Source organism: Providencia sp. PROV189 (assembly GCF_028480065.1).
Classification (GTDB): domain Bacteria; phylum Pseudomonadota; class Gammaproteobacteria; order Enterobacterales; family Enterobacteriaceae; genus Providencia; species Providencia stuartii.
The window spans coordinates 1-92,409 of the sequence record NZ_JAMPOG010000031.1 but is presented as its reverse complement, the minus strand read 5'-3'; the positions used below and the strand labels follow the sequence as shown (position 1 = coordinate 92,409).

The 92,409-nt window shown below is 41.0% G+C and carries 85 protein-coding genes, 1 tRNA gene and 1 pseudogene; 35 read left to right on the top strand and 52 right to left on the bottom strand.

Going from position 1 to position 92,409, the window contains the following annotated elements:
• Nucleotides 1-112 precede the first annotated feature (112 nt).
• Nucleotides 113-427, top strand: a complete 315-nt coding sequence (locus tag PR833_RS16705) for a helix-turn-helix domain-containing protein (RefSeq protein WP_004919544.1) — start codon at nt 113-115, stop codon at nt 425-427.
• A 138-nt stretch (nt 428-565) separates the two neighbouring features.
• Here PR833_RS16705 and PR833_RS16700 read toward each other — a convergent pair whose 3' ends face one another.
• The 6 genes from PR833_RS16700 to PR833_RS16675 all read right to left on the bottom strand — a co-directional run bounded on the left by PR833_RS16700 (nt 566) and on the right by PR833_RS16675 (nt 7,766).
• The gene (locus PR833_RS16700) at nt 566-1,183 is read right to left on the bottom strand and encodes a fimbrial protein (RefSeq protein ID WP_004919541.1); all 618 of its coding nucleotides are present in this window, start codon (nt 1,181-1,183) and stop codon (nt 566-568) included.
• 12 nt (nt 1,184-1,195) lie between these two features.
• A complete protein-coding gene (locus PR833_RS16695) occupies nt 1,196-2,203 on the bottom strand; it encodes a fimbrial protein (RefSeq protein ID WP_053110940.1) in 1,008 nt (335 codons plus the stop codon).
• Entirely contained in the window at nt 2,194-4,683 is a 2,490-nt protein-coding gene (locus PR833_RS16690; RefSeq protein ID WP_040133104.1) for a fimbria/pilus outer membrane usher protein, read from the bottom strand. The genes PR833_RS16695 and PR833_RS16690 overlap by 10 nt, the downstream gene beginning before the upstream one ends.
• A 9-nt stretch (nt 4,684-4,692) precedes the next feature.
• Complete coding sequence (locus PR833_RS16685) at nt 4,693-5,394, bottom strand: fimbrial biogenesis chaperone (RefSeq protein ID WP_072502244.1); 702 nt, start codon at nt 5,392-5,394, stop codon at nt 4,693-4,695.
• A gap of 70 nt (nt 5,395-5,464) precedes the next feature.
• Complete coding sequence (locus tag PR833_RS16680) at nt 5,465-6,049, bottom strand: fimbrial protein (protein WP_004919533.1); 585 nt, start codon at nt 6,047-6,049, stop codon at nt 5,465-5,467.
• Nucleotides 6,050-7,598: 1,549 nt separating this feature from the next.
• Nucleotides 7,599-7,766, bottom strand: a complete 168-nt coding sequence (locus PR833_RS16675) for a hypothetical protein (protein ID WP_004919531.1) — start codon at nt 7,764-7,766, stop codon at nt 7,599-7,601.
• 290 nt (nt 7,767-8,056) lie between these two features.
• Between PR833_RS16675 and PR833_RS16670 the strand changes: the two genes are divergently transcribed.
• Both PR833_RS16670 and PR833_RS16665 read left to right on the top strand, forming a co-directional pair.
• Nucleotides 8,057-9,004 (top strand): FUSC family protein, encoded by a 948-nt coding sequence (locus PR833_RS16670; RefSeq protein WP_004919529.1) that lies wholly within the window; start codon nt 8,057-8,059, stop codon nt 9,002-9,004.
• 53 nt (nt 9,005-9,057) lie between these two features.
• Nucleotides 9,058-9,891, top strand: a complete 834-nt coding sequence (locus PR833_RS16665; RefSeq protein WP_004919527.1) for an aldo/keto reductase — start codon at nt 9,058-9,060, stop codon at nt 9,889-9,891.
• An 85-nt stretch (nt 9,892-9,976) separates the two neighbouring features.
• Here the strand turns inward: PR833_RS16665 and PR833_RS16660 are convergent, their stop codons facing one another.
• Genes PR833_RS16660 through PR833_RS16645 form a run of 4 tightly spaced genes read right to left on the bottom strand, consistent with a single transcriptional unit; the run spans nt 9,977 to nt 12,524 of the window.
• Entirely contained in the window at nt 9,977-10,429 is a 453-nt protein-coding gene (locus PR833_RS16660; RefSeq protein WP_088499444.1) for a YcgN family cysteine cluster protein, read from the bottom strand.
• Between the two features lie 19 nt (nt 10,430-10,448).
• The gene (locus PR833_RS16655; RefSeq protein WP_004919523.1) at nt 10,449-11,105 is read right to left on the bottom strand and encodes a fumarylacetoacetate hydrolase family protein; all 657 of its coding nucleotides are present in this window, start codon (nt 11,103-11,105) and stop codon (nt 10,449-10,451) included.
• Between the two features lie 20 nt (nt 11,106-11,125).
• Nucleotides 11,126-12,208 (bottom strand): lytic murein transglycosylase, encoded by a 1,083-nt coding sequence (locus tag PR833_RS16650; RefSeq protein ID WP_004919522.1) that lies wholly within the window; start codon nt 12,206-12,208, stop codon nt 11,126-11,128.
• A gap of 43 nt (nt 12,209-12,251) precedes the next feature.
• Nucleotides 12,252-12,524, bottom strand: coding sequence for a YcgL domain-containing protein (locus PR833_RS16645; protein WP_004919520.1), 273 nt, complete (start codon nt 12,522-12,524; stop codon nt 12,252-12,254).
• Nucleotides 12,525-12,653: 129 nt separating this feature from the next.
• Between PR833_RS16645 and minC the strand changes: the two genes are divergently transcribed.
• Genes minC through minE form a run of 3 tightly spaced genes read left to right on the top strand, consistent with a single transcriptional unit; the run spans nt 12,654 to nt 14,494 of the window.
• Complete coding sequence (gene minC, locus PR833_RS16640) at nt 12,654-13,373, top strand: septum site-determining protein MinC (protein ID WP_004919519.1); 720 nt, start codon at nt 12,654-12,656, stop codon at nt 13,371-13,373.
• A gap of 23 nt (nt 13,374-13,396) precedes the next feature.
• Nucleotides 13,397-14,212 carry a septum site-determining protein MinD gene (gene minD / locus PR833_RS16635; RefSeq protein WP_004919516.1) on the top strand — a complete coding sequence of 272 codons (816 nt, stop codon included), beginning with the start codon at nt 13,397-13,399 and terminating at the stop codon, nt 14,210-14,212.
• 3 nt (nt 14,213-14,215) lie between these two features.
• Nucleotides 14,216-14,494, top strand: coding sequence for a cell division topological specificity factor MinE (minE, locus tag PR833_RS16630; RefSeq protein WP_004919515.1), 279 nt, complete (start codon nt 14,216-14,218; stop codon nt 14,492-14,494).
• A gap of 325 nt (nt 14,495-14,819) precedes the next feature.
• Here minE and rnd read toward each other — a convergent pair whose 3' ends face one another.
• The 5 genes from rnd to PR833_RS16605 all read right to left on the bottom strand — a co-directional run bounded on the left by rnd (nt 14,820) and on the right by PR833_RS16605 (nt 21,688).
• The gene (rnd, locus tag PR833_RS16625; RefSeq protein WP_004919510.1) at nt 14,820-15,944 is read right to left on the bottom strand and encodes a ribonuclease D; all 1,125 of its coding nucleotides are present in this window, start codon (nt 15,942-15,944) and stop codon (nt 14,820-14,822) included.
• Between the two features lie 86 nt (nt 15,945-16,030).
• Nucleotides 16,031-17,719 (bottom strand): long-chain-fatty-acid--CoA ligase FadD, encoded by a 1,689-nt coding sequence (gene fadD, locus PR833_RS16620; protein WP_004919508.1) that lies wholly within the window; start codon nt 17,717-17,719, stop codon nt 16,031-16,033.
• A gap of 327 nt (nt 17,720-18,046) precedes the next feature.
• Nucleotides 18,047-18,655 carry a Slp family lipoprotein gene (locus PR833_RS16615; RefSeq protein ID WP_102780636.1) on the bottom strand — a complete coding sequence of 203 codons (609 nt, stop codon included), beginning with the start codon at nt 18,653-18,655 and terminating at the stop codon, nt 18,047-18,049.
• A 286-nt stretch (nt 18,656-18,941) separates the two neighbouring features.
• The gene (tsaB, locus tag PR833_RS16610; protein WP_272526360.1) at nt 18,942-19,640 is read right to left on the bottom strand and encodes a tRNA (adenosine(37)-N6)-threonylcarbamoyltransferase complex dimerization subunit type 1 TsaB; all 699 of its coding nucleotides are present in this window, start codon (nt 19,638-19,640) and stop codon (nt 18,942-18,944) included.
• Nucleotides 19,641-19,762: 122 nt separating this feature from the next.
• A complete protein-coding gene (locus tag PR833_RS16605) occupies nt 19,763-21,688 on the bottom strand; it encodes an ATP-dependent DNA helicase (protein ID WP_036940136.1) in 1,926 nt (641 codons plus the stop codon).
• 162 nt (nt 21,689-21,850) lie between these two features.
• On the opposite strand from PR833_RS16605, the gene PR833_RS16600 reads away from it, so the two are divergent.
• Nucleotides 21,851-22,198 carry a RidA family protein gene (locus PR833_RS16600; RefSeq protein WP_014658300.1) on the top strand — a complete coding sequence of 116 codons (348 nt, stop codon included), beginning with the start codon at nt 21,851-21,853 and terminating at the stop codon, nt 22,196-22,198.
• A gap of 65 nt (nt 22,199-22,263) precedes the next feature.
• Here PR833_RS16600 and mdtI read toward each other — a convergent pair whose 3' ends face one another.
• Nucleotides 22,264-22,596 (bottom strand): multidrug/spermidine efflux SMR transporter subunit MdtI, encoded by a 333-nt coding sequence (mdtI, locus tag PR833_RS16595; protein WP_004919498.1) that lies wholly within the window; start codon nt 22,594-22,596, stop codon nt 22,264-22,266.
• Nucleotides 22,597-22,598: 2 nt separating this feature from the next.
• Entirely contained in the window at nt 22,599-23,027 is a 429-nt protein-coding gene (mdtJ, locus tag PR833_RS16590; RefSeq protein WP_004919496.1) for a multidrug/spermidine efflux SMR transporter subunit MdtJ, read from the bottom strand.
• Between the two features lie 633 nt (nt 23,028-23,660).
• On the opposite strand from mdtJ, the gene pdxK reads away from it, so the two are divergent.
• A complete protein-coding gene (pdxK, locus tag PR833_RS16585; RefSeq protein WP_150375479.1) occupies nt 23,661-24,509 on the top strand; it encodes a pyridoxine/pyridoxal/pyridoxamine kinase in 849 nt (282 codons plus the stop codon).
• Nucleotides 24,510-24,588: 79 nt separating this feature from the next.
• Here the strand turns inward: pdxK and zwf are convergent, their stop codons facing one another.
• Nucleotides 24,589-26,064, bottom strand: coding sequence for a glucose-6-phosphate dehydrogenase (gene zwf / locus PR833_RS16580; RefSeq protein ID WP_004919491.1), 1,476 nt, complete (start codon nt 26,062-26,064; stop codon nt 24,589-24,591).
• A gap of 407 nt (nt 26,065-26,471) precedes the next feature.
• On the opposite strand from zwf, the gene PR833_RS16575 reads away from it, so the two are divergent.
• A complete protein-coding gene (locus PR833_RS16575; protein WP_004919490.1) occupies nt 26,472-27,317 on the top strand; it encodes a MurR/RpiR family transcriptional regulator in 846 nt (281 codons plus the stop codon).
• 263 nt (nt 27,318-27,580) lie between these two features.
• Nucleotides 27,581-29,023: a pyruvate kinase gene (gene pyk / locus PR833_RS16570; RefSeq protein ID WP_004919488.1), complete on the top strand. Its 1,443-nt coding sequence runs from the start codon at nt 27,581-27,583 to the stop codon at nt 29,021-29,023.
• A gap of 66 nt (nt 29,024-29,089) precedes the next feature.
• On the opposite strand, the gene PR833_RS16565 is transcribed toward pyk, so the two are convergent.
• The 9 genes from PR833_RS16565 to znuA all read right to left on the bottom strand — a co-directional run bounded on the left by PR833_RS16565 (nt 29,090) and on the right by znuA (nt 40,076).
• A complete protein-coding gene (locus PR833_RS16565; protein ID WP_004919485.1) occupies nt 29,090-29,320 on the bottom strand; it encodes a DUF7832 domain-containing protein in 231 nt (76 codons plus the stop codon).
• A gap of 98 nt (nt 29,321-29,418) precedes the next feature.
• A complete protein-coding gene (locus PR833_RS16560; RefSeq protein WP_014658298.1) occupies nt 29,419-30,438 on the bottom strand; it encodes a fimbrial protein in 1,020 nt (339 codons plus the stop codon).
• An 8-nt stretch (nt 30,439-30,446) separates the two neighbouring features.
• Nucleotides 30,447-32,936: a fimbria/pilus outer membrane usher protein gene (locus tag PR833_RS16555; RefSeq protein ID WP_040133097.1), complete on the bottom strand. Its 2,490-nt coding sequence runs from the start codon at nt 32,934-32,936 to the stop codon at nt 30,447-30,449.
• Nucleotides 32,937-32,947: 11 nt separating this feature from the next.
• Nucleotides 32,948-33,610, bottom strand: a complete 663-nt coding sequence (locus tag PR833_RS16550) for a fimbrial biogenesis chaperone (RefSeq protein ID WP_004919478.1) — start codon at nt 33,608-33,610, stop codon at nt 32,948-32,950.
• Nucleotides 33,611-33,794: 184 nt separating this feature from the next.
• A complete protein-coding gene (locus PR833_RS16545; protein WP_014658296.1) occupies nt 33,795-34,325 on the bottom strand; it encodes a fimbrial protein in 531 nt (176 codons plus the stop codon).
• Between the two features lie 189 nt (nt 34,326-34,514).
• On the bottom strand, nt 34,515-35,378 hold the full coding sequence (locus PR833_RS16540; protein ID WP_163885655.1) for a LysR family transcriptional regulator: 864 nt from the start codon (nt 35,376-35,378) through the stop codon (nt 34,515-34,517).
• A 1,305-nt stretch (nt 35,379-36,683) separates the two neighbouring features.
• Entirely contained in the window at nt 36,684-37,658 is a 975-nt protein-coding gene (gene lpxM, locus PR833_RS16535; RefSeq protein WP_014658294.1) for a lauroyl-Kdo(2)-lipid IV(A) myristoyltransferase, read from the bottom strand.
• A gap of 108 nt (nt 37,659-37,766) precedes the next feature.
• A complete protein-coding gene (gene mepM, locus PR833_RS16530) occupies nt 37,767-39,089 on the bottom strand; it encodes a murein DD-endopeptidase MepM (RefSeq protein WP_154598745.1) in 1,323 nt (440 codons plus the stop codon).
• 27 nt (nt 39,090-39,116) lie between these two features.
• A complete protein-coding gene (gene znuA, locus PR833_RS16525) occupies nt 39,117-40,076 on the bottom strand; it encodes a zinc ABC transporter substrate-binding protein ZnuA (protein WP_004919466.1) in 960 nt (319 codons plus the stop codon).
• 76 nt (nt 40,077-40,152) lie between these two features.
• Between znuA and znuC the strand changes: the two genes are divergently transcribed.
• From znuC to PR833_RS16510, 3 genes are all read left to right on the top strand, one after another.
• Nucleotides 40,153-40,920: a zinc ABC transporter ATP-binding protein ZnuC gene (gene znuC, locus PR833_RS16520; protein WP_004919464.1), complete on the top strand. Its 768-nt coding sequence runs from the start codon at nt 40,153-40,155 to the stop codon at nt 40,918-40,920.
• Entirely contained in the window at nt 40,913-41,698 is a 786-nt protein-coding gene (gene znuB, locus PR833_RS16515; protein WP_014658292.1) for a zinc ABC transporter permease subunit ZnuB, read from the top strand. The genes znuC and znuB overlap by 8 nt, the downstream gene beginning before the upstream one ends.
• Before the next feature lie 167 nt (nt 41,699-41,865).
• Nucleotides 41,866-42,339: a hypothetical protein gene (locus tag PR833_RS16510; RefSeq protein WP_004919459.1), complete on the top strand. Its 474-nt coding sequence runs from the start codon at nt 41,866-41,868 to the stop codon at nt 42,337-42,339.
• Between the two features lie 72 nt (nt 42,340-42,411).
• Here the strand turns inward: PR833_RS16510 and ruvB are convergent, their stop codons facing one another.
• The 6 genes from ruvB to aspS all read right to left on the bottom strand — a co-directional run bounded on the left by ruvB (nt 42,412) and on the right by aspS (nt 47,970).
• Nucleotides 42,412-43,422: a Holliday junction branch migration DNA helicase RuvB gene (gene ruvB, locus PR833_RS16505; RefSeq protein ID WP_004919456.1), complete on the bottom strand. Its 1,011-nt coding sequence runs from the start codon at nt 43,420-43,422 to the stop codon at nt 42,412-42,414.
• 16 nt (nt 43,423-43,438) lie between these two features.
• The gene (ruvA, locus tag PR833_RS16500; RefSeq protein ID WP_004919453.1) at nt 43,439-44,056 is read right to left on the bottom strand and encodes a Holliday junction branch migration protein RuvA; all 618 of its coding nucleotides are present in this window, start codon (nt 44,054-44,056) and stop codon (nt 43,439-43,441) included.
• A gap of 72 nt (nt 44,057-44,128) precedes the next feature.
• Nucleotides 44,129-44,650, bottom strand: a complete 522-nt coding sequence (ruvC, locus tag PR833_RS16495; protein ID WP_272526359.1) for a crossover junction endodeoxyribonuclease RuvC — start codon at nt 44,648-44,650, stop codon at nt 44,129-44,131.
• Nucleotides 44,651-44,981: 331 nt separating this feature from the next.
• Complete coding sequence (locus PR833_RS16490) at nt 44,982-45,725, bottom strand: YebC/PmpR family DNA-binding transcriptional regulator (RefSeq protein ID WP_004919448.1); 744 nt, start codon at nt 45,723-45,725, stop codon at nt 44,982-44,984.
• 30 nt (nt 45,726-45,755) lie between these two features.
• Nucleotides 45,756-46,187: a dihydroneopterin triphosphate diphosphatase gene (nudB, locus tag PR833_RS16485; RefSeq protein WP_169342169.1), complete on the bottom strand. Its 432-nt coding sequence runs from the start codon at nt 46,185-46,187 to the stop codon at nt 45,756-45,758.
• 10 nt (nt 46,188-46,197) lie between these two features.
• Nucleotides 46,198-47,970: an aspartate--tRNA ligase gene (gene aspS, locus PR833_RS16480; RefSeq protein WP_272526358.1), complete on the bottom strand. Its 1,773-nt coding sequence runs from the start codon at nt 47,968-47,970 to the stop codon at nt 46,198-46,200.
• 573 nt (nt 47,971-48,543) lie between these two features.
• On the opposite strand from aspS, the gene PR833_RS16475 reads away from it, so the two are divergent.
• The 6 genes from PR833_RS16475 (at nt 48,544) to PR833_RS16450 (ending at nt 52,847) form a co-directional block, all read left to right on the top strand.
• On the top strand, nt 48,544-48,864 hold the full coding sequence (locus tag PR833_RS16475) for a DUF4377 domain-containing protein (protein WP_036940116.1): 321 nt from the start codon (nt 48,544-48,546) through the stop codon (nt 48,862-48,864).
• A 152-nt stretch (nt 48,865-49,016) separates the two neighbouring features.
• Nucleotides 49,017-49,421 (top strand): NUDIX hydrolase, encoded by a 405-nt coding sequence (locus PR833_RS16470; protein ID WP_272526357.1) that lies wholly within the window; start codon nt 49,017-49,019, stop codon nt 49,419-49,421.
• Nucleotides 49,422-49,576: 155 nt separating this feature from the next.
• On the top strand, nt 49,577-49,975 hold the full coding sequence (locus PR833_RS16465) for an MAPEG family protein (protein WP_004919441.1): 399 nt from the start codon (nt 49,577-49,579) through the stop codon (nt 49,973-49,975).
• A gap of 132 nt (nt 49,976-50,107) precedes the next feature.
• A complete protein-coding gene (gene cmoA / locus PR833_RS16460; protein ID WP_004919440.1) occupies nt 50,108-50,863 on the top strand; it encodes a carboxy-S-adenosyl-L-methionine synthase CmoA in 756 nt (251 codons plus the stop codon).
• On the top strand, nt 50,860-51,831 hold the full coding sequence (gene cmoB, locus PR833_RS16455) for a tRNA 5-methoxyuridine(34)/uridine 5-oxyacetic acid(34) synthase CmoB (protein WP_004919439.1): 972 nt from the start codon (nt 50,860-50,862) through the stop codon (nt 51,829-51,831). The genes cmoA and cmoB overlap by 4 nt, the downstream gene beginning before the upstream one ends.
• A gap of 209 nt (nt 51,832-52,040) precedes the next feature.
• Nucleotides 52,041-52,847, top strand: coding sequence for a hypothetical protein (locus PR833_RS16450; protein ID WP_104873459.1), 807 nt, complete (start codon nt 52,041-52,043; stop codon nt 52,845-52,847).
• Nucleotides 52,848-53,223: 376 nt separating this feature from the next.
• On the opposite strand, the gene cutC is transcribed toward PR833_RS16450, so the two are convergent.
• Both cutC and PR833_RS16440 read right to left on the bottom strand, forming a co-directional pair.
• Nucleotides 53,224-53,985 (bottom strand): copper homeostasis protein CutC, encoded by a 762-nt coding sequence (cutC, locus tag PR833_RS16445; RefSeq protein ID WP_014658287.1) that lies wholly within the window; start codon nt 53,983-53,985, stop codon nt 53,224-53,226.
• Nucleotides 53,986-54,163: 178 nt separating this feature from the next.
• Nucleotides 54,164-54,718, bottom strand: a complete 555-nt coding sequence (locus tag PR833_RS16440) for a VOC family protein (RefSeq protein WP_272526356.1) — start codon at nt 54,716-54,718, stop codon at nt 54,164-54,166.
• A gap of 244 nt (nt 54,719-54,962) precedes the next feature.
• Between PR833_RS16440 and argS the strand changes: the two genes are divergently transcribed.
• Nucleotides 54,963-56,693 (top strand): arginine--tRNA ligase, encoded by a 1,731-nt coding sequence (gene argS, locus PR833_RS16435; RefSeq protein WP_014658286.1) that lies wholly within the window; start codon nt 54,963-54,965, stop codon nt 56,691-56,693.
• Nucleotides 56,694-57,513: 820 nt separating this feature from the next.
• Here argS and murJ read toward each other — a convergent pair.
• Together murJ and rimJ are read right to left on the bottom strand one after the other, a co-directional pair.
• The gene (gene murJ, locus PR833_RS16430; RefSeq protein WP_004919431.1) at nt 57,514-59,049 is read right to left on the bottom strand and encodes a murein biosynthesis integral membrane protein MurJ; all 1,536 of its coding nucleotides are present in this window, start codon (nt 59,047-59,049) and stop codon (nt 57,514-57,516) included.
• A gap of 160 nt (nt 59,050-59,209) precedes the next feature.
• Complete coding sequence (gene rimJ, locus PR833_RS16425) at nt 59,210-59,797, bottom strand: ribosomal protein S5-alanine N-acetyltransferase (protein ID WP_004919428.1); 588 nt, start codon at nt 59,795-59,797, stop codon at nt 59,210-59,212.
• A 177-nt stretch (nt 59,798-59,974) separates the two neighbouring features.
• Here rimJ and mdtH point away from each other — a divergent pair, with 177 nt between their 5' ends.
• Together mdtH and PR833_RS16415 are read left to right on the top strand one after the other, a co-directional pair.
• Nucleotides 59,975-61,177, top strand: a complete 1,203-nt coding sequence (gene mdtH, locus PR833_RS16420; protein ID WP_004919425.1) for a multidrug efflux MFS transporter MdtH — start codon at nt 59,975-59,977, stop codon at nt 61,175-61,177.
• Between the two features lie 124 nt (nt 61,178-61,301).
• On the top strand, nt 61,302-61,862 hold the full coding sequence (locus tag PR833_RS16415; protein WP_272526355.1) for a lipoprotein: 561 nt from the start codon (nt 61,302-61,304) through the stop codon (nt 61,860-61,862).
• A gap of 219 nt (nt 61,863-62,081) precedes the next feature.
• On the opposite strand, the gene PR833_RS16410 is transcribed toward PR833_RS16415, so the two are convergent.
• Both PR833_RS16410 and ghrA read right to left on the bottom strand, forming a co-directional pair.
• Entirely contained in the window at nt 62,082-62,627 is a 546-nt protein-coding gene (locus tag PR833_RS16410; RefSeq protein WP_014658284.1) for a TorD/DmsD family molecular chaperone, read from the bottom strand.
• 148 nt (nt 62,628-62,775) lie between these two features.
• Nucleotides 62,776-63,717 (bottom strand): glyoxylate/hydroxypyruvate reductase GhrA, encoded by a 942-nt coding sequence (gene ghrA / locus PR833_RS16405; RefSeq protein WP_014658283.1) that lies wholly within the window; start codon nt 63,715-63,717, stop codon nt 62,776-62,778.
• A 318-nt stretch (nt 63,718-64,035) separates the two neighbouring features.
• Here ghrA and PR833_RS16400 point away from each other — a divergent pair.
• A tRNA-Ser gene (locus PR833_RS16400) sits at nt 64,036-64,123 on the top strand.
• Between the two features lie 28 nt (nt 64,124-64,151).
• Here PR833_RS16400 and PR833_RS16395 read toward each other — a convergent pair.
• From PR833_RS16395 to PR833_RS16375, 5 genes are all read right to left on the bottom strand, one after another.
• Entirely contained in the window at nt 64,152-65,654 is a 1,503-nt protein-coding gene (locus PR833_RS16395; RefSeq protein ID WP_004919417.1) for an alanine/glycine:cation symporter family protein, read from the bottom strand.
• Nucleotides 65,655-65,736: 82 nt separating this feature from the next.
• Nucleotides 65,737-67,221: an aldehyde dehydrogenase gene (locus tag PR833_RS16390; protein WP_272526354.1), complete on the bottom strand. Its 1,485-nt coding sequence runs from the start codon at nt 67,219-67,221 to the stop codon at nt 65,737-65,739.
• An 11-nt stretch (nt 67,222-67,232) separates the two neighbouring features.
• Nucleotides 67,233-68,096: a 4-hydroxy-tetrahydrodipicolinate synthase gene (gene dapA, locus PR833_RS16385; RefSeq protein WP_004919411.1), complete on the bottom strand. Its 864-nt coding sequence runs from the start codon at nt 68,094-68,096 to the stop codon at nt 67,233-67,235.
• 18 nt (nt 68,097-68,114) lie between these two features.
• Nucleotides 68,115-69,362 carry an NAD(P)/FAD-dependent oxidoreductase gene (locus PR833_RS16380; protein WP_004919408.1) on the bottom strand — a complete coding sequence of 416 codons (1,248 nt, stop codon included), beginning with the start codon at nt 69,360-69,362 and terminating at the stop codon, nt 68,115-68,117.
• Between the two features lie 9 nt (nt 69,363-69,371).
• Nucleotides 69,372-70,322 (bottom strand): 4-hydroxyproline epimerase, encoded by a 951-nt coding sequence (locus PR833_RS16375; protein WP_272526353.1) that lies wholly within the window; start codon nt 70,320-70,322, stop codon nt 69,372-69,374.
• Nucleotides 70,323-70,473: 151 nt separating this feature from the next.
• Here PR833_RS16375 and PR833_RS16370 point away from each other — a divergent pair, with 151 nt between their 5' ends.
• From PR833_RS16370 to dauA, 5 genes are all read left to right on the top strand, one after another.
• Nucleotides 70,474-71,289, top strand: a complete 816-nt coding sequence (locus tag PR833_RS16370) for a helix-turn-helix domain-containing protein (RefSeq protein ID WP_014658279.1) — start codon at nt 70,474-70,476, stop codon at nt 71,287-71,289.
• 453 nt (nt 71,290-71,742) lie between these two features.
• The gene (locus PR833_RS16365) at nt 71,743-72,378 is read left to right on the top strand and encodes a CDP-alcohol phosphatidyltransferase family protein (RefSeq protein WP_004919403.1); all 636 of its coding nucleotides are present in this window, start codon (nt 71,743-71,745) and stop codon (nt 72,376-72,378) included.
• Nucleotides 72,375-74,141: a bifunctional alpha/beta hydrolase/class I SAM-dependent methyltransferase gene (locus tag PR833_RS16360; RefSeq protein WP_053110883.1), complete on the top strand. Its 1,767-nt coding sequence runs from the start codon at nt 72,375-72,377 to the stop codon at nt 74,139-74,141. The genes PR833_RS16365 and PR833_RS16360 overlap by 4 nt, the downstream gene beginning before the upstream one ends.
• A 186-nt stretch (nt 74,142-74,327) precedes the next feature.
• Nucleotides 74,328-75,668 carry a phosphatase PAP2/dual specificity phosphatase family protein gene (locus PR833_RS16355; RefSeq protein WP_040133089.1) on the top strand — a complete coding sequence of 447 codons (1,341 nt, stop codon included), beginning with the start codon at nt 74,328-74,330 and terminating at the stop codon, nt 75,666-75,668.
• 641 nt (nt 75,669-76,309) lie between these two features.
• The gene (gene dauA / locus PR833_RS16350) at nt 76,310-77,998 is read left to right on the top strand and encodes a C4-dicarboxylic acid transporter DauA (protein ID WP_004919397.1); all 1,689 of its coding nucleotides are present in this window, start codon (nt 76,310-76,312) and stop codon (nt 77,996-77,998) included.
• Between the two features lie 221 nt (nt 77,999-78,219).
• Here dauA and PR833_RS16345 read toward each other — a convergent pair whose 3' ends face one another.
• From PR833_RS16345 to hemA, 6 genes are read right to left on the bottom strand one after another with little or no spacing between them, the layout of a single operon-like run.
• A complete protein-coding gene (locus PR833_RS16345) occupies nt 78,220-79,122 on the bottom strand; it encodes a TIGR01212 family radical SAM protein (protein ID WP_121874869.1) in 903 nt (300 codons plus the stop codon).
• Nucleotides 79,123-79,134: 12 nt separating this feature from the next.
• Nucleotides 79,135-79,989: a 3-deoxy-8-phosphooctulonate synthase gene (kdsA, locus tag PR833_RS16340; RefSeq protein ID WP_014658273.1), complete on the bottom strand. Its 855-nt coding sequence runs from the start codon at nt 79,987-79,989 to the stop codon at nt 79,135-79,137.
• A gap of 44 nt (nt 79,990-80,033) precedes the next feature.
• Nucleotides 80,034-80,843, bottom strand: coding sequence for an invasion regulator SirB1 (gene sirB1, locus PR833_RS16335; RefSeq protein ID WP_141173379.1), 810 nt, complete (start codon nt 80,841-80,843; stop codon nt 80,034-80,036).
• The gene (gene prmC, locus PR833_RS16330; protein WP_004919393.1) at nt 80,843-81,688 is read right to left on the bottom strand and encodes a peptide chain release factor N(5)-glutamine methyltransferase; all 846 of its coding nucleotides are present in this window, start codon (nt 81,686-81,688) and stop codon (nt 80,843-80,845) included. Before prmC ends, sirB1 begins: the two co-directional genes overlap by 1 nt.
• On the bottom strand, nt 81,688-82,770 hold the full coding sequence (prfA, locus tag PR833_RS16325) for a peptide chain release factor 1 (RefSeq protein ID WP_004919392.1): 1,083 nt from the start codon (nt 82,768-82,770) through the stop codon (nt 81,688-81,690). Before prfA ends, prmC begins: the two co-directional genes overlap by 1 nt.
• Nucleotides 82,771-82,801: 31 nt before the next feature.
• Nucleotides 82,802-84,064: a glutamyl-tRNA reductase gene (gene hemA / locus PR833_RS16320; protein ID WP_004919391.1), complete on the bottom strand. Its 1,263-nt coding sequence runs from the start codon at nt 84,062-84,064 to the stop codon at nt 82,802-82,804.
• Between the two features lie 529 nt (nt 84,065-84,593).
• Between hemA and lolB the strand changes: the two genes are divergently transcribed.
• The 3 genes from lolB (at nt 84,594) to prs (ending at nt 87,143) form a co-directional block, all read left to right on the top strand.
• Nucleotides 84,594-85,259 (top strand): lipoprotein insertase outer membrane protein LolB, encoded by a 666-nt coding sequence (gene lolB / locus PR833_RS16315; protein ID WP_042116548.1) that lies wholly within the window; start codon nt 84,594-84,596, stop codon nt 85,257-85,259.
• Nucleotides 85,256-86,131 (top strand): 4-(cytidine 5'-diphospho)-2-C-methyl-D-erythritol kinase, encoded by an 876-nt coding sequence (gene ispE / locus PR833_RS16310; protein ID WP_004919385.1) that lies wholly within the window; start codon nt 85,256-85,258, stop codon nt 86,129-86,131. Before lolB ends, ispE begins: the two co-directional genes overlap by 4 nt.
• A 64-nt stretch (nt 86,132-86,195) precedes the next feature.
• Nucleotides 86,196-87,143 (top strand): ribose-phosphate diphosphokinase, encoded by a 948-nt coding sequence (gene prs / locus PR833_RS16305; RefSeq protein WP_006661866.1) that lies wholly within the window; start codon nt 86,196-86,198, stop codon nt 87,141-87,143.
• A gap of 324 nt (nt 87,144-87,467) precedes the next feature.
• Here prs and ychH read toward each other — a convergent pair whose 3' ends face one another.
• Nucleotides 87,468-87,740 carry a stress-induced protein YchH gene (gene ychH, locus PR833_RS16300; protein ID WP_004919381.1) on the bottom strand — a complete coding sequence of 91 codons (273 nt, stop codon included), beginning with the start codon at nt 87,738-87,740 and terminating at the stop codon, nt 87,468-87,470.
• 298 nt (nt 87,741-88,038) lie between these two features.
• Here ychH and pth point away from each other — a divergent pair, with 298 nt between their 5' ends.
• The 4 genes and pseudogenes from pth to PR833_RS16280 all read left to right on the top strand — a co-directional run bounded on the left by pth (nt 88,039) and on the right by PR833_RS16280 (nt 92,037).
• On the top strand, nt 88,039-88,629 hold the full coding sequence (gene pth, locus PR833_RS16295; RefSeq protein WP_004919378.1) for an aminoacyl-tRNA hydrolase: 591 nt from the start codon (nt 88,039-88,041) through the stop codon (nt 88,627-88,629).
• A gap of 122 nt (nt 88,630-88,751) precedes the next feature.
• Nucleotides 88,752-89,843, top strand: a complete 1,092-nt coding sequence (gene ychF, locus PR833_RS16290; RefSeq protein ID WP_004919376.1) for a redox-regulated ATPase YchF — start codon at nt 88,752-88,754, stop codon at nt 89,841-89,843.
• 215 nt (nt 89,844-90,058) lie between these two features.
• Nucleotides 90,059-91,247: pseudogene (locus PR833_RS16285) on the top strand (tyrosine-type recombinase/integrase).
• A gap of 172 nt (nt 91,248-91,419) precedes the next feature.
• Nucleotides 91,420-92,037 carry a Fic/DOC family protein gene (locus PR833_RS16280; RefSeq protein WP_150375471.1) on the top strand — a complete coding sequence of 206 codons (618 nt, stop codon included), beginning with the start codon at nt 91,420-91,422 and terminating at the stop codon, nt 92,035-92,037.
• Here PR833_RS16280 and PR833_RS16275 read toward each other — a convergent pair.
• Complete coding sequence (locus PR833_RS16275) at nt 92,034-92,198, bottom strand: hypothetical protein (RefSeq protein WP_190956435.1); 165 nt, start codon at nt 92,196-92,198, stop codon at nt 92,034-92,036. The genes PR833_RS16280 and PR833_RS16275 overlap by 4 nt on opposite strands.
• Nucleotides 92,199-92,409: the final 211 nt, after the last annotated feature.

Here is a 92,409-nt window from a genome sequence, read left to right as displayed (position 1 = left end):
TAAATAACCGATATATTGAAATTAATTGTTTTTTTAAGATTTTATATATTGTATAATTTTATAATGCATTAGCATTATACTCTACAATCCCTTTATCAATCGAGGGTGTCACATGGACATTCATTATTTTATTGGAATTAAGATAAAAACACGGCGAAAAGAATTAGGCCTTTCGGGGGCTGATTTAGCCAAAAAATTAAATATCAGCCAACAGCAAGTCTCTCGCTATGAGAATGGAATCAATAAAATACCTCTAAATCACTTAGTTAGCATAGCGATTGCGTTGAAATGCCCTATAGACTGGTTCTTTCAAGGATGTATTACTGAAGAGGATTACTCTATGCAAGATGAAACAATTAATATTAAGAGTCAAGAGCTAAAATATACAGCAGAGAGTGTTATTATTCACTCTAAAAACTCGCTCTAATATTTCAATCTATATTATTACATTTATGATACATCTGTAATTAGACAATTATATTTCAAACCTAATCACCTAAACAAAAAAATAACATAGCGATTAAATCGCTATGTTATTTTTATTTAACCTACATGTTTTTATATGTTAATTATACTGGATTTCATATGTCGCATAACTTGCCATCAACCCAGTTGTCACATCACTCGCCTTCTCTGCTGTGTAACCAATATAATATTGGAAAATTGCATCCTTATTATCTGATATTTTCGGTGTGACTTTAAGTTGCTGAGGATCTGCTGGAATAATTTTATTATCAGCATCTAGAATCGTGTTATTATTGATGGATAATGCAAAGTTAATATTTTTTGCACCATCAACTAACATATTTTTCAGAAGCCCCGCAGTTTCAAAGTTTGTTTTCGGCACCAAGTAACCATCCGCCCAAGTTACACTGATTTTATTGAGATCGGCATCAACAACTTCACCATTATGCTCAACAGATTGACATTGTGATAACTTGATAGTAAACATTTTTGATTTTAAATAGGCACCACCTTCACTATTATGAATTTCCATAAGTGAAATTGGAGCAAGATAGATATTCGCATCACTTCCTTGGTCATTCACGGAAACTACACACGAAACATCAACAACTTTACCCGCAAAAGATACCTTGCCTTCATCATAGTTAGTTTCAAAAGTTGGTAATGCATTTGCATAACCTACCGCTGAAAAAAGCATCAGTATTATCCAGTTTTTCATTGGGCTCCCCTATTAATCATAGGTTATGTTGAATTGCATCACAGCCTGCACATCACCAGCAGTCACTTTGTCTCCATACTGGTAATAGCGAGCAATATAGTTCGTATTAATATATTTATCGAGTGCAGTTGTTAACTCCCCAACCTTATAACTCTTACCCCAAGTTAATTTTACTCCCTTGTCGGTAAGAACTTGCACACCAATACCTTGTGCCGGGGACGATTTTGCAGTGTTATCCAGAACCCCATCTTGAGGGTTGGTATTCGGTGCATTTCTTCCATAGAAACTCATGTTTACAGAAACCGAATCGGGAGAAATACTCACTCCACCATTACACATTAAATTAATAGGGAACTTTTTCTCACCCGCAGTAGTTCCTCGACCTTTAAAATCGGTGCGCTTAACCGTATCTAGATGAACATCTTGGTTTTTACCTGTCATAATTTTACAAGATGGCGATACAATGGTAATGGCATCAGCCGATAAATAAGTAATAATCGCTGGTTCAACTGAATTAGGTTTGTAACCATAACGAGTATACTCACCTTGGGTAATTCGCCCTGAGCCTGTATTTTCTGCTGTCTTAATGATTTGTAACTTAAATGTTGAGCCAGCTAAATACACATTGATCTTTTGTCTATTACTCCCACTAACTTTAAACGTATCTGGGTAGGTCATTGCTACAGCCCCCATACGTTGGAAACGCAATCCTATCCCTGGGATATTCGTGTTATAGACTTTATTTGGCCCCTCAGTCAGCCCCTTTGCTGTTATAATGGCATCTAAAACAGTGCCACCATAACACTGTGCCCAATAACTGCCAGTTTCCTTTATCGGCCATGTTTTTTCTTGTATCACACTACCTACAGGAAGATCTGGGGAGACAACCACTCGGCCAAATTGCATGTCGATATTCTCGGCTGGAACCCAACTATTTCGGGTGCATGTAGCATACGCGGGGATACTCGATAGCACTGCTGCCAGTGCTATTCCATTACGTAAAATTGTGTTTATCGACATACACTATCCTTACTGGTTCCTGCTTCCAGAGAAAATACACATTGCCCATTATCCCATTTCACAATAGCTTCTTTGGCATCTTCGTTACTAATAAATACCGTGCCACCTTGTCCGACAACACCAATTGACTCACCTTCAGCGTTAGTCACTTCCGCGCCAAATGGCATTGGCTTTTTATCGAGACGCACAACGTTAAAAGTCCGATTACGTTCAACTTTAGTGCCAAATTTCACCTTAACAATACTGCCTTCATAAGGAACGACTTGGCTTGATGTGTTTTCGAACACGATATCTTCAGCACTGCCTTTAGGGTCAATTTCAATATTATTAATACGATAAGGTCGTACATATGGTGCTAGTGCATAACCACCTCGATTGACGCGTACACCTGGAGCACTGATAATTGAAGCGCCTTCTGCACCTTCGGCTTCAATCAACGCCATTGTCGTTGCAGTATTTGGTGTGAGTACAACGCCCCCTGAATGCACAACAACAGAGCCATTCGCACCAACGCCAAATTGGCGATAACCTTGCCCTTGACTATAATTAGCATTGGTATTGACATAAGGAGTACGATAACCCGTATTTACTGCAACACTGTGTTCACCACCTCTAGCCGTTGAGGTATTTAGCCCATAAGTCCAGTTATTCTCATCATCTAGTGCCCCATTAACACCGAGCTGAGTTGAGCCAAATTTCTCATTATTAAATACGGTGTTTGAGGTTAATGTGGTACTTCTGCTGTCACCAAAATAGAGTGGAATATTTAGGTTTAGGCTAATACGGTCGTCTTTCTTTCCATGTGAGTTATTATTATCCGAGTAGACTCGCATAAAATTAATGGAATAAGAGAGGCGCTGATATTGGTTGTTATAACTAAACTGATACTGTTTCTCAGTGCCAGAACGTTCCCAATAACTTGATATACGACCTGTAAAATACAGCCCACCAAATCCATCCGGTAAGTTTTGGTTTACTGTATAGCTAAAACCATTTTTTTCACGCCAACGGTTATTTGAAAGACCACGTTTATCATAATCGATCGCATACAGCGCATCGTTAACATTAAAATAGTCTTTCGTTGAATAACGATACGCAGCCAATGAAATATTGGTATCAGTTTGCGATATCAGTCGGTTAAAAGTGATACGATAACTTTGGCCATTATCGGTTCGATGTTTTAACGCAGTTCGAGATTGCGTCACGTCCAGTGCTAACGCACCAATCCCCGTATTAATACCAGTACCAACTAAATAAGCTTGGTAGTCATCAAATGCCGTAACACCACCATAAAGTGAAAACGTATTATTTAAGCCGTGTTGGATCGTACCTTGCATAATATAAGGGCGATGATGCAAACCATCGGTATCAGACTTACCAGCAGCGACTTGATAACGTGTAAAGCCCGGACGTAACAGTTGTGCTAACGATGAATATGGCACACTGAAAGTACTTTCACTGCCATCTGCTTCCTTAACGGTGACGTTTAGGTCATTACCGTAACCGGATGGATAGACATCATTTAAAATAAACGGCCCTGGTGGTACTGAAGTTTGATATATGATCGAGCCATTTTGGCGTACAGTGACTAATGCGTTACTTTGGGCAACACCACGAATTTCAGGTGCATATGATGTCATTCCATCAGGATACATGCTGTCATCTGTCGCAATTTTTGCACCACGCAAGCTAATACTGTCAAACAGATCGCCATCAGTATAAAACTGACCTGCGGTCATTTTTGACTTCATACTTGCAATAGGTCGTTGTAAATAAGTTTGGTTGCTGTTCCAACTGGTGCTTCCTGAACGTTGCCAACTTAAGTTACCGATATGTTTTAACAACCAGCCATCGAATGATAACCCTGCATTTAATCCTAAATACGCACTGGCATCATTCTGCCCCTGAGCTCCGCTCGTATGATTATCATAATAGTTAGCCATATAGGCTACATTAAGTGCTGGTATTCCTTTTTCCCAGAATTGTGGCGCAACATACCCGCGTGATAAACGTTGTTCATAAATTTGGGGTACTGAAATATCTAGACGTAAATTAGATGAGTGAAATTTATCATTCACTTCACTCAAATTATTCCACTCTTTAAGAGGTAAGCAGGTGGATTCTTGTGAATTTAGTTGTGGGTTTAATTTTTCTGCATCAACACCAAAATTGCTCAACATAGCTGGCGTATAGCACACACCTAAATTCCCATCTTTTTGTTGAACAATATTTAAATCATAGCGTCCTTTCCAATTATCATTGGTATACACATCAACAGAATATTTACCTTCACTAATTGGAGCAGTATTGAAGCGTTCTAAATCAACATTATCTTTGCTGCCTACTATGAATCCACTGTTAAACTCGTAGGTTGTGCCTTCCGCCCCCCACGCGTAAAATGTTGGCATCATACATACAGTGACAAAGCAGGTCACAGAGAGTGTATTACTATATTTATTTATTAACTCTCGCTGTTTCATTTTTCTGTCCTATTTAACAGTTGTTTTAACTGCTATGTCCGCCCCATAATCATTGATATTGTTCAAAACAATGTTTTCACCTGCTTTAATTGTTTTTTTCAATACCACTGAGCTCTGGCTTTTTGGTGCCACCATAACCGCTTTATCAGTTAACCCATTTTTTCCATCTGTAGAAATTTTTGTAATGGTAATAAAAAATGGTGTTGGGTTATTTATAGTCAGATTATTTCCATTAGCACTCACAATTAGTTTTTCAGGTGCTAATTCACGGCTACCTAAACCTACAGGACGATAAATAAATTTAAAACGAGAACGAATTGCCAGTTGTAAAAAGTTTTGATCTTCTTTTCCTGCAGTTCGGACTGTCGGTGGAATATCTAAAATATTCAGCCACCATAAACTTTCCTTATCTTGTGGTAGTCCATTTTTATCCATTAATTTAATACGGAGAGTTTGACCACCCTTAGCATCAATACGAGATATTGGAGGCGTAATTTGAAATGGTGTTTTTATTGTATCTGGTGTTTCAGATGCATCACCGGTATCTAACCATGCTTGTGCGACAGCTGGTCTATCCGCGGTATTATTTAACTGCACTGTAATTTCTTTTTCATTTCCAGGATAAATAAATCGTGTGCCGTTAACAATAATGTTGTTCGCTAATGAAGATGCACTGAAAACGAAGCAGAAGAATAAAACAATTGCTTTCATTTGAACCTCTAAATAAAAGCGGCAGTTAACCTACCGCTTAGATAAATATTACTTTTAAATTAATTTAATATTATTCGTAAGTAATTTCGTAAGTTGCATAGCTTTCTACGATACCGCTGCTAACAGTATCTGGCGTAGAAGTTGCGTAACCTACGTAATAAGTGAAACGTGAACCGTCAGCAATATCAACTGTTTTTGCTTTAGGTTGAGTAGCACTAGTTGGGTTGATTTTGGTTTTTAAATCAGGATCAGCATTAGTTGCTAATACTAATTGAATATTTTCAGCACCCGTTGAATCAGTGTTAGCTAAATAACCTTCGTTTGCACCAGAAGCACCTACTAATACGTTACCACCAGTCCAGTTAACATTTAATGTAGTGTCATCAGCTGTACCTTGACAATTAGTCACGTCAATAACAAATGATTTTGGTTTCAGGTAAGTATTTGCACCTGCATCTTTAACTTCTTTTACTGAAACAGGAGCCAAATAAACTTTAGCGTCACTACCTTGGCCGTCAACAGAAATAGTACAAGAAACATCTGTCACTTTACCGTAAAAATTAACTTGGCCACCACCAGCGTTTTCAGTTGCAGCGTAAGCAGAAGATGCACCAATAATTGCAGTAGCAATTGCAGTCAGTAATACTTTTTTCATTGTCATTTCCTAATATGAGGGTTTTTATTATTACACTAAACAGAACTTATTAAGCACCTAGTCTTTTAATAAATAATTAGCGTAGGGTGTTGACCATATGTTTAATATGGTTACACATTTATTTCCGTGTATTTAAGCTACTGCTAATAATTTAATTAAAAATATAGTTCTATCTTAATCAGTCCATTTTTAGAATTAATAATCATAACGTGGTCTATATGATTTCGGAGAGAGGATACATAAAAACTTAAATTACATTAAATCGTTTTTATCATGAGATACAATAAAATTTAATAGTCTTAGCCTATCAAACAACTGCTATTGATCGAAAAACCTTATTGAATATACACGATGTATTACTCGTTTTACGCTAATTTATCAAATTGATTGTTTGTTTTTTATTTTTATGTTTTTAACAAATTCTAAAAAATGATCTTATAGTGATATTTTATAAAAGAGATAAATGCAAAAACTATTCTAAATAAGATTATCCTTATTGTGACTACTTATTCTAAATTTATATACTCAAAATAAATATTAGTCTAAATATGATATTTGGGTTTTAAATAATATAAATTAATTTTATGTTTATTCATTGATGGAATTAATTCTCATTTGAGAATATATTTATGATATAACGGTAATGCATCATAATTGGATTATTTACTCATGTAAGGAGTAAAACAATATGATTATATGGATAAAGGTGTATTTTTAGATTAAAAGCAAAACTTAAGCGATAAATCAGAAAGTAATAGGCTTTATTTTGATCTAGTAAGTAGAATAATTACTTGTGATTTGACTATATTTCAAAAGTTCTTTTTATTTCGCTATTTTATTCCTTGCCTAGCACCCAAAATGCGCTAATGAAGAAATAACAAAGGTTACTTATTGTTAGTAAATGTTATCAATTAATTTGATGTATGCACATTTTTTCTTCATATTTTTTGATCTATTCAAATTTTTTTAAATGTGTAACCATTTGATAACTAATGTTAAAAAATAATTTACCCTCCCCTCTATTGAGACTTAACTCAGATATCAAAACCATCCTTAAGAATAGTCCTAAAACTCACCTGAAGAGTATAAATAGCTTTTTATTTCACCAGCGCTGAACAAAAAAGATGCTCAGTTAAGGTTAGTTAGATCACTTTGCGCAATAATCTATCTAAAGATAACAAGATTAATGGAACGAATAAGCCTGTTTAATGCAACTTATTTAGACCATAACATAAAGCACACATCGTATATTGAATATCTGTTATCGTAAGAAGTGAGAGTTAGATCTCTTTCAACTACACACACCGATCAAACTTTAATCGACATTGTTGTTAAGTTACTACTTTCATATTGTTAGCGACCAATCAATTAAAACTACCGTTAACCTCTTTAACAGCACCTTACAAAATTGCTGACTTAAACTGCTACATTCCATTAATGTGAATGCAATTAACCTACTATTAGCCATAAAGTTAATTGCATTCAACGCCTTTATTGACTGAGATATACCATGCAAGCCCATTTTGTAGAGAATAAAATCATTACTCCGCTAGGCGGGTTTACCTTCAATATTCTTATTGTCTGGGTTATCGGGGGCTGCAAATGCGAGCTCTTTTAACCAGTCTGAGAGAATGGGCTTAGTTTTCTTAGCGTCAAGCTCTGCTCTTTCTTGCTTAGTGAGTCTAATAACCACAACTTCTGTTTTCATTTGATGCATTTTGGTCTCCTCCCTTTAGAGGCTTTACCATGCCATACTCAAGAAAAAGATAGGTCTTAATTACTTAATTTTACAAAAATAGAAGATAGCAATACAAACGACTACCAGAGTGGCATATTGATGTTGCTATACGCTGGTTATGTCATTTTCCGAGTGATAGGTTGGCGGGGCAATCAATGATGCTCAAATAGAGATGATGGAAAATTATAATAATTCTCAGTAAGTTATTCGTTGAGTTATCAACTTATACACTGTATGAATATGATTAATTTATAAGGTGAGATCGTCTAATGCCAATTTCTTTGCCCCAAACCCGAAGTGCCTTTTTACTTTCTCTATGGGTTATCGCTCCATGGTTTATTGCTATCCTCTATAAGCAACCCATGTTAGGGACTTTGATCTCTTTTGGTGCATATTTATTAGTTGTATCATTTCCTAAACTCCCCACGAAAAAACCTATTTATGTTTTACTGCAAGGAGCCTGCATTTTATCTGCTCTTGCGGTAATCGGTGTTAATGTCACCCTTGGTAGCCTTTTATTCTTTATTTGCTCTGGACTTGGCGCTTTTTTTCAAGGCTATGCCGAATTGCGGTCAACCTATCTACGTTTACCAATCGCCCTTGGCGTTTTAGCTTATTTCCTATCAATTGGTCAGGTCCCCGCTCAGGGTAGCTTATTTTATGGCATCGCATTTACACTCGGTACATTTTGGGGCGTCATTATTGCTTATATTCTGTTGCCCCGTCATGACCTTCCCGCACCAACAACTCAAATTGATATGCGCACTCCCGCAGTACAGCGCTTCTCTGTGGCAATAGTTCTCGTTGCGCTCATCGGGAGTGCTCTTGCAACCCTGCTCCCTAGCTCTCATCCCTGTTGGTTACCTGCTGCTGGTTTAAGAGTGATGAAATCTGAACGGACAGCAACTTGGCAAAGGCTAAAACAACGTGGTGCAGGCACTCTGCTCGGTGCTGCTGTAGGGGGGCTTTTACTTGGTTTATCAAATAACCCACTCTTACACGTTTCCTTAGTGGGCCTATTGTTATTCGCCATGTTAATGATCGGTGCGAAACGTTATGGCTATTGGACATTTTGTTTAACCGCTATCGCATTAACATTTAACTTAACGGCCACTGCTGGGCCTATTGTATTAGCGATTGACCGAGTGTTACTGACGGTTTGCGCTTTGGTCATTGCCATCATGATGTTATTGCTACTGCCCAAATCGACAAAATAAGTTCTTACGCGGTGATATATTGGGTACAGTTTTGACATCTATCAGGAGACACTATGATCCCATCATATGAATTACTCGATGGATTCCAAATCCCTCAAATTGGTTTTGGAACATATTCATTAAAAGGTTTACATGGGGTTCGGGTTATTGAAAGTGCGCTATCACATGGCTATCGTTTATTAGATACTGCATTTAATTATGAGAATGAAGGTATTGTCGGCAAAGCCATTAAAAATAGCTCGGTTCCTAGAGATCAAATAACCGTCACATCGAAATTACCTGGCCGACACCAACAATACAATAATGCCATGCACACTATCCAAGAATCAGTGGCTCGATTAGGTTTAGATTATGTTGACCTTTATTTGATCCACTGGCCAAATCCGAAAAGAGGAACATTTGTTGAGGCTTGGCAAGCATTAATCGATTCACAACGTTCAGGTTTAATCAGAAGTATTGGGGTGTGTAATTTTCTCCCTGAACACCTAGAAACATTAGAAAAAGAGACGGGCATACTTCCCGTGGTCAATCAAATTGAACTGCATCCTAATTTTAATCAAGCCAAACAGCGTCAATATGACCAATCTAAAGGGATCATTACGCAATCATGGAGCCCATTAGGTCGTGCCGGTGATGTGTTATCTAATCCAACCTTACTCAATTTAGCGAGTCGCTATAATAAATCGGTATCGCAAATTATCATACGTTGGCATTTACAGTTAGGTGCATTACCAATACCGAAATCGGCGCATTCGTCACGCCAAATTGAAAATATTGATGTTTATGATTTCGAATTATCGCCGGAAGATATGCAAGCAATAAATAACTTATCTTCTGCTAATGGTCGATTACGCAATCAAGATCCTGCTGTTTATGAAGAATTTTAATACGTCACTGTTTTAAAATACGACAGCCCTATAAAATAGGGCTGTCGCGTTATTCAAACATATTGGCTAAATCAAGCTTATCTGATTAAGATGATGTTCTATCTACTGGCCGATTCATGATATGGTCTTCCCAATCCACCACATCTTTTTCTCTAACCGCGATATGGCGAACAGAGATCCGCTCACTGTGCATTGCCGCTTTTGACCCCGTTTTAAGAGGATGCCATGCAGGTAAGGTTTTACCTTCTAGCAATAAACGATAAGCACAAGTGTGTGGCAACCATTCAAACGTTTCTAAATTGTAGCGATTGAGCTTGATACAATCTGCCTCATAACTGAAACGATCTTCATAATGCTTACACTGGCAGGTCTTGATATTTAATTGATTACAAGCCACGTTAGTAAAATAAATTTCATCCGTGTCTTCATCCATCAGCTTATGTAAACAACACTGACCACAACCGTCACACAGTGATTCCCATTCATCGTCAGTCATTTCATCTAACGTTTTTACCTGCCAGAAAGGCTGAGACATAATACTTATCAATCCTATATCATTAGATCACTCGAGTCGTTAACGAGTGGTCATTAATTGAGAGCTTTAACATATCACCCGATGTCAACGGCCCGACACCCTCTGGTGTTCCCGTTAAAATAATATCCCCCGCACGCAAAGTAAAAAAGCGAGACATATAGCTAATCAGAGGTAATATTGGCGTGATCATATCACGAGTAGAGCCTGACTGGCGAATTTCCCCATTGATCTCCAGTGAAAGCTGGGCACTTTGCGGATCACCAAAGTTATTAACCGGAATAAAGCCTGAAATAGGACATGAACCATCAAACGCTTTACTTTTTTCCCATGGCTGCCCTGCTTTTTTAAATTTTGCCTGCAAATCACGCAATGTTAAATCTAATGCCACAGCAAAACCCGCGATTGAGCGAGAAACTCTATCTTCATCAGCATTTTTTAAGGGCATACCAATCAAAACCGCTAATTCTATCTCATGGTGTACAGAGCCAAGATCTTTTGGAATAACAATCGGTTGGTTAGCGTCACATAATGCCGTTTCAGGTTTGATAAAAATCACAGGCTCTTCGGGGTGTGCTGAGCCCATTTCTTTTATATGTTTCGCATAGTTACTGCCAACACAAACCACTTTGTTTGCAGGGAAATCCAGTAAGGCACCTTGCCAGTCACGATGTTGGTACATAGTTGTAACTCCTATTATCGTTATTGTATTTTTTGAGCAACGCCATCAGCCATGAGGCAAACGCTCAAAGCAAAGTAATATGAACGATTCCAATGCATGATCGTGCGGAAGTTTTCAGTTACTAAGTATGCACGCCCTAACGGATCATCAGGGATAACAACCCACGTTTTTAAATTGGGTGATAACTGCGCAGATGCAGGGAGTTTAACACCAAGTTGCTCCCACTGTGCAACCGTTTTGCCCTGCTCTGCTTTCACGCCTTCCAGTTGCTTATCAAAGTCGGTAGGTAGGCTCACTTGATAGCCCCAAGGTAGTGCAGACTGCCAGCCTTCCGTAGACAGGTAATTGGCAATTGAGGCAAACACATCCGCCTTATTGTTCCAAATATCCATTTTGCCATCGCCATCACCATCCGCCGCATAAGATAAATAAGACGTCGGCATAAATTGGCTTTGGCCCATGGCGCCTGCCCAAGAGCCTTTTAACTGCTGCTCTTCCGGTATATAGCCTTTATCCATAATTTCCAGTGCAGCCAGCAACTGTTTACTGAATAATGCTTCACGGCGGCCTTCAAATGAAAGCGTAGCTAATGCTGAGATAACATCTTCTTTACCTTGGGAGCGACCAAAGCCACTTTCTAGCCCCCACAACGCAACAATATATTGGGGCGGTACGCCATAACGATGGCTAATCGCATTTAAGAGTGACTCATTTTCCCAATATTTTTCCGCGCCTGCATTAATGCGTGATGCAGGTAGCACATTCTTGAGATAACTTTCTAAAGTCACCGTTGCTCTTTTTTCCGGTTGCCCTTTATCGGCCTTAACAACGCGTTCAATAAAATGAATATGGGCGAAACCACGTTCAATAGTTGCAGGTTGAATACCTTGAGCTAATGCATGCTCTTTTAACAACTCCACATAAGCAGGGAATTGCGATGGTTCACGCTCTTCGAGTGGAAAAGCTTTATTTAGCGCGATCACCTCTTTTGCAATCATGGCATCTTGCTCAGCCTGTGGTGTAACCAAAATAGGTTGTTTTGCTGAGCAGCTAGCTAAAAATAGGCCGCTAATTAAAGTAAATAATAACGTTGGTTTTATCACATCACCTCCCCAAGTAAATTAACATCTAAGTATTATCCTAATTTTATTCGCTGTAAGACTCTCGATATTCAGCGAGTAGGTTTTCAACTGGAGGTGGAAATTGCAGATAATACCCAACTTCAATTAAATCAGCTTTGACTTTCTCAATGTCTGCATTTGCCAGCTTGTCGCGGTTTGCAAGGGAAAGGGTCATCGCAAATTGAGGAGTACCAAATTGTTTCATGAGTTCTTCAGGTACACGAGAAAAATCATCCTTCTTCTCAATATAAAGATATGTTTGTTCACGGTTAGGACTACGATATATTGCACAAATCATTATATTTAACTCTTTTTCTTAGTTCATTGGCTTGCTTGAAGAATGTAGTAACTATAACATGCTATTGTTTTACAGAATATCGTCACCCGAAGTTTGTTTCGGATATTTTAATTTGCTGAGCCCGGATAGATGTCACAGTCGCCAATAGAACTCAAAGGCAGTAGTTTTACTCTTTCTGTTCTTCACTTACACAGTGAAGAACCCAAACTCATCAAAAAAGCGCTACAAGATAAGGTTAGTCAAGCTCCTGACTTCCTTAAAAATGCGCCAGTGGTTATCAACATTGCTGATTTAACCACAAATGCTGATTTATACAGTATTCACAAAGCAATTATATCGGTTGGCTTAAGGGTTGTCGGAATAAGCGGATGTACCGATCCTTTGCTACGTAAGAAAGTCAATGATGCAGGCTTACCGGTTCTCAATGAGGGGAAAAGCCAAAAAGCCGTTGATACTCAACCTAAGGCTGTTCATACACCGGTCGAGGTAGCCACTCCCGCCGAACCTGAGTTTAATTACCGGAAAACACGAATTATTAATGCCCCTGTTCGTTCAGGCCAACGAATTTATGCACCAAATAGTGATCTCATCGTAACAAGTAATGTGAGTGCAGGTGCAGAATTGTTGGCAGATGGTAATATTCATATATATGGCATAATGAGAGGCCGAGCACTTGCAGGTGCTTCTGGCGATACGGAAAGCCAAATTTTTTGTGTCCACTTGCAAGCAGAGTTAGTGTCTATTGCAGGTGAATATTGGCTGAGTGATCAGATCCCGTCTGAATTTCTCGGCAAAGCAGCGAAACTTTGTCTCGTTGACAACAGATTAAATATTGAAAACTTAATTTAGACCTTATTTACAAGGAATTATTCATGGCACGCATAATTGTTGTTACATCTGGTAAAGGTGGCGTCGGTAAAACCACTTCAAGCGCGGCCATAGCTACAGGCCTAGCTCAAAGAGGGAAAAAAACGGTTGTGATCGATTTTGATATCGGTCTACGTAACCTCGACCTGATCATGGGATGTGAACGCCGAGTAGTGTATGACTTCGTTAACGTCATTCAAGGTGATGCCACATTAAATCAGGCACTGATTAAAGATAAACGCACCGAGAATCTTTATATTCTGCCAGCATCACAAACTCGTGACAAAGACGCACTGACACGTGAAGGCGTTGAAAAAATACTCGACGAATTAAGTAATGACTTGTCTTTTGATTTTATCGTATGTGACTCCCCAGCCGGTATTGAAAGTGGTGCATTAATGGCACTTTACTTTGCAGATGAAGCGATCATCACCACGAACCCTGAGGTTTCTTCTGTTCGTGACTCTGACCGCATCTTGGGTATTCTCGCCTCTAAATCACGCCGCGCCGAAAAAGGGCTCGATCCTATCAAAGAGCACTTGTTATTAACCCGCTATAACCCGGGTCGTGTGACGCGTGGTGATATGTTAAGCATGGAAGATGTGCTGGAAATACTTTGTATTCCATTAATTGGTGTGATCCCTGAAGACCAATCTGTTCTACGTTCATCAAACCAAGGTGAACCGGTCATCTTAGACGCAGAATCTGATGCAGGTCAGGCATACAGTGACTGTGTTGACCGTATTTTAGGTGAAGAGCGCCCTATCCGATTCATTGAAGAAGAGAAAAAAGGTTTCTTGAAACGCCTATTTGGGGGGTAAATAATGGCTTTATTGGATTTCTTTCTGTCGAGAAAAAAGTCGACAGCAAATATCGCAAAAGAGCGATTGCAAATCATCGTTGCAGAACGTCGCCGCGGTGATAGTGAACCTCCTTATCTTGCTGATATGAAAAGAGATATTTTGCAGGTTATTTGTAAATACGTGCAAGTTGACCCTGAGATGCTTTCTGTACAATTCGAACAAAAAGGTGATGATATCTCAGTACTTGAACTCAACGTTACGTTACCGGAAGGTGATGAAATCAAGGCTCCTGAAAAATAATCATAGCAAATAGCCGTTGTTTTTAAGTTGTAAATAGCGGCTTGCTTTTTTATTTGTTCAACCAATTGAATTTAAATAATCATCAATGGAATGAATATTTGTTCTATGTGGTTTGGGTGTCTATTGCCAAAAGAAATACAAAATCCCCCAACTCTCCGATACGCCTCTGCCGATAGTTAACTTTCTGTCGAAACCGTAGCAGTGCAGTAAATAAATCGATTGATTAATGAGTGGGTGAGCTATTCAACGCTTAAGTGCCGTCACTATTCACTAGGCAAAAGGTTAACATTTCACTCCTAGCAAACCTAGGAGTGAAAATAGGCCATTAACGCGCTTGTTGAAGGAGCTTTGTAATTGGCTCAGCAAGCATTCTTCCTCGCCAACCATCAAGTAATTCAGGCTGATTAGGGATAGATTTGATCCCCCAATGTACCGAGAGCAACTGGTTTATTTGTCGCCTTGAAGCAAGCAATTCCGCATTGAATTTCTCATGCTCTGCAATTTCTTTAACAACACTCTTTATCTCTTTAAATAACGTTTTATATTGAGGTTGCTCATTCAAATTCGCCACTGTGGGGGGATATTCACTCTCATCCATCTGTTTGGCTTTTTCAACAATACTGAGTAACCGCCTTCCATGACAGCGGATCTCTTGCCCCGTCAGCCCTAATGCGTCTAATTCACCTAATGAACCGGGTAAATAACGCGCCACTTTCCAAAGATGCTCCTCTTTAACCACAAAGTTAATCGCCATATCACGCGCTTTTGCTTGATTTAGCCGCCATTCCGCCAGCATTTGCAAGCAAGCCAATTGCTCATTCTTTAACTGACAAACATTGGTGATATTACGGTAAGCTAATGCAGGATCAGTCACATTTTGTCTGCGTTCAACCGTTCTTTGGCACTCTTCTAGCGCAGCAGAAAGGTAGCCTGACTCTTCCACTTTCTGCATCAGGATCTTGGCTAACGGCAGCAAATAAAGTACGTCTGCCGTCGCATATTGGCACTGTTTTTCACTTAAGGGGCGCGCTAGCCAGTCGGTTCGAGATTCACTCTTATCAAGCTCTATGCCTAAGTATTCAGAAACTAAAGAAGCGAAACCACAGGAGATTGGATAACCCAAAAAGGCTGCAATAACCTGTGTGTCGACCATCGGTTCAGGCACACACTCAAAATCATGCAAAAACACTTCAAGATCTTCACTACCGGCATGTAAAAACTTAGTGAGGCTCTTATTTGTCAGTAAGGCTTTAAACGGTGAAAAGTCGCTAATAGATAACGGGTCAATCAGTGAAACTTGTTTTCCATCATAAAGCTGTAGCAAACCTAATTGTGGATAGTAAGTTCGAGTACGGACAAATTCGGTATCCAATGCCAACCAATCGGCTTCACTCGCCTGCTGGCATACCTGTGCAAGTTCGCTATCAGTTGTAACTAAACGATAATTCAAAACAAATTTCTCTTTTTATATTCTGATCACAGTAACGCCGGTAAAAACCGGCGTTACTCATAGGGGTGCAAACCGATATGACAACGTTACGCTGTTGATTTATCTTTTTGCTGTTTCTCTTCATCACGTAGTTCCCTACGCAATATTTTACCAACGTTCGATTTTGGTAGCTCGGTTCGGAACTCAAATAACTTAGGTACTTTATAGGCGGTTAATGAGCGGCGACAAAATGTTTTCAGATCATCTGACGTTAGATTAGGATTACTACTAACAACAAAGACTTTAACTGCCTCCCCTGTACTCGTACTCGGCACACCAATCGCGGCACACTCTACGACATCAGGATGAGATGAAATCACATCTTCCACTTCGTTTGGATAGACATTGAAGCCCGAAACGATGATCATGTCTTTTTTACGATCGACAATGCGGATATAACCTTCACTGTCTATTTCAGCAATATCCCCCGTCGCTAACCAGCCATCATGTAAAATTTCCGCGGTTGAATCAGGGCGGTTCCAATACCCTTTCATCACCTGTGGACCTTTCACCCACATTTCCCCTGGTTCCCCAAGTGCAACCTCATTTCCATCATCATCAACCAGCTTGATTTCTGTTGATGGAACCGGTAACCCGATACTACCACTATAAGCCGTCAGATTATACGGGTTTCCAGTGACAAGTGGCGAACATTCCGTCAATCCATACCCTTCTAATAAATGCTTCCCAGTCAGTTTTTGCCATTTTTCAGCAACCACTTTTTGAACAGGCATCCCGCCACCAACCGTCAACCTGAGTTTGGAGAAATCCAGTTGTTGAAACTCTGCGTTATGTAGCCATGCATTGAATAAGGTATTAACACCCGTAATCGAGGTGATCGGATAACGTGCTAACTCTTTAACGGTACCTGCCACATCACGAGGGTTAGTAATCAATAAGTTCACCCCCCCGACATTAATAAACAGGAAGCAATTTACCATAAGAGCAAAGACGTGATAGAGCGGTAGTGCCGTAACAACAAATTCTGAACCTATTTTTAATACCGGACCATAAGCCGCTCGAGCTTGCTCGATATTCGCTAACATATTACGGTGCGTTAGCATTGCCCCTTTCGCTACCCCTGTCGTCCCTCCGGTATACTGAAGGAACGCAAGGTCATCGCCATTGATCTTTGGCTTGATATATTGCATGCGATAACCGTAATGCATCGCACGTCGGAAAGAGATAGCATCTGGTAAATGGTATTTAGGCACCAGCCGTTTAACATACTTGACGACAAAATCCACTAATGTCGCTTTCGGACGAGAGAGTTGATCCCCCATCCGAGTTAAAATAACGTGCTTAACCTTGGTATTAAACACCACTTTTTCAAGGGTATGAGCAAAGTTAGACACAATGACAATGGCCGTTGCACCACTATCATTTAACTGGTGCTCTAGCTCCCTTGGGGTATAAAGTGGGTTAACATTGACGACAACCATCCCCGCGCGCAAAACGCCAAATAGAGCTATCGGGTATTGCAGCAAGTTAGGCATCATCAACGCGACGCGGTCGCCTTTTTTTAACCCTAACCCATTTTGTAGGTAAGCGGCAAAAGCACGACTTCTCTCTTCTAACTTGCGATAAGTCATCACCGCACCCATGTTGATGAATGCAGGTTGGTCAGCATATTGCGAAACCGAATTTTCAAGTAACTCTGCTAAAGAAGCAAAGCGATCAGGATCGATCTCTTCCGGCACATCGCTTGGGTAATTTTTCAGCCAGATTTTTTCCAAAGTATGACTCCTGAATTTTAGTATAGTAATATAACTCAAACACTCTTTTAACAAATTATTAACTCAGCGTACCAGTTTGAAAAATACCCTGTGCTAAGGTTGAGAGGTCTATCACTAAATAAATTTCATTCCTTCGAAACAAAAATAGGCGGACTATTCCGCCTATTTCGTTTTAGTATGTTATTCCAGAACGATATCTGGTGTAGATATCATAATAATACACTTTTTTGAATCATTTTTGAAAAAATTAACATATTTCCCACGTATAAACCTAATAAATAAACTGACTAAGCTCATTGCCGAATAAATAGCCTTTCACTTCTCATTTTATTCGGTTAAATAGGTTTGTACTGGAGCAACGCCCCCCGGATAGCCATAACCATAGCCATATCCGTAACCCCAAGGATGGTTATAGTAATAAGGGTTTCCGTAATACCCATAACCCCATGGGCCTGCTGGCGGCAAAATTACACTTTGCGCTAAATTCCAACGTTGGTAACCCGTTACGTCTAGCGTGACATACTTATAGGGGATATCACCAATTTTACCAGGCTGCTCTCCGGTAATTTTACCCACCACTGTGATGTAACGACCATTATAGTCAGCAGGATCAAGGAACCCATTAACAAAGGCATAAATACGACCAGTTGATGCCGTATTTAATTCTGGTGCTGCATCATATTTATTCAGTGGGATCACGGCAATTTCTAATCGCGTTTTATTAGGCTGATTAAAAACAGAGATTACTTTCCCACCAAAACGCCCTTCCTGCCCAATATACATTTCAGGCGCATTTTGTACTGACGATAAGTTAACCGCTGGATTAGGTGACGAGCCTTGAATTGAGGCTGGGATCGACACACACCCCGTTAACGTTAATATGCCGACAAATAAAACCGCTTTAAATGTCGAACGGCTGTTAATTTTTATACCCATATACCACCTCCATTTAGCTTTAATTATAAATTCAGACGGCAAGGATTAACATTAATATCAACTAACATAACACGATATGTTCAATACTTTGAGAGATAAATACACGAATAATTCAATTATAGACTGATAAAATAAGGCTTGATGAGTCTCGATGCTAATTTCAATCATCGAATTAAAAAAAACATCCATTTAAGACAGTAAATATTGGTAGGAAAAAAGCGTAAAACAGAACTTGGCTATGCCTAACTTAACAATAAAATAAGCATAGCCAATCTAAAAAATATACCTATTCACGACCCGGCAGTTTTTTCCACGTCACTTCGTTACGTAAATATGTTGGTTCAACGTTTTCGACGGCTTGTACCTGACCCGAACGCCATAAACGTTCAGCAATCGGTAACATATCTTGTGCCGCTGGCAATGTGATCCCACTTTCAATCAACGAAAGCGCACTGTCTTTTAATTGCGGATAAGCTTGCCAACCTGTTCCTGCTAGGCTCCATTGCCCTGCCAACTGAGCGATTGAATCTCTAAATAGCTCCGGCGCCATAACAGCTTCGGTATCCTCACCGAGCCATATACCCTCTGCCGTACGCTGATATTGAGCGCAATATACCTCTGTCATGCGCGCATCAATCGCCGTCAAAATCTGCTCATGTCCTTGCGTTCGATATGCCCCTTCTGCCAGTGTCATCAATGATGAAACACCGATCATCGGTAAATTGGCGCCGAGTGCTAACCCTTGGGCGATACCGACCCCGATGCGAACGCCCGTAAAACTCCCCGGTCCACGACCAAACGCTAACGCATCCAATTGGTTTAAAGTGACCCCCGCTTGGGATAATACCTCGTCCACCATTGGCAACACTTTTTGTGTATGCTCTCGAGGCGAAACGGCAAAACGCGAAATAATTTCTCCATCGCATAACAATGCGACTGAACATGCTTCTGTTGCTGTATCAACAGCAAGAATACGGCTCGACATGCCACAACTCCGGCAAATGATTAGATTTGATGCCACTGTACCTGTACAGTGACCTGAAAATGACGTTTATAGTAGCATAAACTCAAAATGAAATAGCAGAAAAAACCGCTTATGACCTTGGTTTAATTGCTATTATTATGTTCTATTCGTTTTTTCTCAAGAAACTCAATTGCTTTAGATAAACTGCGAGTTCTTGGTGACGGCGGTAAACTATTCAAAAAAACCTTACCATATGGACGTGTTACTAAACGGTTATCGCAAATCACAATAACGCCGTAATCACTGGTATCACGGATCAAACGCCCAACACCTTGCTTTAAGGTGATCACCGCATCAGGAATTTGAACATCCGCAAATGGGTCACCGCCTCTTAATTGGCAATCCTCAATACGCGCCCGTAATAATGGGTCATCAGGGGCTGTAAACGGTAATTTGTCGATAATCACACATGTCAGTTCATCCCCTCTGACATCTACCCCTTCCCAAAAGCTACTCGTTGCAACAAGCACTGCATTTCCCGCCGCAATAAATTGAGCAAGTAACTTATTTTTACTGCTTTCGCCTTGCATAAGCACAGGTAACACGAGTGTTGTTCTCAGCTCTTCGGCTAATTCACGCATCATCATATGTGATGTACACAAGAAAAAGCAGCGCCCTTGGTTTTTTATAATCAGTGGTCGCAACATATTCGCAAGTTTTTGTGCCACCCCTTTTTGGTTTGTTTCCGGTAAAAAACGTGGCACACAGAGTAAAGTTTGGCTTTGATAATCAAAAGGGCTCGCCAATAGCAAGGTTTTCGCTGACGTTAAACCCAATCTATCGGTAAAGTAATTGAGTTGTTCATTAACGGATAACGTTGCCGATGTGAATACCCAACTTGCTGGCGTACTGGAGATCATTTCACTGAATTTTTCCGCAACCGTCAGTGGTGTTATCGCTAATAAAAAATGCCGGCCATAGCTTTCAAACCAATAGCTATAACCTGGAATTGTGACATCTTTTAGCCGATTCAAACGATTACGGTAGAGAGTCACCCGTTCAAAAACGGAATCTAATGTTTGCGAACGCCCTAATGATGTCTTGATCACTTCATAACATAACTCGAGAGAATCATCGAGTAATGTCAACGCGCGCTGCACCACAGGGCTTTTCAATAGATCACGCAAATTACCACGAAAGCTGCTCTCACCTAAATTTAAGCGAAAATCCAATGTGCTTTGGGTTAGCCTATCTGCACTTTTTTGTAGCTGAACCAGATCTTTTAGCTCTGTGCGATAGGCCATAACCATATCACGTGCGAGATCAAGAAGCTGGCGGCTACTGAGTTGTTGACCGAAATATTGGCTAGCAATATCGGGGATTTGATGCGCTTCATCAAAAATCATCACATCAGCTTGTGGCATTAACTCCCCAAACCCCGTATCTTTAACAACACGATCAGCCATAAAGAGATGATGGTTAACAACGATAATGTCAGCATCTAATGCTTTGCGGCGCGCTTTTAATACAAAGCATTCTTGATAACGAGGGCAATCACTGCCGAGACAGTTGTCATTAGTGCTGGTGACTAATGGCCAAACGGCATGATCTTCCGCGATATCGTGACAAGTGCTGATATCCCCAGACTCCGATTCAATGGACCAGTTGCGTAAGCGGACAACGGCAGACAATATTTCTGGCTCAAGGCTACCCCCGCCTAATGACTGCTGATCTAAACGCTCTAAGCAAAGATAATTTGAGCGGCCTTTTAATAACGCTGTCCGCCCATTAAATTTCATCGCGTCTATAATCGTGGGTAAGTCACGGTGATAAAGCTGATCTTGTAACGCTTTCGATCCAGTCGAAACAATCACTTTTTTACCCGAACGTAAGGCGGGCACCAAATAAGCGTATGTTTTGCCTGTTCCTGTTCCCGCTTCAGCCACTAGCACATGCTGTTTTTCAATTGCCTCCGTGACAGCATGTGACATTTTGACTTGGGCTGCTCGTGGTTGAAAACCTGGGATTGTTCTCGCCAAAAAGCCATTAGAAGAAAAATCGTCGTGCACCGCAAACCTATTTATTGTTCTCTTTGAAGGCGTCTACTTTATCATGTCTTGATGTTGCCTGCTGAGCTAAATCATCCAATCGTCATAGAAAGGATTTTTCATCAATAAAGCAAGCTGTTATCCTTAAAAAGACTCACTAATGAAATGAACTAAGGAATAATGATGACGATTGAAAGAATTGACCCTGACAAACGTTGGTCTGAAGCGGTTATTCACAACAATGTTGTCTACTACACCAGTGTACCGGATAACTTAGATGCTGATATTATTGCTCAAACAGCGAATACCCTTTCAGCGATTGATATTCTTTTACAACGCGTGGGTTCTGACAAAAGTAAAATCCTTGATGCAACGATTTTCCTTGCTGACAAAGCCGATTTTGCGGGAATGAATCAAGCATGGGATGCTTGGGTTGTTGAAGGCAGCGCACCGGTTCGTTGTACTGTACAAGCGGCGCTGATGAAACCGGAATATAAAGTCGAAATCAAAATTGTTGCCGCTATTGAATAACGACACCTAGCAAACGATTTATCATAAAAAAATAGAGCGCCAATCATCAATTGGCGCTCTATTTTTTAAGACATTTTAATAAGCACCATCCCCAACAATAACAGGACGATACCTCCCCAACCTTTATAATTTAGCCGCTGATTGAAAAGGATCCACCCCGCGGCTACCGTCGCAATAATACCAAAAGCGCCCCACAACGCATAAGCAATCGACAATTCGATACCTTTGACTGCTTGAGCCAACGAGCTAAATGCGCCTAATACTGCCACTAAAGATAAAATGCCTAACCAGTAACGTTTAAAGCCGTTCGACATTTTTAAGAGGATGTTTGCAAGAATTTCCAGTACCACAGCAAGAACTAAAAATGCGCCGTGCCACCATTCAAATTGGACGTCCATAATCAGGCCTCCGTTTTAGCACGTTCTTGTGCCAAACCACCTGATTTAACCGCAGAGACCGCACGCCCCGCCGCTTCTTTCACTTTTTGAGCAGACTGAGTGACGGTCGATTTTTTAGTACCTGATTTAATTAACCCAATTCCTGCGATTAACAATACTAAGCCACCAATTTTCATAGGGGAAAGCGACTCGCCAAACCACAACACACTAAACGTCGTGATAAATAGAATACCGATCCCTTCCCATAAGGCGTATGCAACCCCAAGGGCAACTTTTTTCACAGCAACAGCCAGCAAAATGTAAGAAGATGCAATCATGACATACATTACTGCCATCCCAGTAAAATCACCACTCACGCTGGCGTGTTTCATCGATAATGTACCGATCACTTCGGTAATGATAGCTAATGCTAAAAATATCCAATATATCATTATATAATCTCTCTATGGATAATCGCACGACTGCTTATTATTCATACAGAAATAGCAAACTTTTCGGCTAAGAAAAATTTTGTGCAATTATAAAAAACAAATAAATATCAAAGTGATGCTGATTTTATTCAGCAAAATGAATAATAGAGAGAGACGCTATAATGCACCGCACCAGTGGTGTTCACTGGAAAGGATCGCTGAAAGGAAAAGCCGATGGGTAGTTCTTCTTTGGGACTTACTGATTTTAATGCTATTCACGCTAAGCATGATATCTCATTCATTTCATCGGATGGACATCCATCCAAGTTACTCCGAACCCTCATATAATTGTTGATTACAGGTTATTTTTATCATGCCAAAAATATTAAGTCAATGAATATAAAAAGCTTTTTTAAATGAATATTTCTTGCATAATTATGCAAGAAATAATCAACTAACCTTGACCTATTCTCAAGTGAAACGAATAATCAACCACAAACTTCTCACTAGATAACCATACTTTTTATTGAAAAAAATAAATTTTTCATTGTTTTCTTTTATTACGTAGTCCTATCCATTGTTTATGATTGACTTCAACGGCAAACAGGCATCTTATATTAGCTAACTGCTTAATTTTGGCCGAAAGAGAGATAAATGGACACCTTTAACCTCACCTCTAACAGTTTTCAAAACGATGCAAATGCCACGCCGCTGCCTTATGATGTCATCTCCATCCAGTCGCAAGTTATTTACGGCAGTGTCGGTAACAGTATTGCGGTTCCGGCACTGATGAAGCAAGGGCTAAGGGTCGCTGCTGTACCGACAGTGATTTTAAGCAATACCCCCCATTATGTGACATGTCACGGCGGCGAATTACCGGGTGAATGGTTTCGAGGCTATCTGTCTGGATTAGTTGAGCGCGATTGCCTTGGCAGTGTACGTGCGATCCTAACGGGATATTTAGGCTCTAGAGATAAAGCCCATGATCTTGCACAATGGTTATCAAGTGTACGTCAGTCATACCCTTCTATACCTGTCATTGTCGATCCTGTTATGGGGGATGAAGATAGCGGTTTTTATATTCCCCCAGAAATTGCCGATGTGTATCGCGATGAAGTATTGCCGCTTGCAACGGGTATCATCCCCAATAAATTTGAACTCGCGACACTAAGTGGTCAACAGATAAAGACCCTTGATGATGCAACTCAAGCTGCTCGTTTATTACTAAAAGGCCATACGCAATGGGTGATCATTACCAGTGCATTCCAACCCGATGATGAAAGTATTGAGGTCGTGTGTGTCACTAAACAGGATGTCGCGGTTATTCGCCATAAACGTTACCCTGTCACGCCAAAAGGCACCGGCGATCTATTTGGTGCAGAGTTAACAGCTCAATTACTCGCGGGGCTGTCTGTTCCCGATGCGGCTAAAATGGCTTGTTTACGGATAGAGCAAGGTATTATTCATATGGCGGCGACAGGAAGAAGTGAGTTAGTGCTGTAAGATGCTCTCGCACCACGGATAAAAATAAGGCCAGCTTCCTTCTAGAGCAAGCTGGCCTACGAGATAAATCAACTATAGTTTATTCAAATTCGTTCCAAGAACGCCCATCACGAGTGATCATCGCAACCGATGCGATAGGCCCCCAAGTACCCGCTTGGTATGGTTTAGGGGCTTCATTATCCATAGCCCACGCATCCATAATGGAATCAACAAACTTCCAAGCCTCTTCAACCTCATCACGGCGTACGAACAGCGCTTGAATACCGCGCATTGCTTCAAGCAATAAGCGCTCATAAGCATCCGCAAGGTGTGTTTGATTAAAGGTTTCTGAAAAACTCAAGTCCAGCTTAGTGGTTTGCAAGCGATGTTTGTGATCAAGGCCCGGTGCCTTATTCATGATCTCAATATCAATCCCTTCATCCGGTTGCAGACGAATAGTGAGCTTGTTTTGCGGTAATTCCTGATAACTTTCAGAGAAAATATTCAGTGCTGGCTTTTTAAAATAAACAACAACTTCAGAGCACTTAGCAGGTAAACGCTTACCTGTGCGTAAATAAAAAGGTACTCCTGCCCAGCGCCAATCATCGATGTCAACGCGTAGCGCAACAAAGGTTTCTGTCATACTTTGTTTATTAGCGCCTTCTTCTTCAAGATAACCGGGGACCTTATTACCTTGAACAAAGCCCGCAGTATACTGCCCGCGAACCGCTTTTTCTCTGACATTAGTGTGGTCAATTCGACGTAATGAACGTAACACTTTCACTTTTTCATCACGGATCCGGTCAGTGGTGAGATCAGCAGGTGGCGACATCGCGATCATGGTGAGAATTTGTAATAGGTGGTTTTGCACCATATCGCGCATTTGGCCTGCCTGATCAAAATACCCCCAGCGCCCTTCTATACCCACTTCTTCTGCAACGGTGATCTGCACATGGTCAATGGTGCGATTATCCCAGTTGTTGATAAATAATGAGTTAGCAAAACGTAGAGCCAGCAGGTTAAGTACCGTTTCTTTACCGAGGTAATGGTCGATACGATAGACCTGACTTTCATCAAAATATTTCGCTACTTCATTGTTGATTTCTTGAGAAGACGCTAAATCTGTACCTAACGGTTTTTCCATCACAACACGGTTAGGCTGTTTATTTAAACCTGCATGTCCAAGTCCATGGCAAACTGCCCCAAAAGTGCTCGGCGGCATAGCAAAATAGTGGATAGCGGGATGGCAGTCTTGCTTCAACATTTGTGCCAAGCTATCGAAATTTTCGGTTTGATTAACATCCAAATTGCAGAAATCTAAACGCGCACTAAGCCTCTCCCAAAGTACTGGGTCGAGATCTTCTTTTAAAAATTCGCTGAACGCCTTTTCAACAAACTCAACATAATCGCTCTGGCTCCACTGCGCACGCCCTACACCGATGATACGGGTGTCTGGGTGAATGTAGCCTGCTTTCTCCAACTGATAAAGGGATGGAAGCAACTTACGACGAGCGAGGTCTCCTTTGGTGCCGAAAATAATCAAGTCACAGGCTTGAGCAGCATTATTTACCGCCATATTGGTTCTCCTCAATTTGCGGAATTTATTGTAATTTTGTTACAAAATTAGCCAGATGTTCCGCTAATGTACCCTTTTGAGGGTATTCAGTAAATATTGATGATACAGATCACAGTTTTTATGCTGAAAAAAGCAGCAAACCTAAACCATGTCATGTTAACTGAATGGTGACAGCATTTGTAATAAAATGACAAAACAGCTAACGAACTTACTGATATGAAAATTAGATACAGCTCATAGTTTTGTAAAAAATTACATCACAAACGCCTCTCATTCAGATAGGTTAGCCATTACCCATAGTATATTCCTTTTATATACACACTGCCTTCAAAACGATATTAATAAAATACAGCGTATCTTTATGGCAGAAAAATTTCTCCTTTTGATGAAATAGGCACTTTCGTTATATGAATATTTTAGAACAAATGAAGAACAGCCTCGATTTTTTAAGTAAATCAGAAAAGAAAGTTGCCGAAGTGATTTTAGGTATGCCACAGCGAGCTATTCATCTTAGCATTGCGAGCCTTGCTCAACTTGCTGATGTGAGTGAACCCACCGTTAACCGGTTTTGCCGTAAAATGGATACCAAAGGGTTTCCTGACTTTAAACTTCGATTGGCGCAAAACCTCGCTAACGGCACCCCTTACGTGAACCGAAATGTTGAAGAGAATGATACGGTTAACACCTATACCCATAAAATTTTCGAATCAGCAATGGCGGGTTTAGATAATGTCAAACATACTTTAGACATTGCGGCCGTTAATCGTGCGGTTGACCTTCTCACTCAAGCAAGAAAAATCAGCTTTTTTGGCTTTGGCGCATCGGCGGCTGTAGCACATGATGCGATGAATAAATTTTTCCGTTTTAATATTCCCGTCATTTATTTCGATGATATTGTCATGCAACGAATGAGTTGTATAAATAGTACTGAGGGGGATGTTATCGTTTTAATCTCGCATACAGGAAGAACGAAAGCCTTAGTTGATATGGCTCGCCTAGCCCGTGATAACGATGCCACTGTGATTGCCATCACCTCAGAAAACTCTCCATTGTCTCAAGTCGCTACCCTTTCAATTATTATTGATGTACCAGAGGATACCGACGTCTATATGCCAATGGTCTCAAGACTTGCTCAACTCACAGTGATCGATGTCCTCACAACGGGTTTTACCTTAAGAAGAGGTGAAAAATTTAGAGATAACTTGAAACGGGTCAAAGAAGCATTACGTGATTCGCGGTTTGATAGTGTGTAAACGTTAAAAAGTATTCTTTTCTTGCTGTGGGCTTTAATAGTTTTACAGACCTGATAGCATAAACGAATTAGCAGTATATAATAGCTGTGCTCGTGTCAGCATGACGACTTGTCGTAAAAAGGTCTCGAAAATACGCTAAATGATTCAAGTTGTATGTCGACATAATATGATAGGGGCTTACGCCACGAGCACTACATACCGCTTGAAGTATGAAAAGATTTCACTCAATAAATCAACACCATTACAGGTCAACGGAGTAATACATGACTAGACGGCTTAGAAGAACTAAAATTGTTACTACCCTAGGTCCAGCTACCGATCGTGATAATAACCTTGAAAAGATTATTAACGCCGGCGCCAACGTTGTACGCCTAAACTTCTCTCACGGAACTCCAGAAGACCATATTCTTCGTGCTAACAAAGTGCGTGAAATCGCTGCTCGTTTAGGTCGCCATGTTGCGATCCTTGGCGATTTACAAGGCCCTAAAATACGTGTTTCTACGTTTAAAGATGGCAAAGTATTCTTAAATGTTGGTGATAAATTTATCCTTGATGCCACTCTCGGCAAAGGTGAAGGTGACCAACAAAAAGTGGGTATTGATTATAAAGGTTTACCTGCTGATGTTGTACCTGGTGACATTTTATTGCTTGATGATGGTCGTGTACAACTGAAAGTCCGTGAAGTCCAAGGCTTACAAGTTTTCACTGAAGTAACCGTTGGCGGTCAACTCTCCAATAATAAAGGCATCAACAAACTTGGTGGTGGTTTATCGGCTGAAGCACTAACCGATAAAGACAAAGAAGATATCATCACCGCCGCTAAAATCGGTGTCGATTACCTTGCCGTTTCCTTCCCTCGTTCAGGCGAAGATTTAAATTATGCGCGCCGTTTGGCTCGTGATGCAGGCTGTGAATGCCAAATCGTCGCGAAAGTAGAGCGCGCTGAAGCTGTGGCAACCGATGAAATTATGGATGAAGTTATCCTTGCATCGGATGTTGTCATGGTTGCTCGCGGTGATTTAGGCGTTGAAATCGGTGACCCAGAATTAGTTGCGGTACAAAAGAAACTGATCCGCCGTTCACGTCAGCTCAACCGAGTAGTGATCACCGCAACTCAAATGATGGAGTCAATGATCACAAATCCAATGCCGACTCGTGCTGAAGTGATGGATGTCGCTAACGCCGTTCTAGATGGTACAGACGCCGTTATGCTATCAGCAGAAACCGCTGCGGGGCAATACCCAGCTGAAACTGTTGCTGCCATGGCACAAGTCTGTTTAGGGGCTGAAAAAATGCCTGGACTGAATGTCTCCAAGCACCGCTTAGATGCCGAGTTTGATTCACCTGAAGAAGCTATCGCGATGTCAACGATGTACGCTGCTAACCACCTGAAAGGGGTCAAAGCCATTATCGCGATGACTGAATCAGGCCGTACTGCTCGTATGATGTCACGTATCAGTTCTGGCTTACCTATTTTCGCTATGTCGCGCCATGAAAAAACACTCAATCAGTCTTCACTGTACCGTGGTGTTACACCTGTTTTCTGTAGCACTCACACCGATGGTATTGCGGCTGCGAATGAAGCTATCACACGCCTACGTGATAATGGTTATTTAATGACTGGAGATCTCGTTCTCGTTACTCAAGGTGACTTGATGGGCACAATTGGTAGTACGAATACTTGCCGTATTTTGGAAGTCGAATAAATCAATATCGGTGTAAAGGGAGCATTTGCTCCCTTTTTCAATCGATATAGATAATGCTGTGTATGCTTATTTAGAGTGAGTCATTTTCCAATTATTAAATACAGCAGCAATCACCGAAGCTATTTTGTCATAGTTTTCCCAAGAATTTTCAACATGGTATACTGATGGCAATGCTTGTGCTAAAACACGATGATAGTCATCAAAATAGCTCCCATTCTCTGTTGAATAATAAAATTCAGTAAATGCCAATCCATTCGGTCCAATGCTACCAAGTTCTCCTACGTTCGTCTTTGGCATCACTAAAATAAAAATAAGCACAACATTGTAATAAATATTGTGCTCATCATAATTTATATTGAATAGTTACCGTTTAATCTGTCCGATTTTTCTGGGAATCAATGATATTGCAAATTAAACTGTAACGTTCCATTAGCTTGGCCAGCTTGTGTATCATTCGAAGTTTGAATATACGCTGCTTGTAATGGAATACTATAATTTTCCGACGATACATTTTTTTCTTCGATCGTCATCATTTGATTTATTTTAATGGGGTCATTTTTATACTTAACTTGTATACCATACCCTTTCGCAGTATTGACGTCTGTTGGATTATTTAATGCGATTGTTCCGGGTGTCATACTATTATTGACAGGTGTTCCAGTAAAGGTGATTTTTATGGGTGACACGGGGTCACAACTAAGGTTGATTTGAAAATCTTTCACGCTATTTGGGCTAACACTCCCTACCCCTGAAAAACTCGATTTATCAATCTTATTAAAAGGCACAAGAATATTTTTATTCAGCACTTCACAACCAGTCGAAATAATATTAACCGGCCCTATACTAACCTTAGGCTCCATATTACCGTAGCTATCCGATGTTTGAAATCCATTATTATAAATAATTAACATCGCCGCTCGGCTAGCAGGTAGTACTTGCGTTTTTACGTTATCTTTGAGCTTATAAAAAACAAGTTTTAAAGAAACGGTATACACACCTGAACTCTGGGTAGTGCTACAGATCATCCTATTCGCATTATTTCCATCAATGGTATTAATTCCATCAACATAAGCACTACCTGTGCAAGGTGTTGACACTGTCCCATGTAGCGCATAGCCCACACCAGAATTATTAATTTCTTTAATGTATCTGTTATTATAATATTGTTTACTGCCATACGTTTCAGGTAAATAAATTCCCACTTGAACTTCGTCTGTTATGTTACTCCAACTCCAAGCGGTATAGCTTCCTAAATCAATAGTTCCGACTTCTGATCCAATTGGTGCTGTTCTTGAAACATAAATAGGTTCATTCACTGTATGAGATAATTCATTAAATAATGCTCTAAATTCGGCTAAAGCGGATTGTGAAAATAGAAGCGTCGAAATACCCCCAATTAAAAATAATTTATTCATGTCTGCTCCTATTGGCAAATTCGCTCAATAAATTGAATTTTGTCGTTACTTAAATCAAGCTGAAGTGGCAGTTCACACTGCTGATCCGCATGACTTCCCCATTTGACAACAATACGACTCTGTTCAGGTACACCACTTAAATAGACTTCACCATCATTAGCGACAATACCTGTTGTAACCTCTTCTTTATCAACTAAAACAGACACTTGTGCTCCAAATGGAATGAGTTGATCATGGTGAGTTAATTTAAGCATGACTCTCGCACCACGTTTACCTTTAAAGTCGGCTAATACGATAGCACCACGAGTTGGTACAACTGTTGTCGTGCTTAACCCAACATCGTTATTTCCTGTTAATGTTGAAGGGTCAACGCTGATCTTATTCCTTTCATAACGTGTAGCACTCGGTACAACAGCATATCCCCAAGAGTTAGTATAAAGCGACTGCGCATTATTGACTTTCAGGTCATTAATATCATTGGCTTTGACTAAAACCGCAGAGTCATAAATCGCTCGAGCTGGGGTGATACCACCAGAGTGTAATAGTAACGCGCCAGTTGCCCCGATATTAGCGGACTGATAACGTGGGTCATAACTATAGCCCCCGTTATACTCTCCTGATGAAACAATATAATTACCACTCACCGAACCGCTATTTTCATGTCGGCTATGGTTATAGTTTTGCGTGATATCAAATTGCAAATTGTTATCTTCTAAACGTGTACCACTCACACTGACCGAACTAATCGAATCACCATTCTGGCTAGTATTGTAACGATAATTGACCCAGTTATTTTTTTGTCCAAGCGTAAATGGAACACTAAAATTGATAGATAACATTTCGTTTTTACTATTAGTATGTTCCTGCTTAGTATAAGAGTAAGAAATACCATAGTTTATTTGTCGATAATTAGAGTTAAAGCCTACGGTTAAATTTTTATCGACGCCGCTTCTATCCCAATAATATTGTTGATAACCATTAATGGATAAATAACCAATATCTTTTAATGACTGAGAAATAGAAGCTTGGAACTGCTGTTTCTTTCTTCCGCTCTCATAAGGGTCATTATTTGATGCAGAAAAATCGTAATATTCTTTTGTCGAATAGCGATAAGATGCAAGAGAAAATGACGTACCTGTTCCTGGCATATATTTCGAATATTGCACTCGATAGGACTGACCTTGCGCATTCGTTTTATCAAGTAGTTCTGTTTTAGATTGGGTCACATCGGCTGAAATTGCCCCAATACTCCCCAAGTTGATCCCTGTCCCTGCGGTATAAGCTTGGTAGTCCTTTGATAAAATAAAACCACCATAAACCGACAAGTTATAAGGCAAACCATAAATAGCAGAGGCTTGCGCAAAATTAGGTTTCCGAAGCGCGTTATCAACATTGTATTTACCAATATCAATGCTGTATTTTAATGATCCCGCTCGCTGCATCATAGGAACGGCAGAAAAAGGTTGAATAAACGAACGGATCGTTCCATTTGCTTCTTCTATTTGTACATCCAAATCACCACTATATGACGTAGGATAAAGGTCATTTATTTCAAACTCGCCGGGTGGTACTGTCGTTTGATAAATCACGCTACCATTTTGGCGGATCGTCACAACAGCATTCGTTTGAGCAATGCCTTTAACTACCGGCGCAAACCCACGTTGACTTTGCGGTAACATACTTTCATCGGAGGCTAGCTTTACGCCTCGATAAGGGTTACTTTCCATAACACCGTTATCCGATGCTGTTTCACCAATCGTTAAGTGACTTTTTAATGGACGAATATCCCTTTCCACATAAGTTTGTAGATTATTCCAATCCGTTTTCCCTGAAGTCCGGCTATAAGTACTGTGGTTTCTCAATCGCCACACATCAAAATTAATACCGCTGCGTAAGCCAATAAATGTGTTATTGGTATCGTCACGATCTTTATACCAATTTTGGCTGTGCCGGATATTATAATTTACGAAGGCGGCATTAATACCATCATCCCACTCTTTAGGATCAACGTAACCGCGGCTATAATTATCTAACCCTATTTGAGGAATACTGATATTAAGGCGACCATTCCCAAAGTCATATTTATAGAACGCACCGGGTATAGTCGCGGCGATATCAGTGATTGCTTGATCATCTTTTGCATCGCTAAAGGCTTGGCTCGCGGTATTTTTAACCCCCCAGCTTAATAGCATCTTCTTTGCTATTTCAGGAACAAGCTTTTTATTTTGCTTATCAAAGATAAAGCGTAAATTTTGTTCATCAACAAATTTGTTATTAATATAAATAGCGACATGATAAGTTCCGGGTAGCTGCCCTCCCGAATATGACAGGTAATCTAAATTATTTACATCCGCAACGTGGCTTTCAATCCCTGTATTGATTGCATTAATGTCAAAAACATCATCTGCTTTAGTATTGTTAGAATATAATATAATACTGACTGCAATAAAAACTTTTGAGTGGTATAAACTTTTATTTTTAAAACATGAGGCAGACATTTTTTATACTCTTATTTAGATGTTTTATCAATAATCGCGCCATAGTCATTAATAAATTTAACAACAACTTTTTGATTATTATTTATGCTGTGTTTAACAATGTATTCTTTTGTATGAGGGTAAACGAGATCACCGCCTTGGATGTTTTTCCCGTCTACCAATATATCCCTAACTGATAAATGATAGGGAGTATCGTTATTAATAATAATACCGTCAGGTTTTTTGATAATTTCAACTTTATTAAAGTCAAATGGAACAATATCTTTTGATCTTAAAAATAGTTTAAACTGAGAGTTGATAACAATCTGTAATTGATTTTCAATTTTAACGTCTTTAGGTGGTATTGATTTTACATTAAGCAAATATAATTTTTCTTGGTTTGAACCAATAGGTTCACCTACATAAGAAATACGTGCAGCAGCATTACTATCTGGCTCGATGCGAAATAATGGTGGCGTTGCAATAAATGGTGTTTTTCCTTCACCTTCAAATGGACTTACCCAAGTTTGAATAAGGAATGGCTTTTCTTTATCACTATTAAAAATAGGGATATCAATTTCACGTTTATTTTCTTGATAGATAAAACGAGTTCCTCCCACACTGACACCCGCCGCAGAAGCAAAATGAGAAATAGAAAATAAAAGAAAAACTGCTGAAAAAATTATTTTTTTCATAATTCGGCCATTTTATTTATTAAAAATGAGAGGGTAACAGCGTTACCCTCTATACACACTATATTCAAATTGCCTCATGATTGACGTGCACCATCCCCTCCAAGAGGCATTAAATAACGATGCTTCTTAGAATATGTAGGTCTGTCTTTTAGATGCAACTCAAATTATTTAGGGTATATATTTATTATTGATATTGAATGCTATAAACAGCCGTACCATCTGCCTTACCAGCAGTTGCAGCACCTGTTGCTTTATAGCGAGCTACGTAATTCAATTCTACTGAATCACCTGCTGCATTCTTAAATTCAACTAATTTTGAATCTTCAAATAGTTTAATTTGTGTTGTCGCATCCTTTTCAAATAAAGCAATACCTACTTTGGTTGCGTGACCTCCAGCTTGTGCTATTTGTAAAATATCGCGGTCATCGTTATCACGAGAGCCACCAAATCTTACTGCCACTTTAGCATTTTCAGGGCAATCGATGAGTTTAATAGTAAAATCTTTTAAACCAGCAATTTGCCCTGCTGCTGCTAAACTTTTCACTGACACTTTACCAAGGTCAACCGTTAAGTTTTGAGAGCTACTATCTACTGCACAAGCTGAATCAGTTATTTCACCAGTAAAGTCAATTGTTCCTGAAGCAAAAACAGCTGGAGCGGTTGTTACAGCTAAAGCCACCCCTAAAGCAGTTAGGGATTTTTTTAGAATACTCATATCGATTCCTATAATTAGATATTCTGATGTTAATTGCCACAGCACTAATAAATATTTACTCAGTGCATGAGTGCAAGCGAAATATAGCATCACAATTTAATTTAGTTAATATCTTGTTACATTGAATTTTTTGTTATTATATCGAAACACTTAATGTTTATTTTTGATTACTCATTTAATGATTAACGTTTATTTAATCTCAGTTAACTCTAAATAGTTTATAAATTCACCTAAAACATCTTGCACCAATGAATTTTTATTCACATACATATAAAAATCATAGTAAATATTTTTATTGGCAATTTTTAGCTGTTTTAGTGAATGATTATTCAACTGGTTTTTTATTAGATTTTTAGGCAACCATGTATAGCCCGTTCCATTTTCGACAAGTTTAATAACTGTTTCTAGTGATGCAGCGCTGATAGTTTGTGCACTTTTAACGGTATCTTCCAATGAAGGATCAAGAACAACTTTTGTATATTTAGATAGATAATCCAATAAGTTAGATTCTTCAATACTCTGTAATATATGGTCAGGTGAAGTCACAATAACAGATTCAACCGTTTCTAAAAAAATAGGATTTAAAGTCTCAACATGCTGATCTGTAATCAAAATATCATAATCTTTTAAAGCAAACACATCTGATTTAGATATGTTTTGTTTGATTATATCAATGTCATAATCTTTATGCCTTTTAATAAAATTAGCCACTTTATCTAAAAGATTATCTGTGTGATAAAGCGTGTCTATCACGAGTTTAATCTTTATATTGCATTTACTATTCAGTAATTTAGCTTTTGTTTCCAATAATATCGCTTTATTCGTTAACTCCCGAGATAACGCTAATAACATTTCACCTTTCGGTGTTAAAACAGCGCGTCTTTTTTCTAATGAAAAGATTTCAATTTCTAGTGTTTGTTCAAGTTTGCTGATTGTATAACTAATAGCGGATTGAGTCCGATGTAATACTTCAGCGGCTTGTGCAAATCCCCCGCAATCTACAACAGCTTGCAAGGTAATCCATTGGTCCAATGTCGTTCTAGTTTTTTCCATAGCGTCTCCAAATAGAGTTTTGGACTCAATTTTTATTATTTAATAAAAATATAGCAACATATTTCATCACCGTTAATAGGTATATGCACTTACAGATCATTTTGTCATCATTAGTTAAATATTATTTAAGTCTGTATGTTTTTTAGTACAAATTTCATCTTAGTTAAAAAGAATCTCTTTTTTGAGCTTTATTAATTTAAACTTACTCTTATTTCTTCCATCATTTAATCATCAGTAAAAATAAAATATACAATAAATTTATTGCCATTTATTGTATATTTAAAACATAAAAACTATTCGTTAATATAGCGTTTTGCCTTAGCGTTAAATCATTAAAAAAATCCCAGCGTAATTTAAATTAATTAATTATTTTATTAATAAATATTTGGTACGATGTTTAACTTTAAATTAAATTATGATTTAACATTTAATGTTCTCGTCAAATGCTTGCAAATTTATGGCTTATTAAACACCTATTGAGAGTAAAGAAAATCAGGATATTAATCTAATAATTTTTTGTTATTGATTAGCAAATGTGGGGTTCTAGGGGAGAATGGCAGACAATATGACCTTTTTAATTAATACTTATTTCATCAAAATTTTATCAAACTAGTGCTCTATTAGATTAATCTTATTACTGTTCCAATAAGTTAACGGTTAACTATAGTGAGCTTATGAAAAAGAGAAAAAACTTATATCTCCATTATCATTCATCAATACACACGACTCTTTAGTTACAAAGAAAAATAACGCAAATGTATGAGCATCTCAATGCAACCTTCCACCTCTGATTGCCTATTTTTACTCTGACAAATACGCGCTATCAACTAAACTCACATTATCTGCATTACAACAATTTATATCATTTCATAAAAATAACCTTTTACGTGTATTTCATTTACCATATAATTGATATTAACTATTGATAAGGATTTTTGACCTTTCCGCTCGATAAAAGGCTTCGTTTTATGCAGTTAAGCAGTTATAACCTTACAAAAAATAAGTTATAAATAAACCCCAGAAATATATAATTCACTTATTTATCATGGTGTTATAAAACATTTGATATAAGGCAAATCGATAAAATAGCGATCATAAATAAAGTATAAAAGAGAAAAATAAATATCTTTTTTTCTATTCACTTCTCAATTAACTAAATTATTATCATAATTAGCCAATCAATAAAAGATTGGTAATTCTTAGGTAAGGCATTCCCCAAATATAAAAAAAGCACCTCTAACATAACAATTCAGTCGAGGTGCTATTCATAGAAAATATAATTATTTAAGTGAATTGAACGTAAAACTATCGATATAGATCATCACGTTGATAGGGTTCAATTTCATCCCCCTTCCGTGTTTTCAATAACTTAAGTATCCAAGTATATTGTTCAGGATTTGGACCGACGAGATATTCCAGCTCTTCATTCATCCTTCTTGCAATATATTCATCATCCTGCCCATCAATATCATCCATAGGCTCACGGATATAAATATGCAGTTGATGAGTACGATGATCATACACCGGAAACAGAGGCACAATTTTCGCTTTACATACCTTCATTAGGCGGCCCACAGCAGGCAATGTTGCTTTATAAGTCGCAAAAAAATCGACAAATTCACTATGCTCTTCGCCGTGATCTTGGTCGGGAAGATAAAACCCCCAATATCCCTGCCGTACAGAAGCAATGAAAGGTTTAATTCCTGCTTCTCGAGAGTGTAGGCGACCACCAAAGTGGTAACGTGCTTTATTCCATAAATAATCTGCTACTGGGTTTTTTTGATGGTGAAACATCGCCGCCATTTTATAGCCTTTTGCAGCAAGTAACATGGCTGGAGCATCTACAGCCCACCCATGTGGCACCATAAAAATAACATTACTGCCTTGTTGCTTTAAGTTATCAATAATCTCTTGGTTATGCCAATGTGTTCTTGCTAACGTTTTATCAGCGCCACGAATACATAACTCTGCAAGCATCACAAACGATTGAGGTGCAGTTTCAAACATTCTATCCACTAATTGATCCCTTTCCTGCTCGGTAAGATCAGGAAAGCAATATAATAGATTTATCTTTGCGCGGCGCCTTGCGCTTTTTGCCAATTTTCCTACCCATTTCCCCACTTTTGCCAGCATGGGGTCACGAATTTTAACAGGAATATAGGCTAAAGCAGCAAAAACGCCAGCCCCAGCCCAAACTCCCCAGTATTTAGGATGTAAATAGGATTTATGAAAGGTTGGCACATAGCCTAATTTACTGTCGGTATCTTTATCTTTATTCATAATGTACCTAAAAGAACTGTTCGCGCTCTTTTATAGCTTAAAATGATAATAAGTGAAAGCGTTACAAAGAAAGCTGGCAGATACACTGTACCTGCCAGTAATGAAGAGTTAATTGAGTTTTAACTGTGGTTTAGTTTCTTTAACCATGGCTAAGTACTCTTTACGTTCTTTACCAGTTAAACCACCTGAACTCGGTAATTTCGCTGTCAATGGGTTAACCGCTTGTTGGTTGACCCACATTTCAAAATGCAGATGTGGTCCTGTTGAGCGCCCTGTATTACCAGAAAGTGCAATACGATCGCCCCGTTTAACTTTTTGCCCTGGCTTCACCAGTAATTGGCGTAAATGCATGTAGCGCGTGGTGTACTGACGCCCATGACGAATCGCGATAAAGTTCCCCGCGGCTCCGCTATATTTCGACACAATCACTTCACCATCACCTACTGCAAGCACTGGAGTACCCACTGGCATTGCAAAATCCACCCCTTTATGCGGTGCTACACGCCCTGTTACTGGGTTAACTCGACGTGGGTTAAACTGTGATGATACTCGGAACTGCTTGGCTGTTGGGAAACGCAGGAAACCTCTTTCTAAACCATTACCTTCGCTATCGTAATATTTACCATCTTCAGCACGGAAAGCATAATAGTCCTTCCCACCACTACGTAGACGAACACCGATCAACTGGCTTTGTTCACTACGTCCATTAAGCATTTCACGGCTCATTAACACGGTGAACTTATCGCCTTTTTTCAGTTTACGGAAATCAATTTGCCATTGAAGTGCTTTTATCACTTCACGGCCTTCACTGCGTGTTAAACCTGCTTGGCTGGCACTTTGCGCAAAACTGCCGTTTACCACCCCCGCAAGGACGCTATTTGTCCATTCACCTGAACGGATCTCTTTCTTTTCTTCAAATTTATTTGTGCTACCAACACGGGTGTACACACGGGTCTCACGACGAGAAACTTCCCATGTTAAAGTGTCGAGCTCCCCCTGATCGGTCAGGCTCCAGTTTAGCGTTTGACCAATTTTTAGATTACGCAACGCTTTATGTTGATTAGCTAACGTCGCCACATCACCTGATTCAATACCGAATTGAGTCAGTATGCTAGTGAGGTTGTCGCCGCTTGCAACAACATATTCATGGGGGATTGGCGCACCATCCGTTTCACCGTCAGTGCTATCAGCGACGCCTTCATCAGGAAGTTGCTCGCTACTATCTTGAATAATATCATCAGTTGCATCAGTCAAAGGTACAAATGCAAGAGGAATAACGGTATCGACTGAACCTTCAGTATCTGTGTTAGTTGATGGTAAATGCGCTGGCCGCCAAATCGCGACGGCCAATGTTGCTACTGTTAATGTTCCTAACATTATTTTGTGAGACTTGGACAGGCTACCGTAAACCTGCGCAAGCCCTTTAGCCATTTGCTGCACTAAACAATTCCTTCTTGTTTAATTCAGGCAGCTCGCGTATTGCTTAGACAGTTGCGTTAAAAACTGCATATAGCTATCTGGTCCTATTTCCAGCCCGCTACCTAGCGGGTCGAGAGTTCCCATTTTGACTCCCGTATTTTTTGCTACGCTCTCTATGACGGCTGGCCTGAATTGGGGTTCAGCAAAAACACATTGTGCTTTATGCTCAACCAATTGAGTTCGTATTTTATGTAATTTCTGTGCACCAGGCTGAATTTCCGGGTTTATCGTAAAATGCCCCAAAGGAGCCAACCGATAGTGTTTTTCAAAGTAGCCGTAGGCATCGTGAAAAACAAAATAGCCCTTGTTTTTGGCTGGTTCTAAAATATTAACAATTTTCTTATCGTTTTGCGTCATTTTTTCATTGAATTTACGAAGGTTTACGTCCAGCTTATCTTTTTGGTCAGGATAAAGCACTACTAAACGATCGTGAATGTCTAACGCAGCCTGTTTTGCAATCTCGGGCGACAGCCAAATATGCATATTATACTCACCGTGGTGGTGATGTTCGTGATCCTCATCATGATTAGCTTCATCACCCTGTTCATGGTCATGCGCCTCTTCCTCATCCCCTTTCATCAGCAAGGGAATAATATTTGCTTGTTCTGCCAGCGCCAGACGTTTATCCTGTGGTAACGTCTTGAGTGGCTTATCTAAAAACATCTCCATATCGGGGCCTACCCAAACAAAAAGATCTGCCTGTTTAATTTTCCTCAAATCAGAAGGTTTAAGCGCATAATCATGGGGTGATGCACCATCTGGCAGCAAGACCTGAGTATCAGTCACACCATCAGCGATACCCGCGGCAATAAAGGCAAGTGGGCGAATAGAGGTCACAACATCCGCCTTTGCCGCAGTGACCAACGTTGTGCTAAGGACAGATGCCGCAACGGCGCCTAAAATAAATTGTCGGGCATTGAATTGAGATTTATGTATCATAGACGTCTTTTTCCGTGATTTTAATTTTGAAATGTTATAATATAACACAACATGAATTCTGCAAGATGTTTTTCACATGCAACCATTACTGAATTTAAATAAAATTTCCGTTTCTTTTGGCGAGAAACAGGTGCTCAAAGACGTCAGCTTTACCTTAAATAAAGGCGATATTGTCACTTTGTTAGGCCCTAATGGCGCGGGCAAATCGACAATTGTTCGGGTCGTGCTAGGACTGTTAGCGCCGACTACAGGTATCATTGAGCGAGCCGCTTCACTGTCTATTGGCTATGTTCCACAAAAATTACATTTAGACGCCACCTTACCATTAACCGTAAAGCGTTTTTTAATGCTAAAACCTGCTGTTCGTTCAGACCAACTGTTACCTGCTCTTGAACGTGTTAAAGCCGCCCATTTATTGACACAGCCAATGCAGAAACTATCTGGTGGCGAAACACAGCGTGTGTTATTAGCACGTGCTTTATTGAATAAGCCCGACCTTTTGGTTCTGGATGAACCCGCTCAAGGGGTTGATGTGAATGGGCAAGTCGCACTTTATGACTTAATTAACCAATTACGCACAGAGCTTGGTTGTGCCGTACTGATGGTGTCTCACGACCTGCATTTAGTCATGGCGAAAACGGATAAAGTATTATGTATTAATGGGCATATTTGCTGTTCAGGGACACCCGATGTTGTATCGAACCACCCTGAGTTTGTTGCGATGTTTGGCTATCGTGGCGCATCACAACTCGGCGTTTATCGCCACCATCATAACCATCAACATGATTTAGAAGGTAACGTTGTGGCTCCTCATATTCATAATAAGGAGTGCCGTCATGATTGAGTTACTGTTACCCGGTTGGATTGCGGGGATGTTATTGGCGATTGCTGCCGGCCCGTTAGGATCCTTTGTGGTATGGCGCCGCATGTCTTATTTTGGAGATACCCTTGCACACGCTTCTTTATTAGGTGTGGCATTTGGCCTATTGCTGAATATCAACCCATTCTATGCCGTAATTGCTGTCACTTTGCTGCTGTCTTTGATTTTAGTGTGGTTAGAACGACGCCCTCAGCTGGCTGTTGACACCTTATTAGGCATTATGGCTCACAGCGCCTTATCCCTCGGCCTCGTCGTTGTCAGCTTAATGGCCAATGTGCGTGTTGACCTAATGGCATACTTATTCGGGGATCTCCTTTCGGTTAATTACGAGGATATTATCACTATCTTTATTGGTGTGATTGTAGTCTGCGGCTTACTTTGCTGGCGCTGGCGGGCGCTGCTTTCCATGACGGTTAACCAAGAGCTCGCTTTTGTTGATGGTGTCAATATTCAACGCCTACGTCTGCTACTGATGTTAGTCACTGCATTGACCATTGGGATCGCAATGAAATTTGTCGGTGCGCTAATTATTACATCTTTATTAATTATCCCTGCCGCCACAGCACGCCGTTTCGCTAAAACACCAGAGCAAATGGCACTGATCGCGATTTTAATTGGTATGTTATCGGTGACAGGAGGCCTCACATTCTCCGCGTTTTACGATACGCCAGCCGGCCCTTCAGTGGTCTTAACCGCTGCAATCTTGTTTGCCTTTAGCTTATTAGTCAAAACGAAAAATTAATACCGACTGAGGCTTTTCTCTTACCGCTCAATAGGTGATACCCCATTGAGCGGTTTTATTTTATATCAACTTCACACTTTTGCTATTTTCAGTCTTAACCATCTCGTTAATTAAAATAAAAAATAAATACTTAATACTCTAATAATATTAAGTATCAAGGTATCGAAATGAATAAAACATTACTTGGGATGGTTATAATTGGGGTATCTGCAACACCAGTGATGGCCGCAGAATTTACCTGCCAACTGGAGAATAAAAAGTATGTTAGCGTGATAGTCGACCCGGGGAAAACACCACAATATCGATACGGAACTTTGGCTAAGCCAGAGATAACCTTACCGCTTAATGAAAAAGGAGCGAGAAATATTTTTGTTGGGCAAGGACATTTTATTGCTGGTGAATCTCTATATATTCGTTTTCAAAATGGCCCATACAGCTATTTGTTGTATCAAGGCGAGGGGCGCGGCTGGGCATTTAAGGGATTAGCTGTTTATAAAAATAACAAGTTGATCAATAAGAAAGAGTGCCAAAATTGGAATTCATTTGATTTATACGACATTTTAAATTATCAGATTCGTACAGATCCAGCATTAGAATTATATGATTCCCCTTACTCATTTGATCCTAATTCAAATGAGTAAATGATCGTGTAGCATCATATTCCCCCTTTATTTTTCCTATCCGTAAAGGGGGAAATTTCTGACATTAAGCACTTAAACTTCTTTCGGAGTTAAACCAAAGTGTAGATAAGCGTGAGCTGTTGCCATCCGACCACGAGGAGTGCGCTGGATAAAACCTTGTTGGATCAAAAATGGCTCTAAAACATCTTCGATGGTTTCCCGCTCTTCACCAATAGCCGCTGCAAGGTTATCAACCCCCACAGGTCCACCCATAAATTTATCAATAATGGCGACTAACAGTTTCCGGTCAAGGTAATCAAAACCCGCGGCATCGACGTTCAACATATCGAGTGCTTGGCTAGCAATTAGCTCATTGATGCTGCCATCACCTTTGACTTGTGCGAAATCACGTACACGGCGTAATAAACGGTTAGTAATACGCGGTGTACCTCGCGAGCGCATGGCGACTTGTCTAGCCCCTTCTTCACTAATTTCTACACCCATAAACTGAGCGCTACGTTTCACAATGTATTGCAAATCATCGACATTATAGAATTCAAGGCGCTGCACAATACCAAAACGATCACGTAATGGTGAAGTTAAAGAGCCAGCCCGTGTTGTTGCCCCAATTAAAGTAAAAGGCGGTAAATCAATTTTGATCGAGCGCGCTGCTGGCCCTTCCCCTATCATAATATCAAGTTGATAATCTTCCATTGCGGGATACAAGATCTCCTCAACAACGGGAGATAAGCGGTGGATTTCATCAATAAATAACACATCATGCGGCTCTAAGTTGGTGAGCATCGCCGCTAAATCTCCCGCTTTCTCGAGTACTGGGCCGGAGGTCGTCCGTAAATTTACCCCCATTTCATTCGCGACTATCCCTGCAAGCGTGGTTTTACCTAAACCTGGAGGGCCAAAAATTAATAGATGATCAAGTGCATCACCTCGTAACTTAGCCGCCTGAATAAAGATTTCCATCTGCTCTTTAACTTGTGGCTGCCCGATATACTCATTGAGTAATTTAGGGCGGATCGCGCGATCAATCGCTTCTTCCTCATCATGGATCACTTCAGCAGAAATTAGGCGATCAGCTTCAATCATCGTTATTTTCTCTCAATCAAAGTGCTGCACGTAATGCATCACGGATCAATGACTCACAATCACTGTCTGGCTTAGCCACTTTGCTGACCATACGACTGGCTTCTTGTGGTTTATAACCTAAAGCGACCAGTGCGGTTGCCGCCTCCGCTTCAATATCAGCGCGGCTTGATACTTTGACATTGACATCCGGCAGCTTAATATCACTGTGTTGGTTAAACAGATCACCATTGAGGCCTTTAAAGCGGTCTTTCATTTCAACGACCAAACGTTCAGCCGTTTTTTTACCAATTCCCGGTAGTTTAACCAATGATGAAATCGCTTCTTGTTCGATAGCAGAAACAAACTGTTGAGCCGACATCCCTGATAATATCGCTAAAGCCAGTTTAGGCCCAACACCATTCACTTTAATCAGCTCTTTGAATAGTGCACGCTCTTGTTTGTCATTAAAACCATACAATAATTGCGCATCTTCACGCACCACAAAATGGGTAAATACAATGGCTTCTTGACCGATTTCGGGTAATTCATAAAAGCAGGTCATTGGCATATGGACTTCATAGCCAACACCTTGCAATTCTAACAAAACAATGGGGGGTTGTTTTTCTAATACAATACCGCGTAAACGACCTATCACCTTGAAGCCCTCAGTTTATTTTATTGATAGCGCTGTTTATACCATAAAAAAGGCTGGACGTATATCCAGTCACTATCTTAATCGCCCACGCGTTAACACTAAGCGAGGATCGCCAACACGAAGCAAATTCTGATTAAAATGACAATGCGTTATGGCAATCGCTAAGGCATCCGCTGAATCTGATTGAGGATTAGCAGAAAGTTTAAGTATCGATTTAACCATATGCTGTACTTGGCTTTTTTCCGCGGCCCCTGTACCGACAACGGTTTGCTTCACTTGCCGCGCAGCATATTCAAACACAGGAATATTTTGATTAACACCTGCTACAATCGCTACACCACGAGCTTGGCCCAATTTCAAGGCTGAGTCGGCGTTTTTTGCCATAAACACTTGTTCAATTGCTAATACATCGGGTTGGTATTGAGTGATAATTTCCGAGACTCCCGCATAAATACGTTGCAGACGGCTTGGTAAATCATCAACCTGAGTACGAATACAACCACTTCCTAAATAAAAAAGTTGCCTGCCTTGTTGGCGGATAACACCATAGCCCGTTACACGTGAACCGGGGTCTATACCTAAAATAATCGCCATATCAAAGCCTATTAATATCCATTATTACTTTTAATATCATCTTATCTGTATCTTTCCGCGGCGACAATACTCATGCCGTGCCTTAATAATCGTATTGATAAGCGACTATGACTAGCGAGTCTCTCTAAGCTGAGATAAAAAAGCACAGAAATAGCCTATTTCCCAATATCATTAGGCCCAAAAAAACAGACAGGAAAGACAAAATGCACAAAAGCGCTAGATGGCAAACCAGTAAGCCACGCAGAGTAGATAAAGGAGCAGCTATTATTAGAGATGCGTTAGAGAAAACAGGCTGAATTCAGCCCGCTTTCTCTACGCGAGTGATAGCTGATTACAGTTGTGCTGCTACTTCGTCAGAGATATCACCGTTATGATAAACTTCCTGCACGTCGTCAGAATCTTCCAACATATCGATTAGGCGCAGTAATTTAGGTGCTGTTTCAACATCCAGCTCTGCTTTAGTTGATGGGATCATCGAAACTTCGGCCGCTTCGCTAGTAAAGCCAGCTGCATCCAGAGCATCTTTCACTTCACCAAAAGTTTCTGGTGTGGTGTAAACGTCGATAGCGCCATCGTCATAAGTTTCAACATCTTCAGCGCCCGCTTCTAATGCAGCTTCCATCAAGGCATCTTCATCAACGCCCGGTGCATAAGTGATAACGCCACGCTTAGTAAATAAGTAGGAAACTGAACCATCTGTTCCGAGGTTACCGCCAGTTTTGGTGAAAGCATGACGCACTTCAGAAACGGTACGATTACGGTTATCACTCAAACATTCAACCATCACCGCTGTGCCGCCTGGGCCATAGCCTTCATAAATGATAGTTTCCATATTATCGTTTTCATCATTCCCAACACCACGCGCAATTGCGCGGTTTAAAGTATCACGGGTCATGTTGTTCGATAATGCTTTATCCACAGCAGCACGCAAACGCGGGTTAGTAGCAGGATCACCGCCCCCTAAACGCGCCGCTGTCACCAGCTCACGGATAATTTTAGTAAAAATCTTACCGCGCTTAGCATCTTGTGCCGCTTTACGGTGTTTGGTGTTGGCCCATTTACTATGACCTGCCATGAAATATCTCCAAAAACGTCAATAAAATAATTAAATAGCAAATTCTAAAATAGCTTGACGGTTACTCCAAGATTTCGTTAATTCCGCCGCTTTCTGCGGTGGAACCCAACAAAACTCAGTATGCTCCGTCAAAAGTGGTACTTGTTCAACACGCAGTACCATTTTAAACCAGTGCTCTTTGCAATGTGTTACACCGGGAGCATAACGATGCCTGAAATGCGCAAAAATTTCAAAAGTGACTTCACGCGCCAAGTCATACAGTTGCCCCTCTTGGGGGAGGAAGCCCGTTTCTTCACGGACTTCCCGCATTGCGGTTTCAAACGCACCTTCATGATCTTCTAAGCTACCCGTTACGGATTGCCAAAAATCGGGATCATCTTTGCGCCGTAGCATAAGCACATTACCGCTGCTTTCAGCGGTAATGATCACTAACACCGACTCTGGGCGTTTAAAACTATTCATGTCGAATAAATTAGTCTTCAGCGTTTTTTGCATCAACTGAAATAGCTAATTCTGTTAGTGCATCTGGATTCGCTTGGCTTGGTGCACTAGTTAGTAAACACGCCGCAGCCGTTGTTTTAGGGAATGCAATAACATCACGAATATTATCAGTTCCCGTTAATAGCATGACTAAACGGTCGAGACCAAACGCCAAACCGGCATGTGGCGGTGTACCGTATTTTAATGCATCTAGCAAGAAGCCAAATTTCTCACGTTGTTCGTGTTCATTAATACCTAGAATATTAAACACGGTTTGTTGCATTTCGCTACGATGGATACGCACAGAGCCACCACCGACTTCATAGCCATTGATGACCATATCATAGGCATTAGCAACAGCTTCTTCTGGGTTTTTGGCCAGATCTTCCGGTGAATAGTCACGTGGTGAAGTGAATGGGTGGTGCATTGCACTTAGGCCACCTTCGCCATCCTCTTCAAACATTGGGAAATCAATCACCCAAAGTGGCTTCCAGCTATTTAAGTCTGTCAGTTCAAAATCACGACCTACTTTCAGTCGCAATGCCCCCATTGAATCGGTCACAACATTTTTTGCTCCCGCACCAAACAGCAGAATGTCACCGTCAGCGGCCTCTGTTCTTTCAAGAAGTTGGTTAATAACGTCTTCATTTAAGAACTTAGCGACAGGGCTTTGAATACCTTCTAAACCTTTTGCACGTTCGTTTACTTTCATCCATGCTAGCCCTTTGGCACCATAGATGCTAACAAATTGACCATACTCATCAATCTGTTTACGAGTCATGACAGCACCGTTAGGCACTTTCAATGCCACAACACGGCCTTTTGGATCGTTCGCTGGCTCTGAAAAAACGGCAAACTCGACATTTTTAACGATATCAGCTACATCCACTAATTCCATTGGGTTACGTAGGTCAGGTTTATCTGAACCGTAGCGACGCATTGCCTCTGCGAAGGTCATTATTGGGAAGTCACCGAGATCAACACCTTTAACGTCCAACCATAATTGGCGGATCATGCGTTCCATGATTTCACGTACTTGTTCTGCCGTCATAAATGACGTTTCGACGTCGATCTGGGTAAATTCAGGCTGACGGTCTGCACGCAAGTCTTCATCACGGAAACATTTAACGATTTGATAATAGCGGTCAAAGCCAGACATCATCAGCAATTGTTTAAACAATTGTGGTGACTGTGGCAACGCATAAAATTTACCTTTATGCACACGGCTTGGCACTAAGTAGTCACGAGCACCTTCTGGCGTTGCCTTGGTCAGCATTGGCGTTTCGACATCGATAAAGCCTTCTTTGTCCATAAAGTTACGGACGAAACTGGTAATTTTTGCGCGAGTGCGTAAGCGCTCTGACATTTCAGGGCGACGTAGGTCAAGATAGCGGTATTTTAAGCGGCGCTCTTCCGTATTAGATTGGTTGCTATCTAACGGCAGTGGCTCTGATTTATTAAAAACGTTGAGATCTTCAGCAAAGATTTCAATTTCCCCCGTCGCCATATCTTTATTTTTTTGGTTATCTGGGCGAGCGCGGACAGTTCCTGTAATTTGTATACAGAATTCATTACGCAATTCCGAAGCTTTTTCAAAGAGGTCTTTGCGCTCAGGGTCGAAAAATACTTGCACGACACCTTCTCGGTCACGCATATCGATAAAAATCAAACCACCCAAATCACGACGGCGGTTTACCCATCCACAAAGAGTGACCTTTTGGCCTTCATGAGCAATGTTTAACTGCCCACAATAGTTAGTACGCATACAATATCCTTTTTTACTCAGCTTGTTGTGCATTTTACTTGCTGCGGAAATTTGGCATTTTGCTGAACATTCAGAATGTCAAAAAGGCAGACATTATACAGGAAATTCTGTTGCACAAACAGTTACGTATTAGCGGACACAGCTAATATTTTTGTTTTTAATCATCTTTTAATCGATTAAAAGTTAATCGAAACACGTAACGATGACTGTACATGGCTATAAACAGAATTTATGACTGTTGGTGATTTTAAGTGACTCCGCGAGTTATGTACATATTGCAAGGCGGGTTTATTTAATTGCGTTATTCTGTTTCATGACCGCAACATAGACAATGGTGTTTGCGTTATCCATTATCCTTACGCGCTCGAAACAAAATGATGCTTAATTTTCAAACAAAATAGATAATAGGGTTATTCTAGCTCATCACTGCACGACGATGAATGTGATAACAAACAAAAACCTATTTAACTGCATACGAGCAAAATAATTGTTCAATTTGAATTGATTTAAGAATAATTACCTGCTGTTATTTATTATAATCATACTTATTTGAACTGCATATAAGGCCATCCGATGAAAAAAAGTCTCTTCGTTTCTTCTCTATTTCTACTGCTTGTAGGCTGCCAAACCGTGAAACCTGCTGATAACACAAAAACTTTTTATATTGATTCAACATTGGCTGATTGCGTTGGTGTTGCCCCCATGAAATGTATGAAAGTCAAACAAGACCCAAATGCCGAGTGGGAATTTTTTTATGGCAATATCCAAGGGTTTGAATATGAACCAGGCTACCAATACACTTTGAAAGTCAAACAATTTGACGTTGCTAATCCGCCTGCTGATGCCCCAAATGTCAGATATGAGTTAGTTGAAATTATTAATAAAGCCAAATAATTCATATAAAATTTTATATTACCCATTAGTGGACCATGATTCTGTCTACTAATGGGGAACCATACAAAACCCATTGTTTTCATTATATTTGAGTAATATTATTAACATCACATCATAGTGGCCCCAACACTTAAAACAAAGAGTTAAAGGCAATGGACAATAAAATTATCGATAAGTTAAGCTTAATTACACTTGTTGACCGCAAAGTAGCAATGGTTCGTTCTCATAATAAGACACTCTTCTATATTCCGGGCGGAAAGCGCGAACCTAACGAAAGTGATGAACAAGCCTTATGTCGAGAAATTGAAGAAGAGTTAACCTTAACCTTACATAAAGATTCTCTTCAATTTTATGATGAATTTATTGGCGCTGCTGATGGTAAACAAGATGGAACTCAGGTACGTATTCGTTGCTATTTTGCGCATTATAATGGTACCCCTCGCCCTGCCGCAGAAATTGCGGAGCTTGCTTGGTTTGATAGCCATGACCTAGCAAAATGTTCAGCCACTGCCGCGATCATTATGGCGAAATTACAACAAGATGGCCTAATTAATTAAGTTAATCACCAACAGATTACGTTGTTGTGGAGCCTTAATTTAAAGGTAGACTAATTAGACATTATACTATTAGTAAATTTTACTAATATCTATTAATATAGTGAATAGTTTTAATCAATCAGTGAATCAATTTGGTTAAGCAATGGAGTGAATAAATGGTCAGCTCTCTGTATGCTGTACTGGGCGCTTTGTTACTACTTAAACTATCGTTGAATGTTGTGAAGCTCAGAAATCAATATCGAGTATCTTATGGTGATGGGGGTTTCTATGAGCTACAAACAGCGATTCGCGCTCATGGTAACGCTATAGAGTACATCCCCATTGCTTTGATATTATTGCTTTTTATGGAGATGAACGGCGCGCAGGTTTGGATGATCCACTTATGTGGCTTAGTTTTAATCGCAGGGCGTATACTCCACTCTTATGGCCTGAAAAATCATGATATCTCTTATCGTCGCTCAGGCATGGCGGCAACCTATATTGCCATGACATTGATGGTTATCGCCAATATCTATTACCTACCTTGGATCCAAATTTTTTCCTTCAATCTTTAATTTTTATTATCAGCGCGGCACTTTATTTAAGTGTCGTAAAACTTTTATTGCTGTTTTGACTGATTGATTTTCAGGTTACGCGCCTTTTCTGCTACAATCCGCAACTACTTTTGTTTTACATACACAGATCTTATGTCAAGTCAGGAATCCAACAATAAAGACAGCCTCTTTAGCGCTCCGATTGCCAACTTAGGTGATTGGCAATTCGATGAAAAAGTTGCCGAAGTCTTTCCCGATATGATCCAGCGCTCGGTGCCGGGTTATTCAAACATTATCACGATGATTGGGATGCTAGCTGGGCGCTTTGTCACCGAAAACAGCCGTGTCTATGATCTTGGTTGCTCATTGGGAGCAGCAACGCTGTCAATTCGCCGCAATATTACCGCGCAACATTGCCAAATCATTGCTGTCGATAATTCACCTGCAATGGTTGAACGTTGCCGTCGTCATATTGACGCTTACAAAGCCGCAACGCCCGTCGAGGTTATCGAAGGTGATATTCGCGATATCCCTATTGAAAATGCATCGATGGTGGTACTCAATTTTACGTTGCAGTTCCTTAATCCTAATGACCGCCAACAGCTATTAACTAAAATTTATCAAGGCCTCAAACCCGGCGGTATCCTTGTGCTGTCAGAAAAATTCAATTTTGAAGACAAAGAGATTGGTGAGTTGTTATTCAATATGCATCATGATTTTAAACGTGCAAATGGTTATAGCGAATTAGAAATCAGCCAGAAACGCAGCATGTTAGAAAATGTTATGCTGACCGACTCTGTTGAAACACATAAGTTACGGTTAAAACAAGCCGGCTTTACGCATTGTGAAGTATGGTTCCAATGCTTTAACTTTGGCTCCTTATTAGCACTTAAAGAGGCACAGTTATGATTGATTTCGGGCGCTTTTATCAGCAAATTGCAACAGGCCCTTTAAGTCATTGGCTTGAAACATTACCCGCTCAACTTAGCGAGTGGAAAAACTCGCAATTACACGGTGGATTCAAATCATGGGAAAAAATGTTAGAAAATTTACCCATCATGACCCCCACCCAACTCGATTTAAAAAATAGCGTAACTGCGATACGTGACCCTGAATTATCCGCAGGGGAAACTCGCCGTCTTAATAGTATTCTTGAGCAATTAAAACCCTGGCGTAAAGGCCCTTTCTCTCTATACGGTATCAATATCGATACGGAATGGCGCTCTGATTGGAAATGGGATCGGGTTTTACCTCACATCTCCCCTTTAAAGGATAAAATGATCCTTGATGTGGGTTGTGGTAGTGGTTACCACATGTGGCGCATGTTAGGCGAAGGCGCCTCATTTGTCGTCGGGATTGATCCTACACAACTGTTTCTTTGCCAATTTGAAGCGGTTAGGAAATTACTGGGCGATGACCAACGCGCTCATTTATTACCATTAGGCATCGAACAGCTCCCCGCACTTAATGCCTTTGATAGCGTATTTTCAATGGGAGTGCTCTATCATCGTCGTTCTCCTCTTGACCACTTATGGCAGCTAAAAAATCAATTAGTCAGTGAAGGCGAGCTAATTTTAGAAAGCTTGGTTGTTGAAGGGGATGAGTTCCAGTGCTTAGTACCCGGTGACCGTTATGCACAAATGCGTAACGTTTACTTTATTCCATCGGCTAAAATGCTTAAAGTTTGGTTAGAAAAATGTGGCTTTGTTGATGTGCGGATCGTTGACCAAGCCGTCACCACAGTTGAAGAGCAGCGCCGTACTGAGTGGATGAAAACGGATTCATTAGCAGAATTTCTAGACCCTAATGACTCAACAAAAACCATCGAAGGTTACCCTGCTCCATTACGCGCTATCCTCGTTGCACGTAAACCCTAAAATCATCGAATAAGGGTGACTTGTTTCACTCTTATTCTTTTCTCAATTTATTCTCCGTATTTTTAAATCTGTAGTTGCCCAAATAGTAATAATACATTTATCAAACCCTGCAAACATTTTATCTCTCAATATTTATTGATATAATATACTTATACAAAAATTAAATAGCGGTTAGCCTTTATTAATGACAGACTCATTTGGATACGATCATGAAACTGCCCCATTTTTTTATTTTTCCTCTCTCTTTTCTCTTATTCGCTTGCTCCCCCCCAGAAAATAAAATTCATACTGCAATAAAAAAAGAGATTGCCACACATTATCCTGATCCTGACTCAATACAATATAAAGATATTGTTGTTCATAGGAATGCCGATGAAGCCATCGTTTGTGGTGAGTTTAATGCAAAGAATAATCAAAATGAATTTATGGGGTTTAGGCCATTTATTAGTGAAGTCTATATCGGTGACGATATCGTAATTAACTCTGTTCGTGTTGGCAATCGCATTCGTAAAGACAGCTTTCCTGCCTTAGTTTGTGAGCACGGCAGTTATGAGGGTGGTATTAAAGCGCAGAACCTTCAAAATAAAGCGTTTATAGATAATATGAATGGGTTAGCTCAAATCGAAAACTATATTAACGATTCATCAGTCGGTAATCGAGTGAGAGCTCATCTCATTAATAGAGCAAAAGAGATTTACGACAATGAATTAAGCCCTGAAACACTCAAGGTCGTTGACTCAACAGAAGGACGTTTGGTTACTGTTGTTGCCTATAAAAAAGGTGATGATGTCTATTTTGCTTCCATACTGAATCAAAAGATCTATGAGTTAGAGCCTATAAAAAATTCCGTCGTAAAATATATCCATGGGGCTGAAAAAGATAAGAACCTCGTTGTATTAGGAAATTATACGACTGAGGATAACGGTGGAAAACCCTCAAAGCTGCTACCATTGGCAATTGAGATCCTAGAAAATGGTGTTTCTTATGCAAACGCTGTTTTTCCAGCCAAATCCTAGTTTAAGGTAATTTTATTGGGCACGTTATTATCTTATTTTCTATAACGGCCCAATCAATTTACGTGTATTTATGGATAAAGAAGATTATCTTATACGCGGTTTCTTATGCCTTATTACCTCGAGAAAAACAGCATATAACTGTTCTCTTTAAAGCGCGAAACTATTCCCCTTTTTAATATCTTATCGATATTGCCTTATCATTTAATTCTTATTTAGCATGATCTCTAAAATGACTTTGAATACTGTTTTATGGGTAAAAGGCTATATTGAACGATTTATTACTTACTATCTCTTTTCTGTATTGATTACATGACCTAAAATAAAAAGAGAGATAAAACTCTCCCTTTTTATTAATTATTATTGAATAGTTTCGTTTTTATGCCGAAATCTTTTCAGTGATCGAAATAAAATCTTTCATCGCTTCAACGGTTGGCCCATCAACGCAGTAATGAGTAAATTCATCATTTTCACTGTTTGATGCCATCGTCACCCCTGCTTTACGATAACTCATACTTGACGGAACTGATTTCCCCGCCGAACTGTGCAATTCTACCAGCCCTATTTCCATAAACTTACTTAAATTAGCCAGCCTAACCCCTGCACCAGCCATAATCACTGGGCCGTTAATTTCAATACTTTTTTCGTTTAACTCTTTAAGTAACGGTAATCCCAACTCTGCATTCTGCTGCTGCCCCGATGTAAGAATACGAGCAACCCCTAAACTTTTTAGTTGTTCAAAGGCTAATAAGGGATTCACGCACATATCAAATGCGCGGTGAAACGTGATATTCATTCCCGTTGCTATTTCCATCAATATCGCCATGCGGTCGATATCGATACGCCCTTCGGTATCGAGGATTCCGATAACTGCCCCTGGGAAGCCCATCTCTTTCACCATCCGCAGATCTTCACAGATTACTTCAAATTCATTCGTGTTATAGCAAAAATCGCCTCCGCGCGGACGAATAATAGGATGAACGGGGATATGAAGTTTTTCGCTTGCTAATTTTAGATAGCCATAACTTGGTGTCAGGCCGCCATCTGCTGCACCGGAGCATAATTCAATACGATCAGCGCCGTATTCTTGTGCAACTTGTGCACATTCGATACCGAAACAGCAAATTTCCAATTTTGCCATGACCACCTCCAAAACGTAGGATTAAAGTGTTGCTTTAACATCTAATTAATAACTTAAAGGAACTTGTTAATCGTTAACATTCGATTAATGATGCCACTAATTTTTGAACGTTACCGGATTAACATCACACCATTAACAGTTTTTTACGAATTGTTCGTAATAACGTTAATTACATCACTTATTTTTCGCTTTCAATAATCTGTTTCAGCGCGTAAGGGTGATATTTCAAAGTAATTATCCCATTTGTCACTGCTAATGTCGGATTAGGCAATCTTTCTAACAGCCCTTTCGGTTGACTCATTTTCAAGCTGTAGCCTTCTGGAAGCGGATGTGGCAGTAATGCCAATGCACTCTGCTCTAGCTGTTCTGGGGCGACATTAATGACCATCTCAACGTGCTCCCATGTCTCTTGTGGGTACATTTTTCCTTTTGGAAAAGGCAATTCGACCACATAAACCTGTTGAGATGCGATTATTAATGGTTTGTTCAACTCGAATAAACAGATCGGACGCCCGTTAATTTCATTTTCAGACAGTAACTGACCGCATTGGTGAAGGCCTTTCCGCCAGCGCTCTGCTGTTTCATTATGATGACAACGGACAGAAACATGGTCTATCAGGTGATCGTTTAAGGATAAAGCTAATACTTTAGCCATTTGCGTTAATTTTTGCTCAAACTCAGGCAACGTGTTCCATAGATCTTGCAGTTCAGGCACATTGGCAAATTCAGTCATTCAACACACTCTTTTCTAAACACCGTTTATCTCTTCGCATTCGCGATATACTCTCAATTTTTCGTCTGTTGTGTTATCAACGCTATTGAAATATGACAGCTATACCGTGAATAAAACTGCCAGACTGTAGCACGACTCCCTTAAAATATGGTATAAAACCTGCCGAATTTTCTCTTCTTTCTTTTAGTTCTACGCATGTGATGGCACAATGCGATAACTATGGTTCGTTATTTAAGGTAATCCGGTGAATATTCAGGCTATTCTTTCAGATAAAATCAGTGCTGCAATGCAGGCAGCGGGAGCTCCAGAAGGCAGTGATGCCCTTGTGCGTCAATCAGCGAAAGCGCAGTTTGGTGACTATCAAGCCAACGGTGTAATGGGCGCTGCTAAAAAAATGGGCATCAATCCCCGACAACTGGCCGAGCAGATTGTCAGCCATTTAGATCTTGAAGGTATTGCAAGCAAGGTAGAAATCGCAGGGCCGGGTTTTATCAATATTTTCCTTGAGCCAAGCTGGCTCACCACACAAGTGGAACAAGCATTAACCTGTGATCGCCTTGGCCTATCCCCTGTTAAATCAGAAACTATCGTCATCGACTATTCCGCGCCAAACGTGGCCAAGCAGATGCACGTAGGCCATTTGCGTTCGACAATTATCGGTGATGCTGCCGCACGTACTTTAGAGTTTTTAGGGCATAAAGTGATCCGTGCTAACCATGTTGGTGACTGGGGTACGCAATTTGGTATGCTGATCGCTTACCTCGAAAAAATGCAAAATGAAAATGCAAGTGACATGGCATTGGCAGATCTCGAGGAGTTTTACCGCGAAGCAAAACAACACTATGACAGTGATGAAGTATTCGCTGAGCGTGCAAGAGGTTACGTGGTTAAATTGCAATCAGGTGATGAGTACTGCCGTAAAATGTGGCGTAAACTGGTTGATATCACCATGCAGCAAAACCAAGAAACCTATCGTCGCTTGAACGTGACGTTAACTGAAGATGACGTCATGGGCGAAAGTTTATATAACGATATGCTGCCTGGGATTGTCGCTGACTTGAAAGCCAAAGGGCTCGCGGTAGAAAGCGAAGGTGCTACTGTCGTTTATCTTGACGAATTTAAAACTAAAGAAGGCGAGCCTATGGGCGTTATTGTCCAGAAAAAAGATGGCGGCTTCTTATATACGACAACAGATATCGCTTGTGCAAAATATCGTCATGAAGTACTGCATGCTGACCGTGCACTTTACTATATTGATTCACGTCAGCACCAACACTTGATGCAGGCATGGACAATCGTACGTAAAGCCGGTTATATCCCAGAATCAATGTCTCTCGAACATCACATGTTTGGCATGATGCTCGGTAAAGATGGCAAGCCTTTTAAAACTCGCTCAGGCGGTACTGTTCGCCTCTCTGACTTATTAGATGAAGCGATTGAACGTGCGCAAGTACTCATCCGCAGCAAAAACCCCGATATGCCAGAAGATGAGTTAAACAACGTTGCAAATGTTGTCGGTATTGGTTCAGTAAAATATGCAGACTTATCAAAAAGCCGTACAACGGATTATATTTTTGATTGGGATAACATGTTAGCTTTCGAAGGTAATACCGCACCGTATATGCAATATGCTTATACGCGTGTCGCCTCAATCTTCAAAAAAGCAAACGTGACACAAGCGGATCTCACACTGCCTATCGTGTTACAAGACCCACGTGAAATTGCACTTGCTACGCGTTTGATGCAATTTGAAGAAACCATCTTGATGGTCGCACGTGATGGTACGCCACATGTTATGTGCGCTTACCTTTATGATTTAGCCGGCCTGTTCTCAAGCTTCTATGAACACTGTCCTATTTTAAGTGCCGAAGATGAAGCTCAGCGCCAAAGCCGCTTAAAATTAGCGCTATTGACCCAGAAGACATTAAAAGCTGGGTTGGATACTTTAGGGATCGATACCGTCGAACGTATGTAAGCTGATATCTAAGTGTCATATTGATAATAAACCCTATGCTGTGCATAGGGTTTATTGTTTCTGTCGACTCAATTTCAGGAAATTTTTTTCGTGCTCTTTAGACCGCTTTATTTCAATATGAGCGTTAGAGCTGAGAGACGAAATAGCATGCCCCTCCAATACCGTAATAAAAAGCGGCCTCATTATATGAATCAGCGATATTATTTATTAGACGAAAGCCCCTCTCTTTAAAATTTTCACGAAGCTTCTTACCAGCTGTTATGACGTTTTTTACAGCAAATGTTAGTAATTATTTTTCTCTGGTTAAATGTATCATTATAGTCAGGCAAAGATGCCGATACTGTTTTGACACATTTAACCTTAAATTCATCTCTTGAAAATGAAATTATCATATAGAAGTATTAAACCAATCAATACCAGCGCTATCCCCGATATATAGTTAAGTGCAATGGTCATTTTTTTATTACGTTGAGACATACGAGCCAATAATCCCCCTGTTAATCCTGCTGTTATATCGATCGGCAAAGCCGTGGCAAGGTGGCATGTATCGCTACCCCACGGGGAAAAGCCAAGACTCGACGTACATGATCTTCCAATGAATGGATTATTACAGGACTATTTGACTAATAATCCAGCTCAAATGGCCCTGTCATTACTGACAAAATTTTAACAACCTGTTAAATACTGCGGGTGGCATAAGGCGCTACTTAAGCGCTTTGTGTATGCCTAATACTATTGCCAAGCAAATGGGTAGTGAGAAAATTGCTACAATAAGAATTTCTGAACGCCCCAATGGGGCGTTTCAGTTATTTATTGTGGCTTAAATACTCTGCTTTTTAAAATCTCTTGGGCGGAAACCTAAAGCGAATAGCGCGGCGAAATAGCTCCCAGCACCAATAATCACCACAAAAATTAAGCGCAATAAACGCATGGCCATATTGCCTTCTTGCCATTCTGGCATAAAGTGCAATACACCAAACAGAACCGCTGACATCACGATAAGGGCAATGACGAGTTTAAAAATAAAACCTCGCCAACCGGCAAGTGGTTTGAAAATTTCTTGCTTGCGTAATTGCCAATAAAGGACACCTGCGTTAAAACACGCTGCTAAACCAATCGACAGTGCTAATCCGGCATGCTTCATTGGCCCAATAAATGCTAAGTTCATTAACTGAGTTAGAATTAATGTGACAATAGCGATTTTAACTGGTGTTTTAATGTCCTGACGTGAATAGAACCCTGGCGCCAAAATTTTCACTAGGATCATCCCTGTCAGCCCTACACAATAGGCCATTAATGCGTATTGCGTCATCAATGAGTCATGAGCTGTAAACTTATCATACTGGAACAGCGATACGGTAAGCGCTTCCGAAAGGATCGCTAAACCAATCGCGCAAGGCAAGGCGAGCAATAAACAGAGGCGTAAGCCCCAATCCATTAAATGACGATATTCTTGATGGTTACCACTAGTAAAACTTTTCGATAGCGAAGGTAACAAAATGGTTCCTAATGCAACACCCAGCACCCCTGATGGCAACTCCATCAACCTATCCGCATAATACATCCAAGACACTGAGCCAGATTGCAGAAATGATGCGAAAATAGTATTGATAATCAACGAAATTTGGCTAACAGATACCCCAATAATGGCAGGTCCCATCATTTTCATTACTCGCCAAACACCACTATCGCGAAAAGAGATCCGTGGCAGAACTAACATGCCAATCTTTTTCAAATGCGGGAGTTGATACACCAGTTGCAAAATTCCCCCCACAATCACGGCCCAAGCTAATGACATTACGGGAGGATCAAAGTAAGGCGCCGCAAATGCTGCAAAGAAAATCATACTCACATTCAACAACGTTGGCGCAAACGCAGGAACCGAAAAACGATTCCATGTATTTAAAATTGCACCAGCTAACGACGCGAGTGAGATTAAAAAGATATAAGGAAAGGTGACCCGCAGTAGGTCTGTGGTTAATGCAAACTTATCGGCATCGGCAGCAAAGCCCGGCGCCGTCACATAGATAATCCAAGGGGCGGCAATCATACCGATCACGGTGACAATCGCTAGTGCGAGGGTAAGCATCCCCGAAATATACGCCACAAAAGTACGAGTTGCTTCATCGCCTTGTTGGTTTTTATATTCCGCCAGTATTGGCACGAATGCTTGTGAGAACGCCCCTTCTGCAAAAATACGGCGTAATAAATTAGGTAATTTGAAGGCGACAAAAAAGGCGTCCGCGGCTGCCCCTGCACCAAATACCCGAGCGATAATTGCGTCACGGATAAATCCAAGTACCCGAGACATCATGGTCATTGAGCTTATCGCTGCTAATGATTTTAATAAATTCATGATAGGTAGACTAAAAGAAAACAATTATGCCAGTTTATCAGCGTGGAGCATGACTGACTATGATTGGATGATAAAATCAGAGGTTACTTGCCCGAGTCCGAGAGCAGCAAGCTGATAATTTTGATACGCTGCACTCGAATTATTAGGCGTATACCGTTAATTAGGGTTTCACCGGTTTCCAATTTGCATCGGTTAACGCCGTAAGTACATGGTCACGCCACTGGCCGTCAATCTGCAAATATTGTTTGGCATACCCTTCTCGCTCAAAACCGAGACGAGCCAAAAGGTTACCGCTACGCAAATTGTGTGGCATGTAATTAGCCATAATGCGGTGCATCCCTTGATGTTTTTGCATATAACGGATAGCTTGTGAAAGGGCTTCATACATCAACCCTTGCCCCTGCCACTTTTCACCTAATGAGTAGCCTAGATAGCACGCATGAAAAGCACCACGCAATACATTACTGAAATTCGCCACACCCATCACTTCATTTTCTTGACTGTCTAAGAGTAAAAAATGATAGGCGTTTCCCTGACGATGCAGCTCGGTCATTAAATGTAAGCGACTATTCCAGCTTGATGGATTGAAATGTGAACTGTCTCGGGTTGGCTCCCAAGGTTTCAAAAATTCTCTGTTTTCGCTGTAGTAATCTGCTAATCGATAGCCGTCACGCTCATATGCTAACCGTACAACCATCCTTTCTGTCACAAGACGCACTTTTGGTTCATTTGTCCGATAACCAAACATCGTTAACCCTTTTAAAAATTAAATCGCCAGAGATGGCATAAGGATAAAAACACATTATCAATAACCATTAGGTATAACGATAAAAAAATATCATCTTCCCCTTTCTATTCTACTGATATTATTGATGAGAAACATTAAGAATCCTTCCCTCTTTATTATTTTTTACGATGGTGTGTCATGGCGCAGGTGTCACAGGCAAGAAGTCTAGGTAAATATTTTTTACTCCTAGACAACATGCTGGTTGTTCTCGGTTTTTTTGTCGTGTTTCCATTGATCTCTATTCGCTTTGTTGACCAGCTAGGTTGGGCCGCCGTCATTGTTGGCTTTGCTTTAGGTCTGAGACAATTTGTTCAGCAAGGACTTGGGATCTTTGGTGGTGCTATTGCAGACCGCTTTGGCGCTAAGCCAATGATAGTCATAGGGATGCTATTGCGAGCCTGTGGCTTTGTGCTCATGGCAATTGCCAATGACCCTTGGGTGTTGTGGCTCTCCTGTGTCTTGTCAGCATTAGGTGGAACACTATTTGATCCTCCAAGAACCGCATTAGTTATTAAGCTAACAAGGCCTTATGAGCGTGGACGCTTTTATTCTCTGCTGCTCATGCAAGACAGCGCGGGCGCCGTTATTGGTGCACTGATTGGTAGTTGGTTACTGCAATACGATTTCCATTATGTCTGTTGGGCTGGCGCGGCCGTCTTTGTACTTGCCGCTATTTGTAATGCTTGGCTACTCCCGGCCTACCGTATTTCAACGGTAAGAACACCAATCAAAGAAGGTATGAGCCGAGTACTCAAAGATACCCGTTTTGTGACCTATGTGGTCACGTTAGCTGGTTATTTTATGCTCTCTGTACAGGTTATGCTGATGTTCCCTATTGTTGTGAATGAAATCGCAGGCACGCCAACCGCAGTGAAATGGATGTATGCCATTGAAGCCGTTATTTCATTAACGTTACTTTATCCCATCGCCCGTTGGAGTGAAAAATATTTTCGCCTTGAGCAGCGTTTAATGGCTGGATTGTTTTTAATGAGTTTAAGCATGTTTCCTATCGGTATGACGAGCTCTTTACCTGTTTTATTTGGATTAATATGCTTATTTTATTTAGGCACTGTAACCGCCGATCCTGCACGAGAAACATTAAGTGCTTCACTGGCAGATCCACGTGCACGCGGTAGTTATATGGGGTTTAGCCGCTTAGGATTAGCTTTAGGAGGTGCTGTTGGCTACACTGGTGGAGGTTGGATGTACGATATTGGTCACCAATGGGATCTGCCACAATTACCGTGGTTTTTATTAGGTGTAATTGGTTTCATCACTCTTTGGGCACTGCATAAACAATTTAACCGTAAGAAAATTGAATCTGCTATGTTAAGTGGTTAATAACGGAGATATTTAGACTCTACACGCCCATAAATTTAAACTTTAACTAACAAAAATGTGGGTAAAAGACCAATTAACCATAATTATAGGATAAGATAGTCAAGTTACTGTAAAAGGAGTGTTTATGAAACAATTTATATTGGCGGCTCTGATTGGCTGTTTGACTTTACTCACTGGCTGTAGCCAACTTACTGAATTTTCGATTAGCGAAAATACAGTTAATCAGTATCTTGCAAATAAAGTTAAATATAACAATAAAGTTGGTATTTCTGGCGTCGCGGATGCAGACATCCAATTAACCAACTTGAAATCAGAAATTGGTCGCAGTGAGCCGGGGAAAATCGCCTTAACGGGGGATGCCGCAGTCAACTTAGATACTTTATTAGGTAAAGCCGAGGCCAAAATAGTGCTTACCCTAACGGCTCGCCCTTATTTTGACGCTCAAGCAGGCGCCATTTACTTAAAAGAGCTGAACATCAGCCAATACACTGTCACTCCTGAGAGTATGGATACCGCTATTGCTGCCGTGATCCCATACCTCAACAGTTCATTAGAAACCTTTTTTGAGACACAACCGGTTTATGTGTTGAATCCAGAAAATAGTGCAGCTGAGGCAACGGCTAAAAAATTAGCAAAAGGGCTTGAAATCAAACCAGGCAAGCTCGTTATTCCTTTAGTTGACTAACATCCATAAAAATTTTCGATTGAAAACAGCACAAAAGGCAACGTTTTTAGACGTTGCCTTTTCTTTATCTACCTATATACCCGTTTATCAAAATGCTACGCGTTATACTTAATACCAATACAAAAACCTCTTAAGTGGCTTACCTCGTTTTTCTGATAGCCAATTTACATTGACAAGGTTCGCTTAGAGGCGGATTTTATTACACCAAAAGTGACGCTGTCACTCTGACTCTAATTCATCACGTAATGCAATCACTGCATCACGCGCAATTTGCGCCAGCGTACGATAAAATGCCGTTGTCGCATGAGCTTCCATTTTGCCTAGAAATGCACCATACCAACTCAATATAAAGCTATCAAATAGCTCAATTTGCGCCGCTGTTTCATCTTCTGCCGCTTGATCCTCAAGCCAAGATGCCGCCAATAAGAGCGCACCAAAGGCATCGGTTCTCGCGTTTGTCAGAGCCATCCCCCTCTCAACAAGAAATTCACGGATTTCCGCTTCCGCGATTTCATCATCATAATCATGGGCAAACACCGAAACCGCAGGTGTTTCTCCACCAAATAACGTTTGATAGTCGGCGGTAATCGCTGCCATATCAACCGATTTTGCCATGCGCGCCCAATACTCATCTTGCTCCAATGGCCAAGATGCCTTTAATTTATCTTGGGCTATCATATCCAGTAATGGCTTTACCACACTATCATCGGGGGAGCGCTGAAAGAGTGTTCCCAAAATACGGCAAACGATCGAAAATTCGTTCATGTCAGGTTCCTGTTTTCGCATTATACGGTGGCTTATCACCAGCATACTCTAAGTCATTTGAGGCGCAGCAAGGATAAGAAATGATGGCATGAAGAATATAAAGCAGTGCCATCAACCAAGCTGCAACCTGAAATAAAATAAGTATACCTTAATAACCGCGTTGCATATCAACAATCCCGACAGGTGTTTGCCCATTTTCAATGCGTTGAATATTGCTGCTGATCATGTCCATCGCTTCTTGCGGTAGTGTAATCGCGGCAATATGGGGTGTAATCGCAACGCGCGGGTGTGTCCAAAAAGGATGCATTTGTGGTAAAGGTTCACTGGCAAATACGTCCAAAGAGGCACCTGCAACTTGCCCCGACTCTAATGCTGCCAATAAGTCTTGTTCAATAAGATGCGAGCCACGAGCAAGGTTAATAATAAAGGCATTTTTTTGTAACTGACTAAATAAGCTTTGATTCAAAATTCCGACTGTTTGGGGGGTACTTGGCAATAAATTAATAATCACCCGTGTACCTTGCAGAAACGCCCCTAGCTGTTCTTGTCCATAATAGCTCTTTACGTTGTTGAGCTGTTTTGCGCTTCGGCTCCACGTTCTCACATGAAAACCAAATTCCACGAGCCTTTTAGCCACCGCTTGCCCCAATGCGCCAGCCCCCATTACCCCGACGACAAACTCATCATGGCGATAGGCTGGCAACGGTTTCCATTGACGTTGCGATTGAAATTGGCGGTATTCATCCATTCGACGAAAGTAATAGAGGACTTTCGCCATCGCATACTCTTCCATTTGTAATGCCATGCCCGTGTCTTCTAAGCGCATTAAAGGCACGCCAGCAGGTAATGTTCCTGGGTTCTCATGCTCTTGCTTCAAAATGGCGTCAACACCCGCCCCCAACGCAAATATACCTTTCAGATCTTTTCGCCCTGCTAGACATTCATAAGGAGGGAGCCAAACCATAGCATAATCGGCACTTTGTTTATCGCCCCTAACCCATTGACGAATATTGGCTTGTGGAAGTCTAGCTTTCATGCCGTCGATCCACTCATTAGCATCAAAAAATGGATGATAAAATAGAATATTCATGACAACTCCTCTTATGTTTACAACAGAGTGTGCCGAAAATGTCTCATTTTCAAGCGAATACAACGGTTGATGAATGTTATGATGAGCATTTTGTTAAGCCGCTAACGAATTTTATAATTAATACTTGAAGTTTAAGTCGATCACAGATTCACCATTCAAGATTAGATAATAACCAAATTGTTTTATATTTAACTAAACAAGCAGTAAAACTGTAAAAAGCGCAAATAGGGAGTTGACGCAAGCCCGGCTTTTCCCTATAGTAGCGCCCCGTTGCAACACAAGTTATATCGTTTGTTAGCAACCTGCATTTAAAAATACGGTGAGGTGTCCGAGAGGCTGAAGGAGCACGCCTGGAAAGTGTGTATACGGCAACGTATCGAGGGTTCGAATCCCTCCCTCACCGCCATTTTTAATCAAATCAATGCCCTCTTATGTTATTCCTGCTCTTCGGTTAATTTTCCAATCTGTTTATGTTGTGGTGATTGTGTTTGCGATTGATATTCGCGACTGATCTCTTCCCATAATTGTGCATTTTCAACGCCCGCGACTTTCGGGTCGAAAACCGGATCGATTCCCAATTTTTCTTGGCGTTCATAGTCACGTAGTGCGCGAAGTGCTGGTTTAGATAAAAAGACTATCGCGATTAAGTTAAGATAACTCATACTACCAAACCCAATATCACCAAGGCTCCACATCATGCTAACGGACTGCACACTCCCCATAAACAGAATAAGCAAAAAGACCATTTTTAGGACCAACTTGAGAATGGGATATTTGAGTTGACGGTCTAGATAAACAATGGTTGTCTCTGCGATATAGTAATATGCCATCAAGGTGGTAAATGCGAATAAAAACACGGCAATTGAGACAAAACCAGAGCCCGTTGATTCAAATACTGTTGAGACGGCCATTTGTGTCCACGCAGTTCCTGCAGCCACTCCCGGGACATGTTCAATCAGCGCCGTTGCTCCTCCATCGGGGAAAACATTGTACATATTGGTGACTAGGATCATGAGCCCTGAAGCCGTGCACACCACAAGAGTATCAATATAGATTGAGAACGCTTGAATCAACCCCTGCTTCGCCGGATGACTCACTTCAGCCGCCGCCGAACTAAACGTGGCCTCCCCCGCACCCGCAACATTAGAAAATACAGCGCGTCGAACACCCCACGAAACCGCGGTACCGACGATGCCACCAAAAACGGCATCCATCCCTAAAGCGCTCCGAAAGATTAGGCTAAACATGGCAGGAACTTTGTCATAATGGCTACCTAAAATTATCACCATCATGACAATATAAGCGACCGCCATCAGAGGAACGATTTTATCGGCAGCACTGGCAATACGCTTAACACCACCGAAAATCAACCACGCCATCAATAAGGTAATAATCACACCTGTAACGATAGGCGGAATGTTGAAAGACGTTTGGAAAGAGTCAGCAATGGTATTCGCTTGGATCCCCGGCACTAACACACCGTAAGATAGACAGATCACAGCAGCGACAATAATCGCAAATGGCTTTAGTTTTAACCCTTTTTCGATATAGTAAGGCGAGCCACCTCGGTATTGCCCATCGGAGCGTTGCTTATAGATCTGAGCGAGTGTCGATTCAATAAATGCACTAGCACCACCTAAAAGCCCCATCACTACCATCCAAAATATCGCCCCTGGCCCGCCCGCCGCAATGGCAGTAGCCACACCAGCAATATTACCTACACCTACCCGCCCTGATAGCGCAAGACAAAAAGCTTGGAATGAAGATATGCCCTCTTTTGATGATTTATTTTCTTTGAGCAAACAGACCATTTTAATCAAATAGCGAAACTGAACACCGCGTGTAGCTAATGTAAAATAGAGCCCGACACCGAGCGATAAAATCACTAATGCGTTGCCCCAAATGTATCCAACGAGTGTGTTAACGATGGCTTCCATATGAGTACTCCTTCGTTATTGTCATTATGTATTTGTAGGGATAAAAAAACCTGAACTTAACGCTGTTCAGGTTGTGAATAAATTAATGATTAATCATCCAAATGACTTTTGTTTGAGTATATTGTTCGAAAGCTTCTAATCCGTTATCTTTGCCGCCAAAGCCTGACTGCTTAAAGCCACCAAAAGGCGTCGTGATATTACCTTCACTAAATCCATTCACCGACACTGTGCCTGCATTAATTTGCCGAGCAACTTTCATCACTCGATGAATATTTTGACTATAGAATGAGGCCGCTAACCCATAGTGTGTATTATTAGTGAGGGCAATCGCTTCTTCTTCTGTTGCGAACGTTGACACGGCAAGTAAGGGTCCAAAAACCTCATTTTGGAATAATGACATCTTTGGAGTGACGTTATCGAATATTGTCGGCTCAATGTACCAACCACTGCCCATTTCACTGTGGATTTTTCCACCTGCAATAATGTTTGCGCCCTGTTTCACAGAAAGATCAATAAATGACTTCACTTTCTCAAAGTGAGCTTTTTCAACCATTGGCCCAATGGAGACAGTTTCATCCATAGGATCGCCAACTTTCCACTCGGCTAATGCTGCAACGAGTTTATCTAATAGCTTTTGACGGATACTTTCATGAACAATTAGGCGAGAGCCGCAACTGCAATTTTCACTCATATTCCAGAAAGCGGCTGATAGAATATGAGGCACAGCAGCATCAAGATCGGCATCTTCAAAGACCACTTGTGGGCTTTTCCCACCACACTCCAACACGATCTCTTTTAAGTTACTTTCAGCAGAGTATTTAAGGAATAACCGCCCCACCTCAGTCGAACCGGTAAAAGAGACAATATCGATATCCCTATGTCGACCTATCGCCTCACCCACTTTTTCCCCTAATCCGCAAATTAAGCTCAGAGCACCTTTTGGCACCCCAGCTTCATAAGCCAATTCAACCATTCGGTAAGCACTCAATGAGGTCAGCTCCGCGGGCTTTACAATCACTGAGTTCCCCGCAGCTAACGCTGGAGCAACTTTCCATGCAAACATTTGTGCGGGGAAATTCCACGGTAAAACAACCCCCACAACACCTATGGGTTCATGTACAATCAACCCCAACGCCTGATGACCTGTCGGCGCAACTTTTCCAAACATTTTGTCCAGTGCTTCGGCATACCAATAAAAAGTTTCAATGGTCGCTGGCATATCTGTATTTAAGCATTCTGTGATTGGCTTACCCGCATCAACACAATCTAATGCAGCAAGCTCTTCCTGATGTAACTCAATCAACTGTGCCCAACGCAGCATGACTTGTTTGCGCTCTTGCGGCGACAAACCTTGCCAACAGCCATCACTAAAGGTTTTTCTTGCCACTGAAACTGCGGCATCGACATCTTGAGCATCACCATCGGCAATAAATCCAATAATGCTGTCATCAATAGGCGTTCTGGTTTCTAATTTTTCATTGCTCCCTTGGTAGTTTTCTATCAAGTTACCCGCCCACAATAAACCTGAACGAGCTCGCTCAAATACTGCTTCTTTGGTCACTTTCATGGCGTTTTTCCTTATTTTATCAAGGCGAGAAATTCACGTTGTTGTTGCGGTGAAATATTGGAAAGTGGCATTCTAACTGGCCCAACATCGACAGTACCCTTGATACAACCCGCTTTGGCTTTTTGGTTATAATCCCCAGATTCCATCGAATAAATTGCAGGATAAATTTCTGACATGATCCGTTTCGCCGTAGACCAATCCCCTTGCTGTGCGGCCTGATAAATTGCCACTTGCTCTGCTGGGAATACATTTCCAGCCCCCGCAATCCAACTTTTCGCGCCCCAAAAAAAGAAATCGACAGGCTGATCATCACAGCCACAAATCACCTCAAAATTGTCGAATTGAGTTTGTAATAAACGTAGCGCTCGGCTGAAATCACCACTACTTTCTTTAATCGCGACAATATTTTTCACCTTAGATAGGTGTATGACAGTGTCGTATTCGATTTCGATCCCAATACGCGCAGGGAAGTTATACATGATGATGGGTAATGGTGTTGCTGAAGCAACCTGCTCATAATGCGCAATTACCCCTTGCTGATCCGGTAAACTGTATGGTGGCGGTGCTAACATCAAGCCTTCATAACCTAATGAAACCGCTTGCTCTGCACGCTTAATCGCCCCTTCTGTCGATAGGTCATTAATCCCTGCAATCAAGGTAACTCGCCCTTTGGCGACTTTACTCACGGTAGTCAGCACCACTTCACGCTCTTTCTCGTTTAATGCGTAATACTCCCCAGTCGTGCCACACACAACAAGTCCTGATACACCTTGTTCAATTAAGGTTTCAGTTAATTGTGCTAGCCCACTAACATTTAATGAAAAATCACTGTGAAATGGCGTCACAATTGGAACAATAATGCCGTGAAAATTCATGTGAAATCTCCTTAACTTTTATATAAATCGTTCAATGGAATAAGGTGAACAATCGATCGGTGTCGGCTGTTCTTTGAATAAGCTATGTACAATTTTTGCCGTGATGGCCGCTTGAGTTAGACCTAAGTGTTGATGACCAAAGGCAAAAATATAAGGTCCTTTTTTATCAATCACTGGCAACGAATCTGAGAGAGTCGGTCTAAATCCCATCCATTCAGTTGCTTGCTCGCTATTTAGCGGTGTGTTAAGCATGGGATCAGCTAGAGGAATAAAGTGTCGAGCACGTTGCATATTGGCTGGACGTTTCAATCCCGCATATTCAACCGTACCCGCAAGGCGCAATCCACCTTTCATGGGCGTCATGATAAAGCGCCTATCGATACTTGAAACAGGAACGCTTAACCTACTTGCCTCTTTAGGCAACATAAGGTGATAGCCACGCTCTGTTTCAAGTGGAACACGTATGCGGCAAACCATCTTGACCAATGATTTAGAAAATGCGCCTCCTGAAATCACTACTCGCTGCGCCGCCAATTGTCCTTGTGAGGTTGTCAGGCGCACTGTATTACCTGAAGTGGTATGAATGCCCGTAACTTCACACTGAGAAAGTAACTCCCCCCCCAATCTCAAAAAGTGATTTGTTAATTGAGTATGTAGTGCATTGAGATCTACGACATGCCCCGTATCTGGGTAATAAAGCCCACCTAATTGATTACCAGCCAAAGCAGGCTCTCGTGCCAATAGTTGTGCCTGAGTTAATAGTTGATTTTTCACTCCTATGGAGTTGAGGTACTCACCTTGCTTTTGCAGTTTTTCATAGGAAGCTTCCCTCTCTGCCACCAGCAGTGAACCTTGAATTTTTACAAGATCAGCCAGTTGCCAGTCATCGCTGAACGCTTGCCATGCAGCCAGTGATGCACCATTAATTGTGGATAACGCATGATGAATACGTTGAAAGGGTTTATGTCGCATATTTCCCAACAAACGTAGTAACCAAGGCGTCAATGGCAATAAATAACGCCAATCGAGACGCAGTGCCCCTAGAGGATCAAACAACATCGCAGGAATCGATTTTAAAATTGATGGGTCAGCTACAGGGAAAACTTGCTCCGTCGCGATATGTCCAGCATTTCCCATTGACGCTCCAGCGCCGACCTGCTCTTTCTCGACCAGCAAAACATCTGTTCCATCCGCTTGTAATGTCAGCGCGATACTTAAGCCAATAATGCCGCCACCGATAACAATCACTGAACGTTTCTTATCCATATCAACCTCTCACGACACCGTGATCCCCCAACGAAATGGATCGGCTTCATCGATAAGCAAGGTATTACGCCCACTGATATAGGCCGTACCTCGAATGGTTGGGATAATGCCATTCCCATCAGCCCAGAGATAACTGGCTTCAAATTGGCTACCGATGACACTCGCTTGACGCCAAATTGCCCCTTCGTTTAACTTGCCATCAGCGGCTAAACACGCGAGTTTGGCACTCGTGCCTGTTCCACAAGGTGAACGGTCATAAGCCCCTCCTGGGCATAACACAAAACTTTGGCTATCGGCCTGTAAAGACGCAGCAAAAAGTTCAATGTGGTCAATTTCTTGGTCATCTTTGCCATAAATATGTTGTTCAACTAAGGCCGCTTTTATTTTTAAGCACGTTTCAGTCAACGCCTTGGTATTGCGGTGATGGATCTCTACCGGTGATTGCTCAACCAGAAAGAACCAATTTCCTCCCCAAGCAATATCCCCCGTCACCATTCCCACGTCAGGAACCTTCACCGCGACCGATTTGCGGTAGCGATAAGAGTAAACATTTTGGATACTGACACTGCCGTCTGGGTGCAATGTCGCCTGAACATCACCCACTGGCGTTTCAATGGTATGTTCGCCAACCGTAATTGTTCCTAGGTAAGCTAACGAAGCAATAAGGCCAATCGTGCCATGCCCACACATGCCTAAATATCCTTCGTTATTAAAAAAGATGACGCCCGCAGTGGCTTGTGGATTTTGAGGTTTGCAAAGTAGCGCACCGACTAAAATGTCACTGCCTCGTGGCTCTAATATGGTGGTGGTACGCCATAGGTCATGCTCGTGCCTTAAACGCTGTAAACGAGATGCCATAGAGCCATTACCAAGATCAGGAAAACCATCAATAACTAATCGAGTTGGTTCACCCGCCGTATGTGAATCAATTACCTCAATTTGTGTATAGCGCTTGTGCATATTGCATCCTCTGCTCACTTTAATTGTTAACAGAATGCTTGATTTTTGTTAAAGGATCTTGATATCTTTCGTGCTCACTGATGCGCAATTCGGCACAATATAAAAATATTTCAGAGAACTAATCATATTTGTTGAACTTGTTGGAGGCCGCATGATTAATTTAAATAAGCTGCTATTAATTAGTCAGGAAAATATGCTGTTTCCCGTTGATAATATTGAAATACTTTTAAATCACCTCGGGCTGGTCATGCCATTAATTAACACATTACCGAATGTCACTTTTTTTGTTAAAGATCGTAATGCTAAATATCTTCTTGCTAATGAGAACCTAGCCAAACGCTGTAAAATGGCTACGACTAACGATGTCATTGGGAAGCGAGCCGAAGATATTTTTCATCATGAGTTAGGTCGCAGTTATAGCTCTCAGGATTATCTGGTGATGCAAAAAAAGATCAGCGTCATTAACAAATTAGAATTGCATTTATATAAAGCAGGCATATTAGGTTGGTGCGTCACAACCAAAGTTCCTATCTTCAATACGCATAACCAAGTGATTGGTGTGGCTGGGATTTCGGTAGATTTGCAAGATGTAAAGTCGGTCAGTCAAAAATTAAACAAGCAGTTGGGTCAGGTGGAACAATTTATTAGCGAACACTTTGATATGCCAATAAAAATAACCACTCTTGCAGATATATCGGGCTTGTCTTTATCCCAACTAAATCGCCAATTTAAAGCCATATTCCACATAACTCCCCAACAATATATTCAAAAAAAACGTCTTGAACATGCGATTGAATTACTCGAAGAAGATTATTCGATTACTGAAATATCCATAAAATGTGCTTATGCTGATCACAGTGCATTTTGTCGGAAATTTAAAGAAATGACGACAATGACCCCAAGCCAATTTAAACGGATGAGGTTGAATATTGCCAATAGATATCACGTTGAAGAACAACTTGTTTAAATAATCTCATCCCAATAGAAACTGTTTTATTACAGAAAACATCTTATTTTAAGATGTTTTTTTACTTTCGATATTCAACACTCATGATATCCAGCTCGGCGATACTATTATTTCTGCAATGGATGATTTTTATACGCCACTTGAGCATTCTTTTTACGTCATTGATTCACTTTTTGATTAAAATTTTCTATTACTTTATAAAATCGACTTAATTAATTTATTACAATTACGAAACATAAAAGTAAATGAACAATAAATAAACACTTAATTTTACGATAATGAATTATTCATTTACAATCAATATATTATAGAAAGGTAATATCCACGAACACAGGTTATCATCACAAGAGAGAAATCTAACTTAGGATAGCTCTTATTGCAGCTAAAAAATAATCGCGTATTCATATACGCTATATTTGCACCATTATGGTTGTAATTTGCAAGGATGAATAAATGACAATTTATGATCTGAAACCTAAATTTCAGAACCTGCTACGGCCTATCGTACAAAAGCTTTATGACGCAGGCGTGACAGCAAATCAGGTAACATTGGCTGCAATGCTATTATCTATTTTGATCGGAGCACTGCTATTTATTTTTCCTAACCCACACCTGTTTATTTTATTACCCTTTGTTTTATTTATTCGCATGGCGCTGAACGCCATTGACGGTATGCTCGCACGTGAACATCACCAAAAAAGTCATCTCGGTGCAATATTAAATGAAACGGGGGATGTTATCTCCGATATGGCCTTGTATATCCCTTTTGTTTTGTTGTTCCCTCATGATTTTGGATGGATTTTACTGATCCTTTTCTTGTCATTATTAACAGAGTTTATTGGGGTTATCGCACAAGCTATTGGCGCTTCACGTCGCTATGATGGCCCTATCGGTAAGAGTGACCGTGCATTTATTTTCGGTACTTTTGGGCTATTAGTCGCACTCTTTCCCCAAATCACTTCTTCTAACTGGTTTACTGCTATTTTTATTGTCCTTTCATTGTTGCTGTTTTACACCTGCTACAACCGTATCCGTAAGGCCTTAAGTGAGCTTAATACACAAACGGATCATCATAAGGAACCATTATGAACGCTCAGACAGACTATTTAACTCAACGTCCTGTCATTGAATCTCAGTTTATCACCAGTGACCGTACCCCGCTGTTTTATCGTTACTGGCCAACAGAACAATCAACAGATAAAGCCATTATTCTATTTCACCGCGGCCACGAACACTCAGGACGCGTTGCTCATCTTGTCGATGAGTTAGACTTGCCTGACTACGCCATGTTCGCATGGGATGCCCGAGGCCATGGCAGAAATGATGGCCCTCGTGGTTATAGCCCATCCCTTGGCACCTCTATTCATGATGTGGATGAATTTGTACGTTATGTGTCATCCCAATACCAAATACCATTAGCAAATATTATCGTCATTGGTCAAAGCGTTGGTGCCGTGTTAGTCTCTGCTTGGGTACATGACTATGCCCCTCCTATTAGAGGGATGGTATTAGCATCCCCAGCTTTTAAAGTTAAGTTGTATGTACCATTTGCGCGCACAGGACTTGCTTTGATGCAAAAAATGCGGGGTCTGTTTTATGTTAACTCATATGTGAAAGCTAAATTCCTAACTCACGACCAAAGCCGCATAGCCTCATTCAACCGTGACCCATTAATTACGCGCCCTATTGCAGTTAATATCCTGCTCGAACTGTACAAAACTGCTGATAGAATAGTGGCTGATGCAGGTGCGATTACCCTCCCAACACAACTGTTTATTTCTGGTAGTGATCATGTGGTACACCATAAACCACAGCATCAATTTTATGAGCGCCTTAATACTCCCATTAAAGAGAAACATATTTTACCTGGCTTCTATCACGATACACTGGGTGAAAAAGAGCGCCATATCCCTATTGCCAAAATCCGTGAATTCATTGGCAAACTATTCTCAGTTCCTCGCTATCAACATGATTACCAATATGAAGATACTTGGAGCGTGAGTGCAGATGCTTATCGCGAGCTAACGCAACCTCTGCCTGCATGGTGCCCTAAAAACCTTGGTTATAAGCTACTTAGCCGTTCTATGAGTACACTAGGCAAGGCTTCAGAAGGTGTCCGCATTGGTTATGACAAAGGTTTTGACTCTGGGTCGACCCTTGACTACATTTACCGTGATAAAGCACAAGGTAAAGGGTTATTTGGCCGAATCATTGATAGGCAATATCTCAATAGCATCGGCTGGCAAGGGATCCGCCAACGTAAAACCAACATCGAAAATATCATTCGACAAGCTATTCGTGAGCTAACTGAACAACACCAGCCAGTGCGTATTGTCGATATAGCCGCCGGACAAGGTCGTTACGTCTTCGACGCTATTAATGACTATGGCAAAGTGGAGTCCGTCTTACTGCGAGACTATAGCCCTGTCAATGTTGAGCAAGGTCGTTCACATATTAAAGAGCGCTATCTTGAAGATAAAGTGCGTTTTGAAGAAGGCAATGCCTTTGATACGAATGACTTAGCTTCCATAACGCCAGCCCCTACACTTGGTATCGTAAGTGGTTTATACGAACTTTTCCCAAGTAATGACCTGATTCGAGCTTCACTGAGTGGTTTATCTCAGGCGATCCCTTCTGGTGGCCTACTTATCTACACCTGCCAACCTTGGCACCCTCAGGTTGAAATGATCGCTCGTGTCTTACCAAGTCACCAAGGTGGACAAGCATGGGTGATGCGTTGCCGGAGCCAAGGTGAAATGGACGCACTTGTCGACGAAGCTGGATTCGAAAAACTTAATCAGTTAATTGATAACTGGGGCATATTCAGTGTTTCTATTGCTCGACGCCGTTAAGCGTATTTGAGCATAAACGAACCTGATATTTTGCTTGATAAGGTGGTGACAACCATCACTACCTTATCCCCTTTAATATTCAATAAAGCTGATATACTAATAGCTTGCAACAACTCACTGAGTGAACGCGATACTCTTTTTAATTCCCATCTCAATATCAATTAAACTAGCTAAACGGATAGATGAATGACAACCACACATAAGCCCTTGCCTTCCTCGCCGCGGCGAAAAATTTGGTTATACGGTTTCTTTTGGTTAGTCTTTTTAGCCCCTTTTTTCTTTCTTACCTATGGACAAGTCAACACTTATACGTCTACGCTAGCCAATGTTCCCTCCTATGTTTATTCATGGGAAACACATATTCCTTTTTTACCTTGGACGATTATCCCTTATTGGAGTATTGACCTGTTTTATGGCCTATCCCTTTTTATTTGCACCTCTTTAAGAGAGCAAACAATCCAAGGGCTACGCTTAATCGCTGCCTCATTAGCCGCCTGTGTTGGCTTTTTATTATTCCCCTTAAAATTTAGCTTCCCTCGGCCTGACACAAGCGGTATCACCGGTTGGATGTTCGATAGCCTTGAATTATTTGACCTCCCTTATAACCAAGCCCCCTCATTACATATTATTTTACTGTGGCTATTGTGGTTACGTTTCCGAGCTCATATGCCGACTAAATGGCATTGGTTGCTACATAGCTGGTCGCTACTGATCCTCATTTCTGTCCTCACGACGTGGCAACACCATTTTATTGATGTTATCAGTGGCTTTGCCGTTGGTGTCCTTATTAGTTATCTATTGCCTATTGAAAGCCAATGGCACTGGCACTACACCGGCAGCCGTCGTAGCTTTAAAATGAGCACGAATTATGGCTTAGGGGCGTTTGCCTGTTTGTTACTCGCAATAACGCTTCAAGGTATCGCATGGCTACTCCTATGGCCTGCTATTGCGTTGTTTATCGTCGCGATTGGCTACTTAGGTCTAGGCGCTTCTGTATTCCAAAAAACTCCGATGGGTAGCATGTCACCTTCGGCGCTCCTCTTGCTACTCCCGTATCGATTAATTGCCATAGGAACTTATCATTACTATGCCAAGGCGTGTCGACAACCTAGCAAAATTAACGATAAACTTATTTTGGGTGGACGCCCGCTTTATCCTTTGCAAGCTCAAGCCGTTTTCGATATGACTTGCGAGTGGCCTCGCAATTCCTATAGCCACGATTTAAATTATCGTAGCCAACCTCAAATCGATTTGTTACCACTAAGTGCAAAGGATATTGAAAGCGCCGTGCACACAATGGATGAGCTTGCAGAAAGCGGCACAATTTATGTTCACTGCAAATTAGGTTATTCGCGCAGTGCGACCGTCGCCGCTGCATGGTTAGTTCATAGTCAACAATCTAAAACGATTGATGATGCGATTGCGCTAATCACTCAAGCCAGACCAAAAGTGATCCTAAACTCAGCAACCCTTGAACAATTACATTATTGGTATCAACACTATTATTTAAAGCGAGCATCATCATGAATCATTTATCTGATAAACAATGTGGCGATGTCATGGTTATTTTTACAACAAGTTGGCGTTATTTTTGTTGTGCATCACTACTCGCTTTTATTTGTCAATTTATCTTATTTATTTACTCATTAATTGATAATCTCACCTTCTTTATTAGCACACTCCTTTTTATTGTGAGCCACTATTTTATTTTCCGGTTATGGTTTGACAGCCATCTTTTTAAAATATTATACCAGCGACAAGAGCCCTATCATTTTGACCTTGCTCTACATTACCTTTTCCCTAAAAAACAACCCGTTGCCACTATGGAGCAGCGCTGGGCTGGCACAAAGAGATTATTCAATTACACACTATTATTGACTATTTTACTCTGGTTGTGGGTTTTAATTTCATTATTAACGGGAAATTAATAATGAAATTTAATTTATTATACACACTATCTTAAATATAACTTGCGCTATAACAAAAACTTCAATAATTCATTTTTAGATATATTCATACAGAATATTCGCAGGTTTTTTTACTTTTGTACCCGTAAACGTTATGATAATTGCGAGTTCATTGACACATAGCAGATTTTTTTGTGTAAGTTCCGCGTATCCTTTGGTTCTGTTTTCCGTTATTTAACCCTGTTATTTTGGTGGGGTACAATGAGTACAAAAAAAATTAATAGCTTGCGCCTATTTAGCGCATTAATAGATTCGTGTTGGAAAGAGAAATATACATTTGCTCGCTTTATTAAAGATTTAATTGCCGGGGTTACCGTTGGGATTATCGCCATTCCATTAGCAATGGCACTGGCAATAGCAAGTGGAGTTCCACCACAATATGGCCTTTATACTGCTGCTATCGCGGGTATTGTTATCGCAATCACTGGCGGCTCACGTTACAGTGTTTCAGGGCCAACGGCCGCTTTCGTCGTCATTCTCTATCCCGTCTCACAGCAATTCGGGTTAAGTGGGCTACTCGTTGCAACCTTAATGTCTGGTATTATTTTGCTTGCAATGGGGTTCGCTCGTTTTGGTAAGTTTATTGAATACATTCCTGTCTCTGTCACGCTAGGCTTTACTTCTGGTATCGCAATTACCATTGCGACCATGCAAATTAAAGATTTTTTTGGCTTACAAATGGCATATGTTCCTGAAAACTATGTCGATAAAGTTATCGCCTTAGTCAACGCTTTGCCGACACTCCAATTCAGCGATACTTTGATTGGTTTAGTGACACTCTTCGTTTTAATTTTATGGCCTAAGCTAGGACTAAAGTTACCGGGTCACTTACCTGCTCTCGTAGCAGGTACACTGGTTATGTGGGTGCTCTCTCTGTTTGATAAAAACGTTGCTACCATCGGCTCACAATTTAGCTATTTATTGCCCGATGGCTCAGAAGGTAACGGTATCCCCCCTATCTTGCCTCAGTTTATTTTGCCATGGCAGCTTCCCGGCAGCCCCCCTATTAGCTGGTCGATGATCACCGCATTGATGCCCGCGGCTTTCTCGATGGCTGTCCTTGGCGCGATCGAGTCGCTGCTATGTGCGGTTGTTCTTGACAATATGACAGGCAAGAAACACCACTCTAACAGTGAACTTATCGGGCAAGGCTTTGGTAATATCGCAGCGCCATTCTTTGGTGGTATTACAGCTACCGCCGCCATTGCACGTTCGGCAGCTAACGTTCGTGCAGGTGCAACCTCGCCGATTTCCTCAGTGATCCACTCATTGTTAGTCTTGCTGACGTTATTGGTCCTCGCCCCAATGCTTTCCTATCTGCCCTTAGCGGCGATGTCATCATTGCTGTTGATGGTTGCATGGAATATGAGCGCCGCACGTAAAGTGATAGACCTGATCCGCCGCGCGCCTAAAGATGACATCATTGTTTTGCTTTTGTGTATGTCTCTTACTGTGCTTTTCGATATGGTCATTGCCATCACTGTAGGGATTGTTCTCGCCTCACTGCTGTTTATGCGCCGTATTGCTAATATGACTCGGATCAGTGAATTAGCAGAAACCGATGAAGCCAAAAGCCGTTTAGTGGTTCGTATCAACGGCCCACTGTTTTTTGCCGCGGCAGAGCGTATCTTTGATGAATTAAGGGTCAAAAGTGAAGGTTATAAAACCATCATCATGCAGTGGGATGCGGTGCCTGTACTTGATGCTGGCGGGTTAGAAGCATTCCAGAAATTTATCGACATAGTCAAAAAAGACACGCATATCGTTATTTGTGACATTCCATTCCAGCCGCTTAAAACCTTGGCGCGCGCTGGTGTAACGCCTATTGAGGGAGTGTTAAGTTTCCATAATTCGATTGATAAAGCTCTCGAGGAACTTGATTCCAAATAACCATAAATGAGCCACAACCAAAAAGCGCGGGAGTGGCTCATTTATAATGCTAATCTAGGAACAAACGCTAAATAATCTCGGACGGGGTATGCTGAGTTACGTTGTTTGTGACTGCTACCCTGTCACATGCCTAACCATCTCTCCTCTACCACCAACAGATCTCTATTTTCAATGGTTAGTATTAATAAAATAAGAAACCATACTCGGCTTATTAATGACCATTAAAGTGCGGAGCCTTGTCCACCATGTGTGAGTAGATACTGGTATAGACTATTCATGCCTAACCAGCGGTTTTCACACCACTCTGGGGCTAATAATGTTGGTCGGCGCGCACTGGCACAAATACGGTGATAAACCACATCGGTAGGTGTATAGCGGATCATTTCTCCAGCAACTTGGGTATAGTCAGTTAAGGTCATCGGCGCTAATCGCCCTGCTCGCCAACTTTTCGCCATAATACTCCCCTCAACAATATGCAAAGGGTGTAATTTGATCCCATCCGTACCACACTCCAGCACTTTTTCTAATGTCTGCATATTCATTAAAGTGCTTTCACCCGGTAAGCCACAAATAAGATGCGTGCAAACCTTAAGTCCGAGTTGCCTTGCTTTCGTTACGGTTTTTTGATATTCGGCGAAACCATGCCCTCGGTTAATGCGATGAAGTGTTTTATCATGTGCGCTTTGTAAGCCCAATTCCAACCATATTTCATACCCATGCTCTCGATAGCCACTTAATAAAGAGAGCACTTCTTGTGGCACACAATCCGGACGCGTGCCAACACATAATCCAATAATATTCGCCTGCTTAAGAGCTTCCTCATACAACTGCTGTAGTAAACACACTTCAGCATAAGTGCTGGTATAGGCTTGGAAATAAGCTAGATAGCGACTGGCTCGCGTGATTTTGGCTTTTTGATGACGAATTTGCTCACTAATCGATTGAGTCGATTGCGTTTCATCAGAGAAAGAGGAGACATTACAAAAGGTGCAACCACCTCGCCCAAGAGTACCATCGCGGTTCGGGCAGCTAAAACCACCATGTAATGTTATTTTGTGAATTTTCTCGCCATAACGGCGCTGAAGATCAGCGCCGAACATGGAGACAACTTGGTTCAGTTGCATTGCAAACCGAGATTAACGACTCGTATCTAACTCAGGGAAGCTTTTTACTAACTCATCAATCGCTTTGATTTGCTGTAAGAAAGGCTCTAATTTAGCAAGTGGTAGTGCTGACGGGCCATCACAACGAGCACTGTCAGGATCTGGATGCGCTTCAAGGAATAGCCCTGCTAACCCAACTGCCATGCCTGCTCTGGCCAATTCAGCCACTTGAGCACGACGACCACCAGAAGCAGCGCCAAATGGGTCACGACATTGCAGCGAATGGGTAACATCAAAAATAACTGGACAGCCATTTGAAGCTTGCATCATGACATTAAAACCAAGCATATCAACAACTAGGTTATCATAACCAAAATTAGCGCCACGATCACATAAGATGACTTTATCATTACCACCTTCAATGAACTTTTCTACGATATTGCCAATTTGGCCCGGGCTAATAAACTGTGGTTTTTTAATATTGATCACGGCATCAGTTTTCGCCATTGCTGCAACCAGATCAGTCTGACGAGCTAAAAATGCAGGTAATTGGATAACATCCACCACTTCAGCAACAGGTTGAGCTTGAGATGGCTCATGCACATCAGTAATGATTTTCACGCCAAAGGTTTCTTTCAACTCTTGAAAGATTTTCATCCCTTCATCAAGGCCTGGGCCACGATATGAATGAATTGATGAACGGTTAGCTTTATCAAAAGACGCTTTAAATACGTAAGGAATGCCTAGCTTTTGCGTCACTGTGACATAGTGTTCACACACCTGCATTGCCATATCACGGGATTCAAGGACATTCATTCCACCAAAAAGAACAAAAGGGAGATTGTTTGCGACTTTGATATCACCAATGCTGACCATTTTCTGTTGCATGCTCTTACCTTTCATATCGAGACAGTTTGCTGTCTGTGCATAAATTAATGTAACACTACTGGATGATTATCTAATGAATATATCTGAATTTTAATCATTTCAGAAATAGGATCTTCTGGGCAGTGTTCAATAAAATAGTTTAAATCATTCAACGCCACATGGTTACAATCTAAATGTGCAAGAATTAATCCACGGTCGCGAATTTCATAAGGGTCTTCAGGATCTAACGTTAATAGCGTCTCACAGACCTTTAACGCTAACTCCATTTTTTTCTCTTCCATTAAAGAGGCTTTCAGCGTGTCAAATAACTTACGAATGATCACACTGTTTTCCGCAACATCGAGTTGATCCTCATCCAACTCAGAGTAGGGATCCACGGTTCCTTTAAGCCACAAATTGAGCGTATGCCATGTCAAGGTTTCCCCATTGACTGGGTTAATAAACCATTGTGAACCATCCTCTTTCTGAGCCAGTAATAACAGCTGAGTTGGAAACACGGCAGGTTCGATATCAATCTCTAATTTCTCAGCAATATAAAGGAAAATGGAACCTAAAGAGACCGGTGTTCCACGTTTCGTTGCTAAGACTTTATCTAGCCAAAGCATGTCGGATAATGCATAGATGCCGTCAGCACCACCAAATTGCCATTGATGATAAAAAAGCGTTATTAGTTGATTAATTTTACTTTCATTATCCGCTTGTAAATCAATAACCGCTTTGGCTGCCTCAACCAAGCTATCCAATCGAGCCTGTACTTGCATAAGAGGAAAATCGATACGAATACTTTGGGAAACTATCATAATACCTTCACTCAAAGGTATTTTGTTAAATTCAATATTTGCTATGGTTTTCATCACATTTCCACTGATTTATTCCACTGCCCAAGCGAAATTCTATCTCGGCCACCATAATCTAGACAGGTTTCAATATTGCTATATCCATACTGTTTGAATAACTCACGAACTGCGGCACCTTGTTGCCATCCATGCTCAACAAGTAACCAACCTTGTGGGTTAAGGTATGATCTCGATGTAGACACAATATGGTCTAAATCTGACAGTCCGTGATTATCTGCCACTAAAGCGGTTAAAGGTTCGAATCTAACATCGCCTTGCTGCAAATGGTCATCATTTCCATCAATATAAGGTGGATTACTCACAATCATATCAAAATGTTGGCAAGACAGTGAGGTAAACCAATCACTTTGTAGAAACTGTACATTATTAAGCGCCAGACGTTGCTGATTACGCTGTGCTAAAGAAACAGCATCCAGATTAAAATCAATACCGATAATCACGCTGTCTGGACGTTCAGAGGCGATCGCCAAAGCAATAGCGCCTGTCCCTGTGCCAAGATCAAGTATTTGGCAGCGCTGAGCCGGAAGCCGTGCTAGGGCCTGTTCAACTAGACATTCAGTATCAGGACGGGGAATCAAAGTGGCTGGCGAGACAAATAAAGGCAATGACCAAAATTCACGCTCACCAATAATATAGGCGATGGGTTCACCTTGCTCACGACGACATAATAGTGATTCAAGTGCTTCATACTCAGGCTGTGTTAACTCTGTTTCTGCAAATGCAAAAATAAAGGTACGACTCCGCCCTGTAATGTGTTGAAGCAGGATTTCCGCATCTCGTTTAGCACTATCACTCATCGGCAGCCTTGCGACTGCTTGGTCAACCCACTCGCCGTATTGCATTAATCTTGCTCAGACAATGCAGACAGTTGATCTGCTTGATATTCGTTGATAATCGGCTGAATTAACGCATCCAGCTTCCCTTCCATCACTTCATCTAAACGATACAACGTCAAATTGATACGGTGATCGGTCACCCTACCTTGAGGGAAGTTATAGGTACGAATACGGTCAGAACGGTCACCAGAACCTAATAAGTTACGTCGTTCCGAGGCTTCAGCGGCTTGACGCTTATCCATTTCTGCTTGACGGATACGAGCACCTAATACAGACATCGCTTTTGCTTTGTTCTTATGCTGTGAACGTTCATCCTGACATTCAACCACAATACCCGTTGGAATATGGGTAATACGGATTGCGGAGTCAGTTGTGTTAACGTGCTGTCCACCCGCTCCCGAAGAGCGGAATGTATCAATACGTAAATCTGCAGGGTTGATTTCAGGTAATTCCGCTTCCGGTAATTCAGGAAGGATAGCGACGGTACAAGCCGATGTATGAATACGTCCTTGTGATTCCGTTTCTGGCACACGTTGTACACGATGACCACCAGATTCGAATTTCAAGCGACCATAAACGCTTTCACCGGAAATTTTTGCAATCACTTCTTTGAAGCCACCATGCTCACCATCACTAGTGCTCATTAACTCAACACGCCAACGGTTAGCCTCGGCATAACGGCTATACATGCGGAATAGATCACCCGCAAAAATAGCCGCTTCGTCTCCACCAGCCCCTGCACGAATTTCAAGGAAACAGTTGTATTCATCATCAGGATCTTTTGGCAGCAACAACAGTTGTAATTGCTGTTCAAGCTCTTCATTGCGCGCTTTCGCTTCTTTTAGCTCTTCTTGAGCCATCTCTTTCATTTCAGGATCATCTAACATCATCTCTGCTGTTTCGATATCTTCCTGAACAGTCCGCCATGCCGTAAAGCATTTGGCGACATCTGTCAGTTGAGCATACTCTTTTGATAAGGCACGAAAGCGTCCCTGATCAGCAATCACACCTGCATCGGCGAGGTGTGCTTGAATTTCTTCATAGCGTTCCTGTAATGCTTCCAGTTTTGCGACAATAGAAGGCTTCATTCGTTATATCAGACCCATGATTAAAATGTGGTTATTGATGGTTCAGCCCTAAGCTGTCCCTAAGTAGATTCAGGCGTTCCAAGTCACCATCTCCAGCGGCTTGCTGTAAAGATTTTGTTGGTGCATGGATCAGGCGGTTGGTCAATTGTTGGGTAAGTTGTGTAATAACTTGTTCAGGGTCTGCACCCTGACTAATTGCCGCGAGTGCTTTTTCTGTCATCCCCGCGCGGATTGCCTCAGCCTGCGCTCTGTAATCGCGAATTGTAGACACTGCGGCTTGCGAGCGCAACCAATCCATGAAATGGCTGCTTTCTTGTTCCACGATAAATTCTGCTTCAACCGCTGCGGCTTTGCGCTGAGCAAGGTTTTGCTGAATTATCGACTCAAGATCATCCACCGTATACAGGTAAACATCTCTGAGTTTTTCAATATCAGGCTCGATATCACGAGGAACCGCAATATCAATTAACAACATGGGTTTGCTGCGACGCACTTTCATCGCACGCTCTACCATGCCTTTGCCTATAATCGGTAACGGACTTGCTGTTGAACTGATCACAATATCGGCTTGAGCCAAACGTGTATCAATATCAGACAGCGTGATCACTTCCGCATTAACCTCATTAGCTAATAACTCCGCTCTTTCACGAGAACGGTTAGCGATCATCATCTTCTGCACACCATGCTCGCGTAAATGGCGTGCCACCAATTCAATTGTTTCCCCTGCTCCCACTAACAAAATATTCAAATGTTTGAGTGACTCAAAAATTTGCCTTGCTAATGTACAAGCGGCGAATGCAACGGAAACCGCATTCGCTCCGATCTCTGTTTCGGTACGAATGCGTTTAGCGACAGAAAATGATTTTTGAAATAAACGCTCTAATTCGCTCGACAAAGAATGGTTGTCTTGAGAAAGGGCGAACGCTTTTTTAACCTGCCCAAGGATTTGCGGTTCACCTAAAACTAAAGAATCCAACCCACTTGCAACCCGCATAAGGTGACTGACTGCTCGGTCACCTTCATGCCAGTACAGACTCGGTTTTAAATCTTTATCTGTAATATTGTGAAACTTGCATAACCACTGGATAAGCTGTTCTTGAGCTTGTTCTTGTGATTCAAGGCTCAAATACAACTCAGTTCTATTACAGGTCGACAGCACAACGCCACCGCTCACCTGAGGTTGCTTAAGCAACTCCTCAAGAGCATGGTCGATTTTTTCTGGTCCAAAAGCCACCCGTTCACGAAGGGCTACTGGCGCCGTTTTATGATTAATGCCTAGGGCTAATAGGGTCATTGTGCTTAACTACATTGCTCACATTGCTAATTATTTATCCAGTAGTATAACCACACTACTGTTATTTGTTTATCGACTATTGTAGATGATCTCCGCCCCGCTTTCTATGCCCCGCGAATAATGAAAACCATAAAGATGATCACTACCAAACTTTTTCCATAGAAAACTGCTGACGATTTAGCCGAATTCAACACTATTAGTATTGCTATTCTACACCGCTTTATATCGGAGATGTACCCTTTTTTATTATACTTATTAAGAAATTATCAATATCAATGAGATATGCTGCGATTGTCATCTGTCAACTGATGAATCAAACTATCGATACTCATTGACCAATTGTATAAATAGGCAAAACTTCTTCAATCCGATTGATCATTTAGCTGTTTTAACGCAATATTTTGCCCACTGTCGCACCATATTATCCAGTGAGTCATTTTTCTAAATTGCAATAACACGTTACACTTCAGTGGGTATCAGCTTTGATAAAACCTATTTACTTTTTACTCAATGATTTTTGAGAGTCGCTATGCAACTGTTCACTACTTGGTCTTGTTTCGCTCCTTCCACCGCAAAGCGTTTTTGGCGTTTATTGCCGCTTTCTTGCTTATTGCTGACGGCTTGTGTGACCACTCAACAAACAACAACGTCTGGTACAGGTTCCGCGTCTGATCCACAATGGAAAACCCATTTACAAGAAGTCAACGCACTTCGCAATTATCAAACTCGCGGTTCTTTTGCCTATGAATTTGATGGTAGTAAAACCTATGCTAAATTCTTCTGGCAGCAGTATACACCTGAAAAATATCGTTTATTGTTGACAAACCCACTCGGCAGCCGCGAGTTAGAGCTCACCGTTGAACCTGATTTAGCGCGTTTAACCACAAAAGATGGGCAAACGCATATGAGTGATGTTCCTTCCGAGCTGATTTATCAACTTACTGGCATGGAGATCCCGCTTGAGGACCTGACCGCTTGGTTAACTGGCTCACCTGGGCGCGCAACACAATTTACGCTGGATAAAAACCACCTCCTAAAATCTGTAACATTACAGCAAACCAATGGTGAAAAGTGGCAGCTTAACTATCTTTCTTACAATATGAATACCACTCCAATGTTACCAAGCAACCTTGAATTACGTCAGGGTTCGCGCCTAATTAAGCTAAAAATGGATAGCTGGACTTTACAAAAATGACGTTAACATGGCCTTCCCCTGCTAAATTGAACCTTTTTCTCTATATCACAGGCCGTCGAGCAGACGGCTATCACGAATTACAAACACTGTTTCAATTTCTTGATTACGGTGACGACATTACCATCACCACGCGGGCAGACGATCACATCAATCTACTCACGCCAATGGAGGGAGTAGAACCAGAACAAAACTTAATCGTCAAAGCCGCAAAATTATTACAACACTACTGCCGTGATACTTTAGGCTATTCAGAACCTCTCGGGGCAGATATCAAAATCAATAAAATATTGCCAATGGGCGGCGGTATCGGTGGAGGCTCTTCCAATGCGGCCACCACACTTATTGCATTAAATACTCACTGGGGAACAGCAGTGAGTGATGACGTGTTAGCGGAGCTAGGTAAAAGCCTTGGAGCAGACGTTCCCGTTTTTGTGCGAGGCCATGCCGCTTTTGCGGAAGGAATAGGTGAAATTTTGACTCCAGCCTCGCCTAAAGAGAAATGGTATCTGGTTGCACATCCAGGAATTGAAATCTCAACTCCGATGATCTTCACAGATCCGCAATTAAATCGAAATTCTCCAAAACGCTCACTAGCCGCATTATTACTGGCTCCGTACGCAAATGATTGCGAACCAATTGCAAGAAAACGTTTTCGTGAGGTTGAACAGCTCGTTTCTTGGCTGTTAGAATATGCCCCGTCTCGCCTTACAGGGACAGGTGCTTGTGTTTTTTCTGAATTTGAAACACAAGCTGATGCCCTTAAGGTGTTAAATAAAGCCCCATCGTGGGTGCATGGTTTCGTCGCTCAAGGGGTGAACGAATCGCCGTTGCACAAATTCCGCGCTGGGATAACCCGTGTATTGCACCAATAATAACGATTTAGCATCGGTTATTGGTCAACAATATCTCTCTGGACGCAAGCCTGAGGTTTTTCTCGTGCCCGATATGAAGCTTTTTGCTGGTAACGCTACACCGGAACTAGCACAACGTGTTGCTAACCGCCTTTACACTAATCTTGGAGACGCGGCTGTTGGTCGTTTTAGCGACGGCGAAGTCAGTGTTCAAATTAATGAAAATGTTCGCGGTGGTGATATCTTTATCATCCAGTCAACCTGTGCACCAACCAATGATAACCTGATGGAACTGGTTGTTATGGTCGATGCGCTGCGCCGTGCATCTGCTGGTCGTATTACCGCTGTTATCCCTTACTTCGGTTATGCTAGACAGGATCGTCGCGTACGTTCTGCCCGTGTACCAATCACCGCTAAAGTTGTTGCCGATTTTCTGTCCAGTGTAGGTGTTGACCGTGTTCTCACCGTTGACCTACACGCTGAGCAGATCCAGGGCTTCTTTGATGTTCCTGTTGATAACGTATTCGGTAGCCCTATTCTTCTGGAAGATATGTTGCAGAAAGATTTGGAAAACCCAATCGTTGTATCTCCAGACATCGGCGGCGTCGTCCGTGCTAGAGCAATTGCGAAACTGTTAAATGACACTGATATGGCAATCATCGATAAACGTCGTCCTCGTGCGAACGTTTCCCAAGTGATGCACATCATTGGTGATGTTTCTGGTCGTGACTGCATTTTAGTCGACGATATGATAGATACTGGTGGCACGCTGTGTAAAGCGGCTGAAGCTCTGAAAGAGCGTGGTGCAAAACGCGTATTTGCATACGCAACTCACCCGATTTTCTCAGGTAATGCCGTAGACAACATCAAAAATTCAGTCATTGATGAAGTCATTGTTTGTGACACAATCCCTCTTTCACCTGAAATTAAAGCATTGAACAAAGTTCGCACGCTGACACTTTCAGGCATGCTGGCCGAAGCAATTCGCCGTATTAGCAATGAAGAGTCAATTTCTGCGATGTTCGAGCACTAAGAATTAATTAACGAGGTAGCAATACCTCGTTTTTCTATATTGCTTTGAAAATCAAAGAAATGTCATAATTTAAGTAGCGCCCCTACGGTTGAATATCAACCGTAGGGGCTTTATTTATCCATTCATTTTTACTCACCATAGCCTATAGGTAACCTCGTTGGCTTAATTTTTCATATTGCCATGGTGATAAAATACGCACGAAAGAAGAGAGAGTTAGAGGTGAATAAAAAAACAAAAGAGTGATTATCTAAAATATGAAATCACCCTTCGTTGCTAAATAAGATCAACTAATATTGTTAGTACCACATAAATTAAAAACAAATATTATGGATAACGATGGTTATCTTTATTTGAATGTGGATAATGTTTTATTAGCCAGTAACGGTCAGCAATTTTTTCTCTACCGCCAATTCTCGCTCCAGTTAACCAGATCATCGCACCAACAAAGATGCCAAACAAGGAGCCCATTGTGATCATGTCCGGTAAATTGAGACTAAATATATGGGAAGATAGGTTCAGTGCAATACTTCCTATCATAACGATTAGCCCTAACGCCATCAAAATATTACCAACCAAAACTGCTGTTTTACGTTTCATATCTACCTCCTATCTCAGTAGACTGATAAGCAAAGCATAATTGAAATATTCGAAAAAATTATATTGTTATATGATTATTATAGTGTAATAAGTAAAATTGTTTGCGATGGCTATCACATGGTGAGACTTTTCCCATAATTTCTGTACAAAAGATGCTTTTTTTAAAAATATTTTTCCCGAATAGTTTCATACGAAACTAAATAACCCCCTCATTGCCCTATTTCAATTTTGTACATCCCCCTATCACAAGGTAAACTAGATATAATTTTTTGACTTAACTGACAGTGAATAATTAGCCGTGAGCAAAATAAAACTAATTGTTGGCCTCGCCAACCCAGGTGCTGAATACGCCCAAACTCGTCATAATGCTGGAGCATGGTATGTTGACTTACTTGCCGAACGCCATAACCAATCTTTAAAAGAAGAAGCAAAATTTTTCGGTTATACCGCCCGTATCAACCTTAATGGCAACGATGTTCGGTTACTTGTTCCAACCACCTTTATGAATTTGAGTGGTAAATCGGTTCTGGCTGTTGCTAACTTCTATCGCATTAACCCTGATGAAATTTTAGTCGCGCATGATGAATTAGATTTACCCCCCGGTGTTGCAAAAATGAAATTAGGCGGCAGTAATGGTGGGCATAACGGTCTTAAGGATATTCAAAACAAGTTTAGTAATAACCCAAACTTTTATCGTTTACGCATAGGTATTGGTCATCCAGGCGATAAAAACAAAGTTGTTGGTTTTGTTTTAGGCAAACCACCTGCATCTGAGCAAAAACTTATCGATGAAGCGATTGATGAGTCCTTAAGGTGCACAGATATCTTACTTAGTGATGGGATGGATAAAGCGATAAATCGCCTACATAGTTTTAAAGCAACAGCGTAAAATCAGTGTACGTAAAGAGTTCATTTCATCAAAAACAACTTTTTGTGTATAATCAGCGCCAATTTTCTAACATTCAGGAGCAGCGCTCGCCTGCCCCTTGCTATTTTTAAGGTGAGAAACATATGGGTTTTAAATGCGGTATCGTTGGTCTGCCTAACGTGGGTAAATCTACACTGTTTAATGCGTTGACCAAAGCCGGCATCGAAGCAGCCAACTTCCCTTTTTGTACAATTGAGCCGAATACGGGCGTTGTGCCAATGCCAGACCCACGTCTTGACCAATTGGCTGAAATTGTAAAGCCACAACGTATTCTACCAACTACGATGGAATTCGTTGATATCGCGGGTTTAGTCAAAGGCGCCTCAAAAGGAGAAGGTTTAGGTAACCAGTTCCTGACTAATATCCGTGAAACGGAAGCTATCGGCCACGTAGTGCGTTGCTTTGAAAACGACAATATCATCCATGTGGCAGGTCAAGTTAACCCTGCTGAGGACATTGAGGTTATCAATACCGAATTAGCGCTCGCTGACCTTGATACCTGTGAACGCGCAATACATCGCATACAAAAGCGTGCAAAAGGTGGCGATAAAGATGCTAAAGCAGAATTAGAAGTATTAGAGAAGTGCTTACCCCATCTTGAAAACGCAGGCATGCTGCGTACTTTAGATCTTAGCGCAGAAGAAAAAGCACTGATCCGTTATTTAAGTTTCTTAACACTCAAACCAACAATGTATATTGCGAATGTTAATGAAGATGGCTTTGAAAATAATCCTTATTTAGATACGGTAAATAAAATTGCTGAATCAGAAGGTTCTGTCGTCGTTCCTGTTTGTGCCGCTATCGAATCAGATATCGCTGAATTGGAAGATGAGGAGCGTGATGAGTTTATGGCAGATCTTGGCATTGAAGAGCCTGGTTTAAACCGCGTGATCCGTGCAGGTTATCAGTTATTGAACCTACAAACTTATTTTACTGCTGGCGTGAAAGAAGTTCGCGCATGGACGATCCCTGTCGGTGCAACAGCCCCACAAGCCGCCGGTAAGATCCATACTGACTTTGAGAAAGGCTTTATTCGAGCTCAAACTATCGCATTTGATGATTTTATTAAATACCGCGGTGAGCAAGGCGCTAAAGAAGCCGGTAGAATGCGTGCAGAAGGTAAAGATTACATTGTTCAAGATGGCGATGTGCTGAACTTCTTGTTTAATGTGTAAGCCAGCGCTTTAGCCTTATATTATTTCACAAAGTATCAAATCATAATAAAACAGCATAAAATTCATGATATTAACTGGGTTTTATGCTTTTTTATGCCTCATTAAGTTTCATAAAAGCTCGTGACTAAATGAGTATGTAACTGGGTACAACTTATTTATCCTCCCTTTTTAAGTGAGTATAATAATATCAACTTACATAACTAGTTGAACTTATTATGCTTACTGATACAAAATGCAGAACTGCAAAACCTAAAGAAAAACTTTATCGTATCAATGACTTCAACGGTTTGTACCTTAAAATGAAACCTAATGGTAAAAAAGCATGGCGATTCCGTTTTCAAATAAATGGAAAATCAAGCATGCTTGCATTAGGTAACTCCCCATTAATAACACTAGCTGAAGCCAGACCTAAATGTGATGATGCCAGAAAACTCGTATCAGAAGGAATTAATCCAACACAAGCTAAGCAACTAGACAAGATCAGAAAAGCGAACGAATCTGCAAATATATTTCAAATCATCTCAAAAGAATGGTTGAAATGAAAGATTAGGCTGATGTGACAAAATACCGTCGCCTTGATATGTTGGAGCGCATTGTATTTCCTTCTATCGGCAATGACCAATAAGAGAAATTACATCTCACCATATTCTCAAAATATTGCAGCGTGAAGTTCAAAGAGGTGTTCCAACAGTTGCTGCTGAAGCTAAACGGACGATATCCTCGATTTTTGAATTTGCTGTTGCCACATTAAGAGCTGATAGCGATCCTGTATGGGCAATAAGAAAAGCTCTCCCAGCAAACAAAACTCAACATAAAAAAGCCCTCACTACAGATCAAATAGGTCAATTACTCAATAACTTTGATAATAGCCGTGGCACCTTTCAACTGAACTATTGTATGTGGTTAATGTGGTGGACGCTTTCTCGTCCATCTGAAGTCGCTGAGGCTAAATGGTCTGAATTCGATCTTGATAATGCACTTTGGACAATTCCAGCTGAGCGAATGAAAGCACGAAGAGAACATATTGTTCCTCTACCTACACAAGCTATTGCGATTCTAAAATCTCTTTATGGTTTTACTGGCAGCCGTAAACATTTATTTCCCGGTCGGGATTCTTGTCATAAACCGATGTCTACCAACTCACTAAGGCAATTTCTTAAAACGAGAGGTTGGAGTGTTATATATAACCCTCATGCGACACGCACAACAGGCAGCACACGATTAAATGAGCTTGGATATAGACCTGATGCTATCGAAGCACAGTTAGCCCATATGGACTCAAATAGTGTTAGACATTCATATAACCATGCAACTTATCTTGAAGAGCGCAAAATCATGATGCAAGATTGGGCTGATAAACTTGATATTTGGGTAAAACGAGCCAATTTTGAATTAAAACCATGATGCATGGGTGTGTTAGCTTTGAAATATAACGATATTTATGAATTTTTTAGAAAAATCTACAATTTAACCTACACTTAATTAATCCGTTGATTTATAGGTAGTTATTATTTATTTGATGTTTTTAGCATGATAACGTACAAAATTCATACCCACACCAAAAGAACACGCTTAAATGAATAGATATGATGTATCTAACAGCGAAGGAAAATTTGCTGACGGCTCTGATGAAGAGGTACTGGCTAACAAGCTAGGACTTTCAAACGTTGATGATATCAATGATGCAGAGCTTGTCCTGTTAGAAAAACTGTATCAAGTCATTTTTGAAGAACAATTCCCCACTGAGCAAATTACTGTATCTCTTATTCAGCGTTGGCACCGCCAATGGTTAGGGAATGTTTACGAGTGGGCTGGTCAATTACGCACAGTGAATATTAGCAAGGGTGGTTTTATGTTTGCCCCTGCGGGTCGTGTTGCAAAGTTACTTGCTCAATTTGAAAAAGAGTTTCTAGCGAAGTATACACCCTGCACTAATATGAGCCGAGAACAAGTCATAGAAGCAATTGCAACAGTACATGTGGAATTAATTCTGATACATCCATTTAGGGAAGGAAATGGGCGCTTATCGCGCTTACTCGCTGATGTGATGGCGGTACAAGCTGGTTTTCAGTCGTTAGACTATGAAAGTTGGACTCAACACCCCGAGCAATACATTGCAACAATCCACGCAGGGCTAAACCTTAACTATGAACCCATGAAATATTGGGTTAATGAAGCCTTGAAAGAGAACTAAATCGCCAGTTTCAAATGCCCGAACTTCTCACGCTTAGCCTTCATCTCTTCTTCAAGGCGACGAGACTCCTGCCCTGTTTCAATCGCTGTAGAGGTTGCTACCGAACGAGTGAGCTGAGTACGAGTTGGTCTTGTTATTTGAATTAATTCGTTCTTTTTCATGGTAGTCTCACATCAAACGGGCGATAGTGCATTTTATCATCGTTGGTTTATATGGCAACATAGATCTTATGGCGAAACTATAACCTTAAAGCTAGATATCAATTTAAAAACCACTGTTTTTAGCTCTATCCTTGGCTATCTTTAATACTTCATTATATGAATACTTTGACGTATAAAAAACATGCTCCCAATGGGGAGTGTCCACTCCCCA

Excerpts from the sequence above, each read along its gene's own strand:
- PR833_RS16465 (WP_004919441.1), top strand. The coding sequence starts at position 49,577 with ATGGTCAGCTCTCTGTATGCTGTACTGGGCGCTTTGTTACTACTTAAA.
- PR833_RS16675 (WP_004919531.1), bottom strand. The coding sequence starts at position 7,766 with ATGCATCAAATGAAAACAGAAGTTGTGGTTATTAGACTCACTAAGCAA.
- ychH (WP_004919381.1), bottom strand. The coding sequence starts at position 87,740 with ATGAAACGTAAAACAGCAGTTTTGGTTGGTAATATTTTGATGGCGTTA.
- PR833_RS16380 (WP_004919408.1), bottom strand. The coding sequence starts at position 69,362 with ATGGATAAGAAACGTTCAGTGATTGTTATCGGTGGCGGCATTATTGGC.
- PR833_RS16450 (WP_104873459.1), top strand. The coding sequence starts at position 52,041 with ATGAAACTGCCCCATTTTTTTATTTTTCCTCTCTCTTTTCTCTTATTC.
- PR833_RS16390 (WP_272526354.1), bottom strand. The coding sequence starts at position 67,221 with ATGAAAGTGACCAAAGAAGCAGTATTTGAGCGAGCTCGTTCAGGTTTA.
- znuA (WP_004919466.1), bottom strand. The coding sequence starts at position 40,076 with ATGATACATAAATCTCAATTCAATGCCCGACAATTTATTTTAGGCGCC.
- pdxK (WP_150375479.1), top strand. The coding sequence starts at position 23,661 with ATGGACACCTTTAACCTCACCTCTAACAGTTTTCAAAACGATGCAAAT.
- rimJ (WP_004919428.1), bottom strand. The coding sequence starts at position 59,797 with ATGTTTGGTTATCGGACAAATGAACCAAAAGTGCGTCTTGTGACAGAA.
- PR833_RS16690 (WP_040133104.1), bottom strand. The coding sequence starts at position 4,683 with ATGAAACAGCGAGAGTTAATAAATAAATATAGTAATACACTCTCTGTG.
- PR833_RS16700 (WP_004919541.1), bottom strand. The coding sequence starts at position 1,183 with ATGAAAAACTGGATAATACTGATGCTTTTTTCAGCGGTAGGTTATGCA.
- PR833_RS16565 (WP_004919485.1), bottom strand. The coding sequence starts at position 29,320 with ATGCCAAAGACGAACGTAGGAGAACTTGGTAGCATTGGACCGAATGGA.
- ruvC (WP_272526359.1), bottom strand. The coding sequence starts at position 44,650 with ATGGCGATTATTTTAGGTATAGACCCCGGTTCACGTGTAACGGGCTAT.
- PR833_RS16370 (WP_014658279.1), top strand. The coding sequence starts at position 70,474 with ATGATTAATTTAAATAAGCTGCTATTAATTAGTCAGGAAAATATGCTG.
- minC (WP_004919519.1), top strand. The coding sequence starts at position 12,654 with ATGTCACAGTCGCCAATAGAACTCAAAGGCAGTAGTTTTACTCTTTCT.
- aspS (WP_272526358.1), bottom strand. The coding sequence starts at position 47,970 with ATGCGTACTAACTATTGTGGGCAGTTAAACATTGCTCATGAAGGCCAA.
- ispE (WP_004919385.1), top strand. The coding sequence starts at position 85,256 with ATGACGTTAACATGGCCTTCCCCTGCTAAATTGAACCTTTTTCTCTAT.
- PR833_RS16540 (WP_163885655.1), bottom strand. The coding sequence starts at position 35,378 with ATGGAAAAAACTAGAACGACATTGGACCAATGGATTACCTTGCAAGCT.
- PR833_RS16355 (WP_040133089.1), top strand. The coding sequence starts at position 74,328 with ATGACAACCACACATAAGCCCTTGCCTTCCTCGCCGCGGCGAAAAATT.
- znuC (WP_004919464.1), top strand. The coding sequence starts at position 40,153 with ATGCAACCATTACTGAATTTAAATAAAATTTCCGTTTCTTTTGGCGAG.
- hemA (WP_004919391.1), bottom strand. The coding sequence starts at position 84,064 with ATGACCCTATTAGCCCTAGGCATTAATCATAAAACGGCGCCAGTAGCC.
- PR833_RS16665 (WP_004919527.1), top strand. The coding sequence starts at position 9,058 with ATGATCCCATCATATGAATTACTCGATGGATTCCAAATCCCTCAAATT.
- znuB (WP_014658292.1), top strand. The coding sequence starts at position 40,913 with ATGATTGAGTTACTGTTACCCGGTTGGATTGCGGGGATGTTATTGGCG.
- dapA (WP_004919411.1), bottom strand. The coding sequence starts at position 68,096 with ATGAATTTTCACGGCATTATTGTTCCAATTGTGACGCCATTTCACAGT.
- PR833_RS16615 (WP_102780636.1), bottom strand. The coding sequence starts at position 18,655 with ATGGGTATAAAAATTAACAGCCGTTCGACATTTAAAGCGGTTTTATTT.
- PR833_RS16275 (WP_190956435.1), bottom strand. The coding sequence starts at position 92,198 with ATGAAAAAGAACGAATTAATTCAAATAACAAGACCAACTCGTACTCAG.
- PR833_RS16415 (WP_272526355.1), top strand. The coding sequence starts at position 61,302 with ATGAAACAATTTATATTGGCGGCTCTGATTGGCTGTTTGACTTTACTC.
- PR833_RS16410 (WP_014658284.1), bottom strand. The coding sequence starts at position 62,627 with ATGAACGAATTTTCGATCGTTTGCCGTATTTTGGGAACACTCTTTCAG.
- PR833_RS16685 (WP_072502244.1), bottom strand. The coding sequence starts at position 5,394 with ATGAAAGCAATTGTTTTATTCTTCTGCTTCGTTTTCAGTGCATCTTCA.
- cmoA (WP_004919440.1), top strand. The coding sequence starts at position 50,108 with ATGTCAAGTCAGGAATCCAACAATAAAGACAGCCTCTTTAGCGCTCCG.
- mepM (WP_154598745.1), bottom strand. The coding sequence starts at position 39,089 with ATGGCTAAAGGGCTTGCGCAGGTTTACGGTAGCCTGTCCAAGTCTCAC.
- PR833_RS16470 (WP_272526357.1), top strand. The coding sequence starts at position 49,017 with ATGGACAATAAAATTATCGATAAGTTAAGCTTAATTACACTTGTTGAC.
- PR833_RS16680 (WP_004919533.1), bottom strand. The coding sequence starts at position 6,049 with ATGAAAAAAGTATTACTGACTGCAATTGCTACTGCAATTATTGGTGCA.
- PR833_RS16280 (WP_150375471.1), top strand. The coding sequence starts at position 91,420 with ATGAATAGATATGATGTATCTAACAGCGAAGGAAAATTTGCTGACGGC.
- zwf (WP_004919491.1), bottom strand. The coding sequence starts at position 26,064 with ATGGCGGTAAATAATGCTGCTCAAGCCTGTGACTTGATTATTTTCGGC.
- PR833_RS16695 (WP_053110940.1), bottom strand. The coding sequence starts at position 2,203 with ATGTCGATAAACACAATTTTACGTAATGGAATAGCACTGGCAGCAGTG.
- PR833_RS16550 (WP_004919478.1), bottom strand. The coding sequence starts at position 33,610 with ATGAAAAAAATAATTTTTTCAGCAGTTTTTCTTTTATTTTCTATTTCT.
- PR833_RS16555 (WP_040133097.1), bottom strand. The coding sequence starts at position 32,936 with ATGTCTGCCTCATGTTTTAAAAATAAAAGTTTATACCACTCAAAAGTT.
- cmoB (WP_004919439.1), top strand. The coding sequence starts at position 50,860 with ATGATTGATTTCGGGCGCTTTTATCAGCAAATTGCAACAGGCCCTTTA.
- mdtJ (WP_004919496.1), bottom strand. The coding sequence starts at position 23,027 with ATGATATATTGGATATTTTTAGCATTAGCTATCATTACCGAAGTGATC.
- cutC (WP_014658287.1), bottom strand. The coding sequence starts at position 53,985 with ATGGCAAAATTGGAAATTTGCTGTTTCGGTATCGAATGTGCACAAGTT.
- mdtH (WP_004919425.1), top strand. The coding sequence starts at position 59,975 with ATGGCGCAGGTGTCACAGGCAAGAAGTCTAGGTAAATATTTTTTACTC.
- tsaB (WP_272526360.1), bottom strand. The coding sequence starts at position 19,640 with ATGTCGAGCCGTATTCTTGCTGTTGATACAGCAACAGAAGCATGTTCA.
- PR833_RS16645 (WP_004919520.1), bottom strand. The coding sequence starts at position 12,524 with ATGATTTGTGCAATATATCGTAGTCCTAACCGTGAACAAACATATCTT.
- sirB1 (WP_141173379.1), bottom strand. The coding sequence starts at position 80,843 with ATGAAAACCATAGCAAATATTGAATTTAACAAAATACCTTTGAGTGAA.
- PR833_RS16375 (WP_272526353.1), bottom strand. The coding sequence starts at position 70,322 with ATGCACAAGCGCTATACACAAATTGAGGTAATTGATTCACATACGGCG.
- PR833_RS16575 (WP_004919490.1), top strand. The coding sequence starts at position 26,472 with ATGAATATTTTAGAACAAATGAAGAACAGCCTCGATTTTTTAAGTAAA.
- PR833_RS16440 (WP_272526356.1), bottom strand. The coding sequence starts at position 54,718 with ATGACTGAATTTGCCAATGTGCCTGAACTGCAAGATCTATGGAACACG.
- PR833_RS16545 (WP_014658296.1), bottom strand. The coding sequence starts at position 34,325 with ATGAGTATTCTAAAAAAATCCCTAACTGCTTTAGGGGTGGCTTTAGCT.
- murJ (WP_004919431.1), bottom strand. The coding sequence starts at position 59,049 with ATGAATTTATTAAAATCATTAGCAGCGATAAGCTCAATGACCATGATG.
- PR833_RS16345 (WP_121874869.1), bottom strand. The coding sequence starts at position 79,122 with ATGCAACTGAACCAAGTTGTCTCCATGTTCGGCGCTGATCTTCAGCGC.
- PR833_RS16475 (WP_036940116.1), top strand. The coding sequence starts at position 48,544 with ATGAAAAAAAGTCTCTTCGTTTCTTCTCTATTTCTACTGCTTGTAGGC.
- PR833_RS16360 (WP_053110883.1), top strand. The coding sequence starts at position 72,375 with ATGAACGCTCAGACAGACTATTTAACTCAACGTCCTGTCATTGAATCT.
- kdsA (WP_014658273.1), bottom strand. The coding sequence starts at position 79,989 with ATGCAACAGAAAATGGTCAGCATTGGTGATATCAAAGTCGCAAACAAT.
- PR833_RS16560 (WP_014658298.1), bottom strand. The coding sequence starts at position 30,438 with ATGAATAAATTATTTTTAATTGGGGGTATTTCGACGCTTCTATTTTCA.
- ruvB (WP_004919456.1), bottom strand. The coding sequence starts at position 43,422 with ATGATTGAAGCTGATCGCCTAATTTCTGCTGAAGTGATCCATGATGAG.
- PR833_RS16395 (WP_004919417.1), bottom strand. The coding sequence starts at position 65,654 with ATGGAAGCCATCGTTAACACACTCGTTGGATACATTTGGGGCAACGCA.
- dauA (WP_004919397.1), top strand. The coding sequence starts at position 76,310 with ATGAGTACAAAAAAAATTAATAGCTTGCGCCTATTTAGCGCATTAATA.
- ghrA (WP_014658283.1), bottom strand. The coding sequence starts at position 63,717 with ATGAATATTCTATTTTATCATCCATTTTTTGATGCTAATGAGTGGATC.
- ychF (WP_004919376.1), top strand. The coding sequence starts at position 88,752 with ATGGGTTTTAAATGCGGTATCGTTGGTCTGCCTAACGTGGGTAAATCT.
- prfA (WP_004919392.1), bottom strand. The coding sequence starts at position 82,770 with ATGAAGCCTTCTATTGTCGCAAAACTGGAAGCATTACAGGAACGCTAT.
- minE (WP_004919515.1), top strand. The coding sequence starts at position 14,216 with ATGGCTTTATTGGATTTCTTTCTGTCGAGAAAAAAGTCGACAGCAAAT.
- PR833_RS16705 (WP_004919544.1), top strand. The coding sequence starts at position 113 with ATGGACATTCATTATTTTATTGGAATTAAGATAAAAACACGGCGAAAA.
- PR833_RS16670 (WP_004919529.1), top strand. The coding sequence starts at position 8,057 with ATGCCAATTTCTTTGCCCCAAACCCGAAGTGCCTTTTTACTTTCTCTA.
- lpxM (WP_014658294.1), bottom strand. The coding sequence starts at position 37,658 with ATGAATAAAGATAAAGATACCGACAGTAAATTAGGCTATGTGCCAACC.
- PR833_RS16655 (WP_004919523.1), bottom strand. The coding sequence starts at position 11,105 with ATGTACCAACATCGTGACTGGCAAGGTGCCTTACTGGATTTCCCTGCA.
- PR833_RS16510 (WP_004919459.1), top strand. The coding sequence starts at position 41,866 with ATGAATAAAACATTACTTGGGATGGTTATAATTGGGGTATCTGCAACA.
- minD (WP_004919516.1), top strand. The coding sequence starts at position 13,397 with ATGGCACGCATAATTGTTGTTACATCTGGTAAAGGTGGCGTCGGTAAA.
- nudB (WP_169342169.1), bottom strand. The coding sequence starts at position 46,187 with ATGAATAGTTTTAAACGCCCAGAGTCGGTGTTAGTGATCATTACCGCT.
- pyk (WP_004919488.1), top strand. The coding sequence starts at position 27,581 with ATGACTAGACGGCTTAGAAGAACTAAAATTGTTACTACCCTAGGTCCA.
- PR833_RS16600 (WP_014658300.1), top strand. The coding sequence starts at position 21,851 with ATGACGATTGAAAGAATTGACCCTGACAAACGTTGGTCTGAAGCGGTT.
- mdtI (WP_004919498.1), bottom strand. The coding sequence starts at position 22,596 with ATGGACGTCCAATTTGAATGGTGGCACGGCGCATTTTTAGTTCTTGCT.
- PR833_RS16365 (WP_004919403.1), top strand. The coding sequence starts at position 71,743 with ATGACAATTTATGATCTGAAACCTAAATTTCAGAACCTGCTACGGCCT.
- prmC (WP_004919393.1), bottom strand. The coding sequence starts at position 81,688 with ATGCAATACGGCGAGTGGGTTGACCAAGCAGTCGCAAGGCTGCCGATG.
- lolB (WP_042116548.1), top strand. The coding sequence starts at position 84,594 with ATGCAACTGTTCACTACTTGGTCTTGTTTCGCTCCTTCCACCGCAAAG.
- PR833_RS16490 (WP_004919448.1), bottom strand. The coding sequence starts at position 45,725 with ATGGCAGGTCATAGTAAATGGGCCAACACCAAACACCGTAAAGCGGCA.